This is a genomic window from Octadecabacter sp. B2R22 (assembly GCF_018861045.1).
Taxonomy (GTDB): Bacteria; Pseudomonadota; Alphaproteobacteria; order Rhodobacterales; family Rhodobacteraceae; genus Octadecabacter.
The window spans coordinates 396,330-508,293 of record NZ_JAHKQJ010000005.1; the positions used below are offsets into that span (position 1 = coordinate 396,330).

A 111,964-nucleotide genomic window follows, 5' to 3' on the forward strand; every position below is an offset into this window, starting at 1 on the left:
TGTCAAACTGGCATCCGATGTGTTTAATCCGATCCAGCTACAAGACCCACACACGCTTATTTGGATGATGACCGCATGGGCCTTTATTCCCGCCAGCTTGATCATGCGCGGTATTGCCATGCTTCGGGTCGGTCAGATGATCTCGTATCAGCGCGAAGTCGCATACATGGACGCCAGCAACGAAGACGCTGCACACGCCTAACCTGTTTGGTGGTTGCCTGTTTGGCGCTACCAACTGTTGGCGCGGCGCAATCTGCTGATAGCATTCGCGTAGCAACTTTCGCAGCCCCCCTGAGTCGGGACGGTCCGGGTTTGTTGCTTCGCGATATCGTCCGAGGCGAAGACCCTGAAATCGATGCGATCTTGTCTGTGATCGATCAGGTCTCACCTGACATCTTGGTGCTTACCGATTTCGACTACGATGCCGGAAATGCCGCCTTGGCCGCGTTTTCGGGGCAGTTGTCCGAACCGTTTCCCTATCTCTTTTCAGCACGGCCAAATGCGGGTGTGCACACGGGATTGGACATTGATGGGGATGGGCGAACGGGAGACGCAAGAGACGGTCTTGGCTATGGCCGCTTCCTTGGCGATGGCGGCATGGCTATCCTGTCTCGGCACGCTATCGCGACGGACGATATCCGCGATCTAACGGACCTGTTGTGGAGAGACGTGCCAAACGCCACATTGCCAACAATGAACGGAGAACCGTTCCCATCGCAACAGGTTCACGACATGCTTCCTGTTTCATCTACAGGGCACTGGATTGTACCAATTCAAGTGGGGTCGCAGAGGATCAGCTTGTTGTCATTCGCAGCGACCGCACCAATTTTTGACGGACCGGAAGACTTCAATGGGCTGCGCAATCGAGACGAACTGCGGGTTATGGAAGCGGTGCTGGATGGCCAGATTGGCGATGTTCCTGAAACGCCAATCCTGATTGGAAACGTGAACGCTGAACCTTTTGATGGGGAAGGGGTGCGCAGCGGGATTGCAGGCGTTCTCGCGCGCGAGGACCTGCAAGATCCACACCCAGCGAGCGAGGGTGGCCATGATGCGGCGAACGAAGGGCACCGTGGAAACCCTGCCTTAGACACGGCAGATTGGTCGGACGATGGGCCAGGAAATCTGAGGGTCTCATACGTATTGCCGTCTGCTGATGTGTCGGTTGTTGGCGCGGGCGTGTTCTGGCCCGCGCTTGATGATCCTCTTGCTAGCTTACTGGGCAGTGACGGCCTTGCCGCTGGCCCACACCACCTTGTCTGGGTCGATTTGGTGGCCGAGGGCCTGCCGTAACGCTTCGTTCAGAGGTGTTAGGCCAACCTCTGGGCACAGTTCCATCTGCCTTTGGGCCGTCAAGAAATGTGGCTTTGACCACAGGTATCTCATTTCGACAATCCCGCGTGCGACGGGCCAGACGGGCCGCAGCAATTGGATCGGCCACCACGCCATCTTCTTGGCGGTTACCGTTCGTCCAAGAAGGTCGCCAATGGCCGTTGCGAATTGTTCGGCGGTCAGCTCATAGCTTGGTGCGTTCACGTCTTCGAACTTGCCCAAAGAGGCGCGCTTATCGGCTAGGGCAACCATTGTTGCTGCGACATCTGGCAAGAAAGAATATGCCCGAGGACAATTCACTGGGCCCGGGGACGTGAAAACGCCCTTGGCGGCTTTCTTTGCCATGATCATGTCGAACCAATTTCCAGAGGCCCGAGTGTCGATATAATCGCCCGCTCGAACAACGATCGTTTGGATGTCGGCGGCGCGATAGGCGGCCTCCATGTCAATTCTGACTTTCCCCAACGGATTGTCGGCAAGCTGAGGGGTTTCGTGCCCAAACGCGGCTGGCGCCCTTTCGCCGTAGGTGTAAACGTTGCCAGGGATTATGACGGTTGCATTGCCTGCCTTTGCGACCTCGATAATGTTGGCCGTCATTTCCGGAACCTGTTCTTCCCATTCGTGATAAAGTGGGTTCCACGCGTTCACGATGACAGATGCGCCCCAAGCCGCGTCCCACAACGTGTCTTTCTTGCGATCGAAACGGCGGACTTCCCATCCGGCCTCTTCAAAGGCTAGGGCGGCGTTGCGGCCCATTCTTCCGGTGGGGCCAAGTATGAGAACAGTGTTGTGCATGTTGTATCTCCTTTTGATGGTGACACAATTGTCCATTCAGTTTTGGTTTTGAATTGCCAAAAAATGCAGGTCATGTATTCAATATTGAATGCTTGATTCTCTCGCCTCTGTTGACTGGTCCCTTATCCAAGCCTTCTTAGCGGTCGCTGAAGAGGGGTCATTGTCTGGCGCGGCACGTGTTCTTGGCGCGAGCCAACCGACCCTTGGTCGCCAGATCAAAACATTGGAACACCAGCTTAAGGCCAACCTGTTCGTGCGTCAGGCGCGAGGGTTGGTGTTAACAGAAACCGGAGCAGCCTTGGTTGGGCCCGCGCGTGCGATGCGGGATGCGATGGGTCAGATAACGCTTACTGCGGCGGGGCAGTCGGCGCGAATCGAGGGGACTGTGCGGGTCACGGCAAGCGAAATGACCTCTCAATACCACCTTCCAGACATCATCGCGCATATCCGGGAACAGGAACCCGAAATTGCCGTTGAACTTGTCCCGTCGGATGACAGTCGCAATTTGCTTTATCGTGAGGCTGATATTGCCGTGCGGATGTATCGACCAGCTCAACTAGATCTGGTGACACAGCACATTGGGGACATTCCGCTGACAATGTGCGCAGCGAAAACCTATCTGGAGCGCAAAGGAAAAGGCCTGACGCTCGACAATGTGCATCTGCACGACTTTGTTGGGTTCGATGCAAATCCCGCGATCATTGATGGCTTTAGGCAAGCCGGGATCGAAGTTACGCGGGACTTCTTCAAAGTGCGTTGTGACAACAACGCGGCCTACTGGGCTTTGGTTAGGTCTGGCTGCGGGGTCGGATTTTCGCAATTGGACATCGCCCTGAACGATCCGCTGATTGATCTCATCGACGCGGGGTTCCCCATTCCTCCATTGCCGATCTGGCTGACTGCCCACGAAGCCATGCGCCATACGCCGCGTATTCGGCGGGTTTGGGACCTACTGGCAGAAGGTCTGAAACCTTTCGTTGCATAGCGGTTTCTTGACCAATCGGGGCTGACGGGCTAGGCGCATGCCAACACTCATCAGCTTAGGAATTTCCCCATGTCGAACCCATCCCTATTGATTTTGCCCGGTGACGGCATTGGCCAAGAAGTCATGGCAGAAGTGCGCCGTGTAATTGATTGGTTCGGCGCCAAGCGCGATCTTCAGTTTGACGTCTCCGAAGACCTTGTTGGCGGCGCGGCCTACGACAAACACGGCGTGCCATTGCACGACGACACGATGGCCAAAGCGCAAGAAGTTGACGCGGTCCTTCTTGGTGCTGTTGGTGGCCCGAAGTACGACGATCTGGATTTCTCCGTTAAACCTGAACGCGGCCTTCTGCGCCTGCGCAAGGAAATGGACCTGTTCGCCAACCTGCGCCCTGCGCAGTGCTTTGACGCGCTGGCAGATTTTTCCAGCTTGAAGCCGGAACTGGTTGCGGGTCTCGACATCATGATCGTGCGCGAACTGACGTCTGGCGTTTACTTCGGTGAGCCGCGCGGCATCCATATGGAAGACAACATGCGTGTGGGTGTGAATACCCAGCGTTACACCGAAGCCGAAATCGAACGTGGCGCACGTGCTGCTTTCGAATTGGCCATGAAGCGCGACAAGAAATTGTGTTCCATGGAAAAAGCCAACGTGATGGAATCCGGCATCCTGTGGCGCGACGTCGTGACCGAAGTGCACGCCGACTACCCAGAGGTCGAACTGTCCCACATGTACGCCGACAACGGCGCGATGCAGTTGGTACGCGCCCCAAAACAGTTTGACGTTATCTACACAGACAACCTGTTTGGTGACATTTTGTCCGACTGCGCGGCGATGTTGACGGGCTCCCTTGGTATGTTGCCATCTGCGTCCCTTGGTTCCCCAATGGAGAACGGCCGCCCGAAAGCGATGTACGAACCTGTACACGGTTCTGCACCTGACATCACAGGCCAAGGCAAGGCGAACCCAATTGCCTGTATCCTTAGCTTTGCGATGGCTCTGCGTTATTCTTTCGATCAAGGCGAAGATGCGACACGTCTTGAGACTGCAATTGAAAAAGTGCTCGCTGATGGTGTTCGCACCGGCGATTTACTGAGCGATGAGAACAGCACAGCCGTAAGCACATCCGGTATGACAGACGCGATTTTGGCGGCGCTCGACGCGTCTCTCTAAGACCGATCAAATGATATTGAGAAAGCGGCGATGAACAATCGCCGCTTTTTTGCGTTCTATGTTAGTGCTAACGGTAACTAAGCCACATAGAGATTTCGGTATGTCCCCTAATGCAAAAGGCGCTGTTTTTGCGCTCATCGCTTTCGCTGTTTTTGCTACTCATGACGTCTTCATCAAGACGTTGGGTGAGTTCTATTCGCCGATTCAAATCGTTTTCTTTTCGGTCCTGTTCAGTTTTCCGCTCGCCACGGTCATGCTGATGCGTGATTCCAAGCCCGGGCATCTGGTGCCGCGTCACCCGTGGTGGGTGGCCATACGCACGATTGCTTCAGTGGCCACTGCTGTGTCGGCTTTTTATGCGTTCTCGGTTCTGCCTTTGGCGCAGACCTACGCGATCCTTTTTGCAGCGCCGCTTTTGATTACGATCCTCGCTATTCCGATTCTGGGGGAACGGGTGCGGTTGCGCCGATGGCTCGCGGTCATCGTCGGCTTGTCAGGTGTTTTTGTCGTGTTGCGACCGGGGACTACGGACCTGACTCTTGGGCATGCGGCCGCTTTGATCGCGGCAGTCGGGAGTGCGGTGGCATCTATCATTGTGCGGCGTATCGGAGCGGATGAGCGCCCCGTTGTCATGCTTCTTTACCCATTGATGGCGAACTTTGTACTCATGGGGGCCGGACTGGCGTTTGTGTATGAACCGATGCCAATCGAACACCTTGGCCTTGTCGCGTTGGTCGCGATCTTTGCATGGACTGCAGGTCGGCTTGTCATATCGGCCTATCAGGCAGGCGAAGCAGCAATCATTGCGCCGATGCAATATAGCCAGATCATCTGGGCGACGATTTTTGGCACTTTGTTTTTCGACGAAACGATTGATGGCGCGACGATCCTTGGTGCAGGCATTATCATCGCGTCGGGTCTTTATATTGTGCTTCGCGAAAGCCGTTCGGACGGGGAATCAACAACGCCTGTCCTGCGCACACGGTCGCGACATGAAACAGGGACATACCTGCGGGCTGGGCCGCTCTTGCGTTTGATGGGGCGGCATCCCGACAGCAAGACGCCGCGATAGATTACCGTTCTCTGTCCGTCATATGGTCGACGTTTTGGAGCTCTCATGATGAGGGTGCGCCCTTGAGGACAATCCTAGCTTCAGTCGGCTGCAAGAATGCCTTTTGATGCAGCGTCAAGGTGAGCGAAATTATTTCCGATTATTTTACTCAGGATACTTGACCGCGCACGCGCTGCTTTGTAGTTGAGTAAAAAAGTCAGATATAGGAAAGTTCCGATGACAACTAAGACACTCACTCTTGCCGCGCTGCTGCTTGGCACTGTTGCACCTGCATATGCTGAAGGCGATTTGAACCTCTATTCAGCACGCCACTATGATACCGATGAGCGGCTCTATTCTGACTTCGAAGATGCCACGGGCATCACAATTAACCGGATTGAAGGCAAAGCTGATGAGCTTGCGGCACGTATGCAAGCCGAGGGTCAGAACTCCCCAGCGGATATTCTGATCACTGTGGACACGTCTCGTTTGGAACGCGCCAAGGACATGGGCATCTTGCAGTCGGTTGATAGCGATATCCTCGAGGAACGCATTCCAGCCAATCTGCAAGACAGTGACAACCAATGGTTTGGGTTCTCACAGCGTGCGCGCGTGATCTTCTATGACAAAGCGGACGTGGCAAACCCTCCGGCAACATATCTTGATCTGGCCGATCCTGCGTATGAGGGCCTCGTTTGCATTCGGTCTTCGACGAACACCTATAACCAAACGCTATTGGCTTCGATCATTGAAAACCACGGCGAAGAAGTTGCCCGCGACTGGGCGCAGGGTGTCGTAAACAACATGGCACGTGACCCGCAGGGCGGTGACACGGACCAGCTGCGCGGTATCGTGTCGGGCGAGTGTGAAATCGCAGTGTCTAACACTTATTACTTCGCGCGTGCGATCCGCACCGAGGTTGATGGCCTGTCAGAGAGCATTGACATGATCGGGCTGCAATGGCCAAGCCAAGACGGTGAAGGTGCACACATGAACCTGTCTGGTGCAGGTGTTGCGGCCCACGCGCCGAACCGTGAAAACGCTGTGCTGTTTTTGGAATACCTCGCGTCTGATCAAGCGCAGCAGTACTTCTCGAACGGAAATGACGAGTTCCCAGCAGTAGAAGGCGTTGAGTTGAGCGCAGAAGTCGCATCTTTGGGTGGGTTCCGCGCGGACAACGTTGACTTAAGCGCAGTTGCCAAGCAGTTGCCGTTGGCACTGACCATCTTCAATGATGTCGGTTGGGAATAAAGAACGACCAAGACCTTGGATAGAATGGGGCGTAGCGAAAGCTGCGCCCTTTTTCTGTTGGGCTGATCAGTGACGAGCGACCTTTCGGCACAGCAAGATGACAGGCAGCAATCCGATTGCGCCGATCAAAAGACTTGGCACGGCTGCTCCGTTCAGCCGTTCATCTGATGCCAAACGGTACGCCTGCACCGCCAAAGTATCAAAGTTGAAGGGCCTCATAATAAGGGTCGCGGGGAGTTCCTTCATCACGTCCACAAAGACGATTAATGCGGCCGTCAGCAGGCTTGGCGTCAGCAGTGGTACATGGACACGACGCACTGTGCCGATGGCTGACTCGCCCAGTATTCGGCTTGCCGAGTCGATATTGCGGCTGACCGAGGAAATACCGCCCTCATAAGCCCCCAATGCCGCGGCGAGGAACCGGATCAAATAGGCCCCGATCAAAAGCCAGATGGACCCTGTGAACAGCAGCCCTGTGGAAATGTCGAACGTCTCTCGCATCCAAGCATCGAGCGCGTTGTCAAAAGCCGCAAATGGCACGAGCAGGCCAACCGCGATCACCCCGCCCGGCACCGCATATCCGATCCGCGCGACATATAGCGCGGCCGAGGCTGCGCGGCTGTCGCGCAACCGTGCAAAGCTGCCCAAGACAACGGCGATGATAACCGTCACCACTGCCGCAATCGACGCCAAGGTCAGCGAATTCGTGATGAACCCAATATAACGGCTGCTGAGGAGATCCTGTTCCGAACCGATTGCCATGACCGTCAGTGCAATCACTGGAAGGACAACGCCCATCGCCACCGGAAGTCCACAAAGGATCATCGCGGCAAATTTTGAGAGACCTGTAAGTTTTATACGGCCGATGACCTCTTGGCGTTTCCCGTTTGAGAACTGCGCGCGGCCACGGTTGGCGCGTTCCAGCATGGCTAGAAGGAGCGCGAACGCCAACAGCCCAAGCGATAGTTGTGCAGCCGCACCCCTATCGGCCATCGAGAACCAGCTTGTGTAAATACCCGTCGCAAAGGTCTGTACCCCGAAATAGGAAACCGTGCCGAAATCCGCGATGGTTTCCATCATTGTCAGCAAGACGCCCGCCGCAATAGCAGGCCGTGCGAGGGGCAAAGAAACTGTCAAAAACGCCCGCGCTGGCGACTTGCCAAGCGAGCGCGCCGCAAGGAATGTCGTCGCGCTTTGACCCAAGAAGGCAGCCCGCGCAAGAAGGTAAACATAAGGGTAGAGCACAAGCGTCAACATCATTGCCGCCCCGCCCATCGACCGGATTTCGGGGAACCAATAATCCCGTGGCCCCCAACCCGTCAGGTCGCGTAGCAGTGTTTGCACGATACCGGGATGGTCCAGCACATGCGTATAGGCATAGGCTAACACATAGGCCGGAAAGGCCAGCGGGATGACCAAGGCGACCTCAAGCACGCGGCGGGCGGGAAAGTCGGTCATCGTGACAAGCCACGCCGCACCTGTCCCGATCATGAACGTCCCAAAACCAACGATCAAAACCAGACTGGCCGTGTTGAGCGTGTAGTCATCCAAGACGGACCCAGCGAGGTGGCGTAGGGTCTCTGTGCCGCTTGTCAGGGCAGCAAACAGGACCGCGACATGGGGCAGGATGCAAAACGCAGCGATCGCAAACACCATTGCGCCGATGGCTTTGTCAGCGAATTGCCAAAATGAGCGATGAGGCTTGATTGTTTTCTGTGAAGTGTCGGTCATGACCGCTTGCTAGCGCATTGGCCCTGCATCGTCCATCTATCGCCGAGTATTTCAGTCGGGAATAGTGGGTTAGTCTGCTGGATGGTCATCATAATCGTCACGCAGAATGCGCGCGCTGTCGCCTTCGGGATCATCATATTGGTCAGACCGTAAGGTCCACCAAAAGGCCACAAGCCCAAGGCAACCAAGGCCAAGAGAAACCGGAATAAGGAACGTCAGAACCTCCATCAGCGGGTCCTTAGCGCGTTCAGGGACACAATGATCGAGCTGGACGACATGGCGATTGCTGCCGCTAAGGGCGTAGCAAAGCCAAAGAAGGCAATCGGAACGGCAATCGCATTATAGCAAGCGGCAATGCCGAAGTTTTCCAAGATGCGACGGCGCGCTGATTTGGCAATCCGTAGCCCATCTGCAATCTGTGACACGTCGGGAGCAACAAGCACCATGTCGGCCGCAACACGGGTCGCATCAAGGGCGGAGGCAGGCGCGATAGACACATGAGCAAGCGCCATGGCGGCGGTGTCATTCAGCCCGTCGCCAACCATTAACACTTTGTCGCCATCGGCGGTCATCTGTTTGAGGATCGCAGCTTTATCATCGGGCAAAATTCCGGCGCGCCAATCGGTCAGTCCAAGAGGGGTCGCAAACTGTTCAACGTTGTCGGGCGTGTCCCCAGACAGCAGTGTTATCGGAAACCCGAGATCCTTGAGCAGCTCAAGGAGCTCGGCCACGCCTGTCCGCAACGTGTCTTCAAATTCGAGCGCAATAGGCGCTTGATCACCGACGCGCAGCTGCGTGCCGTCACTCGTGCCGCCAACCCAATCCGCACGCCCAAGGGCAACAGATTGTCCGTTCCACTGGCCAGAGATACCATGACCCGCCTGTTCTTTGACGTTGGTGAGCGTCACCTCGGGTAGGTCCATCTCAGCGGCTGCTTGTGCGATGGCTTTGCTGCGCGGGTGCGCGGATGAACTGGCGAGTGCGGCGGCCACGGCCATGTCGGCAGGGGCAATGGCATCGGGATTCAGAAGGCGCGGTTGGCCAATCGTTAGAGTGCCTGTCTTGTCAAAGACCACCGCCGTGACTTCTGCCAAACGCTCCAAGGCTGTGGCGTGTTTCACCAACAGCCCTTTGCGAAACAAGGCGCCAGAGGCAACGGTGGAGACCGCCGGAACTGCAAGGCCAAGCGCACAAGGGCAAGTGATGATAAGGGTCGCAACCGCAATGTTAAGAGAGAACCGCAAATCGCCGCCCGTCAGGTACATCCACATGAGAAAGGCAGCAAACGACAGCAAGTGCACGGCTGGCGCATAAATTGCGGCGGCTCTGTCTGCGAGCGAGTTGTATTTTGATTTCGAGTTCTCTGCGATGGCGATCAGATCAGCCAAAGCATGTAGGAACGTGTCTTTCCCGACCGCAGTGACACGAACGTGCAGCGGTCCCGTCAGGTTGATTTCACCAGCGCGCACTTGGTCGCCAAGACGGACGGCAATTGGGTCGGACTCACCTGTTAGGAATGCGCGGTCTAATTCGCTGTCGCCATCTATAATTTCGCCATCGATTGGCATCCGCGCGCCAGGACGGACCAAGACCGTGTCGCCGACAACCAAAGTGTCCAGCGCGACCGTGTCAGGTTTGCCATCGGTCAGAAGAAGCGCGGTTGGGGCCTCTAACGCGGCGAGTTCGGTAGCGGCAGAGCGTGCGATCGTGCGCGTGCGTTGATCTAGGTACCGCCCTGCTAGCAAGAAGAAACACAACGACAAAGCGGCGTCGAAATAGGCATGTTCACCGGAGTTCGCGACTTCGAACAGGGACATGCCTGCCGCAAGAAAAATCGCCAACGTAATCGGAACGTCCATGTTCAAACGCGCGACGCGAAGGGCTTTCCATGCGTTCACGTAGAAAGGTTTGGCAGCAAAAATGATCGTCGGCAGCGCGATGGCCGCGGAAATCCAATGGAACAAGTCACGCGTCGCGTCACTGGCGCCTGACCAGATCGCTACGGACAACAGCATGACGTTCATCATCGCGAAACCGGATACACCAAGACGCATCAGGATATCGCGTGCCGCATTGTCCGATTGATCAGCCGAAAGGGTCGCTTGATCCAAGGGTTGCGCATCATAGCCCAGCCGCGCCAACGCTTCCGTGAGCATTTCGTCCGAGACATCATTGCGAGCATGAACCACGGCGCGTTTACGGGTCAGGTTTACCCGAACAGACGAAACGCCATCGATGTCCATCAGCCCGCGTTCCACGGTCGATATACAAGCCGCGCAATGCATGCTTGGCAAAGACAAAGCGATCTCTTGATCGCCCGCTTGCGCCGTGCCTGCCGCACGGGATGTCGCCAAAGACGTGGCATCACAGCCAGGGCAGGCAGACATCCTGATATGGGCGTCGGTTGCGCTCATCTGTGCACAAGTACCACGATGCGCTGGCGAAACGCCGTGCCATCTTCGGCGACTGCTTCCATGCGCAAATTCCAGTTCCCTGCGGAGGTTGTGACAGGGGCAGTGTAGTTGACGCCTGTAAACAAAAAGTCGGGCGTTTGGTCGTCCCGCACGCTGGTTGCGCGGCCAAAGGTGCCGTCAAGCTCGGCCACTTCAACAGGACGACCGTCTTCGTCGGTGATGTTGAGGTGAAGTTCTTCGTCGATGACTTCGGCGGAAACCGTCCAACCCAGTGCTAACTGCGCATCACGGTCAGCATCAAAGTTCTGGCTCGCGACATACGAGTTCTTAACCTCAAGTCCCGGGAACGTTTGAACCGCGGAATAGGCGAGGAAAAGATTGACCGAGATGATGATCGCAAAGGCTCCAGCCATTCCGAAGAAGACTTTGCGGCCGGTCAATGGGGCCATGGCCATGTTAGGATCCTCCGGTGCCGTTGAAGTAGGTGTCATCGAATGCACGTTCCTCATTGATTGAATCTTCAATCCAGAAACGCAAGGGCGTACGATCCCCAAGGGCGCCTTCACTGCCCTGTTCGGCGGACACGAAGACCCGCACGAGGTGGGTGGAGTCAGCCGGGACCATCACGGTAAGGTCGCCCTCTTCTTGTCCCTGTAAGCTAACCAGAAGGGGCGCTTCCGAGTTAAGAGACAGTTCGAATGGACGTTCTTCGCCGTGTTTGTTGCGCAGGCGCACTTCATAGACGTTGCGGATTGTTCCGTCAGAGAGCGTTACGTAGACTGGGTTGCGCACTGGGGCGACTGTCATGTCGATATCCGTACGGATAAACAAAGCAACAACCAAGCCGATGCCGACGATGGACCAAAGTGTGGAATAAATCAGGGTCCGTGGGCGCAGGATATGCTGCCAGACCGGTTTGGTTGGTTTTCCAGCGGCTTCGGCTTCAGCGTCATCCAGTGACAGGTAGTCAACCAAACCACGTGGCTTACCGATCTTGGCCATCATGTCATCACAGGCATCAATACAGAGGCCGCAGGTGATACAGGCCATCTGCTGTCCGTCACGGATGTCGATGCCCATGGGGCAAACGGTGACGCAGGCTTTGCAGTCGATGCAATCACCCATCGGTTCGCCGGTTTTTAGCGCTTCTGAGTGCTTGCGTGGCTCGCCGCGCCATTCACGGTAGCCGATTGTGATCGTGTCTTCGTCCATCATCGCGGCTTGGATGCGCGGCCATGGGCATGCGTAAATACAGACTTGTTCGCGGGCAATGCCGCCGAAGAATACTGTTGTAACAGCGAGAACTGCCATTGTGGTGTAGGCGATGGGGTGCGCAGAACCGTTCAGAAGGTTCGTGAACAGGGTTGGCGCATCGGTGAAGTAAAAGACCCATGCGCCACCGGTGGCGAGGCCGATTAGGAGCCAGGTGAAATACTTCGTTACCCGCAGACGGACTTTACGTCCGTCCCATTTGGCGTTCCAAAGTCGCACGCGGGCGTTTCTGTCGCCTTCAATCCAACGTTCAGTGGCAATAAAGAGGTCAGTCCAAACTGTCTGTGGGCAAGTATAGCCACACCAAACCCGCCCCATGGCGGACGTGAACAAGAACAGGCCAAGGCCCGCCATAATGAGCAGACCCGCAATAAAATAGAATTCATGCGGCCAGATTTCGATCCAGAAGAAGAAGAAGCGACGGTGGGCAAGGTCGATAAGAACCGCCTGATCCGGCAGTTCTGCGCCGCGATCCCAACGAATCCATGGGGTAAGGTAATAAATCCCCAAAGTTACGGCCATAATCGCCCATTTGAGCGTCCGGAACGTGCCCTTCACCTTGCGGGGAAAGACGGGTTCGCGTTTTGCGTATAGTGATGGCGGGTTTTCGGTGCTCATCTGTCTCGCTTCCGGTTGATTGTTATGCGTTCCCGCATCTTTGAACTAATGGGAGAGATATAACTTTGACTTGAATCAAGAAAAATAACCAACGGGCAGGTTGCAGCAGTATCCTTACTGGGCGCTTAAACGAAAACAGGCGGCTGATCCATCAGCCGCCTGTCCCAAATTTTGCAATGCTAGGGGCGAGCCCCCGGCAAGTGTTACTGCGCACCACCAAGCTGGTGGACGTAGACTGCAACAGCGTTGATCTCAGCTGCGCTCAATCCACCCGCAGCACGATACTCTTCTGACCAAGCTGGCATAACACCAAAGCGGGCATTGTAGATGGACGCGTAGATAGTCTCTTCGTCGCCACCATAGAGCCAAATCGCATCGCTCAGGTTTGGCGCACCAAGCTCAGCCATGCCTTCGCCCGCGTCACCGTGACAGGACGCACAGTTGTCGAGGAACAGCTCGGCGCCTGTGGTCGCCAGTTCAGCATCATGTTCTTGACCGGAAATCGCGCGAACGTGCTGCACAAGTGCGGTTATCTCGTCGTCGATCAAGATTTCATCTGCACCGAACTTCGGCATTTCTGAGTAACGGCTGTCAAAAGACTGTTCGTTACGAATACCGTGAGTGACAGTATAGACGATTTCCTCGATGTTGCCGCCCCAGAGCCAGTCATCATCCAACAAGTTCGGATAACCACCTGCCTGAACGCCCGCAGCGCCACGACCGTGACATTGGGAACAGTTCGCCGCAAAGATGGAGCTACCAGCGTTGATTGCGAAGCCGTGCAGCTCGTCATCATCGGCGACGGCGGCCAGATCAATGGTTGTCAAACGCTCGAGAAGATCCGCGTTTTGTTCTTCAACACGGAGGATATCTTCTTGGACTTGGCCGCGTGTAGAAAAGCCGAGAACACCTTCGGTTGCGCCTGTAACAAGCGGCCAAGCTGGATAAGCGATCGTGTAGCCGATGGCCCAAACGATTGTCAGGTAAAGGATCCAGACCCACCATCGTGGCAGTGGGTTGTTCAGTTCTTCGATACCGTCCCAGCTGTGTCCGGTGGTGCCGACGTCGTCCTGTTTGTCATTATTGCTCATGATTGACCCTCCGAACGGGTGTTAGTGTTGGTAGCGTCATCTTCTAGCGGGCCGTCGTCGTGGCGAAAGACCACATCGGCAGCATCGTCGTGCAAGGCCCGTGACCCAGGGCGAAATGCCCAGAGCCACGTTCCGAGAAAGAAGACGAACAAAGCAAGCAAGCCCCAGCTGTCAGCCAGTTCGCGTAAGAGTGAATACAAGTCCATTGCTGTTCCCCCTAGCGGCTAGCATCAGGCGTAAAGGTCGAGAAATCGACCAGCGTGCCCAACATTTGCAGATAGGCAACCAATGCATCCATTTCGGAAATACCGTCTTGGTTGTCGAAGTTACGAACCTGTGCGTTTGGATAGCGTTCAACGAGGCCATCCCAATCGCTGAACGGATCAGCCTGAGCGATGAAATCTGCAGACGCATTTTCGATCATCTCGTCTGTATACGGGACGCCGACCATGCGGTGAGTCTGCAAGAGATCCACGATGTGCTCAGGTTCGATCATCCGGTCCATCAAGAACGCATAGGGCGGCATGATGGATTCCGGAACAACCGACTGAGGGCTGACCAAGTGGTCAACATGCCATGCATCCGAGTAACGACCACCCACGCGAGCAAGGTCAGGCCCTGTTCGTTTGGAGCCCCATTGGAAGGGGTGGTCATACATAGATTCCGCAGCGAGCGAGTAGTGGCCGTAACGTTCGACCTCATCGCGCATCGGGCGGATCATCTGGCTGTGACAGACATAGCAACCCTCGCGAACGTAGATGTCGCGCCCCGTGAGTTCCAGCGGGGAGTAGGGGCGCATGCCCTCTACGTCCTCGATGGTGTTCTCAAGGTAGAACAGAGGTGCGATTTCAACGATCCCGCCGATGCTGACGACCAGCAAGCTGCCTACTAGTAATAGTGTCGCGTTCTTTTCGAGAACATGATGACGATCAAGAATACCCATGAGTCGTCTCCTTCTTATTCAGCAGGAATGGCAGAGTCGTCGGCTACAGCAGCTGTTTGCTGTTTGCCGAAGGCTGTCATCCAAAGGTTGTAACACATGATGATCGCGCCGGTGAGATAAAGAACCCCACCCAAACCGCGTACCACGAGCATTGGGAATTTGGCTTGCACGGTGTCAGCAAAGCTATTCACAAGGAAACCCTGCGCATCAACTTCACGCCACATCAGGCCTTCCATAATACCTGTGACCCACATCGACGCAGCATAAAGAATGATGCCGATTGTCGCGAGCCAGAAGTGCCAGTTCACTAAACGAAGGGAGTACAGCGATGCACGGCCCCAAAGACGTGGTGTCAGGAAATACAGAGCCGAGAACGTAATCATACCGTTCCAACCCAAGGCACCAGAGTGCACGTGGCCGATTGTCCAGTCAGTGTAGTGAGACAAAGAGTTCACAGCACGGATCGACATCATTGGACCCTCAAATGTGGACATCCCGTAGAAACCCAAAGAGATAACCATCATACGGATGATCGGGTCGGTGCGGATCTTGTCCCATGCGCCAGACAGCGTCATCAAACCGTTGATCATGCCACCCCAGCTCGGCATCCAGAGGACGATCGAGAACACCATACCAAGAGTCGAAGCCCAGTCAGGCAACGCTGTGTAGTGAAGGTGGTGTGGACCAGCCCAGATATACAAGAAGATCAACGCCCAGAAGTGGATGATGGACAACTTGTAAGAGAAGACAGGTTTTTCAGCCTGCTTTGGCACGAAGTAGTACATCATCCCAAGGAAACCAGCAGTCAGGAAGAAGCCAACGGCATTGTGGCCATACCACCACTGCGTCATGGCATCTTGTACACCCGAGAAGACCTGAACGGATTTGGAACCCAACAAGCTGACCGGGATGGACAGGTTGTTGACGAGGTGCAGCATTGCGATTGTGACGATGAAGGCCAAGAAGAACCAGTTTGCCACGTAGATGTGCGGCTCTTTACGCTTCAGGATCGTGCCAACGAAGACAGCAAGATATGCGACCCAAACGATTGTGAGCCAGATATCAACGTACCATTCAGGTTCAGCGTATTCTTTCGATTGCGTTGCACCCAGCAGGTAGCCAGTTGCGGCAAGGACGATGAACAGGTTGTAGCCCCAGAAGACGAACCAACCGAGGTTGCCGCCCCAAAGGCGTGCTGCCGATGTCCGCTGAACAATGTAGAATGACGTACAGATCAAGGCGTTGCCACCAAACGCGAAGATCACTGCAGATGTGTGCAGTGGGCGTAGGCGTCCGAAGTTGCCGAACCCCTGTAGGAATTCAAAGTTCAGTGCAGGAAAGGCCAATTGAAACGCAATGAACGTCCCGACCAGAAACCCAGCGAGCCCCCAGAATGCGGTCGCAATCACACCGTATCGAATCACACCGTCTTCGTATCCGCTTGGTAGCGGAGCAGGAGCTTCGTCCAGCCCGCGTACCGACCAGATAAACATTCCAGCGGATACTAGCATTACTATTACCGCGTGCACTTGAAACGCGAGGTCGCGCGCCCAACTTGCTGCTAGAGCGGCTAATAGGGTGATTACCCCAAACGCCACTACTTTGGTCCATTCCCACATTTGATCTGTCCCCTTTATGCGTGCCACGACAGAGTCGCCATGGCGGAAATTTGCCTAATGATGTCGCATGCCCCGTCGAGAGTCACTTTGATCTACATCAAGAACGGGCGTTGAAAACCTTGATACGGATTAGGTCAGCGACTGCAAGGCTTCGTGATCCTGCAGTCACCAGCAGTTCTGCACAGGAGGATCCGGGATGATCTACCGGACAATTAACTTTGTACTAACCGACGAAGAATCGGATTTGGCAGCGTTCAATGCAGCGATTGCATTGGCTGAACACAGCAACGGCCATTTAGACGTCTTTTGCCTTGGCTACGATCCCGTCCGATATGACATGGTGCCTATGGGATCAGCCCCTGCTTTGTCTCTCATGGCGACAGGCGACGCGCAAATCGCGGCGGATCGCCTTGCGAAGTGGGCAGAAGATCGATTGAAAAATGTAACCTTTGCAAGTTCGGTGCGCCCGTTGGTGATCAATTCGGTCGGCCTAGAAAGCACGATTGCACGGGTTGTCCGATTCGCTGACTTGGTTGTTGTGCCTCAGCCCTATGGAAATTCCGCGACCCAGTTGAATGTCAGTGTTCTTGAGGCGGCTTTGTTTGGCACCAGTGCGCCAGTTTTGGTTGTCCCAAAGGATGCAGAGAATTTCTGCACCTTTGAAAACCCATTGGTCATGTGGAACGAAAGCCCCGAATCGCTTGGAGCTATTAGAAACGCCCTCCCAGCACTCGAAAATGCCGACCGAACACAGATTGTGATGGTTGACCCGCCGTCGCATTCCCCTGATCGGTCTGACCCGGGTGGGGCTGTAACTCTCATGCTGTCGCGCCACGGCATTACGGCTGAAGTCTCTATCTTGTCGAAGACGTTGCCGACGGTCGCCGATGTGATCAATCGCTACGTCAACGATCACGAGAATGACCTGATTGTAATGGGTGCCTATGGCCACTCGCGGTTCCGCGAAGCCTTAATCGGCGGCGCGACTCGTGACATGCTCGAAAAATCCGAAGTGCCAATCATGATGTCCCACTAACGGTGGGGCGTCATGGCGTTAGCTGTGCAGGCTCATGTTCATGTTGCTGCCGGTTTCGACCATCAAACGTGCGAGGTTTGGCACTATGACGCGTCGATTTCCGTCAAGCTGGATAATCCCGTCGTTCTTCAGGGCAGAGATTTGTCGGCTGACGGTTTCCAGCGTTAAGCCAAGGTAGTCTGCCATGGCTTCACGCGTGAGCGGCAAATCAATCGCGATGCTGGATTGTAGGGCGGCGTTATCGAACGGTGTTTCCCTGCGGGCGAAGACCGTTAGAAGACTTGCGACTTTTTCTCGCGCTGACTTGCGGCCGAGGATCATCATCCACTCACGCGCTGAATCAAGCTCGTCCATGGTCATTTGCAAAAGACGTTCACCAATGTGGGGTGTGTCCACCAACATTTTTTCAAATGGCGCCCGTCTAAAACAGCACAGGGTTACGTCTGTCACCGCTTCGATATCATGCGCGACGCTAGTCCGTCCGGGGCGGCCAATAAAGTCAGACGGCAGGAGCAATCCAAGCATCTGTGTGCGCCCGTCTTCCAGAGTTTGTCCCAGCGACGCAACCCCGCGCACCACCGATGCCACAAATGTCAGTTCGTCGCCTGACCAAGCGATCGTTTGACCGGCCTCAAAGGAGCGGTAAAACTTGATTTGATCAAGTTCTTCCAACTCGTCAGCATCACATTTGGAGCAAACGGCCCGATGGCGGATCGGGCAATCAGAACATTTTGTATCTAGCCGTGGAAGCTTGGTGGCCATGGCGGTTCTCTCTTTTCAAGACAAATTCGATAGCGTTGTTCACCCATCAGAAATAACAGACGACAATTAGTTAGGGCATGGTGGCAGCGCGCGCTTGTTTACCATAGCAACCCGTCACAAGAAACAATGCTATTGCTACACCCGCTTGCCAAGCGCTGCAAGCCGTGCGACCCCGATGCAAAAGGGCGAGAATATGCGAATTGGTCTGATGTGTTTGGTCTTGGGCTACGTTCTAAGCCAGTTCTACCGCGCGTTCTTGGCGGTTCTTACACCACAGTTAGAGGCGGATTTGAGCGCGTCGTCAGCGGATCTCGCTTACGCTTCGGGGCTTTGGTTTCTGGTGTTCGCTGCGATGCAGATACCCGTTGGCGAAGCGTTGGATCGGATCGGGCCGCGGATTACAGCGGCGGTGTTGTTCGCCTTGGGCGGAGCAGGCGGTGCGTTGATGTTCGCGTTTGCGCAGACCCCAGCGCATATCAATTGGGCGATGGCGATGATCGGCGTTGGATGTTCGCCGGTCTTGATGGCTGGCTATTACATTTTTGCCAAAATGTACGCTCCGGCACTGTTTTCTACGTTGGCAGGGGCGATGATCGGCGTCGGGAGCCTTGGGAATTTGGCAAGTTCGGCGCCGATGGCGTGGGCTGTTGAAGCGTTTGGCTGGCGCGAAACCATGGTCGCGTTGGCTATAGTAACGTTGATGGTCGCCGCTGCACTTTGGATATTCATGACTGACCCGCCAAAAGAAGAACGCGCAGGTCCGCGCGGTTCGGTGCTGGACCTTTTGAAGATCAAGGCATTGTGGTTCATTTTGCCGATGATGCTTGTGAACTATGCGCCTTCAGCGGGTGTTCGGGGGCTTTGGGTTGGGCCGTATGGATCAGACGTCTACGGCGCAGATACGCAAACGATTGGAACAATGACCTTGGTTATGGGAATCGCCATGATCGTGGGCAGTTTCATCTTTGGTCCACTAGAACGTGCCGTTGGCAGTCGTAAGTGGGTGGTGTTTGGCGGCGGTGTAATAAGCGCGGTGGCGTTTTTTATACTGTATGCTTTCCCCACAACGGGTTCTGGGCAATCCATTTGGACTGTTACGGCGCTATTTGCTGTGGTTGGAATTGCAGGTGCTGGCTTTCCTGTCATCATCGCTCAAGCGCGTCCGTTTTTCCCCGAACATCTTACTGGGCGGGGCGTCACATTGCTCAATCTATTCAGCATCGGTGGCGCTGGCCTAATGCAAATCGTCACTGGAAAAGTCGCGACATTCTGGGAGGCAACGAACGACCCTCTGGCCGCTTATCCTATGATTTTCCTGACCTATGGCATCTTATTCTGTTGTGGACTTGCGATATATGTCTTCAGCGAAGACCCAAGGGACTAGCTTCCCCCTTTTGTTTAAGGCCTTGAGGCGCTAAGAGGCGTCTGTTCCCATGCGGGAACGAGTCTTACACAAAGGAACCAAGATAATGGGCTACAGAGTCGCCGTAGTCGGTGCCACAGGAAACGTGGGCCGCGAAATGCTCAACATACTGGCTGAACGCCAGTTCCCAGCGGATGAGGTTGCCGTTCTGGCATCCCGTAAATCCTTGGGCACGGAAGTGAGCTTTGGTGACAAGACGTTGAAAACCCTAGACTTGGATACGTTCGACTTTAGCGGCTTTGATATCGCATTTTTCGCGGTCGGCTCTGAAGCGACAAAGAAATATGCGCCGATCGCCGCCAAGCAAGGCTGTGTCGTGATCGATAATTCGTCTTTGTATCGCTACGATCCGGACGTGCCGTTGGTTGTTCCAGAAGTGAACCCAGAGGCTGTCGAAGGCTACACAAAGAAAAACATCATCGCGAACCCGAACTGTTCGACAGCACAGATGGTTGTGGCTCTTAAGCCGCTGCATGACCGCGCGAAAATCAAGCGTGTAGTTGTCAGCACGTATCAGTCCGTTTCTGGCTCCGGCAAGGAAGCGATTGACGAACTGTGGAACCAGACCAAAGGCGTTTATGTGCCCGGTCAAGAAGTCGCGCCTAAGGCCTATCCAAAACAGATCGCGTTCAATGTGATTCCGCACATCGATGTGTTCATGGACAGCGGCGATACCAAAGAAGAATGGAAAATGGTCGCCGAGACGAAAAAGATTGTCGATCCATCCATAAAAGTGACAGCGACATGTGTTCGCGTGCCTGTTTTTGTCGGTCACTCTGAGTCGATCAACATCGAGTTTGAAGACTTCCTCGACGAAGACGAAGCCCGCGACATCCTGCGCGAAGCACCGGGCTGTATGGTCATCGATAAACGCGAAGACGGTGGTTACGTGACGCCAATCGAATGTGTTGGCGACTTTGCGACGTTCATCAGTCGCATCCGTCAGGACGTTACAATTGATAATGGCCTGAACATGTGGGTTGTCTCTGACAACTTGCGTAAGGGTGCTGCTTTGAATGCAGTACAGATCGCAGAGACGCTCGGCGCACGCTGCCTGAAAAAGGGCTAAGGCCTGAAATTATGACCGCCGCCTGTATTGGGTGGCGGTCAGATCCCTTCCAAGAGGGGCGCGACGGAAACTGATTTCTAATCCGTAAAAAGGAACACAACCGTTCCTAATACCGGAGATAGACCATGTTTCGAAAATTGCTCACTGTTGCTGCTGCGGCCGCTATGATGTCCGCGCCACTTGCTACCTATGCCCAATCAACGCCGGCCCGCGCACCTGTTGTGGTTGCTCAACCAAAGGCTCCCGCTGCTACGCCGCGCCAGTCCGGAATGGAGGCGCTTTTGGCGGTGGGCGCAGTTGCTGTGATTGTGGGTATTTTGGCAAAGCGTCACTAAGCGTTGGGCGTCAATCAAAGGCGCTTAGGCCAGCTAGTTCATATGCGCCTGGCTTTCGTGCCCCGCGCGTATGGGCTTACAGTCTTAGAATCTTTCGGCGCGCAGGACTTCGACGTCGCTGATGGTGACAACACCGATGTGTTTGTCCACGACCTCGAATGCGGCTTCCAGCAACCCATCCAACCGTTCAGGTTTGATGATGCACACGACTTGCACCATGCCTGCGGCGCGACTGATTTGACCATCGCGCGACCATGCGCCCGAACGACCCGATCCGCCCAGAACGGGAAGGATCGAATAGCCAGTGACACCCGCGGCCTCAATCGTGTCGGTCAGGCGACGCTGCATGATGGCTTCGATTGTAATGACGACGCGTTTTGCTTTGTGGGTTTGCATGTCAGCCTCCGGTGATCGCTTGGCTGACCGCAACATAAAGCGGGATGCCGATTGTCAGGTTAAATGGGAACGTCACGCCTAGGGACAGGGTTAGATAGACTGAAGGGTTCGCCTCGGGCAGGGCCACGCGCATCGCGGCGGGCACTGCGATGTAGCTGGCCGAGGCCGACAAAACCATCAATAACGCAACACCTCCGGGCGACAGACCGACCAACAGGCCGGCTAGCAGACCCGCAACACTGCCCACCAGCGGCATCGCAATGCCGAACGCAATGGCGCCGAAGTTCAAGACGCCCCGCGCCTCGCGCAAGCCACGCCCCGCGACCAAACCCATGTCCAGCAGGAAAAGACAGAGCACCCCGGTGAATGGCGCTACGATGAAGTTCGAGATTTTTGCCAAGCCGTCTTGGCCCGTAATCGCGCCAATAAAGAACGCCCCGACCAGTAAAACGATTGATCCGTTGAACATGATCTCACGGATCAGTTCTTTGTCCATGCCGCGGCCCGAACCGCCCGCCGAGACCAACCAAAGGGCTGACAGGATCGCGGGGGCCTCCATGACGGCGGCAACGGCGACCATATAGCCCTCGGATGAAATCGCGCGCCCTTCAAGGACCGAGGACGCGGCCACGAATGTCACAATGGAAATCGACCCGTAGTGGCCTGCGACAGCTGCCGCGTCGATCCGGCTTAGGTTTGTTAGAACACGTAACAGGGCGAAGGCGATCAGAGGCAGAACTGCCGAAAGGACCAATCCCGCGACGAGAGTCGCGATCAACGTGCCATCAAGGCCATTATCGGAGACTGCGACGCCCCCTTTGAAGCCAATGGCGAACAAGAGGTAAATAGACATCGCCTTGGCGGCGGCTTCGGGGACGGTCAGATCAGACCGCCCCAAGGCTGCGCCCAATCCTAGGACGAAAGATAGGATAACAGGTGAAAGCAGGTTGGAGGCGGCAAGGTTTAAGATGTCGGCCATTGGCTTTCCGTCGATGTAACGTTCAAATCAGCGACCCCGGTGAATAGGCCGCCATACTGCCTAGAGCGGCGAGAAGGAGTTGGTTTCGGGATCATAGGCCTCAAGACCGCCCTTGCCGATGTCGTTCCACAACCCGTGCAGCGACAAGCGACCGTTTTCTACGGCTGTTTTGACATGCGGGAACGTCATCAGGTTTTCGAGCGATGTTACGACACTGTCTTTTTCCAACTGCCGGATACGGCTTTCGTCGTCCCCCTCCGGAAGCTTCTCAAAGCTCGGACGTAGAATATCCATCCAGCGTCCTACATAGCTTTTCTTCTCTTCGAGTTCGGGCGCATTTCCTGAACACATGTCATAGCAGCCTTTGACACCACCACAGGCCGAATGCCCCAAAACGATCAGGTGAGAGACCTTCAGCGCAGTGACCGCATATTCGACCGCTGCGGATGTGCCGTGATGATTGCCACCGTCTTCTTGGGGCGGAATTAGGTTGGCAATGTTTCGATGAATGAAAAATTCCCCCTGATCAGCACCGAAAATTGATGTCACATGCACTCTGCTGTCACAGCAGGACACGACCATTGCACGCGGGTGCTGACCCTCTTCGGCCAGTTGCATGTACCAGCCTTTGTTCTGCTCATATGTGGTGGCTTTCCAGCCGTGATAGCGTCGAACAAGGTAGTCTGGGAGAGGGCGTGCATGGTTCATTTTTGCAATCCTGTTTTTAGGCTTTGCCTGTCATATTGCGGATTTGTCGGAAATTCGAGTGATTTTTGTGATTCGGAAGCAACCTCTTGGAAACCTAAAAACTCCTATCTTGGTTGCGGGTGAATAAGAGTGGTTAAAACATGGAACAAATAAATCAACACGTGCACGAACGCGTGGCGCGGTTAATCCCAAGAGAACAACGAGGGCCAGAGTATGATGCCCTGTCTCCATTCGCTATGGAAAGCGACCATTATGAAGATGGGGACGTGCTTTGTTCAGGCCTTGAGGAGCTATCCCGACATTTGAAGTGGCTTGATGATGATTATCAATCAGGACAGTTCGACCGGCTTGAAGCGCGCGCACGAAGCATTGTTATGTTGGCCGACACGCTTGGATTGCGACAGGTTGGTCAGGTTGCGGCAGATGTGGTGTATTGCGTCGATGGTCCAGACGAAATTGCATTGTCGGCGACCTTGTCGCGCCTCATGCGCCTCGTGACGCAGGCGTTGGATCATGCTGCGGGACCGATGACCGTCTTCTAAGGTCCCGGACATGCCTAGATCGGGGGTTTCACTTCAGGCGTTCTGGTTTAGGCTGTTGCTTCAACCAAGCCTGAGGTCCTATGTCCCCGAAATTCGCAGCCCCTTCATCGAACGCAATCCAACTGATGGCGATCTATTCAGACGATCTAGAAAAGTCGCTGGCGGGACTTCCTGCGGCACACGCGTCTTGGCTGCAGGTGAACGGATTTGACGGCGGTGTCGGCTCATGTGCTTTGATCGCGAATGACGACGGACACGTAGCGCGTGCTTTCATTGGTTTGGGCGCGCGGGCGCAGACGAGGGTTCGATTTGCCGTTGCGGCGGGTGCTGTGAAACTGCCGACTGGCATCTATGCGCTTGAGGCAGGTCTTTCGGGCACCGCGCTGGATGAAGCGGCGTTTGGGCTTTTGATGAGCACGTATCGGTTTGACCGTTACAAAACCCAACCTTCTTCGAAATCAAACTTTACGGCGCCAGCTGGAGTTGACGCCACTCGGATCGAGGCATTGGTCGCGGGCGAATGCCTGACCCGAGATCTTATCAATACACCCGCGTCTGACATGGGCCCACAAGAGCTTGAGACCGCAGCGCGGGATTTGGCTAAGACCCATGGCGCTGACTGCACGGTCATCCAAGGGGATGAACTTCTAGACCAAAATTTCCCTCTTATTCATACAGTCGGTAGGGCGTCACCGCGCGTACCCCGCTTGATCGATATGACGTGGGGGACAACGGGCCCATCGCTGACGCTTGTCGGTAAAGGGGTTTGTTTTGACACCGGCGGGCTAAATCTAAAGCCCGGCGCGTCGATGGGATTGATGAAGAAAGACATGGGTGGCGCCGCGACTGTATTGGGTTTGGCCCATATGATTATGGCGCTCAAGCTGGACATCAAGCTGCGTGTGCTGATCCCCGCCGTTGAAAACTCGGTTGATGGGTCTGCGTTCCGGCCCGGTGATGTGCTGACAAGTCGTAAGGGAATGACCGTCGAAATTAACAATACCGATGCGGAAGGCCGTTTGGTTCTCGCCGACGCTCTTGCGCTCGCGGATGAGGGGAAGCCGGATCATATCATTTCGATGGCGACGCTGACGGGGGCTGCGCGCGTTGCGGTAGGGCCTGACCTTGCGCCATTTTACACGACCGATGATGCGATGGCGCGAGCGCTTCCTCAAGCAGCCAGCGAAGTCGCGGACCCTGTCTGGCAAATGCCGTTTCATGACCCCTATGAGCGCATGATCGAACCGCAGATTGCGGATCTAGACAATGCTCCAGCGGGTGGGTTTGCGGGGTCAATCACGGCAGCCTTGTTTCTCCGCCGTTTTGTAAGCGATACGCCCTACACGCATTTTGACATTTATGGCTGGAATCCCGTCGCGGCCCCAGCCCGCCCAAAGGGGGGCGCTGGGCAGGGCGCCCGTGCCGTGCTTGCAGCCTTGCCTGAGGTTTTGGGCCTGTGAGCGACAGACGCTTAACACCAGCCAACGGGCGCGTGGCTGCCAGCCACCTTCAGGGGCAGGTTGAAGCTGATAGTTTTACGGACGGGGAGCCAGCCACCATTGGAACGGTCGTGGTTGACCTGTTGGCAACACCCGCTGGCAAACGAGATCGGCAATTGCTGATCGGGTCGGCGGTGACAGTTTATGAACGTCGTGAAGGCTGGGCCTTTGTGCAATCCAAACGGGACGGTTATGTCGGCTATGTTGTGGACTCCGCTTTGGTCGCTGTTCAGTCGCCGACCCACCGTGTCGCAACGCCAGCGACCCACGCCTATGCCACTGAGAGCTTCAAGTCACAGGACCTACTGCACCTCCCGTTTGGTGCGGAGCTGACTGTTGTCGACGAACGTCACAAGTTTTTTGAAACACCACAGGGTTTCGTTCCAAAAAAACATCTACGTCCCCTGTCACATCCATTCTCTGATCCGGCGACGGTCGCGCAGCTGTTCTTTGGTGTGCCATATCTTTGGGGCGGTAATTCAACGCGCGGGATCGACTGTTCCGGTCTGGTGCAGGCCGCTTATCATGCCTGTGGCCATTTGTGCGCTGGTGACAGTGATATGCAGCAAGACGGGCTCGGCAAATTGCTGACCGCAGACGAGCCTTTGCAAAGGGGCGATTTGGTTTTCTGGAAAGGTCATGTCGCGATGATGGTCGACGGCGAGACGATGATCCATGCCAATGCGCACCACATGGCAGTCGTCTACGAGGGGTTAGAGAAGGCAACCTTGCGGATCAAAGCGCAAGGGGATGGGGATGTCCTTGCCCGCCGTCGTGTTCTCTAGTCGACGGCGCGGATTAGTTTGCGCTCCAGAACGCGTAGGACTTGCCGCAGGTCATTGCCGCGCTTCAATATCTGCCCGTCCATCCCGATAACGGAGTACTGCCCCTGCTTCATTCGTAAGCTGGGCCGTTTTTCGACCCGATACATCGGGTTCTCTGCCGTTCTGCGGAACACAGAAAAAACCGCAACATCCTTTAGATGGGAAATCCCATAGTCTCGCCATTCACCTGCAGCCACAAATCGACCGTAAAGAGACAAAATAGCGTTCAGTTCGGTTCTGTGAAACGCAATCTGCGCAGGTGTCTGATTAGGAAATGGAGTTGGTGCGTTCATAGGTTCAGTTTGCGACTTATGCGGCTCAAATCAACCCCCAGTAGATTTTCGGTATCGCGGTCACCAAAACACCGCGCGGACAACCAATTTGCGCCCCATTTGATCGTCATTCCAAACGCATCGTGAGTCCCCCGAGGGTGCGTCGTATCAGCCCCCACCCAGTGTGCGCCTTTGGGGTGACTTCGATAACCTTACCCACATGTAATCGTCTTGATCCTGTTGTCGGCCCCAACGTTAAAGTTGATGCGGCTCGGGCGGAAATCCATTGTAACGGCTTGCCCTGGGCGGGTCACGCGGACTTGTGCCAAGAGAAGCACCCGTTCCAAGGCCGTCGCGTCTTGCCCGATAAGTGTGGCGTGCTGCGCCGCATTGCAGGTGTCTTGCTCTGGCACAGGTGTGGGTGGCCCCGTTGGCGTCGCGGGCAGTGGGCCTGCAAGGTCACAAGCGGAAAGGAGAACGAGCGGAACGATCAACAACAGTTTTTTCATTCGACCACTATCGGCCGACTTTGAATTTGGCGCAACCGAGGGGATTGCATGATCGGCACGTTTGCCACACGGTATTCTGCAAACAATGGAGTCCCAATCATGAGAACACGCGCAGCAGTCGCTATGGAAGCCGGCAAACCCCTCGAAGTGATGGAGGTCAATCTGGAAGGCCCTCGCGCCGGAGAGGTTCTTGTCGAAATCAAAGCCACCGGCCTTTGTCACACAGATGAATTTACGCGTTCGGGTGATGATCCCGAAGGTATCTTTCCTGCAATTCTAGGGCATGAGGGCGCGGGCGTTGTGATTGAAGTTGGTGAAGGTGTTACCAGCCTCGAAGTTGGCGATCATGTGATCCCTCTCTACACTGCGGAATGCCGTGAGTGCGAATACTGTCTGAACCCGAAAACCAACCTGTGTCAGGCCGTTCGCGCGACACAAGGGCAGGGGCTTTTGCCAGACGGATCTACACGGTTTTCCATGCTCGACGGCACCCCGATCCACCACTACATGGGCTGTTCGACCTTTGCGAACCACACGGTTGTGCCAGAAATCGCGCTGGCGAAGGTGCGCAAGGACGCGCCATTCGATAAAATTTGTTACATTGGTTGCGGCGTCACCACAGGCATTGGTGCAGTCATCAACACGGCCAAGGTCGAGATTGGCAGCACCGGCATCGTGTTCGGTTTGGGCGGTATCGGGCTGAACGTCATACAAGGGCTGCGGCTTGCTGGAGCGGATCAGATCGTGGGCGTTGATCTGAACGACAGCAAAGCAGAAATGGCGACGCATTTTGGTATGACCGATTTCGTCAATCCGTCGAATGTCGATGGCGATATCGTCGCGCATCTGGTTGAGCTGACGGGCGGCGGCGCTGACTATACGTTTGACGCCACTGGCAACGTGAATGTTATGCGTCAAGCGCTGGAATGCGCGCACAAAGGGTGGGGAGAGAGCATCATCATCGGCGTCGCTGGCGCTGGGCAGGAAATCTCGACCCGTCCGTTCCAGCTGGTCACAGGGCGCAGCTGGCGTGGCACCGCCTTTGGCGGAGCGAGCGGGCGGACTGATGTCCCGAAGATTGTGGATTGGTACATGGACGGCAAGATCGAGATCGACCCGATGATCACGCACAAACTGACCTTGGACGAGATCAATCACGGGTTCGATCTGATGCACGAAGGTAAATCCATCCGCGCTGTTGTGGAGTTCTAAATCCTATAGGTCCGCCTCGGTGAGGCGGGCCTATTTAGCGTAACGGGCGAGGAAGGTTTCGACAGCGCCAGTTACGATCCGCTGCTTATCATCGTCGGAAAATGAAGTGTCCATGTTGAAAATCAAACGTGGGAAAAGGTCTGCTTTGCAGAGTTCATGGAACTGGTCAGCCGCCAACGGCAGATCATCGATTTCCAACTCATTACGGGAAATTGCGACCTTTAGGAATTCTATCAAACGATCTCGAACAAGGGCTGGGCCACTCTTGTAGAATTCCTGCCCCAACTCAGGGAAGCGATCCCCTTCGCCGACGCAGAGCCGATAGACGCGTTGCCCGAAATCTGATGTGAAAAACCGCACCATCTGCCATGCAGCGCTCGTCAGAACCGTCGCAACGGGCAGCGACATGTCGATAGATGCAACGGCCTCATCTGCCTGCCGGATGCATTCGGACTTTGCGACCTCCATGAACAACAAACGTTTATCGGGGAAGTAGCTATAGAGCGTCGCCTTGGACACGCCAGAGGCTTTCGCGATGTCGTCAACACTCGCGCCCTCAAAGCCGTCGGACATGAAAATATCGCGCGCGCCATGAAGCACTTGGTCGAACTTGCGTCCGCGTTTCACCTCTGGTGGTCCGTCAGCCATTTTTGGGATCTCCTTGCCCCAATTATAAACTGATCCGTTCAGTTCGGGCAAGAAGGGGCGAGCTACTCATCGGTGAGCGGGGTGACCGTCGTAGCGTCAACCGAAAGCGCATCTTTTGTCACTGTGACGTCGTCCGCTGGTGGGAACCACAAGTTTGGAAGGGAAAATGACATTCCGCCAGCGCTTGCGGCGGATGCCAGGAAAATACCGGCTGTGGCGGTCAGGATTAGGTTTTTCATATTGGGTTCCTTTTGCGTAAGTGAACTGTGTTTCCAGATAACTAAACCGATTCGTTTAGTTTGCAAGAATAAAATGAACTGAACAGTTCACTTTCTGCGCTTGACCCTCCAGTTCACGGCTATAAATTAGAATCATTCTAGAAAGGATCGACATGCTGACTGGATTGACCAACCGCCGCCGTTTCAAAGATCTCTCCGAGCAAGAAGTTCTCGCGCTCGCGATTTCGTCCGAAGAAGATGATGCACGGATCTATCGAACCTATGCGGAACGCTTGAGAGAAGAGTTTCCTGCTTCTGCTGAGATCTTCGAAGGCATGGCGGTTGAAGAAGACGGGCATCGCCAACAGTTGATCGAACTGCACCAATCGCGGTTCGGAGACGTAATTCCGCTTCTGAGACGTGAGCACGTTGCTGGTTTTTACGCACGACGCCCCGTCTGGCTCGTGGAAACGCTTGGCTTGGACCGCATACGCGAAGAAGCGCGGCAAATGGAAAAGGATGCTCAACGGTTTTACGAAACCGCAGCCGCAGCCACGCAGGACGCTGCGACGCGTAAATTGCTGGGCGATCTTGCCGCAGCCGAAGCTGGGCATTCAGAACTTGCCGATACCCTCGTTGATCAAATGTCCCCTGACGCCGACGCCGAAGAAAAAGACACGGCACATCGTCAGTTCGTCCTGACTTGGGTGCAGCCCGGTTTGGCGGGATTGATGGATGGGTCCGTTTCGACACTCGCACCGATTTTTGCGGTGGCTTTTGCAACACAGAACACATGGACGACGTTTCTGGTTGGACTCGCGGCAAGTATCGGTGCTGGTATCTCTATGGGCTTTACTGAGGCCGCCAGCGATGATGGTCAAATATCGGGCCGCGGCTCACCGCTAAAGCGCGGGTTTTCGTCTGGTATCATGACAACGGTTGGCGGGCTCGGACATGCAATGCCGTATCTGATCGCTGATTTTTGGACCGCGACGGTGATCGCTATTGCTGTGGTCTTCGTTGAATTGTGGGCCATTGCGTGGATCCAGAACAAATACATGGAAACGCCCTTCTTTCGCGCGGCGTTTCAGGTCGTTGTGGGCGGTGCCTTGGTCCTTGCGGTGGGTGTGTTAATCGGGAGCGGATAGACTGTTACGCGGCATGAAGGGGTGCTAACCCTTAACCATGTGGGACATTTTTCTTCAGACCTTGCCGTTTTTTGCCTTGATCGGGCTTGGCTATGGCGCGGGCCGCACAGGGTTCTTTACCCCTGAGGCCACGGCCTATCTCACCAAATTCGTGTTCTACTTTGCCCTGTCCGCAATGCTGTTTCGGTTTTCTGCGAACCTGTCGATCGTAGATATTTTTGATTGGCCGTTTGTGTTGGCATATCTTTGGGGCACGCTGTTCGTTTACCTTCTTGCGACAGGCGTGGCCCTACTGCGCAAACGCGGCGTCGAAGAGGCCGCTGTCGAGGCCCAATGTGCGGTCATCGGAAATGTCGGCTTCCTTGGCATTCCGATGTTGGTGCTCCTATTGGGGGAACAGGCCGTCGGGCCGGTGGTGCTGGTCCTTGCCGTGGATCTAATCGTCTTCGGATCGTTGATTGTGATCCTCATCACCGGATCGCGCGATGGGCGTATGTCTATCGGGATACTTAGAACGGTCGGGATAGGCTTGCTGAAGAACCCAATGATCGTTTCGATCTCTTTGGGGTTGGTCGTGTCGTCGTTTGCCTTGCCGATCCCTGCGCCGTTGAATGAATTCCTGTCGATCCTTGGGGCCGCCGCTACGCCCGGCGCGTTGTTTGCGATTGGCGCGTCATTGGCGGGTAAATCGGCAGAACGCATTGCTGTTGCGGGTTGGCTTTCATTTGCCAAATTGATTTTGCATCCCGCTGCCGTGGCCTTTGCCGCGCTTGTTATATTTCCCGTCGATCCTTACGCCGCTGGTGTAATGATTGCCGCTGCCGCCTTGCCCGTGGCGGGAAATGTCTACATCCTTGCGCAGCACTATGGAGTCGCACCCGCGCGGGTATCTGCGTCCATTCTGTTGTCCACCGCCGTAAGCGTTGTCACAGTGTCCGCCGTGATTGCCGCCGTAACCTAGAGGTCCGAAATGAGCGAAACCGCCCCCGTCTATTCAGCACTGCCACTGCCTGATCGCGCAGACTATGACGATGACCAGATGTTGGTCGAGGCAGAGCAGTTCTATGCTCACGTTAAAACGCGACATTCGATCCGGGAATACAGCGACCGACCTGTACCAAAGGCCGTGATTGAAGCCTGCGTTCGCGCGGCAGGAACAGCGCCGAGCGGTGCGAACCAGCAGCCGTGGCATTTTGTGGCAATCAGTGACCCCGCGATGAAGTCCAAAGTTCGCAAAGCGGCCGAGGACGAAGAAGTGAAGTTCTATAGCGGTGGAGGCGGTGATGCGTGGCTCAAGGCGTTGGAGCCAATCGGCACGGATGCCTCTAAGCCCCACCTTGATATCGCGCCATGGCTTATCGTGATTTTTGCCCAGCGATGGGGCGAACGGAACGGCGAGCGGGTTAAGCATTATTACGTCCCCGAAAGCGTTGGCATCGCAACAGGCATGCTGATCACGGCTTTGCATACGGCTGGGCTGTCCTGTCTTACGCACACGCCAAATCCGATGAAGTTCTTGAACGAACTCTGCGATCGTCCCGAGAATGAAAAACCGATTATGATTTTGGCAGTTGGCCATCCCGCCGCGGACGCATCGGTGCCGGCTGTGGCCAAAAAGAAAAAAGACCTTTCCGAAATTCTTACGACATACGAGGCGAACTCCTGATGGAAACCATATCTGAAAATCGCTGTTTCGGCGGTGTGCAAGGCGTCTACAAACACCGATCAAACGCAACGGGAACCGACATGACGTTTGGCTTGTTCCTACCCGAAGAAGCGCAGGACGGTCCCGTGCCGATCTTGTGGTTCCTGTCGGGTCTTACTTGCACCCACGAAAACGCGATGACCAAGGCGGGTGCACAGGCTTGGGCCGCCGATCACGGCATCGCGCTGTGTTTTCCAGATACATCCCCAAGGGGTGACGACGTCGCTGATGATGATGCCTATGACCTCGGGCAGGGCGCTGGTTTTTACATCGACGCGACCCAAGAACCTTGGGCGAAGCATTTCAAGATGTGGAGCTATACGGCGGATGAATTGCCCGCGTTGATCGGTGAACACTTTGCAGTCGATATGACGCGACAGTCGATCACGGGGCATTCCATGGGCGGGCACGGTGCGCTGACAATGGCTATGGCATTGCCGGGTCGATTCCGGTCTGTTTCGGCATTTGCGCCGATCTGTAATCCAACGAACAGCGATTGGGGCCGAAAACAATTTGCCGCGTATTGGGGTGATGAATCCAAATGGGGACCTCACGACGCAACGGTGCTCATGCAGGGTGGTGGCTTTGATGGGCCAATGCTGATCGACACGGGGACCGATGACCAGTTCTGGGATCTTTTGGGCGCTGAGGCATTTGCGGGCGCAATGACCGCCGCAAAACAAGACGGGCAACTTCGTCTCCAGAAAGGCTATGATCATAGCTATTTCTTCATCTCATCCTTCATGGAAGACCACGTGAATTTCCATGCCGAGGCGCTTTGGAAGTGAGGCGCTCATGATTTACGTTGATGCGGATGCCTGCCCCGTAAAGGCCGAAGTCGAAAAGGTCGGCACACGCCATGGCGTGAAGATGTTCGTTGTGTCCAACGGTGGTTTACGGCCATCCCAGAACCCCTTGGTCGAGACGGTCATCGTACCAGACGGCCCCGACATCGCCGACATCTGGATCGCCGATCGCGCGGTTGCGGGTGATGTTGTCATAACGGGCGATATCCCACTTGCTGCCAAATGCGTCGAAGCGGGCGCGCGGGTCCTCAAGCACAATGGCGAAGCCCTGACGCAAGCCAATATTGGCAACATCCTTGCGACACGTGACCTGATGGCCGACATTCGCGCGGCGGACCCGTTTCGCCAAGGCGGCGGCAAGGCGTTCTCAAAGGCGGACCGGTCGCGGTTTCTGGACGCTTTAGAACGGGAGCTTCGTGCCGCAAAACGTGTGTGAGAGCTGTGAAAACCGGAGAGAAACCCCAATGACCATTCGTGCCGTCATTTTTGACATTGGTAACGTGCTGATTGAATGGCAGCCCGAACGATTTTTTGACCGCGTCATCGGCGCTGAGAAACGGGCTGAGTTTTTTGCTGCTGTTCCGATTCTTGAAATGAACGCCCGTGTAGACGCGGGTGAGAATTTTCACGATGCAACTGCGGGCCTGATGTCAGCTTATCCCGACTGGGCGGACGAAATCAGCCTTTGGCGGGATCGCTGGATAGAAATGGCATCCCCCGCAATTGACCATTCTGTAAGGCTGCTGCGCGCATTGCGTCACGCCAAGGTACCCGTTTTTGCCCTGTCGAATTTCGGTGTCGAAACGTTAGAAATTGCTGATCGGGAATATCCGTTCTTGCAAGAATTTGACTGTCGGTTCATCTCGGCGGAGTTAGGGATTTCAAAGCCTCACGCCGAGATTTACGAACGTCTGGAAAAAGAAACCGGCCTGCCGGCAGACAGCCTGATGTTCACCGATGACATTGCTGAAAACATAGCCGCCGCCGCCACTCGCGGCTGGAAGACACACCTCTTTGAAGGTCCAAAAGGGTTTGCCGAGAGGCTTATCGCCGAAAACTTGATTACTGCTGAGGCCGCACAATGACCGTGATGATCCCATTTGAGGACGGACAAAAGCATCTTGATTGGATTGGCTTGACCGATGCGCTTGCCGTCGGTCACCTCAGGCCTAAGGCGACGGTTGAAGACGTGTTTTTATATCGCGATCCTGACACCCTGTTGAACCGTTCGGCGTGGATCGACGGTATGGGGCTTGCGATTAAGTGCGCCACGATTTTTCCTGACAACAGAAAAACCGACACCCCGATGATACATGGGGCGGTGAACCTGTTTTCCGACAGTGATGGGCAGCTCGAAGCGATCCTGGATTTTCATCTCGTGACCAAATGGAAGACCGCAGGTGATAGTCTTTTGGCCGCTCGACGGTTGGCGCGCCCTGATAGCAAAAACATCCTGATTGTTGGTGCAGGGACAGTTGGGCGTTCTCTATGGCAGGCCTATGGCGCTGCCTTTCCAGATGCGCGATTCAAAATTTGGAACCGCTCACTTGAAGGCGCCAAACAGTTTGCACATGACTGCGAAGGCGTGGATGTCGCCAACGATCTGGAGGCTGCGGTGCGCGAAGCGGACATCATCACATCCGCCACCATGACTACGGAACCTATCATTAAGGGTGACTGGTTACAGGCGGGCCAACACGTTGATCTGATCGGCGCGTATCGCCCCGACATGCGCGAGGTCGATGACGTTGCATTGCAGAAATCACGTATCTTTGTTGATAGTTATGAGACGACAATGGGCCACATTGGCGAGCTTAAGATCCCGCTTGAAGCAGGCACAATTGCGCCGGAACAAGTGATTGCAGACTACTATGAACCGGAACGGTTCTTGAGGGGGGCTGACGATGACATCACGTTGTTCAAGAACGGCGGTGGTGCGCATCTGGACCTTATGACGAGCCGATACATTCTCGATGTATGGAAAGGGCGTGCAGCATGATGGGTTGGATCATACCACTTTTGGTCATCGGCGTTGTCGCGGCATTGCCTTGGTTCGCTGAAGGTCAACGACATAGTGCAGAAGCATTTCGCGCTCAGGCGCCGGGTCGTTTTGCCAAGCTTAGCCAAGGGGTAACGCACTACCAGTGGCTTGGCAGCGCACGAGGGCCAGTGGTCGTTTGTGTGCATGGTTTGGCGACGCCCAGCCCGGTCTGGTATGCCATCGCGGACGGCTTGGCAAAGCTCGGGTATCGGGTCTTGGTTTACGATCTTTATGGGCGCGGGTTCTCTGACGCGCCACGCGGCGCACAGGACGGTGACTTCTTTGGGCAACAACTTCTTGACCTGTTAGAGCATCAAGGGCTGGAAGATGACGTAACTCTGATGGGGTATTCCATGGGAGGCTCAATCGCGACCCATTTCACAGCACAAAACCCAGGTCGTGTTCGGCGTTTGGTCTTGTTGGCGTCTGGGGGCGCATGGTTGCGCGAAGACAAGCTAATTCATTTCAGCCGCACGATTCCGTTCTTCGGGGACTGGTTGTTTGCTGTTTTGGTGTCTCGAATTGAACGCCGGAACTTGAGAACGCAGTTGGGCAAGAACTACGACATCAAAGGCATCGTTGAACTCCAATTGGCCGAATACCAAAGCCGTGGCTTTGTGCGATCTGTACTGTCCAGCCGCCGTCATATGCTCGATGATATGCAGGAAGACGCCCATCGCACCATCAGCCGTGAGGGCGTTCCTGTGGTCGCGATATGGGCCGAAAAGGACGAAATCATCCCTCTCAAATCATTGGGCACTTTGACCCAATGGAACAGGGCCATCCGACAAGAAGTCGTTCAAGGTGCCGCTCATGACATCGGCTATGCCAATTCTGCCGAGGTCATTGATCTCCTTGCTTCGGTGCTACGAGAAGACATGTCTTAAGGCCGCCGGCTATGCTGGGTTGGGGGTCACTGGCGCAGATCGGTCTTCTTTGATCGGCAGATGGACAATTGCAGAGAAGGCTCCGATGCCTACGCCAACCCACCAAACGGCGGTATATGACCCATAGGCATCATAGAGAGCGCCGCCGAGCCAGACCCCCAGGAACGACCCCATCTGATGGCTGAAAAACACGATCCCATAAAGCGTGCCCATATAACGCAGCCCGTAAATGTGGGCGACAAGACCGCTGGTCAGCGGGACAGTCGCCAACCACAGCGATCCCATAATAACAGAAAATAAGATGACTGTCGTCGGGGTGATCGGGAACGCAATGAACAGGGCGGCGGCGATAGTGCGGCCCGTGTAAATTCCCGCTAACAAGTATTTCTTGGAGTACCGTTTGCCGGCCCAGCCGGCCAAAAGGGTTCCCGCAATATTGGCCATGCCGATCAGCGAAATAGCCACAGCCCCAAGCGCGGACGTCGTGGTGATGCCAATACTGTGCAGTGCACCACCGGGCAGAATAGGGCCGCACATCTCGGTGATCATGGCAGGGAAGTGCGCGGTTACGAAAGCCAGCTGATAGCCACATGAAAAGAAGCCAAGGAAGATTAGGGTGTAAGACGGATCGCGAAAGGCGCGTTTGATCACTTGGCCAATGGTTTCTTCGAGTTCCTGTTTCCCCGCGGATTGCGGTGCGCGCATCATTGGCAGCGCCAGCAACGACGCGAGGATGAGCCCTGCGAAAACTACGAACACAGATTGCCACGGCATAAACCCAAGCAAGACCTCCGCCATCGGCGCGCCAAATACTTGACCAGCGGACCCCGCGGCGGTGGCGATTGCAAGTGACATTGAACGGTTTTCATCCGACGCGGCGCGCCCGACAACGGCTAGGATAACGCCGAATCCCGTACCTGCGACGCCGAACCCCACAAGCCATGCGTAAGATTGCAGAGCGAATGGACTGACAGCCTGCGAGGACAGCACCAAGCCTGCGGCATAGATGATCGCGCCAAGGATAATCGCTTTGCGATCAGTGATCCGTTCCGCCAATGCGCCAAAGATCGGTTGGCCAATGCCCCACGCGAGGTTCTGAAACGCAATCGCCAAGGAAAACTCGGCGCGGGCCCAAGAGAATTCTTCAGCGATAGGGATTTGAAACACGCCAAACGATGCCCGCACCGCAAAGCTGACCATGATGATGATACACCCAGCAACGAGGACGGGCGTAATGAGGTTTGATTGACGTTCCATCGGGCGACTTTGGGCGTGAAACGGTGGCGCGTCAATTTCGAAGATGTGGTTTGCGCAATCACGTAGATCGATGGGACTGTCTGATGGCAATTGATGCTGCCACGTCAGCACGGTATGCCACTGATATGGGAACGATCCAGTCAGAATATCAGTCTCGCGTAGACGCAGGCGTGTTGCACGATGATCCAGTGCAACGCGCAGCGTTGGCCGCGCTGGAACGTGTGCGCACGGATGTGCTGGCGGTTCCTGCGGCCCCCAAAAAAAGCCTGTTTCGTAAGGCAGCCCCCGTTCAAGGCCCCAAGGGTTTGTATCTGTGGGGCGGTGTGGGGCGCGGCAAATCCATGTTGATGGATCTATTGTATGAAATGGTGGAGGTCCCCAAGCAACGCAGCCATTTCCACGCGTTTATGCAGTGGGTTCATGAGGCGATCGCAAATGCACGCAAAGACGGGGTTGATGATGCAATCGCTCCTGTCGCGGCGGACCTCGCGGCGCGGGTGCGGTTTCTTGCGTTTGATGAGATGCAGATCAGCGACATCACGGATGCGATGATTGTCGGGCGCTTATTCGAAGCCCTGTTTGATGCGGGTGTAGTTGTTGTTACGACATCCAACCGTGTTCCTGATGATCTTTATAAAGATGGATTGAACCGCCAGCTGTTCCTGCCGTTCATTGATCTCTTGCGCGAGAAAATGGTGGTGCATGAACTGGCGAGCGATATGGATTATCGACAGACCGTCTTGGAAGGCGCAGCGGTTTATTTCAGCCCAGCAAACGGTGAAGCACGACAAAAAGTCGATGCTTTGTTCGTCGGGCTGACGCAGGGCGAAGTTGCCCCGCTGACTTTGCGGGTCAAAGGCCGAGATGTGGTTGTGCCGGCTTTTGCCAATGGCGTGGCACGCGCGAGTTTCCGGGATCTCTGCGGGGTGCCGCTCGGGGCCGCTGATTATTTGGCCTTGGCGGACGCGGCACGGGTCTTGATCCTTGAAGATATTCCGAGGCTCAGCCGGTCCAACTTCAACGAAGCAAAACGTTTCGTTACGCTGATAGACACGTTGTATGAGGCCAAGGTCCGCCTGATCGCATCCGCTGCTGCCGTTCCAGAGATGCTGTACGTTGAAGGAACTGGGGTGTTTGAGTTCGAACGCACAGCCAGCCGCCTCCGCGAGATGCAGGGCGAAGACTGGGGCCGCGACGCAGAGCTTTAGATTTGCGGGATCACCAAACGCTGGCCAACGCGGATTCGATCAGGGCTTGAGAGCAAGCCCTTGTTTGCTTCGAATATCTCTTCGTAATGTGTGATTACGCCAAAGAACTTGATCGAAATCGCACCAAGGCTGTCGCCAGATTGAACTGTGTAGAATCGAGCTTCGACATCATCATTAGCCCGCTGAACGATACGGACTTCCATGCCTTGTACATCGTCGGGTGACACTTCTGGAATTGCGGGAGCCGCCGCCCCAGCTGCCATCTGCGCTTGGGTTACGATATTGGTCAGCATGACGGAGGTGTCCACACGACCGTCAGAAGTCACAAGGATTTCGGGAACTGCGACACCGTTCGCAGCGGCTTCGTTGACGATCCGGTCAATGCTTTCGTCGGTTTCACCTGCACGCAATGCGGCAATTACGATTGCCTCGAAGGAGTCGCGCTCGTCTAGAACCGAATGCTGTCCGGTCGCGGCTTCGATGCCAGCCAAAATGTCGGACGTTGACTGTCGTTGTAACTGACTATTGGTCGTCACTGGTTCTACGCCAGCAAACCCGAGTTCGGCCAAGACGTTGTTTGTCATGTCTGACAGGCGCGTATCATCTGTATCAGGGCGTGCCACATCCACACGACGAGGTGCTTGAACGATCGCCGTCGGAGCAACTGCCGGAGTAGCGGTTGGTGTTGTCGCTTCTGTCGCACGCACCAATGCATCAATGTCTGGCGCGAAGGCACGCGTGACTTCAATATCGACGGGCGCGCCAAGTCGATCAGCTGTGTCTACTTCGCCGTCAGCGAATGGCCGGAATATGATCAGCCCACACAAAACAAGTGCAAAGGCGAAAAGGGCGACAGTTGTTCGGATCATGCTTAAACCTTTATCGGGTTAGTTAGAGGTCGCTGAGTTTTGAGTGGTGAGGCCTACGTGCATCCACGCCTGCAAGCCTCCTCGATAGTAGAATAGTTTTTCTGGCGGATAGCCGGCCTCGATGAGGTTGTTAACGGCTGTACGCGCATCCGAGGACCAAACGCCACCGCTAAACATGGTGAGGGCCATCGCGTCTTGGAAATCCAACGCACCGGTCGACGTTTGCACCGCGCCCAAAGCCAACAAAATATCTGTGCGGTATCGGTTATCGGGCCCAAGCGTGACGTGGGGGACGTTGACCGCACCAAGAATGGACCCGTTTGAGAATGCATCGGCTCCGCGTGTGTCGAGCAGCAATCCTCGCCCGTTTGTGACTTCGCCTTCCATAAATTCAAGGACTTCTAATTCGCCAAGCGTCGCGACGCCGTCGGCCGAGATCATGGGCTGTAGGCAGTTTGGCGGACATGCGCGAGACGTCCGCGCGAATTCGCCCGTTAGGGTGTTGTCGATGTTTTGGTCACGCGACACCGTGAATGTGCGGCCGTTTAAAGTGAATGTGGCATCCGATTTGAATGTCGTAATGCGGACATCCTGTGCGCTTACTGCGCTGCCGATTGCCACCGCAGTAAGCGACACGGCCAGTCGACTAACACTTTTTGCACTTGCGATATTCATCGTTGTTAAGTCCTAAGTTTCGCTGTCCGGGACGCTATTGTTATGTGACCAATGAGAGGCGCGCGCCCCGATTTCCCAAAGGTTTTGCCTGTATTAAACAAGAGGACGAGCCTAAAGCTCGCCCCCCCGCCCTGCCAAGATCGTGTCGATCACCTGTGTCAGGGGATCGCAATGCGTAAGCCATGATCTGCACGCCGGAGGGGAAGGTGCAGAAAGGCGTGAAAACCGTGCCCGTCTATTGCGGGGGCTCGGCGGTTGTTAATCCTAAGGTCGTCCAAACCTGCATGCCGCCGCGATAGTACGCGATTTTGTCAGGTGGATAGCCTGCGCCCAGCAAGTCAGAAATCAAAGTTTGAGCGTCGTTTGTTGCGGGTCCGGCGTCAAAGACAACCAAAGTCATAACGTCAGAAAAATCGAAGATGCCCTCAAATTGTTCCGCCCCAAGCGCCATGATGATTTCATTACGATAAGGGTTCTCGGGTGAAACGGTCGTGGCGGGAATGTTCACGGAGGCCGGGATAATGCCAACCGTCCGTTGGTCGGGATTTCGAGCGTCCACCAAAAGCCCGTCACCGGTTTCTACTTGTGATGACAAGAACTGGATCACGTCCAATTCACCCAAAGTGGCGACATTTTCGGCGACCGTCATTGGGGAGAGGCAGGGCGTTGCGCAGGTTGCACTAATCTGCGTCAGGGCGGTGATCGTTGTTGGATCGACGACGCTCGTGCGAGATATAACGATCTCGTTGCCTTGAAAGGTAAACACGGCGTCTGCTGTCACAGGGAACGTCTCAGCCGCAGAAACTGTGGCCAGCCCAATCAATGTGCACGCAAATGCTGTGCGGTTCATCCCTCGTCCCCCAACGACTTCGTTCTAGATGTAGTGGGCTTCTTGGCAGACCCATAGCACAGCTAGACGTTTCAAACAGATATAGAGGTATCGCGAATCAGTCGTCAAAGGAAAAACGAATCACTGGTTCGATTTTTTGTCGTTAAAGGCTTATTCGCTTGCTGATTGCGCAGAGCGCGGGAGGCCACCAAGTAGCGCCACACCACCGCAATCGAGGTCTGCGGTGCCGGCAATGAAGACTGGAAATCGCGTATAGCGGCTGATCATGCTGTCGGTGTGCCAAACGTTGTTCACACAAAGGTCCTGCGCATTTGTGCCGGAATTAAACCCAAATCCGGGATCGCCGCAATCATCGGCCCGTCCACCAGCGTTCCATGCTTGACCTTTTTCACTGTCGTGCATGCCGCCTGTGTGGAACACCATTCCACGCGGGTCGAAAGACAAATTCCAGCTGGTCGACGGCCCAAGTTGGCTGAGATCCCAAGCCCCTAAAGGAACATCGTCCTTAAAGCCCTGGATAAAAAACCCCGTAACATCGTCATGTGTCAGAAGGGATCTGTTCATGAGAGCATCTGGAAGGCGCATAGACCCTTCCAAGCGATAGCCATTGTCGCCCTCCCAACAGAATTCGAAATCAGCGGCGGCGGCAGGGGTGGCCAAAAAGCTTAAGATCAAAACACGTAACATGAGGCCATTTATTCTATAGCGCGACATGTGGATCAAGGGCGTTTGATTAGGCGTTTTCCCGCATCACGTGACCTGCGAAATACAAAGACCCACAAATCAGAATACGCGCGTTTGGGGACTGCGCGCAAATCGCGTCGATCGCAGCAAATATGCTCGGCGCAGTTTCCGCAGGGATACCAGCCTTTATCGCGGCCGTAGCAGTGTCTTCGGCAGGGAGTGTGTTCTTTTCGCCGGGAATAGCGACGGCTGTCAGGCTTTCCGCGAAGTGCGCGAGCGGCTCCATGAAACCGACAACGTCTTTGGTGTTGAGCATGCCACAAATGAGACGGGTTGGACGTTTGGGCAACGTCGAAAGCGTTGCTGCGATGGCGCGCCCTGCGGCAGGGTTATGCCCCCCGTCCAGCCAAACTTCTGCGGGCGCGGCGTATTCTACAACTTTTCCGTTTCGCAGTCGTTCCATTCGAGCGGGCCATGTGGCTTGCGACATTGCAGCTTCGCAAGCGGCCTCATCCGCACCGAGATGGCGTAGGGCGGCCAAGACCGCACCCGCGTTTTGCACCTGATGTGGTCCGGGAAGGGCGGGCAACGGCAAATCCAGCAGTCCGGTTTCGTCCTGATAGGTCAGGCGCCCGTGTTCTTCGTTGACATGAAAGTGCTGCCCATAGGCGATTACCGGCGCGCCGAGACGCGCGGCCGTGTGTTCAATGACATCCATGGCTTCGTCGTGTTGTGGGCCAACGATACAGGGCACGCCACGTTTGATGATCCCAGCCTTTTCGCCAGCGATTTCGGCGAGGGTATCGCCCAAGAACTGCTGATGATCGAGGTCGATTGGCGTGATGATGCTCACCACAGGGTCCATCACATTGGTTGCATCCAACCTGCCACCAAGCCCGACCTCAAGAAGTGTATAATCCGCTGGCGTCTCAGAGAATGCCAAAAGCGCGGCGCAGGTCGTTATCTCGAAATAGGTAATATTCTCGCCGTTGTTGGCGGCGTAACAGCGATCCAGCGCGGCGGTGAGGGCCTCTTCTGAAATTAGCTCACCGGCAAGCCGGATGCGTTCATGGAAGCGGGCTAAGTGCGGCGAAGTGTAGGCGTGAACGCGTTTGCCCTGTGCCTCAAGACCCGCACGGATCATGGCTTGGGTGGACCCTTTACCATTGGTGCCCGCGATATGGATCACGGGGGGTAGGCGGTCTTGTGGATTGCCCAATGCATTGAGCAATCGCCACATGCGATCCAGTGTGAGATCGATGATCTTCGGGTGCAGTGCCATCATCCGTTCAAGGATGACGTCCGATCCATTGGTCACTCTTTCGCATCCTCAGCAGGTGCGGCCTCATCGGGGGTCTCGTCCGCTGCAGGGTCGGGCGCGGGCAAATCACCTGCGATTGCCGGAGGCAAACCCATCAGCATGCGCGTGATTGTGATCAATTCTTCGCGCATTTTCCCACGTGGTGTCACGCGGTCCAGCATTCCGTGATCCAGCAAGTACTCTGCTCGTTGGAAACCTTCGGGAAGCTTCTCGCGGATCGTTTGTTCAATCACACGTGGTCCCGCAAAACAGATCAGCGCATTGGGTTCCGCGATGTGAACATCCCCAAGCATTGCGTAAGACGCAGTCACGCCGCCGGTCGTTGGGTGGGTGAGAACGACGATATAGGGAAGGCCTGCTTCTTTCAGCATTTCAACCGCGACTGTGGTGCGCGGCATTTGCATGAGGGAAAGAATGCCTTCCTGCATACGGGCGCCGCCTGCAGCGGAGAACAACACAAGCGGGCGGCCCAGCTCAACTGCGCGGGTCGCGGCTGCAATAATGGCGTTGCCGACATACATACCCATGGACCCACCCATGAAGCTGAAGTCCTGCGCCGCCGCCACGATAGGCGTGCGGCCAATCTCACCCTCAACGACCAACATGGCTTCTTTTTCGCCAGTGTTGCGCAAAGCGGCCTTCATCCGGTCAGGATATTTCTTTTGATCGCGAAAGTTGAGCGGATCAGCGGTGGGGGCTGGCACATCGACTTCTACAAAGACACCGCCGTCGAAAAGCGCAAGAAACCTATCGCGGGGCGTGATGCCCATGTGGTGTCCGCAAGACGTGCAGACATTCAGGTTTTCGGCCAGCTCGCGGTGAAACAACATGGTTCCGCACTCGGTGCACTTGCTCCACAGGTTTTCAGGCACCTCACGGCGCGAGAAAATCGAATTGATCCGTGGGCGGACGTAGTTGGAAATCCAGTTCATGCGTGGCCTCTTATGACGTTGCGTTCGAAATAAGCCGCCCGTGGGCGAATTGCAATCAGAGCCGCCTTTGAAGTCCGCTTAAGACAACATACCATGCCGATGGTGTCTTAGGTGAAAACATGCCCCGCACCAATGAGGGCAGCTCTGGCCCTGTCTGTTTCAACCATGCGCACCAGAAGATAGTCTCGCAAGTGGGTGGAGATCACGAAAACACCTAGCCCAGCGGATGAAATCGGGGCGACGGCGGCCATCACAACACCGGGTTCATCGAGTTCGGCCAGTGTGTCGACGCGCAGCGCGCACCAGCCATGATCGGCGTCCGTGGGCGCGCGTTCGGACAGGCAAACGATTGAAAGTTCGTCTTCGGCGCGGGTGATGCTGACCAAACCTGCACCCTCGGCCCAATTGGGCAGGGGGGCGTCAGCGGGAAGGCGACAAATGCTATAGCCGCCCGTCAAAGTGGAAAACGAAAGCTTCATGGCCTAAGGGTGCGTTATTTCGCTGCGGGTTGGAATAGCAGACTTTCGGCCCTTGCCCCGTTGGCCCGCGCGAATTAGACCGTTTCCAACTTACTTTTGCGAAGGACGCTGTCATGACCAACACCCGCACAGATAAAACCAACCTGCCGAGCCGCCACGTCACTGAAGGGCCAGCACGCGCGCCACACCGGTCTTATTACTATGCCATGGGCATGACCGAGGAAGAGATTTACCAACCGCTGGTTGGTGTTGCGACGTGTTGGAATGAGGCAGCGCCATGTAACATCGCGCTGAACCGTCAAGCGCAGTCCGTGAAGATGGGCGTTAAACATGCCAACGGCACGCCACGTGAATTCACAACCATCACCGTCACAGACGGCATCGCGATGGGCCATGAAGGTATGCGTTCTTCATTGGCGTCCCGCGAGGCGATCGCTGATACGGTTGAGCTGACCATGCGCGGTCACTGCTATGACGCAATTGTTGGTCTGGCTGGGTGTGACAAGTCCTTGCCGGGCATGATGATGGCGATGGTTCGTCTGAACACGCCGTCCGTATTTATATACGGCGGTTCCATTCTTCCGGGTCGTGCACCCGTTGGCGCGGCAGTTCCCGAAGATTTCGCGAATCGCGATCTGACAGTTCAGGATATGTTTGAAGCCGTGGGCCGTCAGCAAAACGGGACCATGACTGAAGCCGAGCTTGAAATCCTCGAACGGGTCGCATGTCCGTCCGCAGGTGCGTGTGGTGGCCAGTTTACCGCCAACACGATGGCCTGCGTGTCCGAGGCGATTGGCCTTGCGTTGCCAAATTCGTCTGGTGCACCAGCGCCTTACGAAAGCCGTGACCAGTATGGCAAAGCCTCTGGCGAAGCCGTTATGAACCTGATCGCCAAGAACATTCGCGCACGCGATGTGGTGACACGTCAGTCGCTGGAAAATGCGGCGCGCGTTGTAGCTTGTACCGGGGGGTCCACGAACGCAGGCTTGCACCTTCCAGCTATCGCCCATGAAGCGGGCATTGATTTCGATCTGTTCGATGTTTGTGACATTTTCCGCGAGACACCTTACTTTGTCGATCTTAAGCCAGGCGGCCAGTACGTCGCCAAAGACCTTTATGAAGCAGGCGGTGTTCCTGTTGTCATGAAAGAGCTGCGCAAAGCTGGCCTGTTCCACGAAGACTGCATGACGGCGACTGGCGAAAGCATCGGCCACGAACTCGATCTGATCGACCGCGAGGCGGATGGCCGTGTGATCTACCCTGCTGCCACTCCAATTACGCCGACAGGTGGTGTTGTTGGTCTAAAAGGCAACCTCGCGCCGGAAGGTGCGATTGTGAAAGTAGCTGGGATGTCCGCTGATGAGCAGTCGTTCACAGGACCTGCCCGTGTATTTGAATGCGAAGAAGATGCATTCGATGCCGTGAAAAAGCGCGAATACAAAGAAGGTGAAGTTCTGGTTATCCGCAACGAAGGCCCTGCAGGTGGCCCAGGTATGCGTGAAATGTTGGCGACGACAGCTGCGTTGTCCGGTCAGGGCATGGGTAAGAAAGTTGCACTGATCACCGATGGTCGTTTCTCGGGTGCGACGCGCGGTTTCTGTGTTGGGCACGTTGGCCCAGAGGCCTACCGCGGTGGGCCGATTGGTCTTCTTAAGGATGGTGATGTGATCACTATTGATGCGGTGACGGGTGAATTGTCCGTTGATCTGTCAGACGACGAACTTGCACAGCGCAAGGCTGATTGGGCTGGACCTCGTGAGACGATCTATTCCTCCGGCGCGCTTTGGAAATACGCCAAGTTGGTGGGCGGCGCACAACAAGGTGCGGTTACCCATCCAGGTGCCAAGGAAGAACGTCACATCTACATGGACCTGTAAGACCGTGTTAGTACGTGCGTGTGTTTTAGCGGTTGCTGCCTTTGGTTTGGTCGGGTGTGATGACGTATCAGGCACCGTGACCGACGGATTGGCGCGTCTTGGCGCGCCGCGGGATGCGACAGCTGAAGGTATTCGCACGCTCTCGCTTTTGCAGGGTGATGTCTTGGTTCGTGGCCCAGAGGGCTATTGCGTGGACCAAGCAGCCAGCAATGCCCGCCAAGGGTTCGCTGTGATGGCGGGATGTGCATTGATGTCACAAGATGCAGCCATCATGCCAAGTCTGGACGGGTTGATCACTGTGCAAGTCGGTGCAGCAGAGACCTCTAGCGTTGGGGGCAACGAAGAGGCGTTCGCGGCCTTTCTTAAGACCGACGCGGGCAGAGGTTTGTTGGCCGCGGACAATGACATCGCAAGTGTTGGCGAAATCACGACCATTGCTGATGATGGCGCGGTGTTGGCTCGGTTCGAAGATGCATCCGGTCCCACATTCCAAGGAACCACAGGTCCACAATGGCGCGGGTTCTTGGATGTGAAAGGGCGCTTGGTTACGATCACGGTGCTGAGCTTTGAACGAAACGCTCTCAGCCGCGGCGAAGGCGAACGATTGTTAGGTGCGACACTGGCAGAGTTCGTTGAGGTCAACACATCCACCGACACTTCGGAAGAAAACGGCTGATTCTAGTGGGAAATTCCCGCTAATTGTTTCCTTTCTCGAAACAATTTGGCAGGTATGGTTCTGAAGTTAAGATTCGTTTGGGACCCATGGGCAAAGAAAACATAGGTATGTTGGAGAAGGTGCTTTTGCGTCGTGCGCGTGCGTTTTGGTCGCGTGCGGCGAATAAGGCTGGCTCGACTGATTTGACGACCCTGCGTCGTCAACGCACCGAGGCCCAGCTCCTACGTCACAATCTGGATGAACTGACGCACCAAGCCGACAACCGTCTTGCTTTGCCGCGGATCGGTTCGATGTCCTTTCCCAAACCAGCCGGCACGGATTGGTCTTGGCGCCCACAGCTTTGGCGCGGTGCATTGCCGTTCAAGGGGCTAAGTGCCGTCGAAAGCAAAACGCGACTTGGCGACGAGGTTACGATCTTTCATGATTGTCACATCTCAGAACTGTCCCTTCGCCAGTTGCGGAATTCAAGAGAAGCTGACCTTGCACCGTACGGGCTGCGTATGGACGTGTTCCGGTTCGATGGGTCCTTCCTTAGCCTTGTTCTCAACCTCCCTGATAGTTCCTGCGACGGGCTTCTAAGAAGCCATCTCGTTCGTATGGAAGTCATCGTAGAGGTTGAAAAGCCACTCGAGATTTTCGCCCGACTGAACGTGCGCCACGGCCCGAATACGGAACAGATCGTTCGTGAATTGCCTTTGAACGATGACAAGGTGATGGTGGAATTTGATCTCGCTTATACCAAGCTCAATGAAAAACGGGTTGAATCCATGTGGGTCGATCTGATTTTCGAAGGACCGGAAATGAACCAAGTCACGTTGCGTGACGTCACATTCTCACGCAATCCACGCGCTGACCTGTAGGAGGCCGCGATGTCTGAAACGATCGAACTGACAAAACTGCGGCTTGCTGAAGGTGTTTGGCACGGGGCATTGAAACACAACGGACAGGCGGACTGGCAGCCGAATATCGAAGTCACCCATCTGGACTATGCGGTTGATGGTGTTGTCATCGAAGAGGACCGCGTCGAAGAACACTGGTTGGTCAGTGTTCCTGTCCCGATAAATCGGATTTCTGACGGCGTTCAGACCTTTGTTATTCGTGATCGAAGTGATGATACGGTGTTGGGGAACTTCTCAATCATCGCAGGTGATGCGCTGGCCGAAGACATTCGCGCTGAGCTGTCGCTGGTTCGCGCTGAGCTGGATATGCTTAAAAAGGCATTCCGCCGTCACTGTGTTGAAACCGCCGACAACAGCTAAGTTGGGGTAAGGCGGGTGACGTCGCGTTTAAAGTGACCTTTGCGTAAACCTTTGGCATGGTTTCTGAAACCTCCTGAAAGGGTAACCTATGTCCTCTTATCCGCACCTTCTCGCGCCGCTCGACCTCGGGTTCACGACTCTCAAGAACCGCGTTTTGATGGGGTCCATGCACACGGGCCTTGAAGAAACCCGCGACTGGAACCGCGTCGCCGAGTTCTACGCCGAGCGGGCGCGTGGCGGGGTAGGCCTGATGGTGACGGGCGGAATGGCACCGAACCCAGAAGGTGGCGTATTTCCTGGTGCGGCAGGATTATTCAGCGAAGCAGACATCGCAAACCACAAGATCGTAACCGATCGTGTCCATGATGCAGGTGGCAAGATCGCGATGCAGATTTTGCATGCAGGACGCTATGCCTATTCGAAAGACTGCGTTGCGCCGTCCCCCGTCAAATCGCCGATCTCTCCGTTTCCTCCGCAAGAATTGGATGAAGACGGCATTGAAAAGCAAATCACCGATATGGTGAAAGCGGCCACTCGTGCACGCGAAGCTGGATACGATGGCGTCGAGGTTATGGGGTCCGAAGGGTATTTCCTGAACCAGTTCTTGGTCACACATACGAACAAACGCGAAGACCGTTGGGGCGGTTCATATGAAAACCGTATGCGTTTACCTGTTGAGGTGGTTCGACGCGTTCGTGAGGCCGTGGGGGACGATTTTATCGTGATTTACCGTCTCAGCATGATTGACCTGATCCCGAACGGTTCAACGTGGGAAGAAGTCGTGATGCTGGCCAAAGCGATTGAAGCTGCGGGTGCCAACATCTTGAATACAGGGATTGGCTGGCACGAAGCCCGCATTCCGACGATTGCAACTTCGGTGCCACGCCGCGCGTTTACGTGGGTGACCAAGAAACTGATGGGCGAGGTCACGATCCCGATTATCACGTCCAACCGCATCAATACCCCACAGGTGGGCGAAGACGTTCTCGCGGATGGATGCGCTGATATGGTGAGCATGGCGCGACCGTTTTTGGCTGATCCACATTTTGTCACCAAGGCCGAAGCAGGAGACGCGCCGTTGATTGCGCCATGCATTGCCTGCAATCAAGCCTGCCTTGATCACACGTTCTCTATGAAGATTGCGTCCTGTTTGGTGAATCCGAAAGCGGCCCATGAAACGGAACTTCTCCTGACGCCGTCTGACAAGTCCGTTGCAATTGTCGGCGCTGGGCCTGCGGGGTTGGCGTCTGCTTTGGCGGCAGCAGAGCGGGGTATGGCCGTTACGCTGTTTGATCGGGCTGATGAAATCGGCGGGCAGTTGAACATGGCAAAACAGGTGCCAGGCAAAGAAGAATTCTGGGGGTTGGTCGATTATTACCGCGCGGCTGTCGCCAAGGCGGGTATCAATCTCCGGCTCGGGCAAACTGCAACGGCAGATGATCTGGCCGATTTTGATGAGGTCATCATCGCGACAGGTGTCATGCCCCGTGATCCACAGATCGAAGGTCAAGACGGTCCGAATGTGTTGTCCTATATAGATGTGTTGCGCGGCAAAGCGGACGTTGGCAAACGCGTCGCCATTATTGGCGCTGGTGGCATTGGCTTTGATGTTGCCGAATTCCTTGTAACGGATGGCAGCCCGACCGAGAATCTGGACGAATGGCTGGAAGAATGGGGTGTCGGCGACCCCGCAGCGACCCGCGGCGGCATTCGCCCTGAGGGACCACAACCAGATGCGCCTGCGCGCCACGTCACACTGCTTCAGCGTAAGGCAACAAAGCTCGGCAAGGGTTTGGGTAAGACAACGGGGTGGATTCATCGCGCAACGCTAAAGATGAAAGACGTGCAAATGGTTGCGGGTGTGAACTACGAACGCATCAACGAGAATGGCCTTCACGTTAGCTTTGGTGAGGCCCGCGAGCGCCCCACTTTGATAGAAGCTGACACCATTGTGATGTGTGCAGGCCAACTTCCTGAACGTTCGCTGGCTGACGCATTGGACGCCAATGGGATCACCTGCCATGTTATCGGTGGTGCGGATGTTGCGGCGGAACTCGACGCAAAGCGCGCGATTGATCAGGGAACCCGACTGGTGGCGTCCCTTTAGTTAAGGGGGCGAACGACATGGGATTTCTGAACTGGACTGCAGCACTTGCCGTAGCATTAGGGCTGACGGCTTGCTCCTTTGTGCCGACATCCGTTGATACGGACGCCGATGTCATCGTCGTTGGGGATTCCATTCTCGCGTGGCACCGTGGCACGGGGCTTTCTATTCCGAGCGTGGTTGAGCAGCAGTCCGGCCTAGATGTTAGTAACGTGTCGATTAGCGGTGCGACGTTCTTGGGATCGCGTGGAATCCCGACCCAATATGCCGACAGTGATTGGGACTGGATGATTGTTGATGGCGGCGGCAATGATCTTTTGCCGACCTGTGGCATGCCTGACGCTGGGCGTGTTCTGGATGCACTCATCTCACAGGACGGACAAAGCGGTGCGATGCCTGCGTTCATCTCTCGTGTTGCGGGGCAGGGCGTCAACGTCATCCTGCTTGGTTATTATCCTGTGAGTGAACGTGGGGGCGCATTTGCTGGTTGCGTGACCGAACTTGATGAATTGTCGGCGCGACAAGCGCGGTTCGCGGAAACGATCTCTTCGGTGACATTTGTTGACGCCGGAAAAGTCGTTGGATCTGGCGATGAAGCGGCTTACGCCGAAGATTGGGTGCATCCATCACCGCGCGGCGCGGCTTTAGTTGGGCAATTGATAACTTCCGCGATCAGGGCAAACGGATCGTGAGGGCCGCAAGTAAACACCGCGTTTCTGTGTTTCCTGCCTCGCAACAGTCCTGTGATTACCGCGCAATTGTCAGGCCAATGCCGCAGTACTGCCCCTTTTGACCCCGATAGATGGTCCTCGAACAAAGACGCAGACCGAGGATCAAGTATGGATCGCCTTACGGAAATGGAAGCCTTTGCCACAGTCGTGGACCAAGGTGGATTTACTGACGCAGCCAAGAAGATGGGGATTAGCAAATCCGCAGTTTCCAAGCATGTGTCATCTCTAGAGGCCCGCCTTGGTGCGCGTCTGCTGAACCGCACGACCCGCCGCGTAAGCCCAACCGAAATTGGCCTTGCCTATTATGACCGTGCCCGCCGCGTTTTGAATGACGCTGGCGAAGCGGATGCTTTGGTGACGTCCATGCAAAGCGCGCCATCTGGCCTTTTGCGGATCAGTGTCGCAACAGATTTCGGGGTAAACCACCTTTCCCCAGTGCTTGGTGACTTCTTGAGCGAGTTTAACGACATCACCGTCAACATGGTCCTTAACAACCGCTATGTTGAACTGATCTCGGAAGGGTTCGATATGGCGATCCGCATTGGTGAGCTGGAAGACAGCACACTGCGCGCTCGCAAATTGACGGAAACGTCTCGTCGTATGGTCGCCGCTCCGGGTTATTTTGAACAATATGGTCGCCCTGAAAAGATCGACGATCTGAATGATCACAAACTGCTTCACTATTCCAACCAAGCGAACTCTGCTGTTTGGAAACTCACAGCGCCATCCGGTGAAAAACGCCAAGTGCGGACCGCTGGCTGGCTGACAGTGAACGACGGGCAATCCCTTTTGAACGCTGCAATCTCGGGCCTCGGCATCGCTTACTTGCCATCATTTCTGTATGCAGATGCATTGGAAAAAGGTCTGGTCGAAGAAGCGATCCCTGATCTTCCAGTCGAAACACAAGGCATCTATGCGGTCTATCCTCCGGGCCGGTTTACCCAACCCAAGGTCCGCGCATTCATTGATTTCCTCGTGCATGCATTTGCCGAAAAGGGCCCAGACGCCTGGTAACCCAGTTAAGAATCCCAAGGGGTGCAACGCCCCCACTAACGCAGCCTGTCCAGTCAAATGGGGGCTGCGTTTTTTTATGAACCGAATGTGGGGGCATTGATGCAGGCATGGGCCGTGCATTCCAATTCCAGCGTGATTTGGGTAATACCAAATTGGCTTGATAGCAGGTCTCTTGCCTCGGATTTGATGGAGTCCGCATCCGCCCATTCTCCGCCCCAAACGACCACGTGGGCCTGAAACGCTGTGAGGTGTTCGTTCACCTGCCAGAGGTGCGCGTTATGAACATGGGTGATGCCATCTACCTCCAGCAAAGTGTTGATGACCGTTTGGGGGTGGATTTGCTCGGGCCTCGCTAGCATGAGGGTGCGGATAACCGACGGCATTTCCGACAAAGACATCCAAAGAATGTAAGCGGCAATCATCAAGGTGATGATCGGATCAGCCAACCACCAACCGAAGGCATAAATCATTAGGCCTGCAACGATGACCGCCACTGAGCCCATGGCGTCGGCCAAGTTGTGAAGGAATGCGGCGCGAATGTTCACGCTGTCTTTCGACATCGAGTAAGTCAGCCATGCCGTAATCGCGTCAACCAAAAGCGCAACGATTGCCACCACGATCATCAGCCAGCCGATAACTGGCTGCGGATCAAAGAACCGCCAGATTGCTTCGTATGCAAGGTAAATGCCGATCATCGTTAAAGAGGTATAATTCACCAGCGCCGCAACGGTTTCGACCCGCGTATAGCCAAACGGCATGTCAGCACTAGCGGGTTTTCTGGCGATCTTATGGGCGAGATAAGCGATCACCAACGAAGCTGCATCACTGAGATTATGCAGCGCATCCGCGATCAACGCCAAAGACCCAGACAGCACGCCGCCAATGATCTGAAAAACCGTCAACCCGACATTCACGCCAATCGCGCCGAGCAAGCGCCCGTCGCCTTCAGATGTGTCGATCGTGTGAGTGTGGTGATGGGCCATGAGCTGTTCCTTGCTGTTGTGCCTGCCTTATGTAATTCCTCTAGTGGCTAGAGGTTCAAGGGGTTTTTGCATGTATTCCATTGGCGATTTGTCGCGGCGCACTGGGGTCAAAGTTCCCACCATTCGCTATTACGAAAACATTGGTTTGTTTGCGCCCGTCGGGCGAACACGCGGCAATCAACGGCGATATGATTTGGATGGATTGCGAAGGCTGAAGTTCATCCGCCATGCGCGGGAACTTGGGTTGCCAATCGAAGCGGTCCGCGCATTGGTGGCGCTTGATGGGCACACCGACGTGTCCTGTGACAGGGCACATGACATCGCGAAGGCTCATCTTGCTGATATTCGTGTTAGGATTAGCCAGTTGCAGCGGCTAGAGGCTGAGTTGGCCCGAATTTCGGCATTGGATGACCATGACGGTGGCCCCTGTATGGTGCTAGAGGCTTTGGGCGATCACGAGACCTGCACTCGGCCTCATTAACGGTCATTCGGTAGAGGTTATGATCACTTCGACACGTCTGTTTGCTTCGCGGCCTTCTTCGGTCAGGTTCGTGGCTATGGGTGAAAGATATCCCATTCCTTCGGCCTCTAGCTGGCGACGGGGAACCGAATAGGTCGTCACAAGGCGTTCGAGGACCGACCCTGCACGCCGCTTGGACAGGGCAACATTCCCGTCCAGGGACCCCACCGAATCCGTGTGCCCGACCAAAGCAACCGTTCGGCTTGGGTTGGCGATCAGGTAGTCGGCAAGGTCTTCCAGTGTTTGAAACGTAGCTTCGCCCAGTTGTGCGGACCCTGTTTGAAATGCCAGATCAGCCAAAATGAACCGTCCAACAGTTTCCAAAGATTGAGCAAGGTCGCCTGTGATTGTCGGGGCAACCGCGTGCACGGCTGGGGCGTCAGCCTCGGCCACGATGCTGCTGCCTGCTGTTCCAACGCGGATAACCTGCGCAAATCCCGTCGACGATGATCGACTGACTAGAATGCTGAGTAGTTCAATCTCACCGTCGACGTCTCGTTGTAGGGCCAAAAACCGAAAATCACCCAGATCGACATGCATCGCGGGCGCAGGCAGAACATCAGTTGAGAAACGGAAATCAAACCCGCCACAGCCGTCATCCGTGCAGCGAAAAAGAACTTCAAAACCATCTTCAACCAATTGGTTCTCGAGGGGGCGTAGAAGTTGGAGAGTCGTAATACCGGCGGCATCAACGTGCCATGCTTGGCGGCGGACTTCTCCGGTACCGGTCAGAACGGGCATTCCTTCTGGTGACCACGGAGCTGTTGGCATCTCGTAACTGCCCAGCCCTTCAACCTCTTGCGCTGCCAGCGCGGCGTTTGCGGGCATGTCCAGCGTCACGGCGGCGGCTTGGAGGGGCATCAAAAGAAGGGCGATGTATCGGATCATTTCTCAAGCTTCCGGATGGATGCGGTAGTGGTATCCTCCCATAGGAACGAACCCCATGGAAGCATAGAGAGCATTGGCGCCGACATTTGCGGTTGTCACCAAGAGAGCGACTTGCGTTGCGCCGCGCCCTTGGGCCCAGAATGCCAAGGCGCGGATCATGTGACGGCCCACGCCCTGACGGCGAAACGCCGATGCTGTTTCAATCGCATGCAGCATTGCGACCCCGTCGTGAATTGCAGCAAAGGCAGTTCCGGCAGGTGTATCATGAACACGCCCCAAGATTGTTGTCTTTGGATTTTCGGCACGCTCCATCACGGCCAAGCGCGCGTCATCGATACCCCCTGCATCCCAAATCTCGGCCTGCGTTGCCAGTGGCGGCCAAACCTCAAAACAAGTGACAGCAGGTGGCCGCTCAGTCGCGATTTTCTCGACGGGGGCGGTGTAATAGGTGACGGGATCTTTGATCGCGTAGCCGTCACGTTCGAGCGCGGCATCGAGTGTGTCTTCACCCGCGCGGACCATGAACAACGGGTTTTGCCCGATGTCACGCATTGCGTTCGACGCTAGGGGGTAGTCGTCAATCTTCGCCGCTGTGGTCGCCGTGGCCGCACTAACCCGACTGCCGCCACCAGCGCCCTCACGAATGGTCCATCCGCTTACATCGCGAAGCGATTTAGCAGGCCATGTGGCGTCGATCAAAGACGTGAGTGTTTCAGGTGTCATGTGGGGAATGCCGCCTTAAGGTTATCCAGTGCGGCTGAGACCCGTGCTGCGTCTTGTCCACGGATCACGATGTTGGACCCGTATTTGCCGTCTTTCTGAAATGGGTAGGACCCGATTGAAAGGTCAGCGTAGGATGCGGCGAGATCAGCGAGCGGTCCCGCGATATCGCCTTCGCCGCGATCAATGCGCAAGGTTTCTGATAACAGCGGTGCGCCGCCTGAAAGGGTTGGTAGGACTGTCGCCACCATCGCTTGAAAGACTGATGGAACGCCCGCCATGACGTGCACGTTTTGCACCGTGAAACCGGGCGCGATGCTGACGGGGTTGTCGATCAGTGTTGCGCTGTCGGGAATACGGGCCATGCGCAGGCGGGCAGCGTTAAGTTCTTGGCCATTGCGGTCGTAGTGCGCTTGCAGCAGGGCGCGGGCATCGTCGCGCACGTCAATATGGTCATCAAAAGCGGCTGCGATGCAATCGGCGGTGATATCATCGTGGGTGGGTCCGATCCCGCCAGATGTGAAGACTGTGCCGTAAGCCCCAGACAACGCCTTAACCGCCGCAACAATTGCGGGTGCATCGTCACTGACCACACGCACTTCTTTCAGGTCGATCCCGACTTTCGTAAGTTCCCCAGCGAGATGATACATATTGGCGTCGCGCGTGCGACCAGACAGGATTTCATCGCCGATAACCAGCATTGCGGCAGTGGGATTGGTCATGCACTTCTCCTATGGTTGGGAATGGTATAAATCGCGCTCATGCGCTTTGCCACTCCCCTTGTTCCAGCCCGATTAATCCGCCGCTATATGCGGTTCCTGTCTGATGTAGAACTTTCCGATGGTTCGGTCGTTAAGGCCCATTGCCCGAACCCGGGTTCAATGATGGGGTTAAAGGACGAAGGCATGCGGGTTTGGATCGAACCCAACGACGACCCTAAGAAAAAGCTCGATTGGGGGTGGCGGTTGGCCGAACTGCCGAGTGCTTTTGTCGGGATTGATACAGGTGCTGCCAATAAAGTCGTCGCTGAGGCCTTGGTCGAGGGGATTGATGGCCTAGGCGGGTACGATGTGATCCGCGCCGAGGTGAAGTACCGCGAGAAAAGCCGTGTCGATTTCCTGCTCAGCAGTAACCGGCGGCGGGATTGTTACCTCGAAGTGAAATCAGTGACCTTGTCACGTCAGGCCGGATTGGCAGAGTTTCCCGACAGCGTCACAGCGCGCGGCGCAAAGCATCTTGGCGATCTGGCAGCAATGGTCGAACAGGGTCATCGCGCTGTGTTGCTGTTTCTGGTGCAACGAACGGATTGCGATCATGTAACGTTGGCTGCGGATATTGACCCGACCTATGCCGCTGCATTTAAGGCCGCATTGGCCGCTGGCGTTGAGGTGATATGTCTGGCGTGCGCGATTACACCAGATGAGATCATAGCCGCGCGGCAGCTGCCATTTAGCGTATCCCCCCCTTAACACGAGAATTTTCCGCCGGATAAAGCGCGAAGGGGTTTTGAAAACGCTCGATGTGTCCTATCTGAGCGTAAGACAAAGGATTATGTGATGAGCAGCTCTAAAGCCACGATGACAAAAGACGGCATTCGCCTGTATGAACCCGCTGATTTTGCAGGTATGCATAAGGCCGGACAACTGGCCGCTGAAATTTTGGATCGGATCGCAGAGCATGTGACTCCAGGTCAGACGACCGAGGCGCTTGATACGTTGATTACGCAATGGGTCAACGACGCGGGAGCGACGTCCGCAACGATCGGTTACAAAGGCTACAAACACGCAAGCTGCATCAGTGTGAACCACGTTGTGTGTCACGGAATTCCAAGCACGAAGACCCTTAAGTCGGGTGACATCATCAACATCGACGTCACCGTGATTGTAGATGGTTGGTTTGGTGACACGAGCCGTATGTATGTCGCGGGCGGCAAGCCGAGCGTGAAAGCGAAACGCTTGATTGATGTGACCCATGACGCGCTGATGTTGGGGATCGAGGCCGCTAAACCAGGAAATACGTTTGGCGATATTGGCCACGCGATCCAAACTTATGCCGAAAGCCAGCGCATGTCGGTCGTACGAGATTTTTGCGGTCACGGCCTTGGCGTTGTGTTTCACGCGCCACCAAATGTTCTGCACTATGGCCGCGCGGGGACGGGGCCTGTGCTGCAAGAAGGCATGTTCTTTACGATTGAACCGATGGTGAACCTCGGGCGACCGGAAACTAAAATTTTGGCCGATGACTGGACAGCCGTAACGCGGGACAAATCCCTGTCAGCACAGTTCGAACACTCCATCGGGATCACGGCAGATGGTGCAGAGATTTTCACGACCTCGCCAGCTGGAAAATTCCACCCGACGTTCTAGTTCAAGATCAGCTGTTGCACCTGCGACATCGAGTTGGCGACTTCAGCCCCAAGCGCAGCAAGATCCGCGTCCTGTCCCTCAGTAGCGAACCCAATTGTGTGCACGCCTGCGGCGATTCCAGCGCTACACCCCGCTGTGCTGTCGTCAATCATCACGGTCTTTCGCGGGTCTGCATTCGTCCGCGCGATCGCATGTAAGATCATTGCGGGGTCAGGTTTGGGCAAGTAATCTTCACGGCACATGATGCGGCCGTCGAACCGATCCCAAAGCCCGGATGGCCCGAGAGATAGGCGCATCTTTTGCATTGTGCCATTGGATGCAATGTAGTGAGGAACCCCAGCTTCAACCAAAGCGTCTAGAAGTTGAAACACCCCGTCAAACACGTCGACGCCTTGGGCAAGTCTTGCGTAGATCAGACTGTAAATCTCGTCGAGCCAGCCGTCGGGTAAATCAGCGCCGCGCCGTTTCCCTTCATCCATCACGGTATCCATCGTACCGCCAGTAAAGAGGTCAGCGACCTCATCCCCGCTTAACGGTAGGCCATACTGGGTGAAATTTTCTGCGATGACGGCAGCGGTCGCGTGTTCCGTATCGACCAGCACGCCGTCGCAATCAAAAACTACTAGATCAGGGGTCATTGCGCTCTCATGATTGTAATATGTGTGTCGCCATAGCGGCGCAGGTCGACTTGCTCAAAACCAGCGACGGCTTGCGGTGTGTTCTCTTCAAATACGATCAGCGCGTCATCTGCCAACCATCCGTTTTTCTGTGCCAAAAGGATCGCTGCCGCGCCGAGTGATTTACCGTATGGCGGGTCTAGGAACACGAGGTCGCAGGGGGCCGACGTCATTGGCAGCTTGTTTGCCGCACACATCAGTAAGGTCGTGTCGTCTTCGCGGCGGGTCTTTGCGATGTTCTCACGGATGAGTTTTTGGGAAACGCGCCCATTGTCCACAAAGGTCACATGCTCAGCGCCGCGTGACAACGCTTCAAGGCCCAACGCACCCGTTCCCGAAAACAGATCAAGAACTCGCGAGCCGTGGGGCAAACTGTAGCTCATCAGCACGTTAAACAGGCTTTCGCGAACGCGGTCCGACGTTGGCCGCAGGTGAGCGGCCTCGTCACCCTTGCCAACACTTGCAAGGGTTAATCCACGATGCTGTCCGGCGATGATCCTCATGCCTTTAGCAGTGCTTTCATGTCGGTGTCTGGGTTTGCGATGACGTCTGGCGCGGGCGATTTGCCAGCCTCGATCAACCGCTTACCGATCATGTAATTGCGCGGATCATTCATGGCATCAACCGCGAGCAACGTCTCATCTCGGTAATACCAATGGGACTGTGCGTCGCCCGTTTTTCGGACAACAATCCGAGTGTATCCAACGTTCAGGCCTGCGATCTGTAGCTTGCAATCATACTGATCTGACCAAAACCACGGCTTGGGCTGATAGGGCGTATCAGCACCCATCATATTGCGCGCCACGGCTTCCGCCTGATCAATGGCATTTCCGACGCTTTCAATTCGGGTTTGAGAACCATTCCAGTTCAGCGTGGCACAGTCGCCAGCTGCCCAAATATGGGGGTCGGATGTTCGGCCATTGGCTTCAGTAACGATGCCGTTGTCACAGGTGACACCCGCGCTTTCGGCGAGGGCCGTTGCGGGGCTAATCCCAACGCCAACAATCACGAAATCGCAGTCCAGCGTCGTTCCGTCCGTCAAGACAGCGCCAGTCACCCGGGTTTCGCCTTTCAAACGTTCCAGCCCGACACCTTCGCGGATATCGACGCCATGCGTGCTATGAAGGTTGCGGAAATATTCGGATGTTTCTGGTGCGGCAACACGCTGCAGAATCCGGTCAGCCATTTCTACCAGCACGACATTCAGGCCGAGTTTTGCAGCCACTGCCGCCGCCTCGAGGCCAATGTAGCCGCCGCCAATAATCAATAGCCGCTTGCCGGCGACGAACTCGGGCGCCATTGCATCGGCATCCGCCAAATCACGAACAGCATAAACGCCTTCCAAGGTGCCGCCGATAGAACTGGGCAACATGCGTGGATGGGCCCCTGTCGTCAGGGCCAATTCGTCGTATGAAAGAACTTCGTCACCTTCTAGCGTAATCGACTGCGCTGCCGCATCCACCGCGACCACACGGGTCCCCGTTCGTAAGGTTACGTTGTTGGTTTCATACCATTCGCGGGGACGCAAAAAGAGCCGTTCTCGTTCCATCTCACCGAGCAGATATGCTTTGGACAAAGGGGGCCGTTGATAGGGTGGGTTTTCCTCTGCTCCGAGCAGCGTAATCTCGCCCTCAAAGCCTTCGGAGCGTAGTTTTCCTGCAAGCGAGGCTCCGGCCTGACCTGCGCCGATCACGACAATATGGCTCATGAATAGCGGTTCCATCTGGTTGCTGACAAAATGGACCCTATAGTGAGGGCAGCGACCAACGCAATTGCCGAAAAGGACTAGATATGACGATTTCAGAGGGCGACAAACTGCCAGATGCGATGCTTGTTAAGATGGGCGAAGACGGCCCCGAAGGAATTTCAGTTTCTTCTTTGACAGAAGGGCGCAACGTTGTGATCTTTGCGGTGCCGGGGGCCTACACAGGTGTCTGCACAACGGCGCACGTGCCGAGCTTTATTCGCACAAAGGATGAGTTCAAGGAACGTGGCGTTGAAGAAATCATCTGCCTGTCCGTCAATGATCCGTTCGTATTGGACAGTTGGGCCGAAGCTACTGGTGCAGCCGACGCGGGCATCGTGACTGTTGGCGACCCATCAGGTGAATTTACCAAAGCGATCGGCATGGATTTCTCTGCGCCGCCTGCGGGTCTTATCAACCGCTCTAAACGGTATGCGATGCTTGTGATGGACGGCGAAGTTAAGGTTCTTAACGCAGAAGAAAGCCCCGGTACCTGTGAAACATCAGCAGGCGAAGGTCTGTTGGAAGACATGTAATCGAATTGCGTTGGCGGAATATTCCGCCAGCGCATCCATCCGTTTGGCTAGTTTCAGGTCGAGCCCTGTTAGCCCGCCTGTGTCATGGGTCGTCAGCGTCACATCGACGGTTTTGTAGATATTGAACCATTCAGGATGATGGTTGAGTTTTTCTGCAACAATGGCCACGGATGTCATCCACCCGAAAGCTTCAACAAAGTTCTTGAACGTGAATGTCTTGCGAGCGTTCGTGTCACCAACGACCCAACCCGCAGCAACCAACTCATCGCGTCCAGCTTGATCTAAGGTGTCGTTCATTCCTGTTCCTCGATGTCCGCCCGCCGGAACGGGCCGTAGTTGGTCAGCACTTCGATTTCATCCGATACGGCGGCACGTTCGGCGGTTAGGTATTTGGCAACTGCATCCCGAAACCCAGCGTCTGCAAACCAATGTAGCGAATGGGTTGTTACCGGAAGATACCCCCGCGCCAGTTTGTGTTCACCTTGCGCGCCCGCCTCGACCCGTTTCAGCCCGTGGGCAAGCGCATAGTCGATTGCCTGATAATAGCAGATCTCGAAATGCAGGCAGGCATGGTGTTCGGTGCAGCCCCAATAGCGCCCGAAAAGCGTATCGCGTCCGATAAAGTTCAGAGCACCCGCAATGGGCTCTCCGTCCCGTTCTGCAAATACCAATAGGATATCATCCTTCAGATACTCAGCTGCAATATCAAAGAACGCCCGCGTCAAATAGGGCTGTCCCCATTTGCGTGCCCCTGTATCTTGGTAGAACGTCCACATCGCATCCAAGTGATGGGGTTTAATGTCACTGCCAGACATCTGCACGATATTCGCATCAATTGCCTGCGCCGTCGCGCGTTCTTTGCGCAGTGTTTTACGTTTCCTTGATGAAAGTTCGGCTAGAAAACCGTCCCAGTCTTTGTAGCCCTCATTCGTCCAGTGGTATTGTTGGGATGTGCGATGCAGCAGCCCCATTTCCGCACCAGCTAGGGCCTCGGCCTCTGTGCAAAAGGTTGCGTGCAGGGACGACAGATTATTGTCAGCTGTAATCTGCACGGCCCCTTGGATCAAAGCACCCATGCCTTGAACCTCATGGCCCGGGCGGGTCAAGAACCTGCGACCCGTGACAGGCGTAAAGGGTGCAGCAATCTGGAGTTTCGGGTAGTACTGCCCACCTGATCGCTCAAACGCTTGTGCAAAATTATGGTCGAACATGTATTCGCCTTGGCTATGGGATTTGCCATAGAGCGGGGCGACGCCGATGAGTTTTCCATCTTGCTGCGCGGTCAGGTAGTGAGGGGTCCACCCTGTTCCCGCGCCAACACTGCCACTTTCTTCCAATGCACTTAAGAAACGATAGGTGGTGAACGGATCAGTTGCGCGCCCGCTGTCGGCCTCGGGGCAGGCGCATGCGTCCCACTCGGCTGGATCAATCCCAGAGAGTGACGCGTGTGTACTTATTTCGATCGCGCTGCCGTCCATAGTTAACAAGTGGCGCTCATGCGCGCATAGTCAAGCAAAGTAGCCCTCAAAGGTGACATTGTCGGCAATCTTGCGTGCTTCTGACTCGCGCTGAGCGCTTTTTATCGTCCAACACAAAACGGGCACGTTTCGTGCCTTGAGGTCTGCGACGTTTGGCGATGCGAGGTCATCCCATTGATGACTTATGAAGGTAGCTTCCACACGGTCGAAATCGGGGATCGTGGCGAGGCGTTCGCGCACGGCGGCTGGCACAGTTGGCCAACTCTTTTCGCTGTAAGGGCAGGTCGTGATGCCGCGGGGAATTGAGGGGGCATAGTCACGGCAGGCCGCAACAGAGTGGGGGTTAAATGACATCAAAGCCACGTCGCCATCATAGCCTTTCAACGCATCGATTACGGCTTTTTCCAGCGGCCCGACGGCTGGTCCAAGCGCGCCGTCTTGATCCTTGATTTCGATCAGCAATGGCACGCGCCCCGCAATACTGTCCAAGACCTGCACCAAAGTCGGGATGGTGCCACCACCACCGCTCAAGGCGATTTCGCCCAGTTCAGCGGCACTGCGTTGGGCGATAGGCCCGCTTTCGGTTGTTAACCGATTCAAGCTATAGTCGTGGAAGACCATCGGTAAACCGTCTTTTGACGGCTGAATGTCGATCTCTATGCCGTACCCAGCCTCAACGGCTGCATGAATAGCCGCCAAGGAGTTCTCAGCCCGAGACGCGTCATGTAGTGCGCGGTGTGTGATCGGTCGTTCGAGGAAACCAGCGGGCAGGCCAGTCGTCATTATGGTACGATCTCGAAGATAGCTTCGATTTCGACGGCCACGCCAAAGGGTAAGGACGCGGCAGAAACTGCGCTGCGGGAATGGCGGCCCTTGTCACCCAAGGCTTCTACCATGAAGTCCGAACACCCGTTGATGACTTTGGGTTGGTCACCAAAGTCTGGAGTCGAATTTACGAAGCCAACCAATTTAACAACCCGCACAAGGCGATCGATGTCGCCGTCGCATCCGGCCTTTAGCTGCGCCAACAAAGAAATGGCACAGGCTTTGGCCGCCACGGCGCCGTCCTCTGCAGTTAGATCATCGCCGAGCTTTCCAACGATGAATCCATCGTCGTTCGCCGAAATCTGGCCGGACACGAACAGCAGGTTTCCGGTTCTAACGAACGGCACATAGTTGGCGGCTGGTGCAGGCGCATCGGGAAGTGTGACACCAAGTTCTGCGAGGCGTGTTTCAATAGACATGTATGATCCTTTCGGGATTTTACGCCGACGCTAGCCGTCTCTAAAGGTGCGCGCAATATAGTCCATTAGGGGTCGGGTCAGGTAATTCATCGGCGTGCGATCTGCTGTGCGAATGAAGGCTTCTACGGGCATCCCGGGGATAAGAGTTGTCCCATCCGGCAGGCGTGCCAATTCGCCTTCGTTCAGTTGAACCTCAGCGCGGTAGTAGGTCGCATTGGTCGTATTATCCGAAAACGCATCCGCTGACACGAGTGCTACCGTTCCATAGAGTTCGGGTGTCGTGCGTTGATCCAGTGCCGAGAACCGCACGCTTACTTCTTGGCCAATGGTCAAGACATCAACGTCCGTCGGGGCGACTTGAGTGGCAATGACCAAAGGCCGATCTTGCGGTACGATAAACATGAGTGGGTCGGCGGGTTGGATAACCACACCAGCGCCGAACACTTGCAAACTGTAGATAATACCACCGACAGGTGCCCGAATATCGAGCCGTTCCAACTGGCGAATAATCGTCGTGCGCCGCTCTCTAAGTTCAAGTTCGTTGAACTGGAGGTCACGCAATCGAGTGATCGCTTCTTCTCGTCGGGTTGTGGTGATGCCGAGGATTTCGATCTCGATCTCTGTGATTCGTTCTCGGGCGCCCGCAACTGAGGCCGTCAGTTCCCCGACTTGGCCCTGCAATCGAGCACGTTCCCGTTGCAAGTTCAGAACCGTACTTGCTTGTGCAAGGCCGCGTTCGAGCAAGGATTGTTGATTGCTCAACTCTTCATCGATCAGGGCAAGCTGGGTTTCGAGTGCGTCTTGCTGCGCGACGATTCCACGAATTTGCGACGCGATTTGGTCCTTACGATTGCCGAGTTGTTCAGTGCTTCGGGCGACCGATTCAAGTCGCGCAGTGAACAGGTTTTCCTGACCGTCTTTAAGCGATTGAACGACTTCTGGATTACCCTCGTCGAGCACCGGATCAAAAATGAGAGAAGCCGCGCCATCTCTCTCGGCCTTAAAACGTGCACTTCGCGCCAACGTTTCAAACAATTGGGCCTCGACAACTGATAAATTGGCCTGAAGGTCCTGCGCATCAAGTCGCAAAAGAATATCCCCTTGCATGATGACGTCACCTTCCTTGACCAAAATGTCAGTGACGACACCCCCGTCAGGGTGCTGAACAACTTGGCGGTTCTGGTCGACTTCAATCAAACCACTGGCAATTACGGCACCTGAAATCTGTGCGGTAACTGCCCATCCTCCAAATCCGCCGACAAGTATCAAAAGCGCAAAGACGCCGACCGAAAGCGGGCGTCGTGCTGACCATTCAGTACGTTTCATGTGACGCCTCCCCCTTGGCCTTTGCCTCGATCGATCTGCGACCGATTGGCGAGGATTTGCGATTTCACTTCTTCGGTTGGGCCAAATGCTTTCAGCACACCGCCGTCCAAATACATGAGCTTGTCGCACTGTTCGATAGCTGCTGGCCGATGGGCCATGACAAAGACGCAGCGACCTTCTTCGCGCATGATCTTGATCGCGTTGTTAACGGCGACGGATCCTTCGTTGTCGAGGTTGGAGTTCGGTTCATCCAAAACGAGATACACAGGATCCCCATACATAGCGCGGGCCAGCCCGACGCGTTGGACTTGACCACCAGACAACCGCCCACCAGTTTCATCTACGATTGTGTCATAACCATCAGGAAGACGAAGGATCATCTCATGGGCGGCGGCCCGTTTGGCGGCTTTGATGACTGCCGCATCATCTGGGTTCGGCGACATGCGGGCGATGTTGTCCCGTATTGAACCGCTCAAGAGCGTGACGGTTTGCGGTAGATATCCAACATACCCCCCCAAGACATCCGGTTCGTATTGATCCAGTGACGCACCATCCAAGCGGATAGTGCCACCAGCGGGAACCCAAAGCCCTGCCAAGGCACGCGCGAGCGTCGATTTGCCCGCACCAGACGGACCAATAACGCCGACCGCTTCGCCAGGATTGATTTTGAATGATACCATTCTGAGTGACGCTTTGGTTTCACCGGGGGGCAAAACAGTAACTTGGTCTGCGGCGATCATAGATTTCGGTCTTGGCAGCTCCGTCCGGTGTTTTTGAATAGGTACTGCGCCCAACAGGCGCGATAGGCTTGCCCAACCACTGCGCCCACGGTTCAAGACAGGCCATTGGTTGACCAGCATTTCAATCGGCGCAAGTGCGCGACCCATAAGAATTGAACCGGCAATCATGGCGCCGGGCGTCAGTTCACCTTGAAGAACCAAATAAGCCCCAACACCAAGCATTGCCGACTGAAGGAACAGCCGGAATGTCTTGGTCATACTGCCAAATCCGCCGCCTAAGTCCCCCGCTTTGATGCCCGCGCGCAAAGACTTGTTACGAAGATCAATCCACCGCTGAAACGCAGAAGACCGCATTCCGAGCGCTTGGATCATGTCGGCACCACTGCGCAACTGTTCGCCCATGGCTTCGGCGTGAAATGTCGCCTCATTTGCTTCTGCGAGCGGGCGCCGGCTGCTCAGCTGGTTGATAATCGCGATTATGACCAAAATGATCCCGCCGCCGATCGCCAAATAACCAAGGTACGGATGGAAAATGAAAATCCCCAGAACAAAGATAAGCGTCCACGGCAAATCAAAAATGGCCATTGCTACAGGTGATGTGACGGCGCGTTGAACCGATTGGAGGTCATTTTGACCGGTGGCTGCTTCTGTTGGAACGCGGCCCGTTGCGCGAGCGCGCATGACGGCGTTGAACACGCGTTCGTCTAGGTCCGTTTGGAACTGAGCGCCAACACGGCTCATAATGCGGCCGCGGGCATAATCGAGAATACCCATCATCAAATACATGAACCCGACCAAAACGGACAATGCGATCAGGGTTTCATAAGACCGCGAACCAAGCACGCGATCGTAAACGTTGAGCATATAGAGCGGGCCCGTCAGCATCAGCGCATTTACGAAACTGCTGAAAATCGCCACAAACCAATAGAGCGCGCGTGACTTTTTGCGAATGCCTATCAACTCTGATCGGCCCGCGCGTGTTTCTACGCTGGTCGCTTCTTTATTCATCATGGGCGATTTTCCGCCTTCCCTATTGCCGCAATTCCGCGGGTAATCGTTCTTAAATCTTGAAACCCTGTCGCATATGGATCACGACAGGTTACATTGTAGTGTAGCCCTCTGGTCATCTAACACCAGAAGACTATGTGCCATATATTACCAATTTCTGCTTTGGATAAACTATTGTTACGGACAATCACCACTCACTTTCGCGCAGTTTGCGTCCTATCGGCCATAGCTGCGGCCGCGGCGTGTACCGCACCCACGCCCGGTGCTGAGTATAATGACCCGTTCGAGGAGACGAACCGCGCGGTACATGCCTTCAACAAAGGGCTGGATCAGGCCATTTTGCGCCCAGCTGGTCAGGCCGCGGCTGTTGTCCCCGTCGAATTTACGACACCGGTCGTAAACTTCGCCGATAACGTTGGCCTTCCAGGGATGGTCGCGAACGGATTGCTGCAAGGTGATATTGGCGGATCTGCCACCAACACAATGCGGTTCCTGATCAACACAACCGTAGGCATCGGCGGTCTGTTTGACCCCGCGGGCGCGATTGGCCTCACCGAAGAAACGACCGATTTTGGCGAAACGCTCGCTGTTTGGGGTGTGCCTGAAGGAGCCTATGTAGAACTGCCGGTCTTCGGACCATCGACCGAACGTGACGCTGTCGGCGTTATCATCGACCTGATCTTTGACCCGCTCCAGAGCGTTGGAACAGGCGCTCAGTTGGATTACGGAACCGCCGCGCGCGTGGCGAGTTTGGGCGTGGATCGCGGAACGTTCATGGATACATTCGACTCCGTCTTGTATGAAAGTGCTGACAGTTATGCGCAGGCCCGCTTGGCCTATCTGCAGAACCGTCGTTTTGATTTGGGCGAAGCACCGCCCGCTGTTTCCGAGATTGATCCGTTCTCGGACGACCTTAGTATTGAAGGATTTTGAAAATGACTGACCTTAGCTTTTCCCGCCGCCGTGTTCTGGCCCTAGGAGGCGCAAGCGCCTTTGCAGCCCTTCCGTTGCCAGCCCTTGCCTTGAATGCGAGCCAGGCTGAGAGCCTTGTGACTACTGCAATCGGTGAAATTAACCGAGTTATCTCCTCCGGTGCCTCGGTCAATTCTATGGTAAACAGCTTCAAGGGTATCTTTGACCGTTATGCAGACACCAGCTACTTGGCGGCCTACGCGCTGGGCAATGATGGTCGTTCGGCGTCAAATGCGCAAAAGGCTGCTTTTTCTGATGCGTTCGGTATCTATCTTGCGAACAAATATGGCCGCCGGTTTAACGAATTCGCGGGCGGGCGGATCGAAGTGCAAGGAACGCGAGCCGTCAATTCCTACATGGAAGTGCGCACACTTGCGATTTTGCGCGGACAATCTCCGTTCCAAGTCGATTTCCACGTGTCCGATCGTCCGGGTCGCCCAGTATTCTTCAACCTAATCATTGAGGGCGTTAATATGCTGCTGTCCGAACGCGCCGAGATTGGTGCGATGTTGGATGCGCGCGGCGGTAACCTTGATCAACTTATTCGCGATCTCAGCTGATGCGTCTTGCTGTTGCCCTCATTCTTGCACCGGCTCTTGCTGCCGCGACGCCTTATGACGGGACGTACCGTCAGAATGCGAACTCCGAGTGTGGGTTGGTCGGGGCAGATGGCGGGGCTCTCAAAATTGAAGACGGCATTTTCTATGGCGTTGAAATGGAATGTCGTATGACGCGTCCAGTTCAGGTCGTCGATATGGATGCAACGCTTTATACGATGCGGTGTTCCGGCGACGATCAGATTTGGACGGAACGCGCGATGGTGATGAATGATGCCGAGGTCGAAGGCGGCATCATCATGCTATGGGATGGTTACGCCTTCCGGTATTCTCGCTGCGCTGAAAACTAAGCGACGGGTGGCGCAAAACGCCGCCCGACTAGTTTCCGCCCTGAAGCTCTCGCAAGAGATCATTAATCAGATTGTCAGCCTCTTCCTCAGGCAGCCCTAAACCGCCACTTGGTTGGCTCGGTTGTGGTTGCTGAACTTGCACCTGTGCCGGAATGTCCATGGGCAATGGCGTTGGTTGAAGCCCAGCCAGCACACGAGTCATAGTCTCATGCCAGATCTCTGCTGGAAGACCGGACCCAGTCACGCCCGTCAGTGGTGTATTGTTATCATACCCCATCCAGATGCCGGTCACATAATCTCCGCTAAAACCAATAAACCATGCATCACGTGCGCCTTGGGTTGTGCCGGTCTTACCTGCAATTTCCCAGCCTTCAATGGCGGCGCGGCGTCCTGATCCGTCCTCGACAACCTGATACATCATCCACGTCAGCTCACGTGCGGCGCTTTCTTGGATAACCCGTTCACGGATACCGCCTGTTGCTTCCAGTAGGGGCGTGTCATCGCCAGCCAAACGAAGTTCGGTCAGTCCATAGGGTTTGACCGCCGAACCGCCGTTCAAGATTCCAGCATAAGCGCCCGTCATTTCCAGCAAGGTGCTTTCGGAGACCCCAAGCGCAAGGGCAGGGCCGTCTGCTAGATCGCGGTCAATGCCGAAGCCTTCTGCTACGGCACGCACAGCGGGCCGCCCGACCAGTTCTGACAGGGCGACCGCAGGGATGTTCAGCGATTGCTGCAACGCCTGCACCATGGTGACTTCACCCTCAAAGCGGTTGGTGTAGTTCGTCGGGCAATAGTCATCGGGGCCGGGAATGTCCCAGCAAGTCGCGGCATCTAGCAGAATATCAAAGGGCGACATGCCTATGTCGAGTGCTGCGGCATAGATGAACGGTTTGAACGCCGATCCGGTTTGTCGCAGCGCCTGCGTTGCACGGTTGAAGGCACCCGAAACGGTAAGGTCGCGCCCGCCAACCATGGCACGCACGGCCCCATCGGCTGACATGACGACAATGGCCGCCTGCGCCTCTGACCCCGCACGGACCTTGTTTTCGAACACCCAGACCAATGCCTCTTCGGCGGCGGTTTGAACCCTTGGATCAAGCGTTGTGCGGATAATAACGTCTTCGGTGGTGCCTTCGGTGAAAAAGCTCGGACCGCTGTCCATGACCCAGTCGGCGAAATACCCTCCAGCACGTGCACGGGCCGCTTCGGATAAGGTCGCTGGATTGGCTTGCGCATCGGCAGCCTCTCCCGATGTGAGATACCCTTGTTCTTCCATCAGGCGAATAACTGTCGCGCCACGATCCTGAGAGACCTGCAAGTTGCGCGTCGGTGCGTAGCTTGATGGCGCCTTAAGAAGACCCGCAAGCATCGCAGATTGCGCAGGGTTTACTTGGGCGGCGGAGATGCCAAAATAACGTTGGGATGCGGCTTCGAACCCACGAGACCCTGCACCTAGATAGGCGCGGTTGATGTAGATCGTCAGAATGTCTTCTTTTGTGTATCGCGTCTCAAGTGCAAAGGCATAGACCGCCTCTTGGACCTTGCGCCAAAGCGTGGTGCGGCGGCACTCTGCCTCGTAGTCCGTTTCGGTTTCCCAAACGGTTGGGTCGTATGCTCGTCCAAAACACAGAAGCTTTGCGGTTTGCTGGGTAATGGATGACCCGCCTGCACCTGAGAGCGGATTGCCCCCATTGCGGAAGTTGCGCGCCATGGCCGCGGCGGTCGCGTAAAAATCCACGCCGAAATGATAGAAGGCATAAAATCGTTTGTCCTCGGTCGCGATAATTGCGTTGCGCAGATCATCACTCACACTCTCAGATCGGATCATTCCGGCAAATTGATCGCCCCGCCACGCAAAGGTCTCTCCGCGTGCGTCAAGGAGGGTTACAGAACCGCGCGTTCGGCCGTCAACCATCTCTTCGATTGGGGGCAGGGTTGAGGCGTAATAGAACACACCGATCCCGATCAAAACGCTTACAACCAATGTGCCGCGCCAAAAAATGCGCCACAAAAGGATCAGCAGCCACTTGAAGGGCCAAAGAAGCGTACCTAACAGGCCGCGCCGTTTGGGGGCGGTGGGTTTGCGTCTTGCGGACTTAGCCGGCTTGCGCGGTTTCGCTGCTGGTTTGCTGCGCTTTTCAGCCACCAATGGCGGCTTTTGTCCTCGTTTACTGGTCATACTGCCCACTTACCTCACGCGCCATTTGTGGCGTCAATTGTCGGCACAATACCGTCACCGATTCCAAATGTAGAGCCGGATATGTCTTCGATCACAGTTTTCTACCTGCTCATTTATTGGGCGACTTGCCTGTTTTGTGCATTTTTTGTGCAATTTGCTACCAAATGCTTAACAAATGCTGCCCCCAATTCTTGAGGTATGTCAACGCTACAGACCTTGTTGTGCCCAAGCGGGCCAATAGCCGCCTGTGGACTAACAAATGCAGAAAGGACGATCGTGAAACTCATTATCGCAACAGTCAAACCATTCAAACTGGAGGACGTTCGTGAGGCACTCACGTCTATCGGCGTTCGCGGCATGATGGTGACAGAAGTAAAAGGTTTCGGTGCGCAATCCGGCCACACTGAAATCTACCGTGGCGCTGAATACGCCGTGAACTTTGTTCCAAAAGTGAAACTGGAAATCGTCGTTGATGCAGGGATGGCCGAGCAGGTTGTCCAAACCATCGCAACGACAGCCAGCACCGGCAAAATCGGCGACGGTAAGATCTTCGTTCTTGATGTGGAAAGCGCATTGCGTGTCCGCACAGGCGAAACCAACTCCGACGCCCTTTAAGCGACCTAAGAAGGAAACGAACTAATGAAACTACTTAAATCTCTTCCGGTCGCGGGCGCCTTGATGGCACTGCCGACCCTCGCGCTGGCGCAAGACGCCGCGCCGGGCTTCGATGAAATCGGCCCTTATATCATGACGACGTTGCTGTTCCTTGTGGCCGGCTTCCTCGTGTTCTTTATGGCCGCCGGTTTTGCGATGCTCGAAGCCGGCCTCGTGCGCGGTAAGAATGTTGCAATGCAGCTGACAAAGAACATCGCGCTGTTTTCCATCGCATCCATCATGTACTGGCTGGTTGGCTTCAACCTGATGTACCCTGGTGACTTCAATGGTTACCTCGGCCCAATCTTGGGCACGACAACTTGGCTCGAGCCTGTTGGTCTGGACGCTGCTGACGCTGCACTTGATTACGCATCCGTTGCTTCCGACTTCTTCTTCCAGCTGATGTTTGTTGCTGCGACTGCATCCATCGTTTCCGGTGCGCTTGCTGAGCGTATCAAACTGTGGCCATTCCTGATCTTCGTCGCGATCCTGACAGGTATCATGTACCCGATTTCCGGTTCTTGGCAGTGGGGCGGTGGTTTCCTTTCCGAGCTCGGCTTCTCCGACTTCGCGGGTTCTACAGTTGTACACTCTGTTGGTGGTTGGGCTGCTTTGGCTGGTGCCATCGTACTTGGCCCACGTATCGGCAAGTATAAGGACGGCAAAACTGTTCCAATGCCAGGTTCCAACCTCGCACTTGCTACTTTGGGTACATTCATCCTGTGGCTCGGTTGGTTCGGCTTTAACGGTGGTTCCCAGCTTGCTGCGGGTACTGTTGGCGACATCACAGACGTTGGTCGTATCTTTGCGAACACCAACATGGCTGCTGCTGCCGGTTCCGTTGCTGCGCTGATCCTTACACAGATCCTGTACAAAAAAGTTGACCTGACAATGGTTTTGAATGGCGCACTCGCTGGTCTGGTATCCATCACAGCTGAACCTCTTGCTCCTTCCTTGTTGTCTGCCCTCCTCATCGGTGGTGTTGGCGGTGCGATCGTGGTCTTCGCGGTTCCAATGCTCGACAAGTTCAAAATCGATGACGTTGTTGGCGCCATTCCGGTTCACCTGATTGCAGGTATCTGGGGTACAATCGCAGTTGCCTTCTCCGGCAGCGCGACGATCACAGCACAGCTTACAGGTATCGTTGCCTACGGTGTCTTCACCTTCGTAGTGTCCCTGGTCATCTGGTTCATCTTGAAAGCAGTCGTGGGTATCCGCGTCAGCGAAGAAACAGAGATCAACGGCCTCGACATGGCTGAACTGGGCATGGAAGCATACCCAGAGTTCAAAAACGGCTAAGCTTTAGCCTCCATCAAAATAGAAAGGCCCCGCAGATTTGCGGGGCCTTTTGCGTTTGTAGGTCAGGCCGATGTCTTGGCATACAAAAATGGCGTGCCTAGGTTGCTAGGCACGCCATTCTCATTTCACTTTGTGGGGAGGCTTAGACGCCAGCGTCGATGATCGCCTGTGCAAGCACAGGGATCGTGTCCGCATTCAAGCCCGCGATGTTCATACGGCTGTCACCAACCATATAGATCCCGTGGTCTGCGCGTAGCTTTTCGACCTTGTCAGGGGATGTGCCCAGAAGGCTGAACATGCCACGGTGGTCAGCCAAGAAATCAAACCGATCCGAATTGGATAGGCGACGCAACTCGGCGGCCAATTGTTTACGCAGATCAAGCATCCCAAGGCGAACCTCTTCTAGTTCGGCCTCCCAGTCGGCCCGCAATTCGGGGTCGTTCAGGATTGTTGTAACGACCCGAGCGCCGTGGTCTGGCGGAAAGCTAAAGTTCTGGCGATTCAGGAACGAAAGGTTCTGTTGCGCCAGATCACGCTGGGCGGTGTCCTTGGCGATTGCCATCAAGATGCCTGTCCGCTCGCGATAGATACCAAAGTTCTTGGAACAGGACGCCGCAATCAGCACATTGTCAAAGCTAGAGGCAACCATTCGTGTGGCCGCGCCGTCTTTGTCCAACCCGTCGCCAAAGCCCTGATAGGCGATGTCGATAAATGGAACGGCTGACTTCTCTTTCAAGAGGTCAATTACACCTTTCCACTGTGGCGCGGTCAGGTTCGCGCCGGTCGGGTTGTGGCAGCAGCCATGCAGCAACACGATGTCGCCGGGCAGGACCGCGCCAAGATCTGTCAGCATACCGACATAATCCACGTTGCGGGTTTCCGCGTCGAAGTAACGGTATGTCTGCGACTTGATCCCCAGATATTTGATGATTGAGGGGTGGTTTGGCCATGTCGGGTCGGACAGCCAGACCGTTGCACCAGGTGCAGCCAGCTTGATCAACTCCAACGCTTGGCGAATGGCGCCCGTGCCGCCCGGTGTCGCGACCGCAGCAATACGGTCCCGTTCGACCGCACCATCAAGAACCAGATTGATCATCGCGTCTGAAAACGCAGGATCGCCAGCGAGCCCTGTATAAGCTTTGGTGTCTTGTTGATCGACCAGCCGCTGTTCGGCAGCCTTTACGGCGCGCATGACAGGTGTGTTGCCGCTCGCGTCTTTGTAAACACCAACCCCGAGGTCGACTTTCGTATCTCGCGTGTCTTCGCGATAAGCTGCCATAAGGGCGAGGATTTTATCTTTGGGTTGTGCCGAAAGATGTTCAAGCATTACGCGTCTCCTGTAGCGATTGGTAAATCATCGAAAGTGCCCCATTCGGACCAGCTTCCATCGTATACTGCGTGGTCTGTCTTGCCCATGCGTTCCATGGCCAGCGCAAGGATCGACGCCGTGACGCCAGACCCACATGAAAGAATGGCTGGTTTGTTCAAATCAACGCCCGCATCCTTGAATATCTGCTCAATTGCATCGGGGGATTTCAGGGTGTTGTTCGCCTCCAGCAGGTCGCGAAAAAATACGTTGCGGCTGTTTGGGATGTGGCCTGCGCGCAACCCTTCGCGGGGCTCAGGCACGTCGCCGCGGAACCGTTCCGGAGCGCGGGCATCGACAATGGCGTAATCGCCAAGCTTTGAAGCAGAGGCAACTTGTGTCACGTCCTTCACCATCTGGTTTTGGCGGGACACCGTCATGTGGCGGTCACGGATGACCGGCGGCAGATCTTCGATTTCGCGCCCTTCGGCCTGCCATTTCGGAAAGCCGCCATCCAAAACGGCAACGTCCATCTTGCCCATCAAGCGGAAAAGCCACCAAACACGTGCGGCGCTAAACAAACCAGAGGTGTCGTAAACGACGACTTGGTGGCCGTCGCCAACGCCCATTTGGCGCATGCGGCTCATGAATTTCTCAACGCTGGGCACCATGTGGGGCAATTCGGATCGATTGTCGCTGACATCATCGATATCAAAGAACCGCGCGCCCGGAATGTGGGCCGCGTCAAATTCAGCCCGTCCATCGCGTTCGTCTGCTGGCATGTACCAAGATGCATCCAAAATTCGCAGGTCGGGGTCTTTTAGGTGTGCCGCCAACCATTCCGTTGAAACGAGAGTTTTCGGATCATCGTGCGCCATGTGGAATGCCCCCTAGGTTACAGGCGTTTCGGGATACCTTTGTCCCTAAACCTGTGCCTCCAGCTTCGCAACCTCTGCCATAAAAAAGGAGCGCCCAGCTGTGCTGGACGCTCCGGATACTCGTTACGTATTACTAAACTTAGGACTTGGACATCATGTTCTTGATGATGCCGCCGATGCCGCCAAGTGCTGCGCCGCCACCGGCACCGCCGAGAACGCCAGACAACAATGTGCCGATGTCGAAGTTGCTTACGGCCTCTGCTGCTTCTGCACCGCCTGTTGGGTCCATCCCCATGGAGCCAAGCACTGAGCCTGCACCCAAGCCGCCTACTGCGCCCAGAATAGTGTTCATCATGCCGCCGCCATTCAAAGCGCCTGCGACTTTACCAATAATGTTACCGCCAGCTGCACCGGAAAGTGCAGGAATGAGCAAACCAAGAATCATTTCCATCGTATGTCTTCCTTCCATTGGGGGGCATATATTGAAGTATGCTCTCCCCTCCCCACCACATTTTGTGATGAGCGAAGGTTAGCAGAAGTTTGTAACCAATCAATAGTGGGAGTAATCCGGCGTATTTCCCCGTAGATTACAAAGGGCTATTCGCCGTGACGCATCAAACGGGCCTTCTGGCGGCCCCAGTCGCGCTTGGCTTCGGTGGCGCGTTTGTCTTGCTTTTGCTTACCCTTGGCGATGCCAATCTTAAGCTTAACGCGGCCTTTATCATTGAAATACATCACCAGCGGCACGAGCGTCATGCCGTCACGCTGTGTCGCATTCCACATCCGCACGATTTCCCGCTTGGACGCGAGCATTTTGCGCCGCGCGCGTTCTTCGTGTGGGAACATCGCCTGTTGGTATGGCGCGATATACGAGTTCACCAACCAAAGTTCGCCGTTTTCCACAGCCGCATAGCTATCCGCGATGTTGGATTGGCCCGTGCGCAAGGATTTCACTTCGGATCCCGCTAGGATGATCCCACACTCAACGTCGCTCTCGATTGCGTAATCGTAGCGGGCACGCCGGTTGTCAGCGATGACTTTGTAATTCGTGTTCTCAGGTTTCTTTGCCATAGTGCTTAGCAAATAGGGGATGGCACGGCCTGCCACAACCCGTAGGGTGGGTTTTCAAACCATCGGAGTGGAGCCATGCGCCCCGTCATCGACAATCAGACCGCCCGCCGCCTGTTCTTGGACCGCCATTTGCTGCTGGGGTCGCGGTCAGGTTCGGGCAAGGGGGATGACCTGCAATCGGTGATTGATCACCTTGGGTTCGTGCAGGTGGATAGCGTGAATACATTGGCCCGCGCCCATGACCTGATCCTTTGGTCCCGTCGCCAGCAGTACCGTGCCCCGAACTTGCCGCGTCTGATGAAGTCCCGTGGCGCGTTCGAACACTGGACCCACGATGCTTCAGTCATTTCCATGCAACACTTTCCGATGTGGCGATACAAATTCGCGAAAGACAAAGCGCATATGGATGCCAAATGGCCTGCTTGGCGCCGAGAAGGGTTTCGCGACCAAATCGATGGCGTATTGCGTCAAATCACGGATCACGGTCGGTGTTCTTCTATGGAGGTTGGGGCGGACGAAGAGCGCAAGTCCGGTGGCTGGTGGGATTGGCATCCGTCCAAAACCGCATTGGAATATCTCTGGCGGTCGGGGGAATTGTCCGTGTGCCACCGGAAAGGTTTCCGCAAGATCTATGACCTGACCGAGCGCGTGATCCCCGACGAATATCGCAATACCGAGGTGAGCGAGGATGAGATGATCGACTGGGCCTGTATGTCGGCGCTCAAATCATTGGGGTTTGCAACATCCGGCGAGATAGCAGCCTTTTATGCCATCATCACACCCGCGCAGGCCAAAACGTGGTGCGCGATGGCACTCAACGATCAACGGATCGCCGAAGTAAACATTACATCAGCAGACGGCACGCTTCGCCCCAGTTTCATTTTGCCCGAGACCCTAGATCTTAAAACGCCCGAACCAAACAGCCGCGTACGGTTGCTGTCGCCGTTTGATCCAGCGTTGCGGGATCGCAAGCGCGCGGAACGTCTTTTTGATTTCCACTACCGCATTGAAATTTTCGTCCCAGCGCCGAAGCGGAAGTATGGATATTACGTCTTTCCTGTCATGCAAGGGGATCGCATGATTGGCCGTATTGATACCAAACGCGACGGCGACGCGACGTTGGTCACGGCGTTTTGGCCGGGAAAAGGAATCCGCATGGGCAAGGCCCGTATCAAAGCGCTAGAGGCCGAGGTTGACCGCGTGGCGAAATTTGTCGGGAGCAACGACGTAAACTGGTCCAAGGGCTGGAATAAAGAAACTTCTTGAACGACGTTCAAATTTATGAGATTAATGACGTGAACGATGTTCACAAATTGATTCTGGAGGTGCCCAATGGCCCATGTCATTCAAACGGACGCGCTTGTGCAAGAGGGAGTAATCTCTTCTGAACAGGGCGCAATTATTGCAAGCCGGTCACGGCAAGTGATGGTCTCTCTCGCCATTAATACCGTGCTGTGTTTTGGCATAATCGCTGCTGCGGCCGGCTTTATTGGTCTTTTGGGGGACGCTTTGGCGGTTGCTATCGTCGGGGGTGTTTTCTTAGCCGTCGGAACGATGATCCTCACGAAGACGACCGACGTCTACAGCATGTTTGGTAATGCGTCGGCACTTATCGGGGCGGGGATGTTGGTTGGCGGGGCGTCCATCAAAATACTAGAGGCGCTTGGTGAAGGGTCGGGCGGTATGTTCCTCGCCATTCTCGGGCTCGGCTTGGCTGTTTTCACAGCATTCATTCACCGAAAAGGTCGTGAGCATACCGGTTTTCTGACCGGCAGTATCTTATTGATGGTCGGCGCGATGCATCTCGGCGGGCTTTATTTGTGGGCGGCTGACGCTGAGCTGTCGGGTCTCGCGGCATCTGCAACGCACCTCTATGTAGCTGCGGCGATGATTGCCCTTGGTATCTTTATCGACGTGCGGCTGATTACGGCGCTGGCCATCGTGCCCTTCGCGCAGATGTTGGATACTGGAACCTTCTATTGGGGCGCGATGTACGCGTTCTACAGCCCTGAGACCACGCTCAGCATCCTGCAACTTGGCATCGCGATGGCAATTTGTGTTGTGCTAGCGAGTGTGCTGTCGGATCGTTACCGCCGCCATACACATATGTTCGGCATTATGGCGTTCATTGTGGCCAACATGTGTTTCCTTGTCGGTAGCCTTTGGGGCGACATCGTGGGCCAAAACATTTGGGGTCCGGGTTCTTCGAGCTGGCGCTATGATGGCACCCGCGAGGAATACAATTCAGCTATGGAACTGTTTGAGGCTTCGACGTGGGTTATTCATGAACACGTCTATTCCATCGTCTGGGCTGTCCTGTTGATCGCCGCTGCGTTCTGGTCAGCGTATACGAACCGTCGTGGTATCTTTAATGCCGCCATCACGTTTGGCGCGATCCACGCCTACACTCAGGCGTTTGAGACGTTCTACGATGAACCGCTCGCCTATGTGATCGGCGGCCTTGCCGCGATCCCTGTGGCTTGGGGCCTCTGGAGGTTGAACAACCAGTTTGAGGCACGCAACAAAATCGCGGCCTAAAACACAAACGGGCAGAGGAAACCCTCTGCCCGTTTCAATTCTAATGTAAAGATTGCTTAGTTCAGCAAACCAGCGTGCACCATTGCTGCACGCATTTTTTCTTTTGTGCTGTCTTCCAAACCTGTCAGCGGCGAGCGCACGTCTTCGGAACACATGCCCAATAGGGACATGCCGTATTTCGCGCCAACCAAGCCGGGCTCTGTGAAGATCGCTTTGTGCAGGGGCATCAAGCGGTCGTTGATTTCCAACGCCGCAGCATAGTCACCCTTCAACGTTGCTTCTTGCATTTGAGCGCAGAGAGCAGGGGCGACGTTTGCCGTAACAGAAATACAACCGACGCCGCCTTGGGCGTTAAATCCAATTGCTGTCGGGTCTTCGCCGGACACTTGGATGAAATCCTTGCCACAGCTTAGACGTTGGTTCGGAACGCGGGCCAAATCGCCAGTCGCATCTTTTACGCCAGCAATCATTTCATGTTTGGCAAGCTCACCCATGGTTTCAGGCGTCATATCCACGACCGAACGGCCAGGGATGTTGTAAATGATGATCGGCAGGCCGCAGTCGGCGGCGGCCGTGAAGTGCGCAATCAAACCACGCTGGGTTGGCTTGTTATAGTAAGGCGTAACCACCAAAGCCGCGGTCGCACCCGCTGCCTTTGCGGCTTTCACCAAACGCACCGTTTCGGCAGTGTTGTTGGACCCAGCGCCCGCGACAACTGGGAAGCGGCCGTTCACGGCCTCAACCACAGTTTCGACGACTTGGTCATGCTCAGAATGGCTCAGCGTGGGGCTTTCGCCTGTTGTGCCAACAGGAACCAACCCGTGTGACCCTTGATCCACATGCCATTCGACAAGTTTTTTCAACGTATCAAGATCCAGCTGGCCGTTCGCGAACGGCGTGACGAGAGCAGGGAGAGACCCTTTGATCATGATACGCATCCTTTTTTAGGGGACCTCCGCGACGATTCACGGGGTCAGTTAATTTGGAGGTCTGTAGTGGGGTTTTTCCCCTTTGCCAAGTTTGTGAGTTGCGCAAATTGGATGAAAGCCTACCTATGTGACACAAGAATGCCGCGTAAATCGTATATCGTGGTCGAAAGAAGGGGTGTTTTGTTGAAGATTTCGCGGATCATTTTGGGCCTTTCAGGCTGGCTGATTGCGTCGCCCCTTTGGGCGCAGAAATTGCCCGTTGATCCAGCATTCTCCGAAGCAGTAGGCCTTGTGGGGCAAGGCGACGAAGTCGCTGCCCTTGGTGCGCTTGCTGACGGCGATGGTGTCGATCAAGACCTTATTGCTTGGTTGATCCTGCGAGACACTGACACAGATATCGATTTTGCGATCTATGCCAATTTTCTGGAAAAGCGTGCCGATTGGCCGGGCGTGTCGCGCATTCGTGCTGCAGCCGAACGTGCGATTGATCTAGAAACCACAACAACCGAGGACGTTTTGGCCTTCTTTGACGGCCAAGACGTGGAAACGGGACAGGGCGCTGTTGCGTATGCCGATGCATTGATTGCCGATGGTCGCCAGACGGAGGCCGAGGCGATGTTGGTTGATGTCTGGCTTAGCCAAGCGTTGTCGACATCCGGTCACCGAGCCATCGTAAATGCCTACCCAAACGTCGTTGCGCCCCATCACATTGCCCGCGCGGATATGTTGCTCTGGCGGTGGCGAACGACGGATGCGACCAATCTGCTGCCGCTTCTGGACGAAGGTGAACAAGCCCTGTTTCGGGCCCGTATGGCCATCATCAATCGTGATGGAGATATGCAAAGCCGCGAAGCGTTGATCCCCAACCGTCTGAAAGACACAGCCGGCTTACACTATGACCGGTTTAACTTGTTCTCGGATCGCGGCGACTGGACATTGGCAATGGCTCTCTTGTTGGAACGGTCCACCAGCGCGGAAGCTTTAGGTGTGCCGTGGCGCTGGGGGTCATGGAGGCGCATGTTGGCGCGGTGGCAGATGCGTGAAGGTAATATCGAACGCGCCTATACGCTGGCGTCGAACCATTTCATTAAACCCGATGAGACAAACTACAGCGATCTTGAGTGGCTGTCGGGCTACCTCGCGTTGACCTACCAGAAAGACTACGGCCTCTCGTTGACGCATTTCCGGAACTTCGATGCGTCCGTGACCTCGCCAATCTCAAAGGGCCGCGCAGGTTATTGGCTTGGCCGCGCCTATGAAGGTTTGGGCGATGCCGAAGCAGCCATCGCAGCCTTTCAAGATGGGGCACAGCATCAGACGTCGTTCTACGGATTACTGGCGGCCGAAAGACTGGGCCTGACCATGGACCCCGACATTGCAGGCGGCGAAGATTTCGGCCCGTGGCAGGGTGCGCCAATGCTCGATAATGAGCTGGTGCGGGCGGGGCTGTCACTGCTTGACGCGGGCGAAAGGGGCTTGGCGGTTCTGTTCTTTGTCGACGCCGCGAAAACCATGTCGCGCCAAGAGATTGGTCAGCTTGGTCAATTGTTTATGGACGTCGGCGAACCCTTCTATGCTGTTCTGATTGCCAAGTCCGCCGTTCGCGAGGGGCTTTTGGTTCAGGATGTTTATTTCCCGATCCATCCGCTTGCGAACCTCGATTTGCCTGTCGAACCCGCACTTTCGCTCGCGATTGCGCGGCAGGAATCGGAGTTTCGTACAGATGCAGGAAGCAGCGTTGGGGCCTTGGGATTGATGCAGTTGATGCCTGCCACAGCACAAGAAGTCGCAGGCTGGATCGACGTGCCCTATTCTCGTGGTCGTCTGACATCGGATTGGGATTATAACGCAGCTTTGGGTTCGGAATACCTCGCCTTTCTTGAGCGGGAATTTGGCAATTCACCAGTGATGATTGCGGCGGGTTATAATGCGGGGCCAAGCCGTCCCAAAACGTGGATGACAGATCACGGTGATCCGCGCGTTGGGTTTGGCAACGATGATCCTGTTGATATTGTGGATTGGATTGAACACATCCCGTTCCGTGAAACCCGCAACTACGTCATGCGCGTAACCGAAGGCATTCCCGTCTATCGCGCGCGTTTGAGCGGTCAAATCGGGCCAGTGCAATTCGAGCGGCTCCTGATCGGCGAGCAACGCGTCATCCGTCCCGTATCCCGTCCTGTTCGCTCCGTTGAAGATGCCGAAGATGTAGAGGTTGACCTTCCGCCCGTACGTCGCGGCGGTGAGCTTAACCCTTCCGTACCAAGTGGTCCGCAACCTATCAGGCCAGTATCGCGTGCTGGGGACTAGGTCTTCCGTCGCGCACGCCACAGGGTAAACAAACCTGCGGAAACGACTATAATTGCGCCGATCACCACGTTCGGGGCCAAGGTTTCGCGAAATACAACCAACCCGATGACACTCACAAAAACCAGTTGGAAGTAAGCGAAGGGCTGCACAGTGCTGGCCTCTGCGATCTCATAGGTCTTGATTAAGAACCAGTGGCCTGTCGCCCCTGTCACGCAAAGAGCAGCCATCCATCCCCAATCTGCAGGCACCATCGGTTCCCAAAACCAAATGCCCAAAGGTGTCATTGCGACCGCGCCCACGACACCTGTCCAAAAGAAGGACGTTGCTGCGCTGTCTTTGCGTGCAGCATATCGCGTCAGCAGACCGTAAAGCGCAAACATGAGTGCCGCGATCAGCGGGATCGCGGCACTCAGGCTGAACACGTTTTTCCCCGGTTGAAGGATGATCAAGATACCGACGAAGCCAATCCCAATGGCCGACCATTGCCGCCAGCCGACCCTTTCACCCAGTACGGGGCCGGATAGGGCCGCAATCAGCAATGGGTAACACGCGAAAACCGCATGAGAGTCGATTAACCCCAAGACGACGAACCCCAAGACCAAGACGCAAATCTCAGCGACCAGCAGCAGCCCTCGCGTAATTTGAAGAAACGGTTGCGATGTCGATGCGGCTTCGCGAAGTGAACCCGCTTGCCGCCGCGCAATCGCGATGACGAATGCGGCGAAGAACCAGTAGCGGATCGTGACAATCATCATCACGTTGTATTCACCTGCCAAGTGGCGGCTAAACCCATCTTGCACGGCCATGACAAAGGTCGCGGCAATCATGAACAGGATGCCTTGGCGGGTGTTTTGGTGGCTCACCTTAGGATGCCTCGCGACATGTGCCGCTTGCGTCCAAATCCTTTGGTGCGTTCAATATCAAACCCTGCGTCGACAAGGGCGCGGCGTACAAAACCGGCGGCCGTGTAGGTGGCGCACGTACCGCCTTGTGCGGTGTGCTTGCCAATTTGTGCCATTAGGTCATCGCCCCAAAGCTCGGGGTTTTTCGCGGGCGAAAATCCGTCGAGATACCACGCATCGGCTTTACCATCCCAGTGCGGCAGGGTTTCTCTAGCGTCGCCAACGATGATCCGCAATTCAAAATCGGGGCCAGAAAAACTGGGAAACGTGCCGCATTCGAATGCGTCGATGGGCAGGCCTTCAAATGCCTGCAGGGCCCGCATCATATCGGCCATCAACATGGGAAACGCCTCAAAACTAGTGAAGTGCAGTTTTCCCGTCACACCAGCCGCCCGCCATGCCGCGAGCGTCACCAAAAAGTTCAGCCCTGTGCCAAACCCCAATTCGCCCACATGGAATCCGTCTTCAAATCGCGCGGGGAGGTCATTCCCGTCTAAGAAAACATGCCGCGTTTCCGCAAGGCCGTCATCCAGCGAGAAATAGGGGTCATCGAATTGAACCGATACGGGCGTCGTGCCGTCGCGCCATTCCAAATCTGCTTGCTGGTCTGTCATGTCATGGTGCCTTATCTGATCAACAGGAACATGAAAGCAGCGGGCGGCAATGGCAACGGTAGATGTAACAGTACGCGGAGCAGGGGCATTTGGCCTGAGCGTCGCATGGGCCTGCGTGAAGCGCGGCGCGCGGGTGCGGATCATCGACCCGAACGGCGTTGGATCGGGGTCCTCTGGCGGCATTGTCGGTGCATTGGCCCCCCACGTGCCGGAGCAATGGAACCCCAAGAAAGCGTTTCAATTAGAAAGCCTGCTGTTGGCCGAAGAGTGGTGGCGCGAGGTCGATAACGCGTCGGGGCTATCAAGCGGTTATGGCCGCACAGGACGTTTGCAGCCCCTGGTGGTTGGGGCAAACGATCTCGCCCAATCTCGCGCGATCGGTGCCGATAATCTTTGGCAAGGACGCGCAATCTGGGAAGTCATCGACGCGCCCCAGTCTGAATTTGCACCGATCAGCCCGACTGGCCTGTACATTCGCGACACCCTCAGCGGTCGAATTCATCCAGCTCAGGCCTGTGCGTCCCTCGCCAAAGCCCTTGACGCACGCGGGTGTGAAATAGCCGAAGACAGCAGTTTTCTGGATGAGGGCGCTGTCGTTTGGGCGACAGGGTATCGGGGGCTGGAGGCCCTTACGGCAGATCATACCCGCTTGGTCGGAGCGGGTATTAAAGGGCAAGCGGTTTTGCTCGATTACGATGCCCGAACTGAACCGCAGCTTTTCGTAGATGGGCTGCACATCATTCCACATGCGGACGGCACAACTGCAATTGGGTCAACGACCGAACGAGAATTCGATGATCCCGAAAGCACCGACGCTCAATGTGATGCACTGGTGGCGAAGGCGCGGGAATATGTCCCTGCTCTTTCAGAAATGACCGAAATTCGTCGCTGGGCTGGCGTGCGCCCTCGTGCAAGAACCCGCGCACCCATGTTGGGCAATCATCCCTTCCGTGACGGGGAATTCATAGCCAACGGGGGCTTCAAGATCGGGTTTGGTATGGCCCCATTGGCGGCTGAAAAGCTCGCCCAGTTTATCCTGACGGGAGAGAACACAATCCCTGAAGATTTCAATCCCGCGCTCAGCCTTTAGCGCATCACCGCTTCCATACATTGTTCGCCTTGCGGGCCGCGGACCCATGCGGCCCCATTCGACCAACACAGCGTTGCTGCACTTGGTAACGTTAGCGGTGCAGTCGCGCGGTAGCTTATTTCGGTCAACGGCTTTCCGAGCATCCGTTCCCCCATCAGCATCAAATGTTGGGCGAGTAACGGGCCGTGAACCACGAGGCCGCCGTAACCCTCAACATCCGTGGCGTAGGGTTCATCGTAGTGGATGCGGTGCCCGTTCATCGTCAGGGCTGAATATCGAAACAGCAAAGTGCTGTCGAAATGCACCGTGTCTTGGTGGGTCTCATCTGTTCGGGCGATTGGCCTTTCGGGCGTGTCACCACCATCTTCGCGATAGACCAGGTCCTGCCACTCGCTGAGGACAACTGCGCCGCGTTGGCGGATGTCGTGGCGCAGCCGCACGAAAGCCAGCGGTCCTGAGCGGCCGTTCTTGCGGGTCACGCCTTCGATCATTGACGTCTTTTCGGCGCGGATTCCAGCCTTCAAGGGTGTGTGAAACAAGAGACGCCCTGCGGCCCACATGCGCCGTGGCAGCCCCATGTCCGGTACGAACCCTCCCAAGGCTGGATGACCGTCACGACCAAGGTTCTGTGGCGGCTGTGGGTCCCAAAAATAAATGTGATGAAAGAAAGGGGGCAATGCGCTGGCTGCGGTGATTGTTGGCTCAAACCCCAATGCGACTTGCAGTGCGCAGGCACGCGCGGGATCCATTACATCTGTCAAAATTTGCGTAGAGGCCGATTTCTCTGTCATAGCTGCCATGCTGACCAAAACCAAAGGAGCCTGCAAGTGCCTCGTCTTTTGTCTATAGACCACCTCGTTTTGACGGTCGCGTCGATCGAGCAATCGGTGAAGTTCTACGAGGATGTGCTGTGTATGGCAGCGGAGCAGTTCCGAGTGGCTGACGGCACCGTCAGAACCGCGCTAAAATTTGGAAATCAAAAAATCAATTTGCATCAGGCAGGCGCTGAATTTGATCCAAAGGCCGCGAATCCGCGACGAGGTTCGGCAGATATTTGTTTCCTAACGGACACGCCATTGGTGGATTGGATCGCGCATCTTGTGCAGCAAGACGTGAGCATCGAAGAAGGACCAATCGTTCGAACAGGTGCTGTTGGTCCAATCGAATCCATCTACATTCGAGATTTGGACGGGAACTTGATTGAGATTTCTAATCCAACTTAGGAAACATCACGTGGTGCCGTTTTAGGGTTTCGAGATCACATGAAGATTGATCCTTTGCATAACCCGCCTTGTATCGCATGCTGACCCAAATAACGGGAGCATCTCATCATGCAGCGCCACGGCGGTCAGATCCTTGTTGATCAACTTACCCAGCTCGGCGTGCGCCGTGTTTTCTCGGTTCCGGGCGAGAGTTTTTTGGCGGTGTTGGACGGGCTTTATGATGCAGGCATCGACAATATCGTTTGTCGCCAAGAAGGCGGCGTCGCGATGATGGCCGAAGCCTACGGCAAGATTACAGGCCAGCCGGGGGTTGCATTTGTGACGCGTGGACCCGGGGCGACCAATGCATCGGCCGGTGTTCATATCGCTATGCAGGATAGCACGCCAATGGTTCTTTTTGTCGGTCAGATCCGCACACAAGATCGAGACCGTGAAGCGTTCCAGGAGGTCGACTACAAAGCGATGTTCGGCAGCATCGCCAAGTGGGTTGCCGAGGTGAACCAGACTGACCGTTTGCCAGAATACATCGCCCGCGCGTTCAATGTTGCGACGGCTGGGCGGCCCGGTCCTGTCGTGCTCGCGCTCCCCGAAGATATGTTGTCAGCGATGGCTGATGTACCCGATATCAAAGGGCCTATTGTGGAACTCGCGCCAACACTTGCAACCGTCGCTGAAGACACGTTGCTATGGCTCAGCGGATTTGAACGACCACTCGTTGTCGTGGGCGGCCCTCATTGGTCCCCCGAAGCCGCAAATGATCTTGCGACCTTTGCGAGCGTGCAAAACCTTCCGGTTGCGCTGGGCTTTCGGCGGCAAGATTACATCGACAATCGCCACCCGAATTATGCGGGTGATTTGAATGTTGGAGTAAACCCAAGACTTGCGCAGCGTGTTAAGGATGCGGATGCGCTCCTCGTTATTGGGTCGCGATTGGGGGATATTGAAACGCAGGGCTACACGCTGGTCGACCCTGCAGAACCACATCTTGCGATTTGTCATGTCCACGCGGACCCGAACGAGCAAGGGCATGTTTACCGCCCTGATGTCGCGGTGACGGCTGACGGTGTGTCGTTCACCCGTGCGCTAGCTGACTTGCCAGCTGCCGATCGGGATTGGTCGGATTGGACCAAGGCGTCTCGCGCTGACTATGACGCTTGGAAAACGCCCCAAGACACACCGGGGGATTTGAAGCTAGAGCAGGTCATTACATGGTTGTCTGAAAACCTGCCGCAAGATGCGATCCTAACCAATGGAGCAGGCAATTACGCGGGTTGGTTGCACCGCTATTTCGTTTTCAAACAGTACGGAACGCAGCTTGCTCCGACGTCGGGGTCGATGGGCTACGGTTTCCCCGCGGCCATTTCCGCAAGCCTAGAATACCCTGAACGGCAAGTTGTTTGCCTAGCAGGGGACGGGTGTTTCCAGATGACCTGCAATGAGCTTTCGACCGCCGCCCAGCACGGTGCAACGCCCATTGTGATCGTCGTCAACAATGGCCGCTACGGTACGATCCGGATGCACCAAGAAAAGCACTATCCGGGGCGTGTTTCTGGGACTGGACTGGCCAATCCGGACTTTGCTGCCCTCGCGGGGGCTTACGGTGGTCATGGCGAAACTGTTACGACCACTGCAGATTTCGCGCCCGCCTTTAAGCGGGCACAGAAAAGCGGGACTTTTGCGGTATTGGAGTTGCAAGTAAGCGAGGAGGCGCTTTCAACAAGCGCGACCCTCGCCAAACACCCTTAGCGGGCCAACTGCGCCCGTAACTTCTCGCCGATCTCATCAATGTCAGCCTGCGTAATCGTAAGCGGCGGTGACAAGCACAGCGCGTCCCCAACGGGCCGGACAATCAAACCGGCTTCCCATAGCCCGTTATAGGCCGCACGTCCTGCATCACCTACGGCGCCATCCTGATGTAGCTGAACCGCACCGATGATGCCGCAATTGCGGACGTCCTGCACAACTGGAAGATCGGACAAAGCGTGCAACATATCTTCCCACGGTTTCGCCATTCGTGCGGCATTGCCGAAGATGTCTTCGTCGCGGTAGGCATCCAACGTTGCAACGCACGCAGCCGAGGCGAGGGGGTGCCCCGAGTAGGTATACCCATGGAACAGATCGGGCATCATTGCAGGGCCGTTACGGAACGCATCACGTACTGCCGCAGTCGCCAAGACCCCGCCCATCGGGACGGTCGCGTTGGTCATCCCTTTGGCGCAGGTCACCAGATCAGGCTGCACACCGAAGGCCTCAAAAGCGAACGGAGTGCCCATGCGCCCGAAACCAGTGATGACTTCATCAAAGATCAGCAAGATACCGTGTGCGTCACAAATTTCGCGCAGGCGTTCGAGGTAGCCAACAGGCGGCGGAAAGACCCCGCCTGCGCCGCTGACAGGTTCCACAATCACCGCCGCAATGGTCTGCCCGCCGTGCAGGTCGCACAAGCGCTGAAGATCATTGGCAAGATCGGCCCCGTGTTCTGGCTGCCCGCGACTGTTGTGGTTTTCCTCCAACCACGTGTGCCGCATGTGAGCGGTTGATGGATAAAGCGTGCCGAACTGACCCTTGTTCAGGCCTAGTCCGCCAACGGACAACCCGCCAAAGTTGATGCCGTGATAGGCTTTCTCTCGGCCGACCAAAATCCGGCGATCCCCGTCACCGCGGGCGGTGTGGTAGGCGAGCGCGATCTTGAGCGCGGTATCCACCGCCTCGGACCCCGAATTGGTAAAGAACACATGGTCAAACCCAGGCGCCAGCGCCGTGACACGGGCTGCGGCTTCAAAAGCCAGCGGATGCCCTTGGTTGAAGTTATGGACAAAATCCAGACGCGCCGCCTGATCTTGAATGGCTTTGGTGATTTTTGGATGGTTGTGGCCCGCGTTGCAGCACCATAAGCCGCCTGTTCCATCAAACAGCTCATGCCCGTCAATGCTGGTGTATCGCACGCCCTCGGCCTTGGAGATTAGGCGCGGATTGTCTTTGAACATTTCGGTCGCCGTGAATGGCATCCAGAAACTATCTAGGTCGTTTGGAACTGTCGGGTTTTCGCGTGCAGTATCTGGCATTTTGGGCTCCTTTTTGGAAACCCTGTCACGCCTTTTGCCTACTGCCAAGCCTTGTGATTGACCTAACCCTGTTTTGGCAAAAACGCTTCTACCGAAGCGCTCGCGATGACTATAATATTGCCGTTGTCAGGGTTGGTCACATTCAACCCACCTTTGACCGCAGTTACAGTTGCACGACCCCTCGGCAGAGCGCCGACGAGCGAAGCACAATCCACCGCATCGGGGTCTTGCACACCGATAGTCACCTGCACGCGCATGGCGTCGTGACTAAGGCCCGTAGCCTCGAACAAGGGTATGGAGGAGTGACGCAAAGCATCCTCAATCGCGCGCCCTGCCGCCTTGGTGTAATCTTGGCCATAAAGGTCGTTACCCATGCCCATCTCAATAATGAATCTCTGATCGGTCATGATGGTAAATCCAGTGCAACAGATAGAGCTACGTTGGCGATCACCGTGGGCTTGCCATCTGGACGGGGCACATCTAACCCGCCTTCGACAACCGAGAATGAGAGCTGCCCATATGGAAATATATCCCGCAACGCTTCGGTATCCACTGCGTCAGGATGTTGGACACCAATCTCGACAGTGATTTTCATCGCTTCTTTGGGCTGGCCATAAAGCTCTGCTAAATTTATCGAGTTGTGCCACAAGGCATCCTGCAGCGCGCGCCGTGCGGCCTGCGTGTAATCTTGGCGGCGCAAAGACGTGCCCATGCCAAATTCCGTCAGCAACCGAGTCGCCATTATGTAATCTCCCAGTACGTCGTAGTATTTTCCTGCCAGCCTGCGCGGTGCAGCAATGGTGTGTCGGATGTGTCTGCGGGATGCCCGAGGCACAGATACCCTGTCAGTGACCAACTGTCGGGAACGTCAAACACGGCTTTCACACCCTTCGGGTCAAGGATCGAGACCCATCCCACACCGATATTTTCGGCCCGAGCAGCCAGCCACAGCGTCTGGATCGCCGTGACTGTGGAGTAGGCCAGCATCTCAGGCATGGTCTGGCGCCCTAATCCGGCGCCCTCAGCCGGAGCGGTCTCTGTCCAGATCGCCAAATGCACAGGCGCTTCTTGCAGACCGGCAAGTTTCAAGGCGCGGTAGGCCTCGGCCTTTTCGTCACTATAAAGTTCGGCTGCTTTGTCGTTGGCTGCTTTGAAATTCTCAACGATGGCCTGACGCTTGGCGCGGTCTTCGACCTGCAAAACCCGCCACGGTCGCGCATTGCCGACTGCAGGGGCGCAGTCCATTGCGGTGCGCAGCCGTTCCAAAACCTCTGGGGCGACGGGGTCGGGCTTGAAGTGCCGCACGTCGCGCCGCCAGACCAGCAAGTCTGCCAAAGCGTCGCGATGATGCGGCCCCATTTGCATTTAGTATTCCACGCCAATCTGCGCTTTCACGCCAGAGCGGAACGGGTGCTTCACCAGCTCCATCTCGGTCACCAGGTCGGCAATCTCGATCAGGTCAGCATGGGCGTTGCGGCCCGTCAGAACGACATGGGTCATCTCGGGTTTTTCTTTGACCAAAAACTCCACGACATCGGCAATCGGCACATAGTCGTAGCGGATCGCGATGTTGATCTCGTCCAGCAGAACCATCGAATTGCTTTCGTCGCGGATCAGCTCTTTGGCCTTTTCCCAAGCGGCCATAGCCATCTCGGTGTCGCGGGTCTTGTCTTGGGTTTCCCATGTGAACCCTTCGCCCATGGTGTGGAATGAACATTCGTCCGAGAACTTGCCGAGGATCAGATCGCGCTCGCCTGTGCTCATGCCGCCTTTGATGAACTGTACAACCGCACATTTCATGCCATGGGCAATATGGCGAAAGATCATCCCGAACGCCGCCGAAGATTTGCCCTTCCCCTTGCCGGTATGGACGATGATCAGACCCTTCTTGTCGGTCTTTGTCGCCATGATCTTATCACGTGCGGCTTTCTTCTTAGCCATTTTCATCGCGTGGCGGTCAGCATCTTCACTCATTTGGCGCTCTCCTCTTTGCAGCGCACAGATTGCGCTAGCCTGCCGTTCCCCGCAAGCAAAAAGGGCCGCCCGAAGGCAGCCCTTTTCGTGTCCTGCTGAACGGGTGGAGGGTTATTCAGCAGGAACTGGCGTCGCTCCGGATGGTTTACGGAAGTGACGCCGATTGAGGTGCAGCACGAGCAGGACCATGGCGACCTGGAAGCCGATGGCCACTGCTGTGAGGCCCCAATACACGATGGCGAATTTCGCGATGATCCCGGCGGCAACAAGGCCTTTGTTGATCCAGAAGTGCATCATCACGGACAACGCGACACCAGGGCAGACCAGCGCATACGCACCAGCGGAATTGCCATCACCGCGCAAATAGGCGTCAGCGTATTTCTGGCGGCGCAAAACGAGCATCCCAAGGGCGGCAAACGCTGCTTGAACAGCCAGAATTGTCGTGGTCAGCAGCAAAGTCGCAGCCATGTCGGAGTGACCTTCGAATGTAGTGTGCAGACCGTGGTCCTGACGCATTGTCATAATGCCAAGGATCGTCAGGATTGGCACAACAACCATCAAAGTCGGCGCGCTTTCTTTGGCGGTCCCGTGGTGCAGCATAGAGTTGAACGCCACGATGGCGGCAACAAGTGCATATAGGCCAGAAATGGTCCCAACAAAGATAGACAAGACAAGAGAGATACCGACAGTCGTTGGAACGGTGCTCATGGCGGCAGGAGCGGACAAGCCAACGGCAACCATCGCCAACGCGAATGCTGGCAAGAGTTGTGCGAAGGAGTTGTTCGCCGTTACATCAAATACGCCACCCTCAGACAGAACACGCCCAAGGAAAATGCCGATACGACGGAATGCGATTACGCCGATGATCGCAAAGGTGACCAGTGCGGCAGGGAAAAGAAATTCAACAATACCCCAAAGACCGGGTACGTAGACAAGGCCGACAATAAACAAGCCGTTTACGGTCATCGCCAACGCCAACGGCATGGCCAGCAACTGGGTTTCACCATTGGAGCTCACCAACTTGGCGTAAGCATCTGTCTTTGAGAATTTCCCGAGTTCAGAGAAGTTCCAAAATAGCATCTTGAGGTTAAGGAACACCATCGCTGCGATGCCGACCACGGCGACAGCGATACCTGTTTTCATGGCCATGCCGCCGCCATTGAAAGCAGACGCAATGTCCTCAAACACAGGAACAGGCGCGTTTGGGTGAGGCACCCAGAACATCAGGTACATAAAGAAAGTGACGGCAAGGCCGCCAGCCCCAAGGGAGGCGAGGAAATACAGCGGAGAATAGGTGTCCGCTGGGCGAGTGTGCGGTGTCATGACTGATTCCTTTCGAGACATCTTATTGTCAGGATCTATCGAGTCAGGTGGGGTAGTTGCCTTGACATATATCAAAACTTGAATGTGTTTTCGATGAAACGTGGATTACCAAAGGGCAGCCCCTCGTAAAAGGTAGGCGCGATAGCTCACGTAACTCTCAACAGCCTAAAGTTGAGCACCAAACTTCAGTTTTTTCCCCTGAATTTACATAAGAATATCAACGATGATGATTTCGAAGGGGATGGTAGATGCGTGTGTTTTCAATAGTGCTTTTTGTATCGTACCTCGGTGTTGCTGCATTGGCAGCCGGGATTTAGGTTTCACCACCCCTTCACCACCAAGCCGCTATTCCAGCAATCCTGTGATCCGCGCCCGAGCGGAATTACTGCGGGGCGTCCACAGCCCGCGATCGATCGCTTCCTGAAGCCTCAGGGCGATCTCGCTTAGGGCAGGCGCGTTGTGCTGCGCGATGAATTCGCGCGTTTCGTCATCGGCTAAGAATGCTTCTTCTACGAGGTCGAAATGGTGGTTCTGAACGGCACCGGTCGTTGCTGCAAACGCAAACAGATAGTCCACCGTCGCCGCAATCTCGAAAGCGCCTTTGTAGCCGTGGCGTTTGACGCCATCGATCCACTTTGGATTGACGACTCGGGATCGAACAACACGGCCTATCTCATCATCCAAAGTGCGAATGACAGGCCGCTCGGGGCGCGAATGGTCGTTGTGATAGATCGGACGGTCTTGGCCTTGCAACGTGGCCACGGCCGCTGCGGCCCCACCCTCAAACTGGTAATAATCGTCACTGTCGAGCACGTCATGTTCGCGGTTGTCTTGGTTTTGCACGATGGCTTCGACCTGCCCCAGACGCGCCTCGAAACCGTCGCGGTCTTTCGCGCCTTCGGTGCCAGCACCGTAGGCATATCCACCCCACTCAAGATAGGCATCCGCGAGGTCTTTGCGGTCCGTCCAGAGCCGTTCATCAATCATCGCCTGAAGACCCGCGCCATAAGCCCCGGGTTTCGAGCCATAGACTCGCGCCTGTGTTTCGCCCGCCCGTGAACGAGCTGCTGCTGGGTTCTGATCAGCGCTCTCATCCAAATCCTGAACAGCCTTGGCGGCGCTATCAAACAAAGCGATCAACTGTGGGAACGCATCGCGGAAAAAGCCGCTAATTCGCAGGGTCACATCAACGCGGGGCCGACCCAGTACTCCCTCGGGCAGAACTTCAAACCCTGTGACGCGGCGGTTGGCGGCATCCCACTTCGGCTTCACGCCCATAAGCGCCATTGCTTGTGCGATGTCATCGCCACCAGTTCGCATGTTTGCCGTACCCCAAGCCGTCACCAACATCGCGCGGGGCCAATCGCCGTGGTCCTGCAAATGTTTCTCGATCAGCAGGTTCGCGGACTTCCAACCCAGCGTCCAAGCGGTCGGCGTTGGAACAGCACGGGCATCGACAGAATAGAAATTCCCGCCTGTCGGTAAAACGTCCAATCGCCCACGTGTCGGCGCGCCGGATGGCGCAGGGGCGACGAAGTGTCCTTTTAGGGCCCTGAGGAGCTCCACCCCTTCGTTCGGTCCGCATGCACGCACGACTGGTAAAATCTTGTCCTGAATTTCCGACAACACAGCTTGGGATTTGTCGCCAGGCGCCTGAGCGGTTCCATCTAGCAGAGCTTGCGAGAACAGCTCCAACCGCTCGACAGTATCTCCCAGCGAGCGCCAACCATCGACTGACAGCGTAACCAAAACTTCGGGTTTCTCGGCTGCAACCGCGGCCATGTCACAATCCAGCGGATCAAACGACAGACCTAAATCAGCGGCCAGCGCGCGCAGCAAAGACCCGTCGCGGCCAGTCCCGTCGCCGCGCGGCACACGGGCCAGAGCAATCGCCAAGTCGCGTTCCAAGGTCCCATCGGGTGACACACCAAACACATGCAACCCGTCGCGAATTTGTGCTTCCTTCAGCTCGCAGAGATAGGCGTCCAGTTTGGCAAGGTCACCGTCTTCATCCCCCTGAAATCCCGCGTCTTTCGCGAGGCCGGTGACATCGGATAGGGACAGAATTTCCTTACGCAAAAGCTCGATCCGGCGCGGATCTACGCCTGCGGCTTCGTAGTACTCGTCCACCAATGCTTCTAGGTCGCGCAACGGGCCGTAGCTTTCGGCGCGGGTCAGTGGCGGTGTCAAATGGTCGATGATAACCGCAGCCGCGCGCCGCTTGGCTTGCGTGCCTTCGCCGGGGTCATTGACGATAAATGGATAGATATGCGGGGTTGGGCCGAGCACGACCTCTGGCCAGCAGGTCTCGCTTAGTGCTGTTGCTTTGCCGGGCAACCATTCAAGATTGCCGTGCTTGCCCATGTGAACAATCGCGTCCGCCCCCCAGTGATGGCGCAGCCAAAAATAGAACGCGAGGTAGTTGTGCGGCGGCACAAGGTCCGGCGAATGATAGGTATCGGTCGGGTCGATGTTATAGCCACGCGCAGGCTGCAACCCGACCACAGCATTGCCGAACCGGTGAACAGACAAAGCAAACCCGTCGTCGCGCAGAAACGGATCATCCTCGGGCGCACCCCACCGATCTGTCATGTCTTGTTTGACCGACCACGGCAGGTCATCGAAATACGCACGATAGATTTCAAGCGGCAAAACCTCACCACCGTCGCGATCCGCGCGATCAGTTAACCAGTTCGTCGGACCCGCCATCATGGCGTCCATCAAGGCTTTCGCATCTTCTGGCGGGGTGACGTCGTATCCCTCACCCGCAAGAAGCCCCAGTGTATGAACTGTCGCCGCAGGGGTATCCAAGCCAACGCCATTGGCAAGGCGTCCGTCCTTGTTTGGATAGTTCGCCAGAACCAAGGCAACCTTTTTATCCTGAGCAGAGGTATTCCGCAGGTTCGCCCATTTGACGGCCAGATCAGTGACCCACTGCACACGATCACCGACGGCACGGTAGGTCGCGATTGGACATTCGGTGGCCTCGTCAAAGTAAGCCTCACCCTTAAAGCTTATCGCACGCGACAGCACGCGCCCATCAACCTCGGGGAGCGCCACATTCATCGCGATATCGCGCGCACTCAGACCAGTGAGCCCATCTGCCCAAGCCTGTTCGGAGGATGCCGCCAACACGACCTGAAACACCACCGCCTTGTTCGCAAAGGGCGCGGCCAATGGGTTTAACGACGCGGTGTCCCCCGCATGAGGCGAGCCAACGGCAAAGCTTGTGCAATTCAAAATAACGCTCGGCGGGGCGTCCAGAAACAACCCTTCGAGCGTCGCTTGTGAAAGTGGATCTTTCAAGGAGGCCACAAAGACGGGTAGAGGGTTCAATCCTGCGCGCAACAGCGACTTCACCAATCGGTTGATCGGGTTCAGGCCCGCGCCTTGCACCAACGCGCGATAGAACACGATTGGCACGACAGGTGCGTCTTTGGTCCATGCCGCCTGCGCGGTCGCCAGATCGCTGATCCCAGCGCCAGGCCAATAAACACCAGCCTTCAATAGGGGCCGCGCTGGCTCGGGCGTTTGGCCCCCGTCGAGCATGGCCTTGGCGTAGCTCAGGAAATTCGTTGAGTTTTCTGGACCGCCTTCTACGAGGTAAGACCACAGTGCATCGTAGTCTTCATCCGAGACCGTGGACAGGCTACGCAACTCGGCGTCGGGTTTGTCATCACCGGGGAGTAGGGCCAAGGGAACGCCCGCTTCGTGCAAACGTGCTGCATACTGCTCGACCCCGTATTTCCAATATCCGACGCCACCAAGACAACGGGCGATAACCAGCCGTGACTTGGTCGCGCATTGATCCAGATGCAAATCAACCGAGAGCGGATGTATCAGATGCATCATGCTCGCCAAGCGCAGGCTTGGTGCATCTGTCAATTCACCTCGTGCGGCAGACAAAGCGGCCAGTTCGGTGTCCGCAGCAGAAATGACGACCACATCAGCAGGCGATTGCCCCAGATCGACAGGTTCCTTCCCGTCATCAATTGCCCCAGGAGTTGCCGCCAACAGATGCATCAGTTACACGCCTTCAAAACAGGAGACTTCCCATGGACTATAAAGCTGCAGGCGCTCCTAAGCCCGCCAAGGGCCAACCCCGCCATTCTGAGCACAACGCCTATGGCACCAAGAAGACACCGTTCGGACAGCGTCCGTCCAAGGCCGAATTGTTGGAGCGGATGAAAGAAAACGCCGAGAAGAACAAAAAGTAGGGTCACGCGGCACCCTCGAGCGATTTTTCCATGAAGACGCTATAGGGGCTGTCTTCGTAGGAGCCAAAGGGCCCGCATTTTTCAAAGCCAAACCGGCCATAAAGCCGGTGCGCAGCGTCTAGCCCTGTCCCGGTTTCCAAGCGCAAGATTGTTAAACCTTCTTCGCGTGCTGTGTCTTCGACCATCCGCAGAACTGCTGCGGCGACCCCTTTGCCGCGCCCTGCTTCGTCTGTGAACATGGATTTCACTTCGCCGTAGCCATCCTGCAGAGCCAAGGCCCCTATGCCCAAAATGGCATCACCTTCGCGCGCGACAAAGAACCTGATGTTCTCGGCGCACAGCGCATCAAGGTCGAGGTAATGACACGCATCCGCGGGAAACATGGCATTCATCAAGGTATGGCTTTGGGCCAGCAGGGCAGCTGGGGCTGTGTCTTTGGGATGACCTGCCTGGACGACGATCATGCCTTAAGCGCGGCCTCGATCTCGGCCATGTTCAGGCCAGCCTGACCGATCACAACGAGCCGCGTCAGACGCGGTGCCATGCCAAATGGGCGGTCAAAATAGGTGTCCACGCGTGGCCCTACGGCCTGCAACGTCAGGCGCATCGGCTTGCCTTGGATCGCGGCAAAGCCTTTAAGGCGCAAAATATCATGGGCGCGGATCACATCGGCGACCTTTTCAGCAAAAGCAGTTGCGTCCTCGATCTCTCCGAGTTCAACGACGAAGCTTTCGAACTCATCGTGGCCATGGCTGTGTTCATGACTGTGATCATGGTCGTCATCATGGTGATGATCGTCGTCGTGATCGTGGTGATGATGGTGGACCTCGTGGCGGGCATCCAAATCAGCCTCGGCGCCAACGCCTTGACCAAGCAGGACATTCACGGGCAGGGCCCCCATCGTGGCTGTGACGACCTGAACGCCTTTGCGGGCTTCGGATTTTAGCACGGCTCGTAGATGATCTGCTTCGCCATCGGCAAGCAAGTCCGCTTTGTTCACTACAATCATATCCGCACAGGCGATCTGATCTTCGAACAGCTCTGCAAGCGGTGTTTCGTGATCCAAGTTTTCGTCTTGCTTACGTTGGGCATCAACAGCGGCCACGTTATGCGCAAACTGACCCGCACTGACAGCTTTGCCGTCAACCACAGTGACAACGCCATCGACCGTCACCTTTGTCGAAATGCCCGGCCAGTTGAACGCCCGAACCAAGGGCTGAGGCAATGCCAACCCGCTCGTCTCGATTACAATGTGGTCTGGCGGATTGTCCCGCCCCAGAAGTTGCTCCATCGTCGGGATGAAATCATCGGCGACCGTGCAACAAATGCAGCCGTTGGACAGCTCAACAACATCCTCTTCGGTGCAGGTTTCGATGCCGCAGCCTTTCAGAATGTCGCCATCCACGCCAAGATCACCGAATTCATTGATGATCAAAGCAATACGTTTACCGTTGGCGTTTTCGAGCATGTGACGGATCAGCGTTGTCTTACCTGCTCCCAAAAAGCCGGTGACAACGGTTGCGGGAATTTTGGGAGCCATGGGGTATCCTCAGGGTTTTGCATGCGAAATGGCGGCCCCTGAAGGACCGCCAAAAATTCGTAGAATTAAGGTCTTAGGCTGCGGACAAAAGCGCAACGATTGGGCCTTCGATGACTTCCAAGCCAAGGAACAGGCCGACACCGGCGATTGCAGCACCAACAAGACGCGCATTAACAGACGCCGGAGAAACCGAACCTGCTTTGCTTGCAGCCCAACCGGCGAACAATGCGATTGCGTACTGGATCGCACCAAGGCCGACCAGGTAACCAACAAGAACTGCACCGCCAACGCCGCCTTCTTGGCCAGCAATAGAGCCGCCAAATGCGGAACCGTGGAACAAACCGAAGACTGCGAACAAGGCAACGATCGCTGTAGGCGATACGCCGCGACCAGACGCGAGCAAGCCACCGGCAACCACGAGAGATGCGACAATAACCAGCTCGGCGGCAGGCATTGCAACGCCTGCATACATCAGGCCGCAACCGACCAGCATCGCGCCAATGTAGGCAGCTGGTGCCAAGAAACGGTTCGCTGTGAACAATGCCAAGATGCCAACAGCAACGACAAAGAAGAGGTGGTCAAAGCCCAGAACTGGGTGACCCACGCCGGACATCAGCCCGTGTGCAAGTGTTTCCATGGGCAGGCCGCCCAACGGGTGGTGCGCCAAAGCCGGAGAGGCAGTTGCAGTAAGTGCCAATGCGGCGAAGATATTCTTTTTCATGTCTCAATCCCTTTGCGGTCGTCATCCCCGACGACGGGTTACATTTTGCATGGCAGGTCTCCTGGCTCGCGGGTCAATGTGAACCTCGTCCCCTTCCCGAGTTGCCTCAGTGGTATGGACGAACACTCACCGCTTACAGTCGCGGGGGCGGCTGTGGTTTTGCTCCTCCTAATTGGATCGGTGCGCACCACATTCCCATTTGATTCCGCGCTTCGGCTTAGCCTTGGCGCAATGAACCATGCACAACCGTTGTGCGCTGGCACAGATGATCGGTCAAGGCTGATTCCGGCACGAAGGGGCCGATTGCGACGCTATGCACCAGTTTCGTGGCCGTGATTTAGGCCCATACCGCGCTGTCATGGGCAATATCTTGTGGATAAATCCGCCAATTCACCCACATCCAGTGTGGGTTCGTTGACTCGCACGACGTAGGGCATTCAAACTGCACGCCAGACAAAGAATCAAAAAGAGCAGCCCAAATGCGGTTTTCCCGCCTTCGCCTGAACGGCTTTAAAAGTTTCGTAGACCCGACCGACCTGATTATTCAGGACGGCCTGACTGGTGTCGTTGGGCCAAATGGGTGCGGCAAGTCCAATCTGCTCGAAGCGCTGCGTTGGGTTATGGGCGAAAACCGTCCGAAGGCCATGCGCGGCGGCGGCATGGAAGATGTGATCTTTGCTGGTGCGTCGACACGTCCGGCACGTAACTTTGCTGAAGTCTCTTTGCATATTGATAATGGGGAACGCTTGGCGCCAGCCGCGTTCAACGACAGCGACAACTTGGAAATTGTGCGCCGCATTACCCGCGATGTCGGGTCCGCTTATAAGGTCGGCACCAAAGACGTGCGCGCGCGCGATGTTCAGATGCTGTTTGCTGATGCCTCGACAGGGGCGCATTCACCGGCGCTGGTCCGGCAGGGCCAAATCGCCGAACTCATCAACTCTAAACCCAAAGCGCGTCGCCGCATTTTGGAAGAAGCCGCGGGCATCTCCGGCCTCTATCAACGTCGCCATGAGGCAGAGCTAAAGCTCAAAGGCTCTGAACAGAACCTTGCCCGTGTCGACGACGTGATCGAACAGCTTGCGAGTCAGCTTGGCCAGCTTGCGCGCCAAGCCCGCCAAGCTGCGCGTTACCGTTCTATCGGTGAAGAACTGCGCCAATCCGAAGGCCTGCTTTTGTACCGTCGTTGGAAGGAAGCCGACGAAGCCCGCGCGGCTGCCGCCGACCAATTGCGCCAACGCACCACCGATGCGGCAAGCGCTGAAACCGCCGCGCGCCAATCGGCCAAAGTGCGACAAGGCGCTGAGGACGCGCTACCCGCGCTTCGTGAGGAAGAGGCAATCGCCGCCGCCGTGCTGCAGCGCCTCCACGTGCAACGCGATACCTTGGCCGATCAAGAAACCCGCGCAAAACAGACCATCGAAACGCTGACGGGCCGGATCGAACAGCTGGCCAAAGACATGGCCCGCGAGGCCGAGTTGAACAAAGATGCTGGCGAAACAATAGACCGCCTTGAGTGGGAAGCTGGCGAAATCGCCAAAGCCGGCGAAGGCCATGACGCGTTGCTGGAAGAGGCTCGCGTTGCCTCGACCGACGGTGCACAGATTCTGGCGGATCGCGAAGCCGACCTCGCCCAACTAACCGAAGACGTCGCGCGCCTTGCCGCGCGCCACCAATCCGCGCAGCGTTTGATCGACGACTACCGCAAGACCTTAGAAAAGAACGAAGCAGAAGCCGCGCGTGCGATTGCGGCGAAAGCGGATGCAACAGCTGCCCTTGCAAAAGCGGCCACAGATTTTGAAATGGCCCAAGCCGCCGAACGGCAAGCCCGCGCGACGGCGGACAAAGCCGAAACCGTTTTGGCTGAGGCTGAAGCGGCGCGTGCTGATACCCAGTCCCGCGAGGCCGATGCACGTGCGCATCGCTCCGAGGCTGAAGGCGAAGCTAACGCATTGCGTGCAGAAACAGCCGCGCTTGCGAAATTGGTGGATCGCGACAGTTCCGAAGGTTCCCAGATCCTTGACCAACTGCGGGTGCAGGGCGGCTATGAAAAGGCACTTGGTGCCGCGCTATCGGATGATTTGAAAGCCCCCGCCGTCACGCCGGATATGGGCTCTGGTTGGGTCCCCCTGCCGGACTATCCTCAGCCGCAATCGCTGCCGTCCGGCGTCAAGGCGTTGACCAACTACGTTTCTGTGCCCGAAGTGTTGATCCGTCGGATGGGGCAGGTGGGTCTTGTTGATGCCGCCGACGGTCCGCGCTTGCAAAAGGACCTAGCGCCCGGGCAACGACTTGTCAGCATCGAGGGCGATCTTTGGCGTTGGGACGGGTTCCGCGCCGCTGCCGAAGACGCACCGTCTGCTGCTGCGTTGCGCCTGCAGCAACTCAACCGCCTCGAGGGGCTCAAGAAAGACCTCAACGATGCGACCGCCAAGGCGGATGGGATGCGCCAAGCCCATGAAATGCTAACAACGCGACTGGCCGAGTTGGCCCAAGCAGACAAAGCCGCCCGCGAAGCCCGGCGCGCCGCCGATGGCGCTGTCGCCGACGCAAATCGCGCATTGTCCCGTGCAGAAGCCGATCGCAATTTGGCGGACGGCAAGCTGGAATCCAGCGGCCTCGCGGTGACGCGACACGAAGAAGAAGCCATGAGCGCCCGTAAAGCTCTGACCGAGGCAGAAGGTAGCCTGCGGTCCCTTGGGAACTTAGATGAAGCTCGCCACCAAGTCGAAGACATCAAGATGACCGTCGAAGCGGCCCGTATGACGATGATGTCAAAACGGTCGAGCTATGACGAAGTGCGCCGCACCGGCGAAGTCCGAACAAAACGCGCGCAAGAAATTACCAAAGAAGTCAGCGGCTGGAAGCATCGCTTGGAGACCGCGAACAAACGATCCGCTGAATTGCAGGAGCGCAAGGACGAAACCGAAGCCGAATTGAAAGACGCGACGTCGGCCCCTGCCGAGATCGCGGCAAAGCGTGAAGAGTTGGCTGACGCCATTGATGAGGCCGAGACACGCCGCAAAGGGTCCGCCGATAAGCTTGCTGAAGCAGAAAGCGCCCTGCGTGATGCAACGATGGCCGAACGCGACGCTGAACGCCTCGCGTCCGAGGCCCGTGAGGCCCGCGCCCGTTCAGAAGCCCGCGCAGATGCGGCTAAGGAAACTGTGGACTACGCCGCGGAACGCATTCAGGAAGCGCAAGAAACCACACCAGAAGACCTTCTGGAGCAGTTGGCCGTCAATCCAGAGGACATGCCGGCGTCCGAGACAATAGAAAACGACGTCAATCGGCTCAAGCGTCAACGCGACGCGCTGGGCGCAGTGAATCTACGCGCCGAAGAAGACGCCAAAGAAGTTCAGGACGAACACGACCTGCTGGTGAAAGAAAAGACCGATCTTGAGGAGGCGATCCGCGCCTTGCGTACCGGTATTGCGTCACTCAACAAAGAAGGCCGCGAACGTCTTTTGACGGCATTCGAACAGGTCAATGAAAGCTTTGGGACGTTGTTCAGCCACCTCTTTGGTGGTGGTGAGGCGAAACTGGTCTTGGTGGAATCTGATGACCCACTCGAAGCTGGCCTAGAGATCATGTGCCAACCTCCGGGCAAGAAACTCAGCACGCTATCGCTGCTGTCGGGCGGCGAACAGACACTGACGGCCATGGCGCTGATCTTTGCTGTCTTCCTTGCCAATCCCGCGCCGATTTGTGTGTTGGACGAGGTCGACGCGCCACTGGATGATGCCAACGTGACGCGTTTCTGTGATCTGCTTGATGAAATGACACGCCGCACCAATACGCGGTTCCTGATCATCACCCACCACGCGGTGACAATGTCGCGCATGGATCGCTTGTTTGGTGTGACGATGGGCGAACAAGGCGTTAGCCAATTGGTAAGCGTCGATCTAAAAGCCGCTACAACGCTGGTCGCCTAGCCTAGGCACTCTTCAATTGGGCGCGCACTAACGAGGGTTCGGTTACGGTTGGATGCGGGACCGTTCTCTCGAAGTTCTAAGCCAGGGCCTGCGACGGTGACCTCAAAACGGCATCCTACGGCCAGACTGTCAAAAAGCGCCTCTCGCGATGCCCCAAATAGCGATAGCACACGGCTCTCGGGTAATTCAAAACTCCCGTAATCAGATCTGATTAGGCCGCAATACGTGAGGCCGAAACTTGGCTGGTCTGACCTGAACTTCGGGAATACTTTCCAACTTCGGCGGCTTCGGCATTCCCGCGCCGCACCGATTTCGGTGATCGTTACGATTTCGGTTTGCCGAAAAACCATTAACGGCAAGACCTCAAGGCCGACAGCGGCGATGCTAAATGCGAAGGCCCCAAATAGATATTTGTGCAGCGTTCTTAGGCTCTTTGTTTGAGGTGCATCGGTCCCTTTCATAAACTGTGTGCCCTAAAACAACGCCTCAACTTTGTCGCGTAGCCGTAGGTCAGCCTCGACCAGCAATCCATGCGTTGCCAATGCTGAAACGAGTTGAGGCGTCGCTACCTGCGTTGCTTCGTAGAACGCATCAACCTCGGTCGCACTCGCATCCTCAAGGAACGCCGCCAAAGTCTCATTGAAACGATAGGCACCGTTGACTGTGCGGTGCGGAAGGGCTGCGAGCCAATCCGCTTTGTCCTGCGCATGAAAATGAAGAACAACGATTTCTGGGGTCACGGGCACATGCAGTGGTGGTTCTTTTTTCCCGAATGATCCCGCGTGAATTTTTGGGATCAGTCCCTTTATTCCAGTCTTAAAGAAGCTCTTGCCGACCTTATGGCTTAGCATATTCTTTTTCAGCAGCGCGGTGTAATCGCCAAGAACATCCATGCGTTTTTCAGCGGGCATCCCGTTGGGAAAAGGCAGCCGGAACTGCCGCGCGGTGAAGATATCATCGGGCAATGAGGGGTCGTTCAGAGCTTCGGCTGGGGCGACCCGCATGAATGGGAAATCATCATCCCAGTCATCCAGAACGTCGCTGATTGACCTTGTGCAATAGAGATATTCGTCGATGTCGACATGGGCGATGACAGGCAAGGCGGCTTCAGCGTAGATGCGTTGCATGTTGTAGCTTTGGCGGGGTTCTTGTTTGTTCGGGCGCATGCCTAGCACGGCCCAGTAGGCGTCATCACACAGGATCGCTGTTACATCATCCAGCTGGTTTAGAACGTGGCCCGTGATCTCATCCGCGTCATCCAGATGCACCCAGATATGCGCCGCGCCAGCGGCACGATGCCACGCCACAAACGCCAGCAACTGGGTCAGAGGCGCCTTGGCCGTGGTGCAAACGCCCCACTTCACCTAAAGCGCATTCAAAAGGGCGGGCGTGGGCCATGCATCAGCAGGCATCCCCAGCCGTTGTTGTTCAGCCTGAATCGCGACTCTTGTGCGGGCGCCGATGATACCGTCAGCGCCACCGACGTCGTGCCCACGCGCTTCAAGCTTGCGTTGCAGCTGCTGAACCTGTTCACCGCTTAACCCCGCATCCGGATTGCCCGCGTTATAGACAGGCGCGCCTTCCAACCGCGTGCCAAAGTAGGCGGCGGTGAGCACATAAACGAACGATTGGTTCCACTCGAAATAGACGTCAAAATTCGGATAGGCGAGGAACGCCGGCCCCTTTCGGCCCATTGGCAGGATCAAAGACGCTTGTAGATTCGGAAGCGACCCATTGCGGGCTGTAACGCCCATGCCAGCCCAATCAGAAGTCGACATTTTCACTTCTGTTCCGGACAGGGACCAATCCATCTCGCTCGGTGCTGTGACTTCTTGCAACCACGGCTGCCCTGCAACCCAGCCCAGCGACGACAGCACGCTTGCACCTGACAAAAGCGCATCCGGCGCGGAGGTTTTTAGGGTGATATGGCCGTCGCCATCGCCGTCACGGCCATTTTCGATGATGTCGCCCGGCAGCATTTGAACCATGCCAATCTCTCCGGCCCAAGCGCCTGTCGTGCGGTCAGGGTCAAAATCGCCACGTATGAACAGTTCAAGGGCGGAATAAATGTGCGGGCGAAACAGCTCTGGTCGGCGGCAATCATGGGCCAGCGTCAGCAGCGCATTGCGGGTGTTGAAATCCCCCTGAAACGCACCGAAATCCGTCTCAAACGCCCAAAAAGCCAGCATCACACCGCGTGGAATGCCGAGCTCTGCCTCGATCCGGTCAAATATAGCATCCTGCTGTTGGGCCTGCGCCTGTGCGTTCTGGATGCGGTTGCTGGAAATAAGCCGCCGCGAAAAGTCGATGAAATCGCGTTGAAACACGCCCTGTGCGCGGTCCGCTTGCAACACCGCTTGATCTTGCTGGGCTCCGTTGAAAAACGCCATGGCCGACTGGCGGGAATAACCCATGCTTATGGCTCGATCCGTCGCGGCGGCGATGAAGTCAGACCACGATCCACCGCAGGTCTGGGCTGTGGCGCCGCTGGCGAAAACGGAGAGCGCGAGTGTCAGGGATCGGATCATTGGGTCTCCTTAGGTTTCGCCCAAATTAGCGCATGCCCCTCAAGCCGCAAGCGCCGATCCGGCAAACCACGCCAATAACGGCGTGGCAGCGATCACAGCGATGACCAATAGTGCGAGCGCCCATGCTTTCCAAAGCAATGCAATGGCGCCATCGATGTCATCCGCACCTGCGTCTTTTGAGCCAACTGGGTTCACCCAAGGGAAGTCCTGTATCACACCTTCATAGCTACGCGGCCCAGAGAGAGAGACGCCGAGGGCAGGTGCAATCGCGGCCTCGGGCCAGCCCGCGTTGGGGGAGCGGTGCAAGGCCGCGTCGCGTCGGATCGCGGCCCATGTGGGGCGGTTCGGTGCAACCGCCCAAAGGAGCAGGGCCGTAATCCGCGCTGGAATCCAGTTCAAAACATCGTCTAACCGCGCTGCGGCCCATCCAAATGCTTCGTATTTCTCGGTGCGGTAACCGATCATGCTGTCCGCGGTATTGATGATCTTATAGGCTAAAAGACCCGGTAGCCCAGCGACGGCAAACCAAAATACGGGCGCGATCACACCATCGCTTAGGTTCTCAGCGGCACTTTCGATTGCACTGCGGGCGATTGCAGGTTCATCCATGTCGCGCACATCGCGACCAACGATCATCGCCACCGCAGAACGCCCGTCATCGACCGACAGGCGCAAGGCATCCGCGACGGCTTTTACATGGTCGACCAAAGACCGTTGCGCCAGTAAGATGGCACCAAGAACGACCTCAACCCAGATTCCCGGAAGGGACTGCAGCAAATAGCCAATCGCCAGCGCTGCAATCAAAAGCACCAGCACGGCTGCGATACCTTTCTGACGGGTGCGGTCGTTCAGTTTTTGATCAAGCGCCGAAACGCAGCGGCCCATGAGCACGGCGGGATGGGGGAAATGGTCCCAAAGCCATTTTGGTTCACCAAGAATTGCGTCCAGCACCATTGCCAGAACCAACGCCATCAGGCCAACCCTTCAACAGCGGATTCTAACTGCGCCCAGCGATCTGGCGCTGGCAATCCCAGCCGCAGCCACGTTTTTGAATAGGGGAAAATACGCGACCACACGTGGCCTTGCGCCAGATGGTTTTGTGCGGCCTCAGCGTCCGAAACTTCATATAACCGGAACAAATCTGTGCCGCCCACGAATGTAGCACCAGCTTGTGTCATTACGCGATCCAATCGCGCCGCATCCACCATCAAGCGCGCGCGCGTCGCTTTGGCCCATTCCACGTCTTCCAATGCCCGCGCACCGATTTCCAGCGCAGGACCGGCCACAGCCCACGGCCCCAAATGGTCCGACAACGTGGCCAGCGGCCTGACCTCTTCCTTGCGAAGCGGCAACTTAACCGTTTCAATAGGCGCCAACGTGCGCGGCGCGCCAATCGCAAACCCCAGCCGCAGCCCGGCAAGTCCCCAGAATTTGCCGAAACTCTTCAGGATCAAGACACCCTGATCCTCGGCCATTGCGATATGGCTTCTCTCCGGCATCACATCACAAAAACTCTCGTCGATAACGGTCAAGAGACGCCCACCCATCCGCGTTTCAGGCCAAATACGACCATCGGGATTGTTGGGGTGAACATAGATATGCATTGGTGCATCATCAGAGTCGTGCGTTTCAATCCAATTGGGTGACGCCGAAATCGCCGCAGCATGTTCATTGTAAGTGGGTTTGGGGATGTAGGTCGCGCCGAAATGATCCGTCAGATAAGGCACCTTGGCAATAATCGCAGATGCCCCATTCGCGGCAACAATTTCTGCGCCATCAGGCACATTCCAAAACGCGCGCGCCGCCGCCAGCAACCGATCCATTGCGCCTTGATCGGGCAGCGCGGTCCATGCGTCTTGGCCAATATCGCCCACAGGATAGGGCACTGGATTGATGCCCGTGCTTAGGTCCAACCATTCGTTGCGGCTGCCACCATATTTGGCGACTGCCGCGTCTAGCCCGCCTCCGTGGTCGCGCTTTTCACTCATCTGGAAGCGGTTGGTGGCGGGACACGAAATGTCCTTTCACGCCCTGCGGCCATTCGCGATAGGGCACTTGCCCTGTTTCGGATGCCGCGTGTTTTGCAGCATATTCAACGATGGCTTCGGCGTCCTCGGCCGTGGCCTCAAAGGTCCCCAGCGAGTAATTGATCTTGCTGCTGGACTGCACCGTAATGTTGCAGGCGCGATCACATCCCATCGTGCAGGACACGCGACGGGTGCGCACATCGCTCGCGCCCTCAGCGGCGGCTTCGACCATTTCGGCCAAGGCCTCGCCGTCTGTTTTCTCCATGCCGGTTTCTTCCCAGCCTGAGCGTTTGCAGGTGTCGCAGATTGTAATCCAAGTCGTCATGACGGCCTCTTAATTTGGTTCGGTAACTTCAACCCCAAACCTGCCGCCTCTTCAACCCATCACATTAAACGGTTTCGCGACCGTGCGGCGCCATAAAGTCCAAATCTGGATTGATCGGGATAATTCGGCTCGGGTTAATCGTGTCGTGACTGTAGTGATAATGACGGACGATGTGGTTCATGTTCACGGTCTCTGCGATGCCTTCGACCTGATACAAGTCCCGCGTGAACCCCCAAAGGTTCGGGTAATCCACAACGCGCTTTTTGTTGCACTTGAAATGCAAATGATAGACCGGATCAAACCGAACAAGGGTCGTCCAAAGCCGCCAGTCGGCTTCGGTTATCCTGTCCCCCATCAAATAGCGCGCTTGGCCAAGCCGTTCTTCTAGCCAGCCCAGGCTGTCAAATAGGGGAACGACTGCAGCGTCATACGCCTCTTGCGTTGTTGCAAAGCCGGACTTGTAGACACCATTGTTGACCGTGTCATAGATGCGCGCGTTCACATCCTCGATCGCGTCGCGCATGTCTTCGGGCCAGTAGTCGTCTGTGTTGCCGGTGATCCCATCAAACGCTGAATTGAACATGCGAATAATCTCGGAGCTTTCGTTGCTCACAAACGTTTCACGCTCCTTATCCCAAAGGATCGGCACGGTGACGCGGCCACTAATGTTTGGATCGGCCTTTAGGTAAATATCACGAGCAAAGGGAAGCCCATAAAGATCATCCCCCGTCGCCCCGTGGCTGTCTGTCTCAAACGTCCATCCATCCGACAACATGTCTGGGTGCACTGCACTTACGGATATGTGGTCCTGAAGCCTCTTTAGCGCTCTGAAGACCAACGCTCTGTGCGCCCATGGGCAAGCGTAAGACACGTATAAATGATAGCGTCCGGATGCGGCTTCGAAACCACCGTCACCGGATGGCCCCGCAGATCCGTCAGCCGTGATCCAATTGCGAAACTTCGCCGTGGTTCGTTTGAACGCTCCACCGGTCGATTTCGTATCATACCAAACGTCATGCCATTTGCCGTCGACCAATTGTCCCATAGCGAGTTCCTTCTTTGCTTGCCTATCCCCTAAAGCATCTGCGCTATTTGACCAATTCCCGCCGTCAGCGCAGCAAAGGTGCGCCTGCGCACAGGTCGCATTCAAACCGTTCACCGCCGCGAATCCGTTTGCAGAGCCGCCGCCTGCGCGTTACCAACGTCAAAGACGACGCCCAACAGGGCCAGAGAGGTTGTTGCCCAATAGGTTGACCCAAAAAGGGAACCGCGCGGGCATATCGTCCAAACCGCTAGGCGGTTCTCTGGCTTGTGACATCAGGAGACCCCAATGCGCCTTACCCTCGCACTCTTTATTTCGTTCGCGGCATCCCCCGCGCTAGCACATATCGGCCACATCGGTGAGGTCGCCGGCCATGGCCACTGGATCGCATTGGGCGGCATCGCCATTGCAGCCGGCATTGCCGCCCTTGGCGCGCGCAAGAAGTCTGATAAGGCCCAAGCCGAGGAAGACGCCCCCGAGGATGATATCGAAGAAGAAGGCGCCCCAGCATGAGCATTGAAAAGACAGGCGTGATGATTTGCGGTCACGGTTCCCGTAGCCAGTCCGCTGTTGATGAATTCGCCACGCTCGCTGATAAGCTGCCTGCGTATCTTCCGGATGATTGGCAGACCGAATACGGGTATCTCGAATTCGCTAATCCCGTGATCCGCGACGGCCTCGATAAGCTACGTAATGCGGGCTGCACCCGTATCCTTGCTGTTCCGGGTATGCTGTTCGCGGCGATGCATTCCAAAAATGATATCCCGACGGTACTGAACACATACGCCGCCAAACATGGCATGCAGATCAGTTACGGTCGCGAACTTGGCGTTGATCCGAAAATGATTGCCGCTGCCGCTGGGCGCATTAACGATGCGATTGCGGCTGCCGATTCCAAATACGGCCCTGTTGATCGTCACGATACCTGCCTCGTGGTTATTGGCCGTGGTGCATCTGATCCGGATGCGAACGGTAACGTCTCTAAGATCGCCCGCATGCTGCAAGAAGGCCTCGGCTTTGGTTGGCTCGAAGTCGGCTATTCCGGTGTAACCTTCCCGTTGGTTGAACCCTGCCTGACCCACGCGGCCAAGCTCGGCTACAAGCGTATCATCGTCGCACCGTACTTCTTGTTCTCGGGCATCCTTATCGATCGCATCTATGGTTTTACTGACCAAGTTGCCGCCGAAAACCCCGACACCCAATTCGTCAAAGCGGCTTACCTTGGCGACCATCCAAAGGTGCTCGAGACGTTTGCGGAACGTATTATTGAACAAACTCACGCGACGCCTCCGCCCAACTGCGGCATTTGCGGCTATCGCGAACAGGTCCTTGCCTTCGATGACGGAGAGCATCGCCACATTTCACCAGACCAACGCAATCACCCGGCGTTTGCAGATACACCGCCGTCTACCTGCGTGCTCTGTAAATACCGCACCCAAGTCCTCGGCTTTGAGGGTGAAGTGGGCGCGGTTCAGGAAAGCCACCACCACCACGTTGAAGGCCAAGGTGCATCGGCCCCTGGTTCGAACGTATCTGACTGCAAGATGTGCGATACTTTCTGTACCGGTATGTGCCGCTTAACGGCCGACCATGACCTCCATCATCACCACCACGATCACGGGCATGACCACCACCATGACCACGATCACCATCATCACGCGGCTTACCCGCACGCGGATCACCCTCACGGGCCAGAATCTGCACGTAAATCCAAGACGTAATCGCCCGAAAGCCTACAATGCGCCCCTATGAAACCAACCCTTCAGCGATCTACGCACAGTCATTCGCGACCGTGACAAAAGAGGCTCGCTTGGAGCGGTTCCCCGAGGCCTTGCGCCCGCTTATCACGCGTTTGATTCATTCTTGTGGCATGGTTGAAATAGCTGACCGATTGGCATTTTCGCCAGATGCGGCCTTTGCTGGGCATCACGCACTCCAATCGGGCGCGCCGATCTTGTGTGACTGTGAAATGGTTGGCGCTGGTATCATTCGCCGTTATCTGCCCGCGAACAATGACGTTATCGTCACGCTGAACGACCCTCGCACGCCAGATCACGCCAAGCAGATCGGCAACACACGGTCTGCTGCGGCTGTTGAATTTTGGGAACCTCACATAAAGGATGCTGTGGTTGCCATCGGTAATGCACCCACCGCGCTGTTCCATTTGCTCGATCTTATCGACCAAGGGTTTCCGAAACCTGCTGTGATCCTTGGTTTCCCAGTTGGTTTTGTCGGGGCCGCTGAATCCAAAGCCGAACTAGCAGCCAACCCGCGCGATGTTGATTTCGTCGCCCTTCGTGGGCGCAAAGGCGGTTCCGCGATGGCGTCTGCTGCCGTGAACGCCTTGTCCGCAGGGCTGCCGGAGATTTCGAATGCCTAACGCACCTTGGCTTCATATTGTTGGCATCGGCGAAGATGGGATGGACGGTTTGACGCCAGCCACTCGCGCCGTTGTTGAAGCTGCTGATGTGATTGTCGGCGGCGAACGCCACCACACGCTTTCGGTTAACCCCAACGCAGAACGCCTTGCTTGGCCTTCGCCCTTTGATGCGATGATTTCCACGCTGGAGACCTTGAAAGACCGTCGTGCGGTCGTCCTTGTGACAGGTGATCCTCTCTGGTTCTCGGTCGGCGCGCGCATCGGTCGTTCGGTTCCCGCGGACCAACTTGTCTACCACCCGCAGCTCAGCGCGTTTCAGCTTGCCGCTGCCCGCATGGGCTGGTCTTTGGCTGATGTTGAAACACTGACGGTGCATGGTCGCCCCGTTGAGCAAATGATCGCGTTCATTCAACCTGATCAGCGTCTTATCGTCTTGACGACGGGCGCAGAAACCCCCGCACAGATCGCCAAGTTTCTGACAGATCGCGGCTTTGGTGGTTCTAAGATGACAGTTCTTGCCGCGATGGGTGGAGACCGTGAGAAAAGGTTCGATGGTATCGCCGATAGCTGGTCTCACGATGTTCCCGCTTTCAATACGCTGGCCATCGACTGCGTTGCTGCCCCTGATGCTGCGCTCTTGCCGCGTGTGCCGGGCCTTGCAGATGCATTGTTCCAGTCTGACGGGACAATGACCAAACAAGAAGTCCGCGCCGCGACCGTTGCCAAACTCATGCCGATGCGCGGCGCACTTCTTTGGGACATCGGCACAGGCTGCGGGAGCGTCGCCATCGAATGGATGCGTGCGGCCCGTTACGCCCGCGCCGTCGGCATCGAACCTCGCGCTGATCGGCGTGCGTTGGCCGCGCAAAATGCGCTCGCGCTCGGTGCACCTAAGTTGGAAATCATCGACGGTACTGTGCCCGCTGCGCTCGAGGGTCTTGCACCACCTGATGCCGTCTTCATCGGTGGTGGCTTGTCGCATGAGACGTTTAAGGCAGCTTGGGCTGCTCTGCGCCCTCTAGGTCGACTGGTCGCAAATGCAGTGACGCTGGAATCCGAAGCCCTGTTGATAGAACTACACAAAGCCCACGGCGGCGATCTTGTGAAAATCCAGACACACCGCGCGGACCCGATTGGCAAACTCACCGGATGGCGTCCCGCGATGCCCGTCACACAATGGAGCCTGATCAAGCGATGACCGGAATTCTGTATGGTGTGGGCCTTGGCCCCGGTGCACCTGATTTGATGACGCTGCGCGCGGCCCGCTTGATTGAGGCCGCGAATGTCATTGCCTATCCGACCCTCGCTGGCGCCGACAGTTTTGCGCGTTCAATCGCAGCTGATCTGATCTCGGCGGATGCGACGGAAATCGTGATGGACGTTCCTATGACGGTTGACCGCGCCCCTGCGCAAGCGGCCTATGACAAAGGTGCGGCGCAGATTGCCGAGGCTTTGTCGGACGGCAAAGACGTTGTCTGCCTGTGCGAAGGTGACCCGTTTTTCTACGGCTCGTTTATGTATATCCACGCCCGCCTCAAGGACCGTTTTGAGGTCCGCGTGGTTCCCGGAGTGACGTCTGTGACAGCCTGTGCAGCCTCTTCGGAACAGCCGCTCGTTGCGCGTAATGAACGCCTCACCGTCCTGCCCGGCCCGATGGACGAAGCTGAACTGCGCGACCGGATTGCAGGCGCCGAAGCCGTGGCAATCATGAAAGTCGGTCGCCACCTTCCCAAAATCCGCGCAGTCATCGAAGACCTCGGGTTGACGGAAAATGCCACTTATATCGAACGCGCGACACTGCCTGAACAGGTTGTGCGTCCGCTCGCTCAAGCGCCCGAAAAGGCACCTTACTTCTCAATGATCTTACTCACGAAAGGAGCCGACCCGTGGCTCTAACTCCAGTCGTTCTCGCTTTGTCGAAATCCGGTGAACCCACCGCACATGCCATCGCCAAGGCGATGAATTGCGCTGTCCATGGCCGTGAGGATCGGGTGGAAACAGCGGATGCTTTCTTTGCCAACGCGCTTGATCACACTCGTGATCTGTTTGCTGCAGGGACCCCGATCATCGGCGTCTGTGCATCGGGCATTCTGATCCGCGGTGTGGCTTCACAACTCAACAACAAAACCACCGAACCACCAGTCATTTCGGTGTCCGACGACGGCAAGGTCGTTGTTCCATTGTTGGGCGGGCATCGTGGCGCGAACCGTTTGGCCAAGCAGATCGCCGAAGCCTTAGAGGGAACGGCAGCCGTGACGACCGCTGGGGACGTCGCCTTGGGCGTTGCGCTGGATGAGCCGCCGTTGGGATACCGCCTCCAGAACCCTGAAGACGCGAAATCAGTCATGGCAACACTTCTGTCAGGTGGTGGCGTCACATGGTCCGGCGACGCGATCTTTGATGCACAACTGCCCGATGGTGACGACGTCGAACTTTGCGTAACGGATGCGCCAACACACGGCAGCGACACGCGCCTCGTTTATCACCCGCAACATTTCACGCTTGGGTTAGGCTGTGCGCGCAATGCCGACCCCGACGATTTGTGGACCCATGTC

At 56.0% G+C, this 111,964-nt stretch carries 117 protein-coding genes and 1 riboswitch (2 of these 118 only partly in view); of the genes, 53 read left to right on the forward strand and 64 right to left on the reverse strand.

Annotated features, from left to right (window positions below):
- Together KO486_RS04515 and KO486_RS04520 are read left to right on the forward strand one after the other, a co-directional pair.
- On the forward strand, positions 1-202 hold the 3' end of the coding sequence (locus tag KO486_RS04515) for a hypothetical protein (RefSeq protein WP_252734582.1). Its footprint begins 587 nt before the window's first position; only the last 202 of its 789 coding nucleotides appear in the window; its start codon lies off the left edge, out of view; it ends in the stop codon at positions 200-202.
- 20 nt (positions 203-222) lie between these two features.
- Entirely contained in the window at positions 223-1,293 is a 1,071-nt protein-coding gene (locus tag KO486_RS04520; RefSeq protein WP_252734559.1) for an endonuclease/exonuclease/phosphatase family protein, read from the forward strand.
- Here KO486_RS04520 and KO486_RS04525 read toward each other — a convergent pair.
- Complete coding sequence (locus tag KO486_RS04525; RefSeq protein ID WP_216036044.1) at positions 1,216-2,127, reverse strand: epimerase; 912 nt, start codon at positions 2,125-2,127, stop codon at positions 1,216-1,218. The two genes, KO486_RS04520 and KO486_RS04525, sit on opposite strands and share 78 nt — an antisense overlap.
- An 88-nt stretch (positions 2,128-2,215) precedes the next feature.
- Between KO486_RS04525 and KO486_RS04530 the strand changes: the two genes are divergently transcribed.
- From KO486_RS04530 to KO486_RS04545, 4 genes are all read left to right on the forward strand, one after another.
- Positions 2,216-3,112, forward strand: coding sequence for a LysR family transcriptional regulator (locus KO486_RS04530; RefSeq protein WP_216036045.1), 897 nt, complete (start codon positions 2,216-2,218; stop codon positions 3,110-3,112).
- 69 nt (positions 3,113-3,181) lie between these two features.
- Entirely contained in the window at positions 3,182-4,285 is a 1,104-nt protein-coding gene (gene leuB / locus KO486_RS04535) for a 3-isopropylmalate dehydrogenase (RefSeq protein WP_216036046.1), read from the forward strand.
- Between the two features lie 100 nt (positions 4,286-4,385).
- Positions 4,386-5,357: a DMT family transporter gene (locus KO486_RS04540; RefSeq protein WP_216036047.1), complete on the forward strand. Its 972-nt coding sequence runs from the start codon at positions 4,386-4,388 to the stop codon at positions 5,355-5,357.
- Between the two features lie 216 nt (positions 5,358-5,573).
- On the forward strand, positions 5,574-6,587 hold the full coding sequence (locus KO486_RS04545; protein ID WP_216036048.1) for an extracellular solute-binding protein: 1,014 nt from the start codon (positions 5,574-5,576) through the stop codon (positions 6,585-6,587).
- A 66-nt stretch (positions 6,588-6,653) separates the two neighbouring features.
- Here the strand turns inward: KO486_RS04545 and KO486_RS04550 are convergent, their stop codons facing one another.
- The 9 genes from KO486_RS04550 to ccoN form a co-directional block, all read right to left on the reverse strand.
- Positions 6,654-8,243: an iron ABC transporter permease gene (locus tag KO486_RS04550; RefSeq protein ID WP_252734583.1), complete on the reverse strand. Its 1,590-nt coding sequence runs from the start codon at positions 8,241-8,243 to the stop codon at positions 6,654-6,656.
- 144 nt (positions 8,244-8,387) lie between these two features.
- A complete protein-coding gene (ccoS, locus tag KO486_RS04555; RefSeq protein ID WP_216036050.1) occupies positions 8,388-8,546 on the reverse strand; it encodes a cbb3-type cytochrome oxidase assembly protein CcoS in 159 nt (52 codons plus the stop codon).
- Positions 8,546-10,732 carry a heavy metal translocating P-type ATPase gene (locus KO486_RS04560; protein WP_216036051.1) on the reverse strand — a complete coding sequence of 729 codons (2,187 nt, stop codon included), beginning with the start codon at positions 10,730-10,732 and terminating at the stop codon, positions 8,546-8,548. Before KO486_RS04560 ends, ccoS begins: the two co-directional genes overlap by 1 nt.
- Positions 10,729-11,181, reverse strand: a complete 453-nt coding sequence (locus KO486_RS04565) for a FixH family protein (RefSeq protein WP_216036231.1) — start codon at positions 11,179-11,181, stop codon at positions 10,729-10,731. The genes KO486_RS04560 and KO486_RS04565 overlap by 4 nt, the downstream gene beginning before the upstream one ends.
- Positions 11,182-11,188: 7 nt before the next feature.
- Complete coding sequence (ccoG, locus tag KO486_RS04570; protein WP_216036052.1) at positions 11,189-12,622, reverse strand: cytochrome c oxidase accessory protein CcoG; 1,434 nt, start codon at positions 12,620-12,622, stop codon at positions 11,189-11,191.
- 203 nt (positions 12,623-12,825) lie between these two features.
- A complete protein-coding gene (gene ccoP, locus KO486_RS04575) occupies positions 12,826-13,713 on the reverse strand; it encodes a cytochrome-c oxidase, cbb3-type subunit III (protein ID WP_216036053.1) in 888 nt (295 codons plus the stop codon).
- A complete protein-coding gene (locus tag KO486_RS04580; RefSeq protein ID WP_216036054.1) occupies positions 13,710-13,919 on the reverse strand; it encodes a cbb3-type cytochrome c oxidase subunit 3 in 210 nt (69 codons plus the stop codon). Before KO486_RS04580 ends, ccoP begins: the two co-directional genes overlap by 4 nt.
- A gap of 11 nt (positions 13,920-13,930) precedes the next feature.
- Complete coding sequence (ccoO, locus tag KO486_RS04585; protein ID WP_216036055.1) at positions 13,931-14,656, reverse strand: cytochrome-c oxidase, cbb3-type subunit II; 726 nt, start codon at positions 14,654-14,656, stop codon at positions 13,931-13,933.
- Positions 14,657-14,670: 14 nt separating this feature from the next.
- The gene (gene ccoN, locus KO486_RS04590; RefSeq protein ID WP_216036056.1) at positions 14,671-16,275 is read right to left on the reverse strand and encodes a cytochrome-c oxidase, cbb3-type subunit I; all 1,605 of its coding nucleotides are present in this window, start codon (positions 16,273-16,275) and stop codon (positions 14,671-14,673) included.
- Between the two features lie 196 nt (positions 16,276-16,471).
- Between ccoN and KO486_RS04595 the strand changes: the two genes are divergently transcribed.
- Entirely contained in the window at positions 16,472-17,311 is an 840-nt protein-coding gene (locus KO486_RS04595; protein ID WP_216036057.1) for a universal stress protein, read from the forward strand.
- 18 nt (positions 17,312-17,329) lie between these two features.
- Here the strand turns inward: KO486_RS04595 and fnrL are convergent, their stop codons facing one another.
- Positions 17,330-18,073, reverse strand: a complete 744-nt coding sequence (gene fnrL, locus KO486_RS04600) for a transcriptional regulator FnrL (protein WP_216036058.1) — start codon at positions 18,071-18,073, stop codon at positions 17,330-17,332.
- A gap of 193 nt (positions 18,074-18,266) precedes the next feature.
- Between fnrL and KO486_RS04605 the strand changes: the two genes are divergently transcribed.
- The 3 genes from KO486_RS04605 (at position 18,267) to KO486_RS04615 (ending at position 20,900) form a co-directional block, all read left to right on the forward strand.
- Positions 18,267-19,457 carry an MFS transporter gene (locus KO486_RS04605; protein ID WP_216036059.1) on the forward strand — a complete coding sequence of 397 codons (1,191 nt, stop codon included), beginning with the start codon at positions 18,267-18,269 and terminating at the stop codon, positions 19,455-19,457.
- Positions 19,458-19,542: 85 nt separating this feature from the next.
- Positions 19,543-20,565 carry an aspartate-semialdehyde dehydrogenase gene (locus KO486_RS04610; protein ID WP_216036060.1) on the forward strand — a complete coding sequence of 341 codons (1,023 nt, stop codon included), beginning with the start codon at positions 19,543-19,545 and terminating at the stop codon, positions 20,563-20,565.
- Between the two features lie 125 nt (positions 20,566-20,690).
- Complete coding sequence (locus KO486_RS04615; protein ID WP_216036061.1) at positions 20,691-20,900, forward strand: hypothetical protein; 210 nt, start codon at positions 20,691-20,693, stop codon at positions 20,898-20,900.
- Between the two features lie 84 nt (positions 20,901-20,984).
- On the opposite strand, the gene KO486_RS04620 is transcribed toward KO486_RS04615, so the two are convergent.
- From KO486_RS04620 to KO486_RS04630, 3 genes are read right to left on the reverse strand one after another with little or no spacing between them, the layout of a single operon-like run.
- Positions 20,985-21,296, reverse strand: a complete 312-nt coding sequence (locus tag KO486_RS04620; protein ID WP_216036062.1) for a transcriptional regulator — start codon at positions 21,294-21,296, stop codon at positions 20,985-20,987.
- 1 nt (position 21,297) lies between these two features.
- Complete coding sequence (locus tag KO486_RS04625) at positions 21,298-22,275, reverse strand: sodium-dependent bicarbonate transport family permease (protein ID WP_216036063.1); 978 nt, start codon at positions 22,273-22,275, stop codon at positions 21,298-21,300.
- 60 nt (positions 22,276-22,335) lie between these two features.
- On the reverse strand, positions 22,336-22,983 hold the full coding sequence (locus KO486_RS04630) for a carbonic anhydrase (protein ID WP_216036064.1): 648 nt from the start codon (positions 22,981-22,983) through the stop codon (positions 22,336-22,338).
- Between the two features lie 173 nt (positions 22,984-23,156).
- Here KO486_RS04630 and KO486_RS04635 point away from each other — a divergent pair, with 173 nt between their 5' ends.
- The 3 genes from KO486_RS04635 to KO486_RS04645 all read left to right on the forward strand — a co-directional run bounded on the left by KO486_RS04635 (position 23,157) and on the right by KO486_RS04645 (position 25,809).
- Entirely contained in the window at positions 23,157-23,525 is a 369-nt protein-coding gene (locus KO486_RS04635) for a hypothetical protein (protein ID WP_354667485.1), read from the forward strand.
- Between the two features lie 80 nt (positions 23,526-23,605).
- Positions 23,606-24,985 carry a leucyl aminopeptidase family protein gene (locus KO486_RS04640; RefSeq protein WP_216036066.1) on the forward strand — a complete coding sequence of 460 codons (1,380 nt, stop codon included), beginning with the start codon at positions 23,606-23,608 and terminating at the stop codon, positions 24,983-24,985.
- On the forward strand, positions 24,982-25,809 hold the full coding sequence (locus KO486_RS04645) for an NlpC/P60 family protein (RefSeq protein WP_216036067.1): 828 nt from the start codon (positions 24,982-24,984) through the stop codon (positions 25,807-25,809). Before KO486_RS04640 ends, KO486_RS04645 begins: the two co-directional genes overlap by 4 nt.
- Here the strand turns inward: KO486_RS04645 and KO486_RS04650 are convergent.
- The gene (locus tag KO486_RS04650) at positions 25,806-26,141 is read right to left on the reverse strand and encodes a DUF2794 domain-containing protein (RefSeq protein WP_216036068.1); all 336 of its coding nucleotides are present in this window, start codon (positions 26,139-26,141) and stop codon (positions 25,806-25,808) included. The two genes, KO486_RS04645 and KO486_RS04650, sit on opposite strands and share 4 nt — an antisense overlap.
- Before the next feature lie 191 nt (positions 26,142-26,332).
- Positions 26,333-26,629 carry an I78 family peptidase inhibitor gene (locus tag KO486_RS04655; RefSeq protein WP_216036069.1) on the reverse strand — a complete coding sequence of 99 codons (297 nt, stop codon included), beginning with the start codon at positions 26,627-26,629 and terminating at the stop codon, positions 26,333-26,335.
- A gap of 99 nt (positions 26,630-26,728) precedes the next feature.
- Between KO486_RS04655 and KO486_RS04660 the strand changes: the two genes are divergently transcribed.
- Entirely contained in the window at positions 26,729-27,841 is a 1,113-nt protein-coding gene (locus KO486_RS04660) for an S-(hydroxymethyl)glutathione dehydrogenase/class III alcohol dehydrogenase (RefSeq protein WP_216036070.1), read from the forward strand.
- Between the two features lie 30 nt (positions 27,842-27,871).
- Here the strand turns inward: KO486_RS04660 and KO486_RS04665 are convergent, their stop codons facing one another.
- Positions 27,872-28,489, reverse strand: coding sequence for a TetR/AcrR family transcriptional regulator (locus KO486_RS04665; protein WP_216036071.1), 618 nt, complete (start codon positions 28,487-28,489; stop codon positions 27,872-27,874).
- A gap of 62 nt (positions 28,490-28,551) precedes the next feature.
- The gene (locus tag KO486_RS04670) at positions 28,552-28,728 is read right to left on the reverse strand and encodes a hypothetical protein (RefSeq protein WP_216036072.1); all 177 of its coding nucleotides are present in this window, start codon (positions 28,726-28,728) and stop codon (positions 28,552-28,554) included.
- A gap of 152 nt (positions 28,729-28,880) precedes the next feature.
- Between KO486_RS04670 and mbfA the strand changes: the two genes are divergently transcribed.
- From mbfA to KO486_RS04710, 8 genes are read left to right on the forward strand one after another with little or no spacing between them, the layout of a single operon-like run.
- On the forward strand, positions 28,881-29,855 hold the full coding sequence (gene mbfA / locus KO486_RS04675) for an iron exporter MbfA (RefSeq protein WP_216036073.1): 975 nt from the start codon (positions 28,881-28,883) through the stop codon (positions 29,853-29,855).
- 37 nt (positions 29,856-29,892) lie between these two features.
- Positions 29,893-30,816: an AEC family transporter gene (locus KO486_RS04680; RefSeq protein ID WP_216036074.1), complete on the forward strand. Its 924-nt coding sequence runs from the start codon at positions 29,893-29,895 to the stop codon at positions 30,814-30,816.
- Positions 30,817-30,825: 9 nt separating this feature from the next.
- Positions 30,826-31,521, forward strand: a complete 696-nt coding sequence (locus KO486_RS04685; RefSeq protein WP_216036075.1) for a nitroreductase family protein — start codon at positions 30,826-30,828, stop codon at positions 31,519-31,521.
- Positions 31,521-32,348, forward strand: a complete 828-nt coding sequence (gene fghA, locus KO486_RS04690) for an S-formylglutathione hydrolase (RefSeq protein ID WP_216036076.1) — start codon at positions 31,521-31,523, stop codon at positions 32,346-32,348. Before KO486_RS04685 ends, fghA begins: the two co-directional genes overlap by 1 nt.
- A gap of 7 nt (positions 32,349-32,355) precedes the next feature.
- Positions 32,356-32,802 (forward strand): YaiI/YqxD family protein, encoded by a 447-nt coding sequence (locus KO486_RS04695; RefSeq protein ID WP_216036077.1) that lies wholly within the window; start codon positions 32,356-32,358, stop codon positions 32,800-32,802.
- Positions 32,803-32,830: 28 nt separating this feature from the next.
- Entirely contained in the window at positions 32,831-33,451 is a 621-nt protein-coding gene (locus KO486_RS04700; RefSeq protein WP_216036078.1) for an HAD family phosphatase, read from the forward strand.
- Positions 33,448-34,365, forward strand: a complete 918-nt coding sequence (locus tag KO486_RS04705; protein ID WP_216036079.1) for an ornithine cyclodeaminase — start codon at positions 33,448-33,450, stop codon at positions 34,363-34,365. The genes KO486_RS04700 and KO486_RS04705 overlap by 4 nt, the downstream gene beginning before the upstream one ends.
- On the forward strand, positions 34,362-35,294 hold the full coding sequence (locus KO486_RS04710) for an alpha/beta hydrolase (RefSeq protein ID WP_216036080.1): 933 nt from the start codon (positions 34,362-34,364) through the stop codon (positions 35,292-35,294). The genes KO486_RS04705 and KO486_RS04710 overlap by 4 nt, the downstream gene beginning before the upstream one ends.
- Before the next feature lie 9 nt (positions 35,295-35,303).
- Here KO486_RS04710 and KO486_RS04715 read toward each other — a convergent pair whose 3' ends face one another.
- Positions 35,304-36,551, reverse strand: coding sequence for an MFS transporter (locus tag KO486_RS04715; RefSeq protein WP_216036081.1), 1,248 nt, complete (start codon positions 36,549-36,551; stop codon positions 35,304-35,306).
- 125 nt (positions 36,552-36,676) lie between these two features.
- Here KO486_RS04715 and zapE point away from each other — a divergent pair, with 125 nt between their 5' ends.
- A complete protein-coding gene (gene zapE, locus KO486_RS04720) occupies positions 36,677-37,759 on the forward strand; it encodes a cell division protein ZapE (RefSeq protein ID WP_216036232.1) in 1,083 nt (360 codons plus the stop codon).
- Here zapE and KO486_RS04725 read toward each other — a convergent pair.
- The 7 genes from KO486_RS04725 to KO486_RS04755 form a co-directional block, all read right to left on the reverse strand.
- Positions 37,756-38,628 carry a LysM peptidoglycan-binding domain-containing protein gene (locus KO486_RS04725; protein WP_216036082.1) on the reverse strand — a complete coding sequence of 291 codons (873 nt, stop codon included), beginning with the start codon at positions 38,626-38,628 and terminating at the stop codon, positions 37,756-37,758. The genes zapE and KO486_RS04725 overlap by 4 nt on opposite strands.
- A gap of 18 nt (positions 38,629-38,646) precedes the next feature.
- On the reverse strand, positions 38,647-39,303 hold the full coding sequence (locus tag KO486_RS04730) for a rhodanese-like domain-containing protein (protein ID WP_216036083.1): 657 nt from the start codon (positions 39,301-39,303) through the stop codon (positions 38,647-38,649).
- A 235-nt stretch (positions 39,304-39,538) separates the two neighbouring features.
- Positions 39,539-40,153, reverse strand: coding sequence for a rhodanese-like domain-containing protein (locus KO486_RS04735; protein ID WP_216036084.1), 615 nt, complete (start codon positions 40,151-40,153; stop codon positions 39,539-39,541).
- A 150-nt stretch (positions 40,154-40,303) separates the two neighbouring features.
- Complete coding sequence (locus KO486_RS04740; RefSeq protein ID WP_216036085.1) at positions 40,304-40,840, reverse strand: hypothetical protein; 537 nt, start codon at positions 40,838-40,840, stop codon at positions 40,304-40,306.
- A 46-nt stretch (positions 40,841-40,886) separates the two neighbouring features.
- The gene (locus KO486_RS04745) at positions 40,887-42,155 is read right to left on the reverse strand and encodes a folylpolyglutamate synthase/dihydrofolate synthase family protein (RefSeq protein WP_216036086.1); all 1,269 of its coding nucleotides are present in this window, start codon (positions 42,153-42,155) and stop codon (positions 40,887-40,889) included.
- A complete protein-coding gene (accD, locus tag KO486_RS04750) occupies positions 42,152-43,090 on the reverse strand; it encodes an acetyl-CoA carboxylase, carboxyltransferase subunit beta (protein ID WP_216036087.1) in 939 nt (312 codons plus the stop codon). Before accD ends, KO486_RS04745 begins: the two co-directional genes overlap by 4 nt.
- 107 nt (positions 43,091-43,197) lie before the next feature.
- Positions 43,198-43,569: an ACT domain-containing protein gene (locus KO486_RS04755; protein WP_216036088.1), complete on the reverse strand. Its 372-nt coding sequence runs from the start codon at positions 43,567-43,569 to the stop codon at positions 43,198-43,200.
- Between the two features lie 113 nt (positions 43,570-43,682).
- Here KO486_RS04755 and ilvD point away from each other — a divergent pair, with 113 nt between their 5' ends.
- The 7 genes from ilvD to KO486_RS04790 all read left to right on the forward strand — a co-directional run bounded on the left by ilvD (position 43,683) and on the right by KO486_RS04790 (position 51,230).
- Complete coding sequence (gene ilvD / locus KO486_RS04760) at positions 43,683-45,446, forward strand: dihydroxy-acid dehydratase (RefSeq protein WP_216036089.1); 1,764 nt, start codon at positions 43,683-43,685, stop codon at positions 45,444-45,446.
- Between the two features lie 4 nt (positions 45,447-45,450).
- Positions 45,451-46,122, forward strand: a complete 672-nt coding sequence (locus tag KO486_RS04765; RefSeq protein ID WP_216036090.1) for a hypothetical protein — start codon at positions 45,451-45,453, stop codon at positions 46,120-46,122.
- An 86-nt stretch (positions 46,123-46,208) separates the two neighbouring features.
- Positions 46,209-46,982 (forward strand): DUF6478 family protein, encoded by a 774-nt coding sequence (locus KO486_RS04770; protein ID WP_216036091.1) that lies wholly within the window; start codon positions 46,209-46,211, stop codon positions 46,980-46,982.
- Positions 46,983-46,991: 9 nt separating this feature from the next.
- Positions 46,992-47,381, forward strand: coding sequence for a hypothetical protein (locus KO486_RS04775; protein WP_216036092.1), 390 nt, complete (start codon positions 46,992-46,994; stop codon positions 47,379-47,381).
- 88 nt (positions 47,382-47,469) lie between these two features.
- Positions 47,470-49,488, forward strand: a complete 2,019-nt coding sequence (locus tag KO486_RS04780; RefSeq protein ID WP_216036093.1) for an NADPH-dependent 2,4-dienoyl-CoA reductase — start codon at positions 47,470-47,472, stop codon at positions 49,486-49,488.
- 17 nt (positions 49,489-49,505) lie between these two features.
- A complete protein-coding gene (locus KO486_RS04785) occupies positions 49,506-50,177 on the forward strand; it encodes an SGNH/GDSL hydrolase family protein (protein ID WP_216036094.1) in 672 nt (223 codons plus the stop codon).
- A gap of 147 nt (positions 50,178-50,324) precedes the next feature.
- Entirely contained in the window at positions 50,325-51,230 is a 906-nt protein-coding gene (locus KO486_RS04790; protein ID WP_216036095.1) for a LysR family transcriptional regulator, read from the forward strand.
- A 74-nt stretch (positions 51,231-51,304) separates the two neighbouring features.
- Here the strand turns inward: KO486_RS04790 and KO486_RS04795 are convergent, their stop codons facing one another.
- Complete coding sequence (locus KO486_RS04795) at positions 51,305-52,213, reverse strand: cation diffusion facilitator family transporter (protein WP_216036096.1); 909 nt, start codon at positions 52,211-52,213, stop codon at positions 51,305-51,307.
- 70 nt (positions 52,214-52,283) lie between these two features.
- Here KO486_RS04795 and KO486_RS04800 point away from each other — a divergent pair, with 70 nt between their 5' ends.
- Positions 52,284-52,694 carry a helix-turn-helix domain-containing protein gene (locus tag KO486_RS04800; protein WP_216036097.1) on the forward strand — a complete coding sequence of 137 codons (411 nt, stop codon included), beginning with the start codon at positions 52,284-52,286 and terminating at the stop codon, positions 52,692-52,694.
- Between the two features lie 3 nt (positions 52,695-52,697).
- Here KO486_RS04800 and KO486_RS04805 read toward each other — a convergent pair whose 3' ends face one another.
- From KO486_RS04805 to KO486_RS04815, 3 genes are read right to left on the reverse strand one after another with little or no spacing between them, the layout of a single operon-like run.
- Positions 52,698-53,621, reverse strand: a complete 924-nt coding sequence (locus KO486_RS04805) for an OmpA family protein (RefSeq protein WP_216036098.1) — start codon at positions 53,619-53,621, stop codon at positions 52,698-52,700.
- A gap of 3 nt (positions 53,622-53,624) precedes the next feature.
- Positions 53,625-54,344: a GNAT family N-acetyltransferase gene (locus KO486_RS04810; RefSeq protein ID WP_216036099.1), complete on the reverse strand. Its 720-nt coding sequence runs from the start codon at positions 54,342-54,344 to the stop codon at positions 53,625-53,627.
- On the reverse strand, positions 54,341-55,063 hold the full coding sequence (locus tag KO486_RS04815; protein WP_216036100.1) for a molybdopterin-binding protein: 723 nt from the start codon (positions 55,061-55,063) through the stop codon (positions 54,341-54,343). The genes KO486_RS04810 and KO486_RS04815 overlap by 4 nt, the downstream gene beginning before the upstream one ends.
- Before the next feature lie 39 nt (positions 55,064-55,102).
- On the opposite strand from KO486_RS04815, the gene sfsA reads away from it, so the two are divergent.
- The gene (gene sfsA, locus KO486_RS04820) at positions 55,103-55,810 is read left to right on the forward strand and encodes a DNA/RNA nuclease SfsA (RefSeq protein WP_216036101.1); all 708 of its coding nucleotides are present in this window, start codon (positions 55,103-55,105) and stop codon (positions 55,808-55,810) included.
- Between the two features lie 87 nt (positions 55,811-55,897).
- The gene (gene map / locus KO486_RS04825) at positions 55,898-56,707 is read left to right on the forward strand and encodes a type I methionyl aminopeptidase (protein ID WP_216036102.1); all 810 of its coding nucleotides are present in this window, start codon (positions 55,898-55,900) and stop codon (positions 56,705-56,707) included.
- On the opposite strand, the gene KO486_RS04830 is transcribed toward map, so the two are convergent.
- Genes KO486_RS04830 through KO486_RS04840 form a run of 3 tightly spaced genes read right to left on the reverse strand, consistent with a single transcriptional unit; the run spans position 56,704 to position 59,092 of the window.
- Positions 56,704-57,345, reverse strand: coding sequence for an HAD family phosphatase (locus KO486_RS04830; protein ID WP_216036103.1), 642 nt, complete (start codon positions 57,343-57,345; stop codon positions 56,704-56,706). The genes map and KO486_RS04830 overlap by 4 nt on opposite strands.
- Positions 57,342-57,887 carry a 16S rRNA (guanine(966)-N(2))-methyltransferase RsmD gene (rsmD, locus tag KO486_RS04835; RefSeq protein WP_216036104.1) on the reverse strand — a complete coding sequence of 182 codons (546 nt, stop codon included), beginning with the start codon at positions 57,885-57,887 and terminating at the stop codon, positions 57,342-57,344. The genes KO486_RS04830 and rsmD overlap by 4 nt, the downstream gene beginning before the upstream one ends.
- Positions 57,884-59,092 (reverse strand): FAD-dependent oxidoreductase, encoded by a 1,209-nt coding sequence (locus tag KO486_RS04840; protein ID WP_216036105.1) that lies wholly within the window; start codon positions 59,090-59,092, stop codon positions 57,884-57,886. The genes rsmD and KO486_RS04840 overlap by 4 nt, the downstream gene beginning before the upstream one ends.
- An 83-nt stretch (positions 59,093-59,175) precedes the next feature.
- Here KO486_RS04840 and KO486_RS04845 point away from each other — a divergent pair, with 83 nt between their 5' ends.
- Positions 59,176-59,664, forward strand: coding sequence for a peroxiredoxin (locus KO486_RS04845; RefSeq protein ID WP_216036106.1), 489 nt, complete (start codon positions 59,176-59,178; stop codon positions 59,662-59,664).
- Here the strand turns inward: KO486_RS04845 and KO486_RS04850 are convergent.
- Genes KO486_RS04850 through KO486_RS04875 form a run of 6 tightly spaced genes read right to left on the reverse strand, consistent with a single transcriptional unit; the run spans position 59,632 to position 65,463 of the window.
- On the reverse strand, positions 59,632-59,961 hold the full coding sequence (locus KO486_RS04850; protein WP_216036107.1) for a 4a-hydroxytetrahydrobiopterin dehydratase: 330 nt from the start codon (positions 59,959-59,961) through the stop codon (positions 59,632-59,634). The genes KO486_RS04845 and KO486_RS04850 overlap by 33 nt on opposite strands.
- Positions 59,958-61,142: a GNAT family N-acetyltransferase gene (locus KO486_RS04855; RefSeq protein ID WP_216036108.1), complete on the reverse strand. Its 1,185-nt coding sequence runs from the start codon at positions 61,140-61,142 to the stop codon at positions 59,958-59,960. Before KO486_RS04855 ends, KO486_RS04850 begins: the two co-directional genes overlap by 4 nt.
- A 30-nt stretch (positions 61,143-61,172) precedes the next feature.
- Positions 61,173-61,925, reverse strand: a complete 753-nt coding sequence (locus KO486_RS04860; protein ID WP_216036109.1) for a glycerophosphodiester phosphodiesterase family protein — start codon at positions 61,923-61,925, stop codon at positions 61,173-61,175.
- Positions 61,925-62,386, reverse strand: a complete 462-nt coding sequence (locus tag KO486_RS04865; protein WP_216036110.1) for a RidA family protein — start codon at positions 62,384-62,386, stop codon at positions 61,925-61,927. Before KO486_RS04865 ends, KO486_RS04860 begins: the two co-directional genes overlap by 1 nt.
- A gap of 30 nt (positions 62,387-62,416) precedes the next feature.
- Positions 62,417-63,712: an HlyD family type I secretion periplasmic adaptor subunit gene (locus KO486_RS04870; RefSeq protein WP_216036111.1), complete on the reverse strand. Its 1,296-nt coding sequence runs from the start codon at positions 63,710-63,712 to the stop codon at positions 62,417-62,419.
- Complete coding sequence (locus tag KO486_RS04875) at positions 63,709-65,463, reverse strand: type I secretion system permease/ATPase (RefSeq protein ID WP_216036112.1); 1,755 nt, start codon at positions 65,461-65,463, stop codon at positions 63,709-63,711. Before KO486_RS04875 ends, KO486_RS04870 begins: the two co-directional genes overlap by 4 nt.
- Positions 65,464-65,634: 171 nt before the next feature.
- On the opposite strand from KO486_RS04875, the gene KO486_RS04880 reads away from it, so the two are divergent.
- Genes KO486_RS04880 through KO486_RS04890 form a run of 3 tightly spaced genes read left to right on the forward strand, consistent with a single transcriptional unit; the run spans position 65,635 to position 67,339 of the window.
- Positions 65,635-66,393 carry a VacJ family lipoprotein gene (locus tag KO486_RS04880; protein ID WP_252734560.1) on the forward strand — a complete coding sequence of 253 codons (759 nt, stop codon included), beginning with the start codon at positions 65,635-65,637 and terminating at the stop codon, positions 66,391-66,393.
- A gap of 2 nt (positions 66,394-66,395) precedes the next feature.
- Positions 66,396-66,992 (forward strand): ABC transporter substrate-binding protein, encoded by a 597-nt coding sequence (locus tag KO486_RS04885; RefSeq protein ID WP_216036114.1) that lies wholly within the window; start codon positions 66,396-66,398, stop codon positions 66,990-66,992.
- A complete protein-coding gene (locus KO486_RS04890) occupies positions 66,992-67,339 on the forward strand; it encodes a hypothetical protein (protein WP_216036115.1) in 348 nt (115 codons plus the stop codon). The genes KO486_RS04885 and KO486_RS04890 overlap by 1 nt, the downstream gene beginning before the upstream one ends.
- A 28-nt stretch (positions 67,340-67,367) precedes the next feature.
- Here the strand turns inward: KO486_RS04890 and KO486_RS04895 are convergent, their stop codons facing one another.
- Complete coding sequence (locus KO486_RS04895; protein ID WP_216036116.1) at positions 67,368-69,518, reverse strand: transglycosylase domain-containing protein; 2,151 nt, start codon at positions 69,516-69,518, stop codon at positions 67,368-67,370.
- A 276-nt stretch (positions 69,519-69,794) separates the two neighbouring features.
- Between KO486_RS04895 and KO486_RS04900 the strand changes: the two genes are divergently transcribed.
- Both KO486_RS04900 and amt read left to right on the forward strand, forming a co-directional pair.
- Positions 69,795-70,133 (forward strand): P-II family nitrogen regulator, encoded by a 339-nt coding sequence (locus KO486_RS04900; RefSeq protein WP_216036117.1) that lies wholly within the window; start codon positions 69,795-69,797, stop codon positions 70,131-70,133.
- A 24-nt stretch (positions 70,134-70,157) separates the two neighbouring features.
- Entirely contained in the window at positions 70,158-71,471 is a 1,314-nt protein-coding gene (gene amt, locus KO486_RS04905) for an ammonium transporter (RefSeq protein WP_216036118.1), read from the forward strand.
- Positions 71,472-71,613: 142 nt separating this feature from the next.
- Here amt and KO486_RS04910 read toward each other — a convergent pair whose 3' ends face one another.
- The 4 genes from KO486_RS04910 to smpB all read right to left on the reverse strand — a co-directional run bounded on the left by KO486_RS04910 (position 71,614) and on the right by smpB (position 74,726).
- Positions 71,614-72,798, reverse strand: coding sequence for an amino acid aminotransferase (locus KO486_RS04910; RefSeq protein WP_216036119.1), 1,185 nt, complete (start codon positions 72,796-72,798; stop codon positions 71,614-71,616).
- Positions 72,798-73,655 (reverse strand): 3-mercaptopyruvate sulfurtransferase, encoded by an 858-nt coding sequence (gene sseA, locus KO486_RS04915; protein ID WP_216036120.1) that lies wholly within the window; start codon positions 73,653-73,655, stop codon positions 72,798-72,800. Before sseA ends, KO486_RS04910 begins: the two co-directional genes overlap by 1 nt.
- A gap of 139 nt (positions 73,656-73,794) precedes the next feature.
- Positions 73,795-74,106, reverse strand: a complete 312-nt coding sequence (locus KO486_RS04920) for a hypothetical protein (protein ID WP_216036121.1) — start codon at positions 74,104-74,106, stop codon at positions 73,795-73,797.
- 146 nt (positions 74,107-74,252) lie between these two features.
- Positions 74,253-74,726, reverse strand: a complete 474-nt coding sequence (gene smpB / locus KO486_RS04925; protein ID WP_216036122.1) for an SsrA-binding protein SmpB — start codon at positions 74,724-74,726, stop codon at positions 74,253-74,255.
- Between the two features lie 75 nt (positions 74,727-74,801).
- Here smpB and KO486_RS04930 point away from each other — a divergent pair, with 75 nt between their 5' ends.
- Both KO486_RS04930 and KO486_RS04935 read left to right on the forward strand, forming a co-directional pair.
- Positions 74,802-75,992: a crosslink repair DNA glycosylase YcaQ family protein gene (locus tag KO486_RS04930; protein ID WP_216036123.1), complete on the forward strand. Its 1,191-nt coding sequence runs from the start codon at positions 74,802-74,804 to the stop codon at positions 75,990-75,992.
- 66 nt (positions 75,993-76,058) lie between these two features.
- Positions 76,059-77,264 (forward strand): hypothetical protein, encoded by a 1,206-nt coding sequence (locus KO486_RS04935; RefSeq protein WP_216036124.1) that lies wholly within the window; start codon positions 76,059-76,061, stop codon positions 77,262-77,264.
- A 56-nt stretch (positions 77,265-77,320) separates the two neighbouring features.
- On the opposite strand, the gene dapA is transcribed toward KO486_RS04935, so the two are convergent.
- Entirely contained in the window at positions 77,321-78,193 is an 873-nt protein-coding gene (dapA, locus tag KO486_RS04940; RefSeq protein ID WP_216036125.1) for a 4-hydroxy-tetrahydrodipicolinate synthase, read from the reverse strand.
- A gap of 111 nt (positions 78,194-78,304) precedes the next feature.
- Between dapA and KO486_RS04945 the strand changes: the two genes are divergently transcribed.
- Positions 78,305-80,503 carry a transglycosylase SLT domain-containing protein gene (locus KO486_RS04945; RefSeq protein WP_252734561.1) on the forward strand — a complete coding sequence of 733 codons (2,199 nt, stop codon included), beginning with the start codon at positions 78,305-78,307 and terminating at the stop codon, positions 80,501-80,503.
- Here the strand turns inward: KO486_RS04945 and KO486_RS04950 are convergent.
- Both KO486_RS04950 and mnmD read right to left on the reverse strand, forming a co-directional pair.
- A complete protein-coding gene (locus KO486_RS04950) occupies positions 80,500-81,366 on the reverse strand; it encodes a DMT family transporter (protein WP_216036126.1) in 867 nt (288 codons plus the stop codon). The genes KO486_RS04945 and KO486_RS04950 overlap by 4 nt on opposite strands.
- Positions 81,363-82,019, reverse strand: a complete 657-nt coding sequence (gene mnmD / locus KO486_RS04955; RefSeq protein WP_216036127.1) for a tRNA (5-methylaminomethyl-2-thiouridine)(34)-methyltransferase MnmD — start codon at positions 82,017-82,019, stop codon at positions 81,363-81,365. Before mnmD ends, KO486_RS04950 begins: the two co-directional genes overlap by 4 nt.
- Positions 82,020-82,068: 49 nt before the next feature.
- Here mnmD and KO486_RS04960 point away from each other — a divergent pair, with 49 nt between their 5' ends.
- Entirely contained in the window at positions 82,069-83,109 is a 1,041-nt protein-coding gene (locus KO486_RS04960) for an FAD-dependent oxidoreductase (protein WP_216036128.1), read from the forward strand.
- Here the strand turns inward: KO486_RS04960 and KO486_RS04965 are convergent.
- Positions 83,106-83,900, reverse strand: a complete 795-nt coding sequence (locus tag KO486_RS04965; RefSeq protein ID WP_216036234.1) for an acyl dehydratase — start codon at positions 83,898-83,900, stop codon at positions 83,106-83,108. The genes KO486_RS04960 and KO486_RS04965 overlap by 4 nt on opposite strands.
- Positions 83,901-83,936: 36 nt before the next feature.
- Between KO486_RS04965 and KO486_RS04970 the strand changes: the two genes are divergently transcribed.
- Both KO486_RS04970 and KO486_RS04975 read left to right on the forward strand, forming a co-directional pair.
- Complete coding sequence (locus KO486_RS04970; RefSeq protein WP_216036129.1) at positions 83,937-84,332, forward strand: VOC family protein; 396 nt, start codon at positions 83,937-83,939, stop codon at positions 84,330-84,332.
- A 108-nt stretch (positions 84,333-84,440) separates the two neighbouring features.
- The gene (locus KO486_RS04975) at positions 84,441-86,078 is read left to right on the forward strand and encodes a thiamine pyrophosphate-binding protein (RefSeq protein WP_216036130.1); all 1,638 of its coding nucleotides are present in this window, start codon (positions 84,441-84,443) and stop codon (positions 86,076-86,078) included.
- Here KO486_RS04975 and KO486_RS04980 read toward each other — a convergent pair.
- The 7 genes from KO486_RS04980 to cobN form a co-directional block, all read right to left on the reverse strand.
- Positions 86,075-87,397: an aminotransferase class III-fold pyridoxal phosphate-dependent enzyme gene (locus KO486_RS04980; protein ID WP_216036131.1), complete on the reverse strand. Its 1,323-nt coding sequence runs from the start codon at positions 87,395-87,397 to the stop codon at positions 86,075-86,077. The two genes, KO486_RS04975 and KO486_RS04980, sit on opposite strands and share 4 nt — an antisense overlap.
- Before the next feature lie 62 nt (positions 87,398-87,459).
- On the reverse strand, positions 87,460-87,804 hold the full coding sequence (locus tag KO486_RS04985; protein WP_216036132.1) for a Lin0512 family protein: 345 nt from the start codon (positions 87,802-87,804) through the stop codon (positions 87,460-87,462).
- Positions 87,801-88,139, reverse strand: a complete 339-nt coding sequence (locus KO486_RS04990; RefSeq protein ID WP_216036133.1) for a Lin0512 family protein — start codon at positions 88,137-88,139, stop codon at positions 87,801-87,803. Before KO486_RS04990 ends, KO486_RS04985 begins: the two co-directional genes overlap by 4 nt.
- A complete protein-coding gene (bluB, locus tag KO486_RS04995) occupies positions 88,139-88,762 on the reverse strand; it encodes a 5,6-dimethylbenzimidazole synthase (protein ID WP_216036134.1) in 624 nt (207 codons plus the stop codon). The genes KO486_RS04990 and bluB overlap by 1 nt, the downstream gene beginning before the upstream one ends.
- Positions 88,763-89,371, reverse strand: a complete 609-nt coding sequence (gene cobO, locus KO486_RS05000) for a cob(I)yrinic acid a,c-diamide adenosyltransferase (protein WP_216036135.1) — start codon at positions 89,369-89,371, stop codon at positions 88,763-88,765.
- Positions 89,372-89,482: 111 nt separating this feature from the next.
- Positions 89,483-90,694: a hypothetical protein gene (locus KO486_RS05005; RefSeq protein WP_216036136.1), complete on the reverse strand. Its 1,212-nt coding sequence runs from the start codon at positions 90,692-90,694 to the stop codon at positions 89,483-89,485.
- Positions 90,695-91,039: 345 nt separating this feature from the next.
- On the reverse strand, positions 91,040-94,717 hold the full coding sequence (cobN, locus tag KO486_RS05010; RefSeq protein ID WP_216036137.1) for a cobaltochelatase subunit CobN: 3,678 nt from the start codon (positions 94,715-94,717) through the stop codon (positions 91,040-91,042).
- A 32-nt stretch (positions 94,718-94,749) separates the two neighbouring features.
- Here cobN and KO486_RS05015 point away from each other — a divergent pair, with 32 nt between their 5' ends.
- Positions 94,750-94,911: a hypothetical protein gene (locus tag KO486_RS05015; RefSeq protein ID WP_216036138.1), complete on the forward strand. Its 162-nt coding sequence runs from the start codon at positions 94,750-94,752 to the stop codon at positions 94,909-94,911.
- Positions 94,912-94,913: 2 nt separating this feature from the next.
- Here the strand turns inward: KO486_RS05015 and KO486_RS05020 are convergent, their stop codons facing one another.
- From KO486_RS05020 to KO486_RS05030, 3 genes are all read right to left on the reverse strand, one after another.
- Positions 94,914-95,375, reverse strand: a complete 462-nt coding sequence (locus tag KO486_RS05020; RefSeq protein ID WP_216036139.1) for a GNAT family N-acetyltransferase — start codon at positions 95,373-95,375, stop codon at positions 94,914-94,916.
- Positions 95,372-96,451, reverse strand: coding sequence for a cobalamin biosynthesis protein CobW (cobW, locus tag KO486_RS05025; RefSeq protein ID WP_216036140.1), 1,080 nt, complete (start codon positions 96,449-96,451; stop codon positions 95,372-95,374). Before cobW ends, KO486_RS05020 begins: the two co-directional genes overlap by 4 nt.
- A gap of 73 nt (positions 96,452-96,524) precedes the next feature.
- Positions 96,525-97,172, reverse strand: a complete 648-nt coding sequence (locus KO486_RS05030; protein ID WP_216036141.1) for a HupE/UreJ family protein — start codon at positions 97,170-97,172, stop codon at positions 96,525-96,527.
- Between the two features lie 33 nt (positions 97,173-97,205).
- Positions 97,206-97,428, reverse strand: a riboswitch (cobalamin riboswitch).
- Between the two features lie 223 nt (positions 97,429-97,651).
- Here KO486_RS05030 and smc point away from each other — a divergent pair.
- A complete protein-coding gene (gene smc / locus KO486_RS05035; RefSeq protein ID WP_216036142.1) occupies positions 97,652-101,107 on the forward strand; it encodes a chromosome segregation protein SMC in 3,456 nt (1,151 codons plus the stop codon).
- Between the two features lie 473 nt (positions 101,108-101,580).
- Here smc and KO486_RS05040 read toward each other — a convergent pair whose 3' ends face one another.
- The 6 genes from KO486_RS05040 to KO486_RS05065 all read right to left on the reverse strand — a co-directional run bounded on the left by KO486_RS05040 (position 101,581) and on the right by KO486_RS05065 (position 107,032).
- Positions 101,581-102,471 (reverse strand): glycosyltransferase family 2 protein, encoded by an 891-nt coding sequence (locus KO486_RS05040; protein ID WP_216036143.1) that lies wholly within the window; start codon positions 102,469-102,471, stop codon positions 101,581-101,583.
- On the reverse strand, positions 102,472-103,635 hold the full coding sequence (locus KO486_RS05045) for a peptidoglycan-binding protein (RefSeq protein ID WP_216036144.1): 1,164 nt from the start codon (positions 103,633-103,635) through the stop codon (positions 102,472-102,474).
- A 39-nt stretch (positions 103,636-103,674) separates the two neighbouring features.
- Positions 103,675-104,607 (reverse strand): adenosylcobinamide-phosphate synthase CbiB, encoded by a 933-nt coding sequence (gene cbiB, locus KO486_RS05050; RefSeq protein ID WP_216036145.1) that lies wholly within the window; start codon positions 104,605-104,607, stop codon positions 103,675-103,677.
- Positions 104,607-105,623, reverse strand: coding sequence for a threonine-phosphate decarboxylase (locus KO486_RS05055; protein WP_216036146.1), 1,017 nt, complete (start codon positions 105,621-105,623; stop codon positions 104,607-104,609). The genes cbiB and KO486_RS05055 overlap by 1 nt, the downstream gene beginning before the upstream one ends.
- Entirely contained in the window at positions 105,616-105,987 is a 372-nt protein-coding gene (locus KO486_RS05060) for a DUF1636 domain-containing protein (protein ID WP_216036147.1), read from the reverse strand. The genes KO486_RS05055 and KO486_RS05060 overlap by 8 nt, the downstream gene beginning before the upstream one ends.
- Before the next feature lie 64 nt (positions 105,988-106,051).
- Positions 106,052-107,032: a glutathione S-transferase family protein gene (locus KO486_RS05065; protein WP_216036148.1), complete on the reverse strand. Its 981-nt coding sequence runs from the start codon at positions 107,030-107,032 to the stop codon at positions 106,052-106,054.
- A 285-nt stretch (positions 107,033-107,317) separates the two neighbouring features.
- On the opposite strand from KO486_RS05065, the gene KO486_RS05070 reads away from it, so the two are divergent.
- The 6 genes in view from KO486_RS05070 to cobJ are tightly spaced (at most 17 nt apart) and all read left to right on the forward strand, a layout consistent with a single transcriptional unit that may run on beyond the window.
- Positions 107,318-107,542 (forward strand): DUF6732 family protein, encoded by a 225-nt coding sequence (locus KO486_RS05070; RefSeq protein WP_216036149.1) that lies wholly within the window; start codon positions 107,318-107,320, stop codon positions 107,540-107,542.
- Positions 107,539-108,750, forward strand: a complete 1,212-nt coding sequence (locus KO486_RS05075) for a sirohydrochlorin chelatase (RefSeq protein ID WP_216036150.1) — start codon at positions 107,539-107,541, stop codon at positions 108,748-108,750. The genes KO486_RS05070 and KO486_RS05075 overlap by 4 nt, the downstream gene beginning before the upstream one ends.
- Positions 108,751-108,767: 17 nt before the next feature.
- The gene (locus KO486_RS05080) at positions 108,768-109,409 is read left to right on the forward strand and encodes a precorrin-8X methylmutase (protein ID WP_216036151.1); all 642 of its coding nucleotides are present in this window, start codon (positions 108,768-108,770) and stop codon (positions 109,407-109,409) included.
- Complete coding sequence (gene cbiE, locus KO486_RS05085) at positions 109,402-110,607, forward strand: precorrin-6y C5,15-methyltransferase (decarboxylating) subunit CbiE (RefSeq protein ID WP_216036152.1); 1,206 nt, start codon at positions 109,402-109,404, stop codon at positions 110,605-110,607. The genes KO486_RS05080 and cbiE overlap by 8 nt, the downstream gene beginning before the upstream one ends.
- Positions 110,604-111,305 carry a precorrin-2 C(20)-methyltransferase gene (gene cobI / locus KO486_RS05090; protein WP_216036153.1) on the forward strand — a complete coding sequence of 234 codons (702 nt, stop codon included), beginning with the start codon at positions 110,604-110,606 and terminating at the stop codon, positions 111,303-111,305. The genes cbiE and cobI overlap by 4 nt, the downstream gene beginning before the upstream one ends.
- On the forward strand, positions 111,296-111,964 hold the beginning of the coding sequence (cobJ, locus tag KO486_RS05095; protein WP_216036154.1) for a precorrin-3B C(17)-methyltransferase. Its footprint extends 1,170 nt past the window's final position; the window shows 669 of its 1,839 coding nt (coding positions 1-669); its start codon is at positions 111,296-111,298; its stop codon lies off the right edge, out of view. The genes cobI and cobJ overlap by 10 nt, the downstream gene beginning before the upstream one ends.

What these genes read in the sequence shown, in the direction of transcription:
- KO486_RS04525 (WP_216036044.1), bottom strand. Translation starts at nt 2,127, where the DNA reads ATGCACAACACTGTTCTCATACTTGGCCCCACCGGAAGAATGGGCCGC.
- KO486_RS04530 (WP_216036045.1), top strand. Translation starts at nt 2,216, where the DNA reads ATGCTTGATTCTCTCGCCTCTGTTGACTGGTCCCTTATCCAAGCCTTC.
- leuB (WP_216036046.1), top strand. Translation starts at nt 3,182, where the DNA reads ATGTCGAACCCATCCCTATTGATTTTGCCCGGTGACGGCATTGGCCAA.
- KO486_RS04540 (WP_216036047.1), top strand. Translation starts at nt 4,386, where the DNA reads ATGTCCCCTAATGCAAAAGGCGCTGTTTTTGCGCTCATCGCTTTCGCT.
- KO486_RS04545 (WP_216036048.1), top strand. Translation starts at nt 5,574, where the DNA reads ATGACAACTAAGACACTCACTCTTGCCGCGCTGCTGCTTGGCACTGTT.
- KO486_RS04550 (WP_252734583.1), bottom strand. Translation starts at nt 8,243, where the DNA reads ATGGTGTTTGCGATCGCTGCGTTTTGCATCCTGCCCCATGTCGCGGTC.
- ccoS (WP_216036050.1), bottom strand. Translation starts at nt 8,546, where the DNA reads ATGGAGGTTCTGACGTTCCTTATTCCGGTTTCTCTTGGCCTTGGTTGC.
- KO486_RS04560 (WP_216036051.1), bottom strand. Translation starts at nt 10,732, where the DNA reads ATGAGCGCAACCGACGCCCATATCAGGATGTCTGCCTGCCCTGGCTGT.
- KO486_RS04565 (WP_216036231.1), bottom strand. Translation starts at nt 11,181, where the DNA reads ATGGCCCCATTGACCGGCCGCAAAGTCTTCTTCGGAATGGCTGGAGCC.
- ccoG (WP_216036052.1), bottom strand. Translation starts at nt 12,622, where the DNA reads ATGAGCACCGAAAACCCGCCATCACTATACGCAAAACGCGAACCCGTC.
- ccoP (WP_216036053.1), bottom strand. Translation starts at nt 13,713, where the DNA reads ATGAGCAATAATGACAAACAGGACGACGTCGGCACCACCGGACACAGC.
- KO486_RS04580 (WP_216036054.1), bottom strand. Translation starts at nt 13,919, where the DNA reads ATGGACTTGTATTCACTCTTACGCGAACTGGCTGACAGCTGGGGCTTG.
- ccoO (WP_216036055.1), bottom strand. Translation starts at nt 14,656, where the DNA reads ATGGGTATTCTTGATCGTCATCATGTTCTCGAAAAGAACGCGACACTA.
- ccoN (WP_216036056.1), bottom strand. Translation starts at nt 16,275, where the DNA reads ATGTGGGAATGGACCAAAGTAGTGGCGTTTGGGGTAATCACCCTATTA.
- KO486_RS04595 (WP_216036057.1), top strand. Translation starts at nt 16,472, where the DNA reads ATGATCTACCGGACAATTAACTTTGTACTAACCGACGAAGAATCGGAT.
- fnrL (WP_216036058.1), bottom strand. Translation starts at nt 18,073, where the DNA reads ATGGCCACCAAGCTTCCACGGCTAGATACAAAATGTTCTGATTGCCCG.
- KO486_RS04605 (WP_216036059.1), top strand. Translation starts at nt 18,267, where the DNA reads ATGCGAATTGGTCTGATGTGTTTGGTCTTGGGCTACGTTCTAAGCCAG.
- KO486_RS04610 (WP_216036060.1), top strand. Translation starts at nt 19,543, where the DNA reads ATGGGCTACAGAGTCGCCGTAGTCGGTGCCACAGGAAACGTGGGCCGC.
- KO486_RS04615 (WP_216036061.1), top strand. Translation starts at nt 20,691, where the DNA reads ATGTTTCGAAAATTGCTCACTGTTGCTGCTGCGGCCGCTATGATGTCC.
- KO486_RS04620 (WP_216036062.1), bottom strand. Translation starts at nt 21,296, where the DNA reads ATGCAAACCCACAAAGCAAAACGCGTCGTCATTACAATCGAAGCCATC.
- KO486_RS04625 (WP_216036063.1), bottom strand. Translation starts at nt 22,275, where the DNA reads ATGGCCGACATCTTAAACCTTGCCGCCTCCAACCTGCTTTCACCTGTT.
- KO486_RS04630 (WP_216036064.1), bottom strand. Translation starts at nt 22,983, where the DNA reads ATGAACCATGCACGCCCTCTCCCAGACTACCTTGTTCGACGCTATCAC.
- KO486_RS04640 (WP_216036066.1), top strand. Translation starts at nt 23,606, where the DNA reads ATGTCCCCGAAATTCGCAGCCCCTTCATCGAACGCAATCCAACTGATG.
- KO486_RS04650 (WP_216036068.1), bottom strand. Translation starts at nt 26,141, where the DNA reads ATGAACGCACCAACTCCATTTCCTAATCAGACACCTGCGCAGATTGCG.
- KO486_RS04655 (WP_216036069.1), bottom strand. Translation starts at nt 26,629, where the DNA reads ATGAAAAAACTGTTGTTGATCGTTCCGCTCGTTCTCCTTTCCGCTTGT.
- KO486_RS04660 (WP_216036070.1), top strand. Translation starts at nt 26,729, where the DNA reads ATGAGAACACGCGCAGCAGTCGCTATGGAAGCCGGCAAACCCCTCGAA.
- KO486_RS04665 (WP_216036071.1), bottom strand. Translation starts at nt 28,489, where the DNA reads ATGGCTGACGGACCACCAGAGGTGAAACGCGGACGCAAGTTCGACCAA.
- KO486_RS04670 (WP_216036072.1), bottom strand. Translation starts at nt 28,728, where the DNA reads ATGAAAAACCTAATCCTGACCGCCACAGCCGGTATTTTCCTGGCATCC.
- mbfA (WP_216036073.1), top strand. Translation starts at nt 28,881, where the DNA reads ATGCTGACTGGATTGACCAACCGCCGCCGTTTCAAAGATCTCTCCGAG.
- KO486_RS04680 (WP_216036074.1), top strand. Translation starts at nt 29,893, where the DNA reads ATGTGGGACATTTTTCTTCAGACCTTGCCGTTTTTTGCCTTGATCGGG.
- KO486_RS04685 (WP_216036075.1), top strand. Translation starts at nt 30,826, where the DNA reads ATGAGCGAAACCGCCCCCGTCTATTCAGCACTGCCACTGCCTGATCGC.
- fghA (WP_216036076.1), top strand. Translation starts at nt 31,521, where the DNA reads ATGGAAACCATATCTGAAAATCGCTGTTTCGGCGGTGTGCAAGGCGTC.
- KO486_RS04695 (WP_216036077.1), top strand. Translation starts at nt 32,356, where the DNA reads ATGATTTACGTTGATGCGGATGCCTGCCCCGTAAAGGCCGAAGTCGAA.
- KO486_RS04700 (WP_216036078.1), top strand. Translation starts at nt 32,831, where the DNA reads ATGACCATTCGTGCCGTCATTTTTGACATTGGTAACGTGCTGATTGAA.
- KO486_RS04705 (WP_216036079.1), top strand. Translation starts at nt 33,448, where the DNA reads ATGACCGTGATGATCCCATTTGAGGACGGACAAAAGCATCTTGATTGG.
- KO486_RS04710 (WP_216036080.1), top strand. Translation starts at nt 34,362, where the DNA reads ATGATGGGTTGGATCATACCACTTTTGGTCATCGGCGTTGTCGCGGCA.
- KO486_RS04715 (WP_216036081.1), bottom strand. Translation starts at nt 36,551, where the DNA reads ATGGAACGTCAATCAAACCTCATTACGCCCGTCCTCGTTGCTGGGTGT.
- zapE (WP_216036232.1), top strand. Translation starts at nt 36,677, where the DNA reads ATGGGAACGATCCAGTCAGAATATCAGTCTCGCGTAGACGCAGGCGTG.
- KO486_RS04725 (WP_216036082.1), bottom strand. Translation starts at nt 38,628, where the DNA reads ATGATCCGAACAACTGTCGCCCTTTTCGCCTTTGCACTTGTTTTGTGT.
- KO486_RS04730 (WP_216036083.1), bottom strand. Translation starts at nt 39,303, where the DNA reads ATGAATATCGCAAGTGCAAAAAGTGTTAGTCGACTGGCCGTGTCGCTT.
- KO486_RS04735 (WP_216036084.1), bottom strand. Translation starts at nt 40,153, where the DNA reads ATGAACCGCACAGCATTTGCGTGCACATTGATTGGGCTGGCCACAGTT.
- KO486_RS04740 (WP_216036085.1), bottom strand. Translation starts at nt 40,840, where the DNA reads ATGTTACGTGTTTTGATCTTAAGCTTTTTGGCCACCCCTGCCGCCGCC.
- accD (WP_216036087.1), bottom strand. Translation starts at nt 43,090, where the DNA reads ATGAACTGGATTTCCAACTACGTCCGCCCACGGATCAATTCGATTTTC.
- KO486_RS04755 (WP_216036088.1), bottom strand. Translation starts at nt 43,569, where the DNA reads ATGAAGCTTTCGTTTTCCACTTTGACGGGCGGCTATAGCATTTGTCGC.
- ilvD (WP_216036089.1), top strand. Translation starts at nt 43,683, where the DNA reads ATGACCAACACCCGCACAGATAAAACCAACCTGCCGAGCCGCCACGTC.
- KO486_RS04770 (WP_216036091.1), top strand. Translation starts at nt 46,209, where the DNA reads ATGGGCAAAGAAAACATAGGTATGTTGGAGAAGGTGCTTTTGCGTCGT.
- KO486_RS04775 (WP_216036092.1), top strand. Translation starts at nt 46,992, where the DNA reads ATGTCTGAAACGATCGAACTGACAAAACTGCGGCTTGCTGAAGGTGTT.
- KO486_RS04780 (WP_216036093.1), top strand. Translation starts at nt 47,470, where the DNA reads ATGTCCTCTTATCCGCACCTTCTCGCGCCGCTCGACCTCGGGTTCACG.
- KO486_RS04785 (WP_216036094.1), top strand. Translation starts at nt 49,506, where the DNA reads ATGGGATTTCTGAACTGGACTGCAGCACTTGCCGTAGCATTAGGGCTG.
- KO486_RS04790 (WP_216036095.1), top strand. Translation starts at nt 50,325, where the DNA reads ATGGATCGCCTTACGGAAATGGAAGCCTTTGCCACAGTCGTGGACCAA.
- KO486_RS04795 (WP_216036096.1), bottom strand. Translation starts at nt 52,213, where the DNA reads ATGGCCCATCACCACACTCACACGATCGACACATCTGAAGGCGACGGG.
- KO486_RS04800 (WP_216036097.1), top strand. Translation starts at nt 52,284, where the DNA reads ATGTATTCCATTGGCGATTTGTCGCGGCGCACTGGGGTCAAAGTTCCC.
- KO486_RS04805 (WP_216036098.1), bottom strand. Translation starts at nt 53,621, where the DNA reads ATGATCCGATACATCGCCCTTCTTTTGATGCCCCTCCAAGCCGCCGCC.
- KO486_RS04810 (WP_216036099.1), bottom strand. Translation starts at nt 54,344, where the DNA reads ATGACACCTGAAACACTCACGTCTTTGATCGACGCCACATGGCCTGCT.
- KO486_RS04815 (WP_216036100.1), bottom strand. Translation starts at nt 55,063, where the DNA reads ATGACCAATCCCACTGCCGCAATGCTGGTTATCGGCGATGAAATCCTG.
- sfsA (WP_216036101.1), top strand. Translation starts at nt 55,103, where the DNA reads ATGCGCTTTGCCACTCCCCTTGTTCCAGCCCGATTAATCCGCCGCTAT.
- map (WP_216036102.1), top strand. Translation starts at nt 55,898, where the DNA reads ATGAGCAGCTCTAAAGCCACGATGACAAAAGACGGCATTCGCCTGTAT.
- KO486_RS04830 (WP_216036103.1), bottom strand. Translation starts at nt 57,345, where the DNA reads ATGACCCCTGATCTAGTAGTTTTTGATTGCGACGGCGTGCTGGTCGAT.
- rsmD (WP_216036104.1), bottom strand. Translation starts at nt 57,887, where the DNA reads ATGAGGATCATCGCCGGACAGCATCGTGGATTAACCCTTGCAAGTGTT.
- KO486_RS04840 (WP_216036105.1), bottom strand. Translation starts at nt 59,092, where the DNA reads ATGAGCCATATTGTCGTGATCGGCGCAGGTCAGGCCGGAGCCTCGCTT.
- KO486_RS04845 (WP_216036106.1), top strand. Translation starts at nt 59,176, where the DNA reads ATGACGATTTCAGAGGGCGACAAACTGCCAGATGCGATGCTTGTTAAG.
- KO486_RS04850 (WP_216036107.1), bottom strand. Translation starts at nt 59,961, where the DNA reads ATGAACGACACCTTAGATCAAGCTGGACGCGATGAGTTGGTTGCTGCG.
- KO486_RS04855 (WP_216036108.1), bottom strand. Translation starts at nt 61,142, where the DNA reads ATGGACGGCAGCGCGATCGAAATAAGTACACACGCGTCACTCTCTGGG.
- KO486_RS04860 (WP_216036109.1), bottom strand. Translation starts at nt 61,925, where the DNA reads ATGACGACTGGCCTGCCCGCTGGTTTCCTCGAACGACCGATCACACAC.
- KO486_RS04865 (WP_216036110.1), bottom strand. Translation starts at nt 62,386, where the DNA reads ATGTCTATTGAAACACGCCTCGCAGAACTTGGTGTCACACTTCCCGAT.
- KO486_RS04870 (WP_216036111.1), bottom strand. Translation starts at nt 63,712, where the DNA reads ATGAAACGTACTGAATGGTCAGCACGACGCCCGCTTTCGGTCGGCGTC.
- KO486_RS04875 (WP_216036112.1), bottom strand. Translation starts at nt 65,463, where the DNA reads ATGATGAATAAAGAAGCGACCAGCGTAGAAACACGCGCGGGCCGATCA.
- KO486_RS04885 (WP_216036114.1), top strand. Translation starts at nt 66,396, where the DNA reads ATGACTGACCTTAGCTTTTCCCGCCGCCGTGTTCTGGCCCTAGGAGGC.
- KO486_RS04890 (WP_216036115.1), top strand. Translation starts at nt 66,992, where the DNA reads ATGCGTCTTGCTGTTGCCCTCATTCTTGCACCGGCTCTTGCTGCCGCG.
- KO486_RS04895 (WP_216036116.1), bottom strand. Translation starts at nt 69,518, where the DNA reads ATGACCAGTAAACGAGGACAAAAGCCGCCATTGGTGGCTGAAAAGCGC.
- amt (WP_216036118.1), top strand. Translation starts at nt 70,158, where the DNA reads ATGAAACTACTTAAATCTCTTCCGGTCGCGGGCGCCTTGATGGCACTG.
- KO486_RS04910 (WP_216036119.1), bottom strand. Translation starts at nt 72,798, where the DNA reads ATGCTTGAACATCTTTCGGCACAACCCAAAGATAAAATCCTCGCCCTT.
- sseA (WP_216036120.1), bottom strand. Translation starts at nt 73,655, where the DNA reads ATGGCGCACGATGATCCGAAAACTCTCGTTTCAACGGAATGGTTGGCG.
- KO486_RS04920 (WP_216036121.1), bottom strand. Translation starts at nt 74,106, where the DNA reads ATGGAAATGATTCTTGGTTTGCTCATTCCTGCACTTTCCGGTGCAGCT.
- smpB (WP_216036122.1), bottom strand. Translation starts at nt 74,726, where the DNA reads ATGGCAAAGAAACCTGAGAACACGAATTACAAAGTCATCGCTGACAAC.
- KO486_RS04930 (WP_216036123.1), top strand. Translation starts at nt 74,802, where the DNA reads ATGCGCCCCGTCATCGACAATCAGACCGCCCGCCGCCTGTTCTTGGAC.
- KO486_RS04935 (WP_216036124.1), top strand. Translation starts at nt 76,059, where the DNA reads ATGGCCCATGTCATTCAAACGGACGCGCTTGTGCAAGAGGGAGTAATC.
- dapA (WP_216036125.1), bottom strand. Translation starts at nt 78,193, where the DNA reads ATGATCAAAGGGTCTCTCCCTGCTCTCGTCACGCCGTTCGCGAACGGC.
- KO486_RS04945 (WP_252734561.1), top strand. Translation starts at nt 78,305, where the DNA reads ATGAAAGCCTACCTATGTGACACAAGAATGCCGCGTAAATCGTATATC.
- mnmD (WP_216036127.1), bottom strand. Translation starts at nt 82,019, where the DNA reads ATGACAGACCAGCAAGCAGATTTGGAATGGCGCGACGGCACGACGCCC.
- KO486_RS04960 (WP_216036128.1), top strand. Translation starts at nt 82,069, where the DNA reads ATGGCAACGGTAGATGTAACAGTACGCGGAGCAGGGGCATTTGGCCTG.
- KO486_RS04965 (WP_216036234.1), bottom strand. Translation starts at nt 83,900, where the DNA reads ATGACAGAGAAATCGGCCTCTACGCAAATTTTGACAGATGTAATGGAT.
- KO486_RS04975 (WP_216036130.1), top strand. Translation starts at nt 84,441, where the DNA reads ATGCAGCGCCACGGCGGTCAGATCCTTGTTGATCAACTTACCCAGCTC.
- KO486_RS04980 (WP_216036131.1), bottom strand. Translation starts at nt 87,397, where the DNA reads ATGCCAGATACTGCACGCGAAAACCCGACAGTTCCAAACGACCTAGAT.
- KO486_RS04985 (WP_216036132.1), bottom strand. Translation starts at nt 87,804, where the DNA reads ATGACCGATCAGAGATTCATTATTGAGATGGGCATGGGTAACGACCTT.
- KO486_RS04990 (WP_216036133.1), bottom strand. Translation starts at nt 88,139, where the DNA reads ATGGCGACTCGGTTGCTGACGGAATTTGGCATGGGCACGTCTTTGCGC.
- bluB (WP_216036134.1), bottom strand. Translation starts at nt 88,762, where the DNA reads ATGCAAATGGGGCCGCATCATCGCGACGCTTTGGCAGACTTGCTGGTC.
- cobO (WP_216036135.1), bottom strand. Translation starts at nt 89,371, where the DNA reads ATGAGTGAAGATGCTGACCGCCACGCGATGAAAATGGCTAAGAAGAAA.
- KO486_RS05005 (WP_216036136.1), bottom strand. Translation starts at nt 90,694, where the DNA reads ATGACACCGCACACTCGCCCAGCGGACACCTATTCTCCGCTGTATTTC.
- cobN (WP_216036137.1), bottom strand. Translation starts at nt 94,717, where the DNA reads ATGCATCTGTTGGCGGCAACTCCTGGGGCAATTGATGACGGGAAGGAA.
- KO486_RS05015 (WP_216036138.1), top strand. Translation starts at nt 94,750, where the DNA reads ATGGACTATAAAGCTGCAGGCGCTCCTAAGCCCGCCAAGGGCCAACCC.
- KO486_RS05020 (WP_216036139.1), bottom strand. Translation starts at nt 95,375, where the DNA reads ATGATCGTCGTCCAGGCAGGTCATCCCAAAGACACAGCCCCAGCTGCC.
- cobW (WP_216036140.1), bottom strand. Translation starts at nt 96,451, where the DNA reads ATGGCTCCCAAAATTCCCGCAACCGTTGTCACCGGCTTTTTGGGAGCA.
- KO486_RS05030 (WP_216036141.1), bottom strand. Translation starts at nt 97,172, where the DNA reads ATGAAAAAGAATATCTTCGCCGCATTGGCACTTACTGCAACTGCCTCT.
- smc (WP_216036142.1), top strand. Translation starts at nt 97,652, where the DNA reads ATGCGGTTTTCCCGCCTTCGCCTGAACGGCTTTAAAAGTTTCGTAGAC.
- KO486_RS05045 (WP_216036144.1), bottom strand. Translation starts at nt 103,635, where the DNA reads ATGATCCGATCCCTGACACTCGCGCTCTCCGTTTTCGCCAGCGGCGCC.
- cbiB (WP_216036145.1), bottom strand. Translation starts at nt 104,607, where the DNA reads ATGGCGTTGGTTCTGGCAATGGTGCTGGACGCAATTCTTGGTGAACCA.
- KO486_RS05055 (WP_216036146.1), bottom strand. Translation starts at nt 105,623, where the DNA reads ATGAGTGAAAAGCGCGACCACGGAGGCGGGCTAGACGCGGCAGTCGCC.
- KO486_RS05060 (WP_216036147.1), bottom strand. Translation starts at nt 105,987, where the DNA reads ATGACGACTTGGATTACAATCTGCGACACCTGCAAACGCTCAGGCTGG.
- KO486_RS05065 (WP_216036148.1), bottom strand. Translation starts at nt 107,032, where the DNA reads ATGGGACAATTGGTCGACGGCAAATGGCATGACGTTTGGTATGATACG.
- KO486_RS05070 (WP_216036149.1), top strand. Translation starts at nt 107,318, where the DNA reads ATGCGCCTTACCCTCGCACTCTTTATTTCGTTCGCGGCATCCCCCGCG.
- KO486_RS05075 (WP_216036150.1), top strand. Translation starts at nt 107,539, where the DNA reads ATGAGCATTGAAAAGACAGGCGTGATGATTTGCGGTCACGGTTCCCGT.
- KO486_RS05080 (WP_216036151.1), top strand. Translation starts at nt 108,768, where the DNA reads ATGCGCCCCTATGAAACCAACCCTTCAGCGATCTACGCACAGTCATTC.
- cbiE (WP_216036152.1), top strand. Translation starts at nt 109,402, where the DNA reads ATGCCTAACGCACCTTGGCTTCATATTGTTGGCATCGGCGAAGATGGG.
- cobI (WP_216036153.1), top strand. Translation starts at nt 110,604, where the DNA reads ATGACCGGAATTCTGTATGGTGTGGGCCTTGGCCCCGGTGCACCTGAT.